This window comes from Vibrio chagasii (assembly GCF_002954585.1).
Taxonomy (GTDB): Bacteria; Pseudomonadota; Gammaproteobacteria; order Enterobacterales; family Vibrionaceae; genus Vibrio; species Vibrio chagasii_A.
This window is the reverse complement of record NZ_MSCI01000002.1, coordinates 287,893-403,235: the sequence shown is the minus strand read 5'-3', so window position 1 is coordinate 403,235 and position 115,343 is coordinate 287,893. Positions and strand designations below refer to the sequence as shown.

The window sequence follows — 115,343 nt, the reverse complement described above, 5'->3', positions numbered from 1 at the left end:
TGCATTTTCTACTGGAAGTATCTTAGGTAAATCACCTATAGCATCATCAACTGTCACCTTACGATCAACTTTATATGAATTTAGCTTTTTATAGAATTGTTTAACTTTGTTCTCACAATCAGAAAAGGCATCCTTTCTTAGAGCTACAATAATCACACGCAATCTTTTTTGAGGGACTCCAAATTCAGATGTATCAAATAGAGCATCACGCTTCAAGTTCGTTGAAATATAGTACCCAGCATCATTGAAAGCCTTTGTGACTCGTTCAACGATTGACACACCACCAGGGGCTGCACTTAACATCCCTTGAACATTTTCAAAAATGCACGCTTTTGGCTGAAAGTGAGAGACTACTTTCATGTATGACTCAAATAGAAAGTTTCTGTAGTCGTCATGCATACCATTTTCATCGCGAATACGGCCCGCTATTGAATATGCTTGGCATGGTGGACCACCAATAACAGCATCAACGTTGTTACTACCGACTAGCTTATTTAATCCTACTGAACTGCCATATTCCTGATCGTTGTCATATCCGAAGATCAATTCATCTGTTCTTTGGATGTCGAAATGGAGCATTGAAGAGTTCGCTTCACTATAATTCCAACGTGTAGCTAAGCGTTGACGTAAAGTATGGACAGCATGTTTATCCCACTCAACTCCTGCTAATAGTTTAAACTCTCCAGATTGTTTAAAGCCATCAGTTAAGCCACCACAACCTGCAAACAAGTCGATAGTATTTAGCATTATTATTTTTCCAATTTAAGAATTTGATTACCGATCGCAAGGCCTAGTAACGGCGGGACCGCATTACCAATTTGCTTGTACTGCTGTGTTTTTGGTCCAACAAATTGAAAGTCATCAGGAAAAGATTGAAGGCGAGCATTTTCACGCGCACTTGGTACACGGTCCCACTTGTAGTGAAAATGGTTGCGATGGCCAGTATCGATTGTCTTTGACGGCTTTTGGCTGTGGTAGCGAGTCCAAGCTTCATTGAATTTACGAGAATCACCTACGCCTGGTGGTAAGTCTTTGTGATTACCACCTTCTGGTACTTGACGAATGACAGAAACAACAAGTTCCGTATGACGAGTACCGACATGATTAAACAGTCTAGTAGCATTTTTACGCATCAGTGATTGATACTCGCTTTGGGGAGTCATAATGTAGTCAGAGTCTTCTTTACCGAGCTCATGCTCTAAAGTCGGCAAGTCACTTATTGCTTGTTCACACGTAACATAATTATCTGGTTTATGCGTTGCTTCAGGGAAAGCAAATCTCTCACCATTTCTGACGCCTACAAAAAACATGCGCTTACGAATTTGAGGAATTCCGTAATCTGGTGCATACATCAATTTTTCAGAGTTTGAATAACCTAAACGGGCAAATTCAGCCAGAATTGCTGTATGAGCACGACCTTCGTATAGGTTAGCAATACCTGGTACATTTTCTATCACGATGTATTTTGGGTTGATACGTTCGGCTAACTGAAAAACAGAATAAAAAAGCTTGTTTCGTTTGTCATTTTCGTTTCGGGTGCCCGTTAGAGAGAAGCCCTGACAAGGTGGTCCAGCTACAATAACTTCAACTTGACGACCATTAAGTTCTTCAACAATTGCATCAATGCTCTGTGGTTCAGAAAGATCTAATCGCATTGGGGTTGCATGAGGGTGATTGTGAGCAAAAGTTTTCAAAGCTGGAGCATCAATATCCACACCGACAACACACTCAAAACCGGCTTGCTCAAAGCCGTGTGATAACCCCCCACATCCGGAGAATAGGTCAACTAGTAATCGTTGTTTTGACAAAGTAACTGCTCCAATAGAAAATAAAAACACTGGATATTAGCACAGTTATAAGTTCAATTGAAATGCTTCAAAATAGCACTTAGAAATGTCCTATTGAAGCTATGCAGATATGGCGAAAGGGTTCTGTAAACTACGTTGAGGAAAAGTACACTCACGCTAATCTTGCCACAATATACTGCCAGATTAGCATAAGTGCTGAGTTTGGATTAGGAATATAAGCTTATGAAATACCGAAAGCTTAAGGTCCGTTTATCTTTTGAACTATTGTCCTTTACAATCTGCCCGCTACCGCACTTAAAACACGGTGAGGTTTGTAGTTCATGTAGTAACGAACAGCGACATAACCTACCACTAAGGTTGCAACAATCAGCTCTAGATAAGCTAGGTTAAATACTTGGTTAATGTAATGCGCCTCGATGCCTTGTGCTTGCATCCACGCAGCCAATTTAAACAAGGCTGTTGCACCAATCACGATTGGGAAAGTAAACGCTGCATAGCCAGGGCTGAATGGCAGACGAAGTAGTTTGAAAAACGCCATGTAGATAATGAACGTCATCAATACCGCAATACCAAATAGCAAACCAATAATCACTGGAGAAGGGCTTGCTGTCACTGTTAGGTATCCCGCCAAAGATAGGCTTGCTGGTGCAGCCATAATCGCAATGGTTGGTTTTGCGGCATCTGGCACTTCGTGAGAGAAGATCAAACGGTAAACCATCAGTGGTAGCATCACAGCGTAAACCAATAAGCCGAATACCAAAGTCGCGTTCGCTACAGGCTCTAAAACTGGATTACCCGAGAAAGATACATCTGCCACAATGATACCGATTGGCGGTACGAACCAGCTTGGCACCATATGGTGAATCTCAAACTGTTTTGCTCTGTGGTACAAAAAGCTCACTAAGAACACAACATGTAAAGCAACCGCCGCTAGCCACATCGCTTCTTGAAGGAATTGAGAAATCGGCGCTAAAGATGCTGATACCACCATGCAGCCCATCGCAAATGTTGGAACCACACTACCCACTACAGGGTGAGCAATATCTTCACGCAATAGATGACCATGAATCAGAAACTTCACAGCTAAAACAAGAAGTAATACCGCCGCGATACCCGCACTGGTCCATTGCACTAAACCTGGGGTGTGCAAAATACCTTGTGCGACTAAAACGCCATCCCAACACCAGCCTAAACTTGCGATTGCTAGTGCTAACCCTGCCATGGGTGTTGGAGCTCCTGTTATTTTTTCTTTTGCGCTTTTTATCATCACGACCTCAAATCTCGGCTAACTGTCTTTAAGGGTATGTTACTCTTGCACTTCGTTCTAATATATCTAATTATTTGAAACCAACGTTCAAATTTAATTAACGGAATATCATGCCTAGTCATATCTCTCTTAAACAACTGAAAGTATTTACTACGATCACTCAGCACAAAACACTAACTGAAGCATCAGCTAGTCTGTTCCTATCTAAAGCTGCAGTAAGTGTGGCGCTATCCGAACTAGAGAAACAAATTGGCCATCATTTATTTGATCGAGTAAACAACCGCTTAATTCTCAATCAAGAAGGGCAGAGGCTTCTGCCCTTGGCGGATGAACTACTCAGCCGAGCTCAAGATATTCAAAATGTATTCGACGACGAGCAAACTCTATCGGGGCAATTACGTATTGGTGCTAGCGATACAATTGGTAACCAAGTCGCTCCTTACCTACTAAGCGACTTCCGTTCTAAAACGAATCATCGCTCACAAAGCTTGTTCATCTCAAATTCCGCGCAGATTTGTGACATGTTGATCGCATACGAACTCGATATTGCTCTCATTGAGGGTAAAACCATGCACCCAGAACTAGACTCCACACAATTCATTGAAGATGAAATGTGTGTGATCTGCCCACCGGATTATCCTCACTTTCACGGTGGGCTGACTAGTTTAAGTGAGCTCGAAAACACAGAATGGATTCTGAGAGAAGGAGGCTCTGGCTCCCGAGAATTCTTTATGCGGACCATCGCCCCACGCTTAGAGAACTGGCAAGAGGCTTTTCAACTTAATACCACTGAAGCTCTTATCAACTCGGTATCAGCGGGGCTTGGATTAGCTTGCTTATCACGCCTGTCCACACAGCCTGCAATTCAAGATGGTCGCGTAAAAATGCTAAACATACCACTAGATATGAAACGTCGTTTTTGGGTTTTAATCCACAAGGAAAAATATCAAAGTCCACTCCTTCGAACCTTTATTGAATTCTGCCAAAGTTGGAAAGACTAATGAATCTTAGATACTAAAATCAGAAGCATCTTTAACGATTTCTAAAAATGACAAATTAACCGTATTTGATTTTACAAGAAGGGTTAGAAAAATAATCTCGCTGCGAAAGTCGTCTAAAGACAGTCCAACTTAACCCTAAATGGTTGAATTATAAGGTGGTTGACGTACTTAAAAGTCACATAACCAACAACTAGGGTCGCGACAAGCAGCTCTATACTTGCCATACCGTTAACTTGTTGAACATAATTAGCCTCTAACCCATTTTTTGCCATCCAATCGGCTGTTTTAAAGAGCGCTGTAGCACTGATGACCGTAGGAAAGGTAAATGCAGCATAACCGGGACTAAAGGGTAACCTCAATAATTTAAACAACGCGAGATAAATAATGACAGTCATCAATACTGCAATTCCAAATAGTAAAGCAATAATGACTGGTGAGGGTGAGGATACCACCGTCAGGTAGCCAGCTAACGATACACTTGCTGGAGCAGCCATAATCGCAATTGTAGGCTTTGCTGTATCTGGGATTTCATGTGTAAACATAAAACGGTAAATCATTATTGGTAACATCACAGCTTGAGATACCATACCAAAAACAAGAGCTCCATATGCAACTGGCTCGAGTATAGGGTTACCAGAAAAAGAGAGTCCTGCTGCGATGATTCCAACCGGTGGAACAAACCACCCGGGAACCAATTGATGGAGTTCAAAATCTCTTACTCTATGACAAACAAAACTTATCAAAAACAAAACATGTAACGCTACCGCAATTAACCAAAGCACATCTCCGAATGTACTATAAAATTGACCGACAGAATTTGAAACGACCATAGTTCCCATGGCAAAAGTCGGAACAACACTACCTGCGACAGGGTGCGCAAGCTCTTTTCTCAATACATGATTATGAAAAAGAAACTTAATTGCCAAAATCACCAATAAAACACCCGCAACAGCTGCACTTAACCACTGCCCATACCCATTGAGTTCAGCGATGTTCTCCCAACACCAGCCTAGACTTGCAATACCAAGAGCTAAGCCAGCCATCGGCGTTGGTGCCGTTACGGCTTTTCTTGTTACTTTTCTTATCATTATGTTCTTACACACTTAACTGCATTTAGGGGTTTTCAGTCTACTATTATCATTAGTGTTAGTATGTTTAGTAATCCAGAACATGCGTTCACATTTAACTAACGACGTTATAACAACAAGTGTAAAGTAAATGCTAGTAATAGCTAAAAATGATAAAGGGAGGATTTTGCATTCCCATCAGTCATAAAAACATTACGCACCTCCGCGTATAATAAGTATTCGCTTAGTTGAATGTATCTCTCATTCAAAGTTATGTTGCTAGACTTAGACACTCAGAAACTGTATAAAAAGCCAGTAAAATTTATCAAACTTAGAGGATTAACCATGGCTGTTATCGTCAAGTACGTGGTGGAACGCAACGGAGAAGAGAAAATGACTTTTACCTCTAAAGCCGAAGCTGACGCATACGACAAAATGCTGGATATGGCTGATGAGCTTTTTGAACTGTTAGGCAAAAGCGATTTAGTTGAAGATGAAGGCAAGCAAGAAGAACTTGCAATGTACCTAGCTAAGAACAAAGAAGAAGTTCTTTACGCATTAGGTGCGAAGCGTAAACCAGCTCCGAAAAAAGCGAAGAAGCTTGAAGCGGTTGAAGACGCAGAAAAAGATGCAGCTTAATTAGCTGAAGCTTTCTAAAAAACGCCAATGACACCTCTAATCAGAGTCAGTCATTGGCGTTTTTTTATACTTATCGAAATATAATGATGCTTTTTATAGTCGAAATAGCTCTAAACATTCGCTTGCACAAAAGTGTGATAAAGATCTAATCTATAACCATCAGGTGATGGGGTTCCACCTAAGCGTTTGCTTCAACCGCCCGTTCTTTTGAACCGTGCTAATGACTCCTACAGAATCGAAAACAGGTAATACTGTTGGATGTATCGCTACTCCTCCATTTTGAAATGGGCTGCGTCTATTAAGACCAAGTTCCATTACTCCTTTGGATTATCGATACTCAAGATCTGTAGTGAATTAGCCGCTCCTCTTCCAACACGTCCTGTTTTCTCAACGCCCTAGGTCAATACGACTTTATTAGTGAGAAAACATTATGCATTACTCTTCAGAAATTCAATCCATGTGCCCTATTCAAAGGGGTGATCTTCACAACTCGGCTCCAACTCCAGTTGAAGGCGCCATGGTTAGCCCAAAAGATGTCATCGCTATTTCTGGCTTAAGCCATGGCGTAGGCACTTGTGCACCACAACAAGGCGCGGCAAAACTGACTCTCAACGTGAAAAACGGCATTATCGAAGAAGCACTCATCGAGACTATCGGCTGCTCAGGCATGACACAATCTGCCGCGATGGCCGCTGAAATCCTCACCGGAAAAACTATCCTAGAAGCACTTAATACTGACTTAGTGTGTGACGCGATTAACGTCGCGATGCGCGAAATCTTCCTGCAGTTTGTTTACGGTCGAACTCAATCTGCTTTCTCTGAAGGTGGCCTAGAGATCGGTGCTGCATTGGAAGACTTAGGTCAAACCCAGCGCAGCCAAGTTGGTACCAGCTACTCAACCGCAGCAAAAGGCGTCCGTTACCTAGAACTCGCAGAGGGCTATGTGACTAAGCTTGCACTTGATGACCACAGCGAAGTGATTGGTTACGAATATCTCAACCTCGGCAAAATGATGAAGGCGATTAATCAAGGTGTGCCAGCCAATGAAGCGGCTGACCTTGCTACAGGGACTTATGGTCGCTTCGATGAAGCCGTGACCAAGATTAACCCACGCCAACAGTAATTTTTGCCAATTTAGAGGAAAGATATTATGAACACTCAACTTAATGAATCAGTAACTCGCGCATTGGCAGAAATGAACTTCGACTCTTTGGCGCAAGCAGAGCAATACTGTAAAGCCCACAATGTAGACCCAAAAACTTTGGTGATGGACACTCAACCAATTGCGTTTGAAAGTGCAGCCGATGCATACACCTTAGGTACAGCCATGGCTCTATTCCGTAAAGCGAGCAACGCTGAACAAGCAGCCAACATCATCGGTGAAGGCCTCCAAGCATTCACAAAACCCGGTAGTGTTGCCGAGCAACGTCAAGTGGGTATTGGTCATGGTGCGCTTGCTGCTCGTCTTCTGAATGAAGAAAGTCACTGCTTTGCTTTTCTTGCGGGTCACGAGTCTTTTGCTGCCGCTGAGGGCGCAATTAAAATCGCACTAAACGTCAATAAATCACGTAAAAATCCATTAAAAGTTATCCTAAATGGTTTAGGTAAAGATGCGGCTTACTTAATCTCACGCATCAATGGCTTCACTTACGTGCGCACTCAATACGACTACCAAACCGGTGAACTCGTTGAAACAGAACGTCGCCGTTTCTCAAATGGCCCTCGCGGAGAGATCTTATGTTACGGCGCTGATGATGTTCGTGAAGGTGTAGCAATCATGCACAGAGAAGAGGTGGATGTGAGCATTACGGGTAATTCAACCAACCCAACACGCTTCCAACATCCTGTTGCGGGTATCTACAAAGCAGAGCGTACTCGCCAAGGTCTACCTTACTTCTCAGTGGCTTCAGGCGGTGGTACAGGTCGTACATTGCACCCAGACAACGTAGCGGCAGGCCCTGCTTCTTACGGCATGACAGATACTATGGGCAGAATGCACGCAGACGCTCAGTTTGCAGGTAGCTCTTCAGTTCCTGCTCACGTTGCTATGATGGGCTTCATCGGCATGGGTAACAACCCAATGGTAGGTGCTACGGTTGCACTAGCTGTCGCGGTAAGCGAGTCTCAAAACGCATAATGATAGAAGTGATTGTCACCACTTAGCGCCTCAAGCCGAGGCGTTAGTTGAAAAATCGACACCAACACACAGTCAAAACTCTACTACCATCACTAAAACTATACAGCCAGCCCTATGCTGGCTGTTTTTTACTCACACTTGCTCTAGTATCTATTCTTATTCAACATGTGTATTTAACTGCATCTTTTTAAAGGAATAATATGAAAGAGCTCATCATCCATACCATCACAGTTTTCATGGGCTTTTTCGCCATCATGAACCCTATCGCTAACACGCCAATCTTTCTTGGTTTAACAGGCGACAACGACAGGGAGACAGTTAAGTCGATCGCGTTCCGCTCAGTGTTTATCGCATTTATCATCGTCAGTACGTTTGCCATTTCAGGCAAGCTGATCTTCGACCTTTTTGGTATCACGCTTTATGCCCTGCGCATCACAGGCGGTATTTTGGTCTTCTTGATTGGCTTTCACATGCTACAAGGTGAATCGACACACTCGAAGGCGAAAGAGAAGGTCAACTCAGATGCCCAACAAGACGCGGCGCTAAGTATCGCAGTATCACCACTGGCCATGCCGATACTGGCTGGCCCGGGGACAATAGCCACCGCGATGAACTTTGCCAGCACCGAGGGCATCTATGAAACCGTCATTACCATCATCGCGTTTGGTCTGTTGTGTACCTTAACTTACGTATTGTTTGTGTTTGGCGAACGCTTCGTGAAAGCGGTAGGGCCAAGCGCACTGAACGTGATTACTCGAATGATGGGTTTGATACTGGCTGTTATCGGTATGCAGATGTTGATTGAAGGGATCGAGCAAGCTCATAAAGCGCTGTTTGTTTAAATGCTCACTCAAGGGGAATATTGACTCATATATCCGCCAATTTGTATTGATCTGCAACGTTTTCTCATTGCAGAAAAATATCTCTCAAAAGACAAGCAATATCATTTTACAGACTTTATCCCGATGCGCCCTTTCATAACGAGGGCGCTCTCTTTATGATGAACGCAATTAAATTAACTTTGCTAACGACGGCGCTGGTCATTCGAGCCGCTGTTATGAAATAGCAAAATCAAGACTCAACACATGGAGATTCAACATGGCTTTCTTTTCACTAGCCTTCGGTACGGCAACCAAAAACCGCGACAATAAAATCATTGAAGCGTTCTTCCCTAGCCCACTTCTAAACCCAAGCGACGCTCTAGTAGCGGCTGTTGGTGAAGTAGCAGGTTACACTGAAGGCAACCAAGCTATCGAAATCTCTGCAGCACAAAGCGCAGAACTAGCAAAAGCATTCGCAGCAAACGACGATGCAGCAAACGCATCTTTCGCAGAAAAAGCAGCAGCATCTGAACAGCCACTTGTTCTTGTTGTTCTTGCGACAGACGAGAAGCCAGCATCTGCTGCTGAAGGCTTCCTAAAACTGCAACTAATCTCTAACCGCCTAGTTCAACCACACGGTACAGTACTAGACGGCATCTTCGGTCTACTGCACAACATCGCATGGACTAACGAAGGTCCAATCGATCTTCCTGAACTGGCTGAGCGTCAAATCGAAGCTCGCCTTGCAGGTCGTACTCTATCTGTAGATTGCGTAGACAAATTCCCTAAGATGGTTGATTACGTGGTACCAACAGGTATTCGTATTGCTGACACTTCTCGTGTTCGTCTTGGCGCACATGTGGGTGAAGGTACAACGGTTATGCACGAAGGTTTCATCAACTTCAACGCTGGTACAACAGGCGTAAGCATGGTTGAAGGTCGTATCTCTGCTGGTGTTGTTGTAGGTAACGGTTCAGACATCGGCGGCGGCGCTTCTATCATGGGTACTCTGTCTGGTGGCGGTACTATGGTTATCTCTATCGGCGAAAACTGCCTACTAGGCGCAAACGCTGGTCTTGGCTTCCCAATGGGCGACCGTTGTACTGTTGAGTCTGGTCTATATGTAACGGCTGGTACGAAAGTTCGAATGCTAGATAAAGAAGGCAACGAAGTAGAAATCATTAAAGCTCGCGACCTAGCTGGCGTTTCTGACCTGCTATTCCGTCGCAACTCAATCACTGGTCAAATTGAGTGTCTAGCGAACAAGTCTGCTGTTGAACTGAACAGCGAGCTACACAGCAACAATTAATCAAGCATTAGATGCTAGAAAATACGAAGCCGCTGGGGTGAAATCCAGCGGCTTTCTTCATTCTTTTGCTAGTATCCAAAAGTATGTCGCCCCTTAATCCACTAACATACACACTTTCTAACAAATTCATCTTACCCTGTGACACATGGCAGAAACAGCTCAGAGGGTCAAACTCCCTGCTAACACCTAATTAAATGGTCATGAGATTTTGAACAGTGTTTTATTGTTTTATATAATCATCTCAATTGATCCACTCATTTCGAAAAAAATTCTCATGCACAGTTTAAAAAAACTCCACAATCTATCAAAGAAAGTTCACCCGCATTGTTATGGAGTAGACTACATTCGTAAAAACATTCGATTTGTTATGTGGGGATTGCTCAATCGCCAAGTTACTCAAGGAATGTACGATTTGCAGAAGGATAAAAAACTAACAGCAGTCTTTGAAAACGACTACAAGCTCTTTGAAAAGCCATTGAAACCATTCATCTCTCCTAGTTTCTCATCCACCCAGAGGCTAGAGCTGATACGATCGCATTTTCAAATTTTAACTGATAAGTTTGATAGCAAAGTTATCAACCTTTATGAAAAACCATTCGAGATAACAACCTTCAAAGATCGAAATGGTCAACCTTACACGATTGAGCTTTATCCAGGTGAGTCAAGAGAGGGGTCTATCGGCATTAAGCTTGTAGAATTGCATTCTGGCCAGACCATATATTCAATTACGTGCAACCTCTCTGAAGATGAAAATGACAGAGTGTTACACATAGGTTGCTTACAAGGGACCAACCGTCATGTCATTGATAGTCAGATTAAGATTAAAGAAATAACTCGAACACTTCACGGCCTTCGCCCTAAAGCTCTAATGCTCAATTTGAGCTTAATGTTTGCTAGGTATTTTGAAGTGAACAAAGTGATCGCAGTATCAAATAAAGGCCATGTATATCAAGCTTTGCGATACTTGGGTTCAAAAAGAAGTGCTATTAGCAGTGATTATGACTCTTTGTGGGAAGAGATGAGCGGACAAAAAGTGAGTAAGTTCTTTTATCAGATTCCAGTTAAATTAGAGCGCAAAGACCTGACTCATTTAAAAAGAAGTAAGCGTAACCTTTACTCAAAAAGGTACGCTCTACTTGATAAATTGGAGGAGGAACTGACTGAGTCTTTATCAAAAATTGCCTTACCAAACGAAGCAATTCAATTATTTGAACCGAAGTGATGTCATCTACTCTGAGAGTAAATAGATCTAATGATAAAAAACAACTTCCTCGTTCATAATAACAATTAATTGTTGAGCAACCTTCAAACATACTGACCAAATGAAACAAAAAAGCGCAGACCTTTCGATCTGCGCTTTTGATTTTTGCTTAATCTAATCTAGATTAAAGCGGCATGATTAACCCACGTTCTTACGTGCGTTTTGGAACATACGCATCCAAGCACCATTCTCGCCCCAACCTTCTGGAGACCAAGAGTTAGCGACTGTACGGAATACACGCTCTGGGTGAGGCATCATGATAGTCACGCGGCCATCCGTCGTGGTTAAACCTGTGATAGCGTTTGGCGAACCGTTCGGGTTATTCGGGTATTGCTGCGTCGGGTTACCGTGGTTATCAACGTAACGTAGAGCAACCGTACCTGAATTTTCAATCGCGTTTAGGTGGTCGTTGTCACGCACTTCTACGCGGCCTTCACCGTGAGAAACTGCGATTGGCATACGAGAACCTTCCATGCCGTTGAAGAATACAGAATCAGATTTCTGAACTTCAACTAGGCTGAAACGTGCTTCAAAACGCTCAGATTCGTTGCGAACGAAACGTGGCCAGTACTCTGCACCAGGAATAAGCTCACGCAGGTTAGACAGCATCTGACAACCGTTACATACACCTAGAGAGAAGGTATCTTCACGCTTGAAGAAGTTTTCAAATTGCTCACGAGTCGAGTCGTTAAACAGAACTGACTTAGCCCAACCTTCACCAGCGCCTAGTACGTCACCGTAAGAGAAGCCACCACATGCCACAAGACCGTTGTACTCATCCAGTACTGCTTGACCAGTAAGGATGTCGCTCATGTGAATATCAGTCGCTTCGAAACCTGCACGGTCAAATGCTGCTGCCATTTCAACGTGAGAGTTAACACCCTGCTCACGTAGAATCGCCATCTTAGGCTTAGCGCCAGTATTGATGAAAGGTGCAGCGATATCTTCGTTAACATCGAAGCTCAGTTTCACGTTTAGACCCGGGTCTGAGTTGTCTTTCTTCGCTTCGTGCTCTTGGTCAGCACATGCTGGGTTATCACGTAGACCTTGCATCTTGTGCGTTGTTTCTGCCCAGATAGTACGTAGTTCAGTACGGTTACGTTCAATCACTACAGACTCGCCAGACTTAATCACTAGCTCATCAGAAGCTTCAACTGAACCAATAACGTGTGAACACGCTTCTAGACCGTTTGCTGCAAGCGTAGAAAGAACTGCGTCTAGGTCATCGTTACGAACTTGGATTACTGCACCTAACTCTTCGTTGAATAGCGCTGCTAGTGTGTCTTCACCTAGCGCTTCGATGTTTGCATTAATACCACAGTGACCTGCGAATGCCATTTCAGCAAGAGTAACGAATAGACCGCCATCGCCTTTATCGTGGTAAGCCACTACTTGGTCGTTAGCAACCAGTGCTTGAACACCTTCGTAGAAACCTTTCAGTTGTGCTGCGTTGTCTACGTCTGCTGGCTTATCACCAAGCTGCTTGTAAACTTGTGCTAGTGCCGTTGCACCTAGACGGTTTTTGCCGTTACCTAAGTCGATAAGTACTAGACTTGAAGCACCTTTGTCAGTGCGTAGTTGTGGCGTAATTGTTTTACGAACATCTTCAACACGAGCAAATGCAGTGATAACAAGAGATAGCGGAGACGTTACTTCTTTCTGCTCGCCGTTCTCTTCCCACTTCGTCTTCATCGACATTGAGTCTTTACCTACTGGGATAGTTAGACCCAGTGCTGGACATAGCTCTTCACCAACGGCTTTAACCGCTTCGTAAAGACCTGCATCTTCACCTGGGTGACCCGCTGGAGACATCCAGTTTGCCGACAGTTTAATGTGTTTGATATCGCCAATGTTAGTCGCTGCAATGTTAGTGATTGCTTCACCAACTGCTAGGCGAGCCGATGCACCAAAGTCTAGTAGTGCCACAGGCGTGCGCTCACCAAGAGACATCGCTTCACCGTGGTAAGAATCGTAACTTGCTGCCGTTACCGCACAGTTAGCAACAGGAACCTGCCATGGGCCAACCATTTGGTCACGAGCAACAAGGCCAGTTACCGAGCGGTCACCGATAGTGATTAGGAATGTTTTCTCTGCGACAGTTGGTAGGCGAAGAACACGGTCAACCGCTTCGTTCATTTCGATACCAGAACGGTCAATCACAGGGTTGTTCGCTTTTAGCGTTTTCGCGTCACGGTGCATCTTAGGTGTTTTACCTAATAGGATGTCCATTGGCATGTCGATTGGCGTGTTGTCGAAGTGTGAATCTTCAAGTTTAAGTTCACGCTCTTCCGTTGCTTTACCAACCACTGCGTAAGGTGCGCGTTCACGCTTACAAATAGCGTCGAACGTTGCCATGTCTTTGTCTGCAACCGCCATTACGTAACGCTCTTGAGATTCGTTACACCAAATCTCAAGTGGGCTCATGCCCGGCTCATCGTTTGGCACGTCACGTAGGTTGAAGATACCGCCACGCTCGCCATCGTCTACTAGCTCAGGAAGTGCATTTGAGATACCGCCAGCGCCCACATCGTGGATGAATGCGATTGGGTTCGCATCACCTAGCTGCCAACAACGGTCGATCACTTCCTGACAACGACGTTCCATCTCTGGGTTTTCACGTTGTACCGAAGCGAAATCAAGATCTTCAGAAGAAGAACCAGAATCCATTGAAGATGCTGCACCGCCACCAAGGCCGATGTTCATCGCAGGACCACCTAGAACGATTAGGCTTGCACCTACTGGGATCTCTTTCTTCTGTACGTGCTCGTCACGGATGTTACCAAGACCACCAGCTAGCATGATTGGCTTGTGGTAACCACGTACTTCTTCACCTGCGTGAGAGTTTACTTTCTCTTCATAAGTACGGAAGTAACCTAGTAGGTTTGGACGACCAAATTCGTTGTTGAATGCCGCGCCACCAAGGGGACCTTCAAGCATGATATCCAAAGCAGTAACGATACGGCTTGGCTTACCAAAGTCAGTTTCCCAAGGTTGAACAAAGTTCGGGATCTTAAGGTTAGATACAGAGAACGCCACAAGACCTGCTTTTGGCTTACCACCGATACCAGTTGCGCCTTCATCACGGATTTCACCGCCAGAACCTGTTGATGCGCCCGGCCATGGAGAGATAGCTGTTGGGTGGTTGTGCGTTTCAACTTTCATCAAGATGTGTGTTTTCTCTTGGTGGTAGTTGTACTGGCGAGTTTCAGGATCTGGGAAGAAGCGACCTACTTCAGAGCCCGTCATAACAGCTGCGTTATCTTTGTATGCAGAAAGTACGTTATCAGGCGTCACTTCAAACGTATTTTTGATCATTTTAAACAATGATTTTTCTTGCTTAACGCCGTCGATAGTCCAGTCAGCGTTGAAGATCTTGTGACGGCAGTGCTCTGAGTTCGCTTGTGCGAACATCATTAGCTCGATGTCAGTCGGGTTACGTTCAAGCTTAGTGACAAAGCTTTCAAGTAGGTAATCAATCTCATCTTCTGCAAGAGCAAGCCCTAGGGTAACGTTTGCTTCTTCAAGCGCTTTACGGCCGCCAGTAAGAAGATCAACTTCCGTGTAAGGTGCAGGCTCAGCAACGGTGAACAATGCTGCCGCAGATTCGAAGTCAGTGAATACCACTTCCATCATACGATCGTGAAGAATCGCTTTCAGTTCAACAAGTTGAAGATCAGAAAGTTCAGAAGACGTTTCAATGTAGAAAGCCGTACCGCGTTCTAGGCGAGATACTTTCGCTAGACCACAGTTATGTGCGATATCAGTAGATTTTGAAGACCAAGGAGAAATAGTACCTGGACGAGGAGTAGCAAGCAGCAGTAAACCTTCAGGTTCATGCTCTTCAATCGTTGGACCGTAAGTCAGTAGCTTTTCTAGCTTCTCAACTTCAGAGGCGTCTAGGTCTGCTGTTAAATCAGCAAAGTGGGCAAACTCAGCGTAAATACCTGTTACAGGTAAGCTTAATTCACGACAAAGCTCTAAAAGCTTGTTAACACGAAACTCAGATAGAGCTGGGGAGCCACGCAAAATTCTCATGTGCTTAGGTCTCTTATGCAGTTGATTAAGGTGATATTGGAATAAATTCAGTGGGTTAAAGGAAAAACCTAACTGTTTTCTTCGAAGCTATTCCCGAAGGTTTAAAAACCTATGCCGATTCCACCTCTTCAATGCGAGCGCATTATAAAGCATTTTTTTTTGTGACGTAACACCAAAAGCAACCGTTTGCGTGATTTTTTTCATGTTTCTGAGCTAATGGTGTTTTTGATGCATTTATCACCACTTTTACATCTGTTTAATGAAACCTGCTTTGCCAGTCTGGCGGGGTTTGGTATAAAGGGGCTTCCACTTTTCGAGATTTCATTTTGATGCCTAAATTTTCTCTCATCTTTTTGTCTAAGTCCTTTCTGCTGGTTATTGCTCTGTTTGGGCTAACCGCATGCCAGATTGAGTCTGAGCCTAAAAGTGTCCTCGAGCAGATACGAGAGCGTGGCGTGCTTCGTGTCGGTACTCTGAATAACCAACTCTCTTATTACATTGGTCCTGATGGCCCTGCGGGTCTCGATTACGAATTGGCTCGTGAGTTTGCACAAGAGCTAGGGGTTAAGCTTGAGGTTAAACCGGCTTACCGTCTATCTGGCCTATTCCCTGCTTTAAAGAAAGGCGAGATTGACCTTATCGCTACGGGGTTAACGCAAAACAACAAACTGACACGTGCTTATCGTGCAGCGCCTGCTTATTACTATGTAAGCCAACAGGTGGTGTACAAAAAAGGCCAATGGCGCCCAAGAAACCTAGATCAACTGATCAAGTTTGAAAACGACCGCCAGGCTAAATTCATCAAAGCGCAAGCTGAATCAGAAGACGCGTCACCTAACGAGACTCTGACTCCCTCTTTAGTCGTGGTCAAAGACTCGCACTTCGAGCCAACACTTAAGCAATTACAGAACACGCACCAGGACTTCATCTACGATGCAGTTGGCAATGCTGATATCAATGATCTGCTAAAAGAAGTATCAACAGGCGAACGCTTATTTACGGTTGCAGACTCTATCGAACTATCGCTAGCACAACGTTTATACCCAGACGTAGCATTGGCGTTTGAGCTGACGGAAGACCAACCTATCTCTTGGTACTTAGAGAAGTCTGAAGATGAAAGCCTTTACGCGTTGCTGATTGAGTTCTTCGGTAATCTAAAACAGTCTGGCGAACTCGCTTCGCTAGAAGAAAAGTACATCGGTCATATTGGCACTTTTGATTACGTTGATACTCGTGCCTTTATCCGTGCGCTAGACAGTAAGCTACCAAAATGGTCGCCACTGTTTCAGAAGTATTCGCAAGAGTTTGACTGGCGCTTGATTGCTGCACTTGCTTATCAAGAGTCACACTGGAACCCAGTCGCACGCTCACCAACCGGTGTTCGTGGCATGATGATGCTGACACTGCCGACAGCAAAGAGCGTTGGTGTGACCAACCGTCTTGACCCGAAACAGTCGGTACAAGGTGGTGTTGAATACCTGCGTCGTATCGTGAACCGAGTACCAGATTCAATCACGCAACACGAAAAGATCTGGTTTGCACTCGCTTCATACAACGTCGGTTACGGACACATGATGGACGCACGCCGCTTAACCAAAGCGCAAGGCGGAGATCCTGATGCTTGGGGTGATGTAAAAGACAGGCTACCTCTACTAAGACAGAAGAAATACTACAGCCAAACTCGCTATGGTTATGCCCGTGGTGATGAAGCTAGAAACTACGTAGAGAACATTCGCCGTTATTACCAAAGCATCATCGGCCATGTAAATAAACGTAATAAAGAACAAGAAGAGAGTCTTGAAGGGTTGATCGTTATTCCACCTTTAGAGACTTCTGGGGCTGAGTCCAGCATCAGCGCTGCAGAATCGACAGTAAGCGGTTCTGAGTCTTCGAAATAAAAATCAAAAGAGCAATGCCTTCCAGCATTGCTCTTTTTTATTGCGTTTTCTATCGCTTACACAAAGGAGAGGTGCGGATAAAAAGCGGTGATAAAGGCAGTGTCATATTACAGTAACAATCGCCCCTTATAACGACACACCACAATCAAGATTAGCGTTCTGTTGCACTAGGCCACTGGTCGAAGTTAGAGGCTTGAGACTAAAGTTGCTCTTCTATGTCAGCCTCTGCGCGACAGAACAAACAGACGAATCACACTATAATTAAATCGTTAGTCCAAACGACACAGTCAGACAACCAATAGGAAATCATTGAAATGATGAAGAAACTGAAATCGAAACGCCTTGATAAGACAGTGGCTGCAAACCGTCGTAAGCGTATGCTTTCAAATAACAAAAAGAAGATCATTTGGCGCAACCGTGCTTTCATGCAGATGCTTGCCGAGTAAACACTAAGGCCAGTAAATTTGTTTGGCACTCTAACGATGAGAGTGCCCTCAACTTGCTGCTATTTCTTTTTACGAGCCTTATCTGCCTCTAGCTGCTGCTCTTCCAACAAACGCTCTTGCTTTCGCTTCTCTTTTATCTCTTTTCGACGACGCTTAAAAAACGCCTGTAGTTGCTCGCGACACTCATCCTCTAATAGGCCGTGTTCAACATCGGCATAGTGGTAAGAAGCTTGGCTTTCAAACAAGTTCAACACCGTCCCTGCTGCACCTGCTTTTAGATCTGGCGCGCCAAAAACAATGCGCTTCACTCGGCTATGTAACAAGGCACCCGCACACATAGGGCATGGTTCAAGCGTGACATACAAGGTGGTATCAAGCAGTCGATAATTTTCCAGAACCTGCCCCGCTTTACGCAAGGTTTCCACTTCAGCGTGCGCTGTTGCGTCATGGCTGCCAATCGAACGGTTCCACCCTTCAGAGATAATCTCACCATCTTTTACCAGCACAGCACCAACAGGTACCTCTCCCTCACTCTCCGCTTGTTTGGCCACCTCGATGGCACGTCGCATGAAGATTTCATCTTGAGGGGTAAATTGATGGTCTGACAAAGGGGACTCCAAAAAGCAAACAATAGAAATAAAAAAGGTATGCGATGAAGCATACCTAATCTTAGTGATGATGGACAACAAAGAGATGCCCATCAATAACCATGGACTGGATGATTAACTGTCGGTCTAGCTCTCGGCTTCAAGCAACTCATTGACGATTTGCGTCGCTTTCACGCTCACAATACGATTGTTCTCAACCGAGATAATCTCAAACTGCCACTGCTGACACTCAACGATCTCTCCCGTACCAGGCAAGCGACCTAGCAGCCATGTGATGAGTCCGTTTAGAGTTTGGAAGCCCTCGCTTTCACCTTCTAACTCTGAAAGCTCCAAGCGGTTTTTCAGTTCGCTGATCGGGATTAATCCATCCACCAGCAAACCATCGGGCAAAGACTCAGTCCAAAGGTCGTTCGGGTTGTTTGATAACTCTCCGGCAATCGCTTCTAGAATATCGTAATGAGTCACAAGGCCTTGAACATCACCATACTCATCGACAATGAATGCCATCTCTGTACCCGACTCTTTAAAGTAGCCAAGTAAGCGCAGTGCCTTCATCGATTCAGGTACATAGATCGGCGATTTAGACAGCCCCATGATCACTTGAATACTTAAATTCCCCGCCTGATTCAATAAAGCCTTGGCCGATACAGTGCCCACCACCTTATTTAGATGGTCTTGGCACAGAGGGAATACGCTGTGCTTCGATGAACGGAGCTGCTTCAAGATGTTCTCAACAGGTTGGTCAACATCCAGAAAATCGATGTCTCGACGTGGCGTCATCAACGAGCTCACCAAGCGGTCATCAAGCTGCAAGATATTACGAATCATCTCTTGCTCGCCACGCTCAATAACACCGGAGTCAGAGCCCTCTTTAACAAGTGCATGAATATCGTCTTCAGTCACGCTGTCTTCTTCACCACCTCGGCCCATCAACTTAAGAATACTTTCCGTTGAAGCAGACAAAGCAAAAACAAACGGCGTCGCGATTTTAGATAACCAATAGATTGGCATAGCGACCAACACGGCAATAGTTTCCGCTTGAGATTGAGCAAAGCGTTTTGGTACGAGTTCACCAACAACAATGGCAAAGTAAGTAATACCAACAACGACGACTGCGGTAGACAGGACATTCGCTTGCGTTGCATCCATGCCCCACTGTTCAAGTTGAACGGCTAATGGTGCAGATAGCGTTGCCTCGCCCACGATACCGCTGAGCAGGCCTATGACCGTAATACCGATTTGGATGGTTGAGAGGAAGCGAGTTGGATTTTCTTTAAGCTCAAGTGCGATCTGAGCAGAACGGTGCTTTTCGGCCAAACGTTTCAGCCGACTATTTTTTGCTGCTACCAATGCAATCTCAGACATGGCAAACAGACCATTTAAAACAATTAACCCTACCAGAAGCAGAATTTTCATGATGTTTTGGATTTCCTAATTTTACCGGCCAACAATTAGCCGTAATCCGGAGTATAAGCTGACTAGCCAGCTTTTTGATATAAAAACTTTTGGATATAAAAATCATCGAAAAAGAGAGCGAAAAAGTAACAAAAAAAGCCCGCACATTTCGGTGCGGGCTTGATAATGAATAAAGCTTAATTTTGCTTAGTTCAATCTTACATTGTGTAAGTGTAAGGTGCTTGGATACCTAGTGGGATACCAAGAGCCCAGTAAGCTAGCAGGAAGATAGACCAACCGATTAGCATTGCAATCGAGAATGGCATCATTAGAGAAGCTAGAGTACCGATACCTGTAGACTTAACGTAGCGTTGGCAGTAAACAACAACCAGTGGGAAGAACACCATTAGTGGAGAGATGATGTTAGACACAGAGTCACCAACACGGTAAGCCGCTTGAGATAGCTCAGGAGAGATACCCACAACCATTAGCATTGGAACTAGGATTGGACCGATAAGTGCCCACTTAGCCGATGCAGAACCAACAAGAAGGTTAACTGAAGCCGTTAGTAGAATCATACCAACGATTGTCGCTTCACCAGGAAGGTCCATCGCTTTCAGGCCTTCAGCACCGTAAAGTGCCAGCATAGTACCGATGTTTGATTGACCGAATGCTGATAGGAATTGTGCACAGAAGAACGACATTACAATGTATGCGCCCATCGTAGCCATTGTCTCAGACATCGCCTTGATTACATCATTGCTGTTCTTAAATGTACCCGCTACACGGCCGTAAACGATACCTGGGATGATGAACAGGATGAAGATCAGAGGAACGATAGACTTCATAACTGGTGCAGAGAATGCTGTTAGCTCACCTTCAGGAGAACGCAGCGCAGAGTTCTCAGGGATTAGAGCCGCAACAAGCAGACCAATACCAGCAACCATTGCCCAACCTGCGTATTTGAATGCTTTTGATTCGATTGCAGTGAACGTACCTAGATCAGGTGCTTCTTCAGCATCTTCATCAACTGGCGTGTTCGCTAGGCGAGGTTCGATGATCTTCTCAGTTACGTACCAACCGATAGCAACAATAAGAACTGAAGATAGGCCAGTAAAGAAGATGTTCGCTAGAGGGTTAATCACGTATTCAGGGTCAAGAACGTTTGCTGCTGTTTGCGTGAAACCAGCTAGTAGTGGGTCGATACCTGAAGGAATGAAGTTCGCAGAGAAACCACCTGATACACCAGCAAATGCTGCTGCAATACCCGCTAGAGGGTTACGACCCGCAGCATGGAATATGATACCGCCAAGAGGGATTACTAGAACGTAACCGGCATCAGCTGCTGTGTGAGACACGATAGCAACCAAGATTAGCATTGGCGTAAGTAGCTTAGCTGGCGTGAAGTTCAGCATCTTCTTAAGGCCAGTCGTAATGAAGCCAGAAGAGTCTGCAACGCCAACACCTAGCATAGCAACAAGTACGATGCCTAGTGGTGCGAAGCCTGTGAACGTAGTAACCATATTCGCTAGGAAGCTAGCAAGCGCTTCACCAGTCAGTAGGTTATTTACTTCTAGAGCAGCACCCGTTTGAGGGTTGATTAGATCGAATGAAAGATTCGACAAAAGTGCAGATGCTACCCATACGATAACTAGAGCCCAGAAGAACAGGATTGCTGGATCTGGAATTTTGTTGCCAGCGCGTTCAATGAAGTTTAGAAAGCGATCCATTCCACTGATCTTGTCAGTCGATGGTGCTTTTTTTACGGCTTGGTTACTCATTGTAACTCCATATGTGATGTTGTTTGTTTAGGACTAATATAAGTTTTTACCACGGCCTATTGGTACAACACATATTCTATTAAAAGCCCCCATAAAAAGCACAATATTCCACCTTAAATTCCATAAATGGAGATATATTTTGCAAAAATACCATCAACTACAACAATATAAAAACAAAAAAACACCATTCCATATACATGGATTTAACCAGTAATTAAACAATGTCCGAGGAGTGAAAGTTGTCAGTAAAAGGAGTGGCGTAAGCCTTGGCATGCAGTAAACGTTTGCTTAGGGATCAGTCAAACTCACTGTATTTGGAGAGCATAGTTTCGAGGTAAATACTTTGCGTACGGTTCATACGATCTTGCCATGCAATTGTGACAATAATGTTTTTGAGGGCGCCAGATAAGGCTCCGCTCGCATTAGTGACTTCACATGTCATCGAATATGCAGAACCCGATAAACCGGATAACGGATCTGAACTCGCGATGTTGAGACAGTAACTCGACTGATTTAGTTCCTCAAAAGGAATAAGCCCAACCGCCCCACTAACATTGAAAGCGCGAGTTCGATAATACTCCATCTGCCTTTCTGCAAAATGCAAAGCTTCGACACTTTGGAGCGCATGATCCGATTTTTGTTCCGCATACACCTGTAATTTAACCAGCCCTAACGACGCAACGCCAATCAGCAGAAAAGAGATAAGTACCTCTAGTAAACTGAAGCCCGAATTCTTAGAAATCATTCCACGAACCTCGCTGCCATTGGTACGCCGAAGGCGGGTCACTTGGGTTCGAATCCGCACGGAAATCCATGTCCATATCCCCCACAATGGTCGTCACTCCCGAGGGAGAATCAAAGATAAGGCCACCAGAAGGTAAACCAGAGGCAAACTGAATCCCGACACTCTTTTTAATCACGCTAGCCTCATCGATGTCTTTGATAAAAGGCGCAAACACGTTGTTAGCCGCAAGCGAGTTCCAGAAGTTATCGACTCGCGTTTTCACATGGCTCTTTTGGTAATCAACCAAGTGATAAATCACCCCGTTATAGGTCATAGCGCCATTCAATGCGAGCACACCATCTTGAATCACGAGAAGTTGAGAGGGGTTATTTGCAGCTGCTACCGCCGCATTGATGTGACAGTTACCTTCAATCCACAACCCTTTGGTTTGACCTATCGTAAAGTGGTCCATGATCTCAGGACCACACTCCGTCGCATTCAATAGCTGAACATGCTTAAACAAGTCCGTATCTTGCGACAGGTCGAGAATGTTTTGTTCCGTTCTAGCCATGCCAAAGAAGGTGTAAAACGGATTCATATTAGGATCTGGATTAAAGTCTTTCTTGAACGGAGGTGGGTTGGTTCCTTGATAATAATCAGGGGCATAGATCGAATAAGAACTACCGGAAGTGCCTTTCGGGATCCCCGTTTTATAATCGCTATGACAAACGCCATCAAAGCCAGAAAAGGGTCCATCAGCTGCAGGGTCCTTTACTTCTACCCCCAATACCTGCGCTGAATCACCGTGAGTAGCATCATATTGATAAGTAAACAGGTCGGCAAAAGAGACACTGACACACTCATATTCATTACCACTGATTGGCTCTTCTTTCGCTGTTGGCTTGAGACTTAACGTACCAACTATCTCTATTGGTCCTGTCGACTGTATTGCCCCCGTGCCTAACTGGGAGCGCTCTCTTATCGTCTTATAAAGGGAGTTGGTGCTCGAAGAGGACTTCACCAAATATGTACTAGAGCTAGCTGTACTCGATATATCGATTTGAGGTAGGTTTTGATAGGGGGAACACCAGCCAGCAAAGTCTGCTGGGCGAGTACTGACATCTTGAATGTCGGTAACACTTTTATCTAATTCAAGTAGATAAGCGTAAGTACACTCCAGTCCACCTTCCGATCGCCAATGTGATTGCCTGCCTTGAACTTCATTTTGAGCCACTTTCATCTGATGGAAAATGCTTCGATAGGAGCCTAACGTCACAACTAAGGCTCCAAGCAAAAGCACCGATGTAATCAACAAAGTCACTACGCCATGCTGCTTTGCATAATTCCTCATTGCCAATTCCTCTGTTTAATAGAAACAGACACCGACTTGGTCACCGCTGCAGTTGGAATTGATGCGGTTATACTGATATCTGTGAGCGTGCTCTTTATCGAGTTCTGCTCTAATACCCGAGACGTAATGTTGAACTCATCGACATCAATAATCGTGTCATCAAACAATGAATAGCAGCCTGTCACCTGTTCAAACGTGGGTATCGCCTCTGATACCATGGTGCCCTTCTCACATATTTGCAGCTTGGTGCCGTTTTTTTGGTAAACAATATTGCGGTGGTTTTTATTGTCGCTAGAACCCTCTCTGAAATAAACAAAGCCGACCGCAACGCTTCCACTCACTTGAATCGTATTGCTTGCACCAGACAACTTGATTGAGTATCCGTTTGAGCCGTCATAACCCGCTCGTTGGATATCTTCTTTCATCACTTGTATGGTGCTGGTTAGGTTTTGTAGCAGCAGTAACTCAATGCCTTTGTCCTTGGCTATTCTCTGCCCTGTAATAAAGACACTTCCGATAATCGAGATAGCGAAGATACCAATCACAGAGGCCACCATTAACTCAACCAATGAAGTACCTTGTTGCTTGCTGAGTCCTACCACGACAGGTTTAACACGCATCATAGCCATACTGCGCACTCGACTCACCACACACTTTTATGCGCCCAGGAGGGCTAGATAATTTAATCAATAAACGGTCGGTTGAAGATGCATTAGGAGAAAGGTAGATCGTGCCTCTGGCTGGTCTCCCCCTGACACTCTCAAAGCTGATTCTTTCCCCTGTGTAGTTGTGAGAAAACGCGACATCGCGAAATGGTTCACCCGACAACTGCAGCAAAGTTTCTCCAGTGAGATCTTCCGTCGGCTTCAACCATACCGTCCAATCACCAGTCGATTGCACTTCATTTTTTGCGGTAGAGAAATGCACCCAGAGATCCTGATTCCTTTTCACCGATTCAGACTTAGCCTGAATCAAGAAACCATTGAATTCACCTGCCAACCGCTGCATCTTGACGGATTGAATCACCGAACTAAAACTCGGGGCAGCCGTCGCTATCAGTATCGACAGTGCCGATACCGTTATTAACAGCTCTAATAAAGTAAACCCGCGAGTCATTTCCCAAATTCCTATGTAATTCAGTGCGTAACCGTATTTAATCTTGCAGCGATGCTACCACCGGAGAAGAATGTACTGGGTTATGAAAGGAAACTACTCGCGATGATTCGAAAAAATATATGCAACAGCAACAACACAAGCATGAGAGGGATGACATTGATCGAGTTATTGCTGGCTGTGGTCATCGTGGGAATACTTGGGGCAATCGCCTACCCGAGTTACACCAACCATGTCATGAAGGCGCATCGTGTCACCGCGTTGGCCGACATGACCAAGATACAATTAGAGATGGAAACCCTATATACGGGCGATTATGCATCCGCAGCCCAAGGGATTATTTCCGCCGGGACATGCAGTTTTTGCGATACCGATACAAGCCGATACACGCTCGCTATCTCAGCAAGCAGCACCACCTATACTATTCAAGCTGAGCCGCACGCCCCACAAACTAACGATGACTGCTTAGACTCAACGACTGATATTTTGGAGTTACACCACTCTGGTATCTCAGAGCCAGAAGCGTGTTGGAAATAATGAGGTAAGCCACTCAAGCCATGTGTGACCTCCTTTATCTTTCCTCTTTTCTACAGATACAAAAAAGCCTGCTACAAGAGCAGGCTTTCTATTTTCGTCATTAAGTTAAAGTATCGATAACTTAATATTTCAATAATCTAATTACTTAGTTAGGTCATCGAAGAAGTTTTTAACGCCGCTGAAGAAACCTTCAGACTTAGGCTTATGCTTGCTTGCCGCTTCGCCGCCACATGTCTCTTCAAACTCACGTAGAAGTTCTTTCTGGCGAGAGCTTAGCTTAACTGGCGTCTCAACCACTAGCTTAACGATTAGGTCACCCACACCGCCGCCACGAACACCTTTCACGCCTTTGCCACGCATACGGAACATACGGCCCGTTTGTGTCTCTTCTGGCACTTTAAGGTTTACACGACCATCCAGTGTTGGTACTTCAACTTCACCACCTAGAGCAGCCATAGAGAAGCTTACTGGTACTTCGCAGTAAAGGTTGTTGCCGTCACGTTCGAAGATGTTGTGCTCTTTTACGTGAACTTGTACGTATAGGTCGCCAGCTGGAGCGCCTTGCTCTCCAGCTTCACCTTCGCCAGATAGACGAATACGGTCGCCAGTATCAACACCAGCAGGGATCTTAACGTTAAGTGTTTTCGTCTTCTGCTTACGGCCTTGACCGTGACAAGAGTTACATGGGTCTTTGATGATCTTGCCTTTACCGTTACAAGTAGGACAAGTCTGCTGAACCGCGAAGAAACCTTGACGCATTTGTACTTGGCCGTGGCCATGACAAGTACCACAAGTTTGCGCAGAAGAGCCTTTCTTCGCACCGCTACCATCACAAGTGTCACATTCAACCAGTGTTGGTACTTCAATCTCTTTAGATACGCCACGAACCGCTTCTTCAAGCGTCAGTTCCATGTTGTAACGTAGGTCTGAACCACGTTGTGCACGTTGTTGACCGCCACCACGACGACCGCCGCCGAAGATGTCGCCAAATACGTCACCGAAGATATCGCCGAAGTCACCTTGACTGCCGCCGAAACCGCCGCCGCCACCCATGCCGCCTTGTTCAAAAGCTGCGTGGCCGTATTGGTCGTAAGCTGCTTTCTTTTGAGGATCGGTTAGGATCTCGTACGCTACTTTTACTTCTTTAAATTTGTCCGCTGCGCTCTCATCACCCTGGTTACGGTCCGGGTGGAATTTCATTGCTAAGCGCTTGTACGCTTTTTTAATATCGCGCTCTGATGCATCGCGGCTTACGCCTAATACTTCGTAAAAATCACGTTTTGACATGTTCTAGGTCACCAAAATAATTGCTACTACCGAAAAGTAACTTCAGTAGTCTGTGTATCAATCTAGATAAAAGTTCTGCCGGCTAAATCACCGAATAAAGCTATTATCTAGATCGACAAGTCTAAATACAAATTTACGGGCGTGAGAGTTACCTCTGACGCCCGTATTAATAAGTCTTCGAGACAAATTTCTAAGCAGATAGCTTGAGTTCTAGGAGGAAGCGCGCAGCCTTCGCTAGTAGGTGAGCACTTCCGACAACGAAATCAGGCTACTCTGCGACGAAATTATTTTTTGTCGTCTTTAACTTCTTCAAACTCAGCATCAACTACGTCGTCGTCTTGCTTAGGTTGCTCACCCGCTTCAGCGCCAGCTTGCTGTGCTTGAGCTTGTTGTTGAGCGATTTCCATTAGCTTCTGAGCTGCTTGCATAAGTTCTTGAACTTTAGCGTCGATAGCTTCTTTGTCGTCACCAGACTTAACTTCTTCTAGTGCCGCGATAGCTGCTTCAATCTTCTCTTTCTCGTCTGCAGGTAGAGCTTCACCAGCTTCTTCTACTTGCTTCTTAGTACCGTGAATCATTTGGTCAGCTTGGTTACGTGCAGTTACTAGCTCTTCGAACTTCTTGTCCGCTTCTTTGTTAGCTTCTGCTTCTTGTACCATTGCTTCGATCTCTTCCTCAGACAGGCCGCCTGATGCTTGGATAGTGATCTTCTGCTCTTTACCAGTCGCTTTATCTTTCGCAGATACGTTTAGGATACCGTCAGCATCTAGGTCGAAAGTTACTTCGATTTGTGGCATGCCACGTGGTGCAGGTTGGATACCTTCTAGGTTGAACTGACCAAGAGACTTGTTGTAAGTCGCTTGCTTACGCTCACCTTGTAGTACGTGGATAGTTACCGCGCTTTGGTTGTCTTCAGCTGTAGAGAACACTTGATCCGCTTTTGTTGGGATAGTTGTGTTTTTCTCGATTAGCTTAGTCATTACGCCGCCCATCGTTTCGATACCGAAAGATAGAGGAGTAACGTCTAGAAGTAGTACGTCTTTAACGTCACCAGCTAGTACACCACCTTGAACTGCAGCACCCATTGCTACTGCTTCGTCAGGGTTTACGTCTTTACGAGCTTCTTTACCGAAGAACTCAGCAACTTTAGCTTGAACCATAGGCATACGAGTTTGACCACCAACTAGGATAACGTCAGTGATTTCGCCTACAGATAGGTCAGCATCCGCTAGAGCAACTTTTAGTGGCTCAAGAGAACGTTGTACTAGGTCTTCAACTAGAGACTCAAGCTTCGCACGAGTCACTTTGATGTTCATGTGCTTAGGACCAGTCGCATCAGCAGTAACGTAAGGTAGGTTTACGTCAGTTTGAGTAGTAGAAGAAAGCTCGATTTTCGCTTTTTCTGCTGCTTCTTTAACACGCTGCATTGCTAGTGGATCAGTTTTAAGGTCGATACCTTGCTCTTTCTTGAACTCATCTACTAGGTAGTTGATCATGCGGTTATCGAAATCTTCACCACCTAGGTGAGTGTCACCGTTAGTTGAAAGAACTTCGAAAGTCTTCTCGCCTTCCACTTCATCGATTTCGATGATAGAGATATCGAATGTACCACCACCAAGGTCGTATACAGCGATAGTGCGATCACCGCCTTGCTTGTCTAGACCGTAAGCTAGAGCAGCAGCAGTTGGTTCGTTGATGATACGTTTAACATCTAGACCAGCGATACGGCCAGCGTCTTTAGTTGCTTGACGTTGAGCATCGTTAAAGTAAGCAGGAACAGTTACAACTGCGCCAGTTACTTCTTCGCCTAGGAAGTCTTCAGCTGTTTTCTTCATTTTCTTAAGAACTTCAGCAGATACTTGAGGAGCAGCCATTTTTTGGCCTTGCGCTTCTACCCATGCATCACCGTTGTCAGCCTTAACAATGTTGAAAGGCATGATTTCGATATCGCGTTGAACTTCTTCATCTTCAAAACGACGACCGATTAGACGCTTGATAGCGAACAGTGTGTTTTGAGGGTTAGTAACAGCTTGACGTTTTGCAGGTTGACCAACTAGCGTCTCGCCTTCTGTGTATGCGATTACTGATGCTGTTGTACGTTCGCCTTCAGCATTTTCGATTACGCGTGGTTTGTCGCCGTCAAGAACAGCAACACAAGAGTTAGTAGTACCTAAATCAATACCAATGATTTTACCCATCAGGCTATCTCCGAAATATATTCTATTAAGTTTTTGCTATACCCACTGATGTGGGGGTGGTAATTAGAGATTCAACCCTAATACACAAAATTAAAGTGCAAATACAATTTGCTTTCGTATGCACCATAGATAAGGGCTCACGATACCTTTTCAAGGGTAAAAACGGATTTTTTTACATTTATTTTAATAAAAAGAATGATTAGGTAAGAATGCATATCATTAACACACCATTAAACCCGTTATTCGATTCAAAAGCCCCGTTTTACCTTGTGTGGATAATATCTGGTGCTGTTTGTAAAAGCCTTATGGCTAACCATCAAGGCGAAGAAAAAATTCAACGCACCATGCTTGTCCCCACAGTACTCCAAATAATATCTATCTTTATCATTCAATAAAAAACGGAGCCACTTGGGCTCCGTTTTCAATCAAGACTTTCTACATAGACATTGTCTATAGAAGGAAGAACTTTTAATTAAGCTTCTGCTTTCTTCAGTTCAACTTCTTCGTCTGCTTCAACGCCGATTTCGTTTTCAGATTTAGCAACGATAGTGTTTACCGCTGTGTCACCCACTACGTTTGAAGAAGTACAGAACATGTCACAGATACGGTCAACAGCAGCAACGATAGCTAGACCTTCTGGTGGTAGACCTAGTTGGTGCAATAGAACACCTACCATTACTACACCGCCACCTGGAACACCACCAGCACCGATAGACAGTAGCAGAATAGTTAGACCTAGAGTGAAGATATCAGCAGTGTTGATTGGCTGACCAAATGCGTTTGCTACGAACATAGTTGCTAGTGCGATATAGATAGATACACCAGACATGTTCATTGTTGCACCTAGTGGTACACCGAAGCCCGCTACTGATTTAGATACGTTTAGCTTGTCAGTAAGGGTGCGCATTGTTACTGGGATAGTCGCGTTCGAACTTGCAGTAGATAGTGAGAATAGAACCTGCTCACGAGTTGCACGTAGGAACTGCTTTGGAGAAATACCAGTGAATGAACCAACCATCATTGGGTAGAAGAAGAAGATCCAGAACACAAGCATTGCAACAACAAGCGCTACGTAGCCAGCTACTGACATTAGCGTGTTTGCATCCAGTGTTGCACCTAGTTGAATCATCAGAGCGAATACACCGTATGGCGCAAGGCTCATTACTAGGCCGATAAGCTTCATCATGATTTCGTTAGCCATCTTGAACGTCTTGATAGCTGGGCCACCACGAGAATCAAGCGCTTGAATTGCAAGACCAGTTAGAATCGCCATGAAGATGATTTGTAGCATGTCGCCGCTTGCGAATGCTTGTACTGGGTTGCTAGGAACGATGTTCACAACAAGAGAGAAGATGTCAGGTGTTTCTGTTGTTGTAAGTGCAATCGTCTCAGAAACCGTACCTGCTAGGTTTGCACCCGCACCAGGTTGGAAGATAAGACCAATCGTTAGAGCAGCTGAGATCGCGATGATGGTGTTAATAATGTAAAGACCAAAGGTTTTACCACCAAGACGACCAAATGAACGGATATCTTTTAGTTCAACGATACCGCAAACAATAGATACATATACAAGAGGCACTACTAGCAACTTGATAAGTGATACGAACATACCACCAGCGCCTTCTGCAGCACCAAGTAGGTAAGTGTCAAAAATAGCGATTCCGCTGAATAGGTACTGAATAGCAGTACCAATAATCAGGCCGACAAACAGGCCTACAAAAATCTTACTTGAGAGCGATTTATCCATCGTTCTTCTCCAGTTTGTTGTGTTTAAAATTTGTACTTTTATAGTTGTATATGCGAGTAATATCGCTATATGGCAGTGGATTTTACATACAAAGATAACAATTAAAAGCATTTGTTTACAAAATTATCACAAGTGTGACATCAAAACATTTCCTCATTAACAACCAGTTTCATAATATAAAACTCTAAACCGCTGTTCCGTATGGAATAAAAAGAACGACATCCTTAATGCAGTTTGACGGACTATTTACGCGGATTCTCAAGTAACAGGCACAAAAAAAGAGAGGCATAAGCCTCTCTTCTTATTTCACATCAACTAGTGAATTATGTTGTAACTGCAGTTCGCTTGATCAGTAAAAAGTCGAACCTTTCACTATGCAAGCACCACTCAATTACTTAGCAACCATTACCATTGCAGGACGAACTACACGACCGTTTAGCTCGTAGCCTTTTTGCATCACGAACATAACCGTGTTTGATTCGTGATCTGGGCTTTCTTGGATAGACATCGCTTGGTGGAATTCAGGGTTGAACGCTTCACCTTCAGGGTTGATCTCTTTAAGACCGAACTTAGCAACTGTGTCTACGAATGTTTTGTGCGTAAGCTCAACACCTTCGTATAGTGGCTTAACCACTTCGTTTTCAGCGTCTGCAGCTTGCATTGCACGCTCAAGGTTGTCGATAACAGGCAGTAGGCCTTCAGCAAACTTGTTCAAAGCGAATTTACGCGCTTTATCAATTTCTTGCTCGCTACGGCGACGCATGTTTTCAACTTCAGCTTTAGCGCGAAGAACAGAGTCTTGCTGCTCTTTCACTTTAGTTTCGCTAGCTAGCAATGCCGCTTCTAGTTGAGCAATCTTTGCTTCCTGCTCATCAGCAGCGTCTGCGTTCAGTTCAGCTTCTTCAACTTTTTCTGCTTCAGCAATGATCTGATCTAGTTCTTCTTCGGTTACTTTGTTTTCTTCGTTGCTCATGATATCTCCAGAATTCGTTTCCAATGCAAGTGACAGGCAGGTTTTTGCGCCTCAAATTGATATAAAACACTCGCATAGACGTTCAACTTGCCTTTATTATGGGGATGAAGAATTTTGATTCAAGCCTAATTCGTTTGGAAACCTTATGAAAAAGCCATTTGAAGTGATCGCCATTATTGGTAAACCTCGAGATCAGCAAGCAATTCAGACTCATAGAGAACTCTATCAGTGGCTGAGCGCTGAGGGTTATCAAGTGTTTGTTGATGACAGACTCGCCAGTATTTTAGACGATATCCCAAAAGAACATTTTTCTAGCCTGGTCGACTTAGGTAAACGCGCCGATCTCGCCATTGTAGTCGGTGGTGACGGAAACATGCTCGGCGCCGCTCGAATCTTATCTCGTTTCGATATTTCAGTAATTGGTGTGAACCGAGGAAACCTTGGCTTCCTGACCGATCTCAACCCAGAAAACTTCCAGAGTGCACTGACCGATGTTCTCAAAGGCGAGTTCATGGAAGAAGAACGCTTCCTACTTGAAACAGAGATCCACCGCCATGGCCAAATAAAAAGCCACAATGCGGCACTTAACGAAGCGGTACTTCACCCTGGCCAAGTCGCGCACATGATCGAGTTTGAAGTGTACATCGACGACAGCTTCGCTTTCTCGCAGCGTTCTGATGGTTTGATCGTGTCGACACCAACCGGTTCTACCGCCTACTCGCTTTCTGGCGGCGGCCCAATTTTGTCATCAAGCTTGAATGCCATCTCTTTGGTACCTATGTTCCCGCACACACTTTCAAGCCGACCACTTGTTGTCGATGGGAAACGTCACATTAAACTGATCGTATCGCCTGATAACCGCGGCACTCAAGAAGTCAGCTGCGATGGTCAAATCTCGCTACCTGTATCGCCAGGCGACGAGATCCACATTTACCAAAGCCCAAATGTGCTCAAACTGATCCACCCGAAAGACTACAACTACTACCATGTCCTACGTAACAAACTAGGCTGGTCGAGTAAGCTGTTCTAACTAAGCAACACTAGCAACAACCGAAAACTTCAAAGGCTGGTGATATTCGTCAGCCTTTTTTTATTACCAAAGAGATTCCCTACTACGCTCCTTCGTCGCTCTAGGGAATGACGGCAGCAAACAATAAACCTCATCCTAACCGTCATACCAGAACCGAGGAACGAGGTGTCTGAAATCTCATCCACCAAAACAAATCACAAAACAGATTCCCTACCACGCTCCTTCGTCGCTCTAGGGAATGACGACTACGAACAGTAAACCCACCCTAATCGTCATTCCAGAACTGAGGGGCGAGGTATTTGGAATCTCATCCAGCAAAACAAATCACTAAAACAGATTCCCTACCACGCACCTCCGTCGCTCTAGGGAATGACGACTACGAACAATTAACCTCAATCGATCCGTCATTCCAGAACTGAGGGACGAGGTGTCTGGAATCTCTTTTCGCAAATAGACATCAATATCAGGCACCTACAAACGAAGTTTGATTTGATCGATCTCACAAAAAATTTTCATCTGTCGACTTTACTGTATAAAGAAACAGTATATACTGAGCTTATATACAGTATTGTTCAGTTATACAGGTAAATAAAAATGCTGGCTCATTTAAGTGTTAATAATTTCGCTATTGTTAAGTCTTTACAGCTAGAACTTTCTAAAGGCATGACAACAATCACCGGGGAAACTGGTGCGGGTAAATCTATCGCAATCGATGCTTTGGGTTTGTGTCTTGGAGGGAGATCCGATGCAGGAATGGTAAGACAAGGTGAAGAAAAAACCGAAGTCAGTGCTGCTTTTTTACTTGAGAACAATCTGCACGCAACTCGCTGGTTAGAAGATAACGAACTTCTAGACGGCACGGAATGCATCCTACGCAGAACCATCTCTAAAGAAGGTCGCTCGCGTGCATTCATTAACGGTAGCCCGGTTCCTCTTTCACAATTGAAATCACTAGGACAACTACTGATCAACATTCATGGCCAGCACGCGCACCACCAATTGATGAAAAGCGATTACCAAATGGCAATGCTTGACCAATACGCGGGCCATTTAAACCTATTGAAATCGACACGTAACGCTTATCAAACTTGGCGTCAAGCAGACAACCACCTAAAAGAGTTACGTGAAAACAGCCAACAAAACCTAGCTCAGAAACAGCTTCTTGAATACCAAATCAAAGAGTTAAACGAGTTATCTATTGGGGAGGAAGAATATGAAGAGCTCGAACAAGAGCATAAGCGCCTCGCCAATAGCGGAGAATTGGCCTCAACCTGCCAGCAAGCTATCGAGCTTATTTACGAAGGTGAAGAAGTTAATGCGCTTGGTATTCTGCAATCAGCCAATCACTCCCTAATTCAATTGGCAGAATTAGACGAGCGACTTGCTGAGCTGCCAAATATGCTGTCTGAAGCTATTATTCAGATTGAAGAGACCAACAGCGAGCTAAGAACTTACCTTGATAGCATCGACGTCGATCCAGGTCGTATGGCTTACGTTGAAGAGCGCTTCTCTAAAGTGATGTCGATGGCACGTAAACACCACGTATTGCCTGAAGAGCTGTATAGACACCACCAAGATTTACTACAACAAGTTGAAGCGTTGGATTGCTCTGATGAGAAACTTGAAGAGCTGGCAAATGACGTTGAAAACCAATACCAATCATTCGTAGCAAAATCTGAAAAGCTGCATAAATCTCGCGTTCGTTACGCGAAAGAGCTAAACAAGCTGATCACGCAAAGCATGCACGAACTCAGCATGGAAAAAGCGCAGTTTGCGATTGAAGTAAACAACACCAACACTCACCCTTCACCATTGGGTATGGATAACGTGACCTTCATTGTGTCTACCAACCCAGGCCAACCGATGCAGCCAATCGCTAAAGTGGCGTCTGGTGGTGAGCTATCACGTATTTCATTAGCGATTCAGGTGATCACAGCACAAAAAGTTGATACTCCAAGTCTAATTTTCGATGAAGTGGATGTGGGTATCAGTGGCCCAACGGCTGCTGTAGTCGGCAAGATGCTGCGTAAACTGGGCGAATCTACACAGGTAATGTGTGTGACTCACTTGCCTCAAGTTGCCGGTTGCGGTCACCAACAGCTGTTTGTGGCGAAGAACACGAAATCAGGTAAAACTGAAACTCAAATGCACACACTTGATGAGCAACAACGCGTTTCAGAGCTGGCTCGACTGCTTGGTGGCAGCCAAATCACCGAGTCGACCCTTGCCAACGCAAAAGAGTTATTGGTCGCCGCTTAGATTAAATCTTCAGCAACTTTCTGATAATTTACCGAAAAATATTGGCAATTTTGCAACTAAATTCAAAATTGCCAGTCATAACAAGCTCAAAGCGCAAGGAGCTTTTTACTTCTTGCTGGAGCTTGTTTATTATCAGGCAGTATTTTAGCGAAGAAAGATCTCAAACTATGCGAATTAAAAAGTGGTTAGTTGCAGTTCCACTTGCACTAACAATGTTGACCGGTTGCTCTCTACTAGAGAAGTTGGTTTATCGAATTGACATCAATCAGGGTAACTATGTTGAACAAGAAGCTGTCGACCAGCTCAAGTTTGGCATGACAAAAACACAAGTTCGTTACGTTATGGGCTCACCTATGCTTATCGAAAATGGCTACCCAGATACGTGGTACTACATTTACCACCATCAAAAAGGTCATGAAGACCCGATTCAGAAAAACCTCGTCGTGAACTTTGATGCTACTGGCACCCTAGTTACGATCAACGGTGATTTTGAAGCCAGTGATGAGTTCTTCGAAAGCCTTCGCTAGCTTTCAATATACAAGTTCTCAATCAAGAATCTTAAAAGCCTGCTCACTGAGCAGGCTTTTTAATATTTGCTTACAAATCAACCCACGAAACCTCGCTCACAGACACAAAAAAGCTCGCCGATTTGGCGAGCTCTCTGTGAATTTAATCCGTTTTTCGATGCTATTTAGCAGCAGCGGCTTTTGCTTGTTCGGCACGTTTACGGCGAATCTCTTTTGGATCAGCCAGTAGTGCACGATAAATTTCGATACGGTCTTTATCACGAACCGTTGCATCTAACTTCACGTTACGGCTGAACACGCCAACCTTGTTTTTCGCTAAGTCAATCTCTGGATACAGCTCCAAAACACCAGACTGCGCAATAATCTCTTCAACGGTCGCGTTCTTGTTCACAACCAAAGTAAACACACGCTGCTCATGCGGAAGTGCAAACACAACTTCTACGTGGATCATATCTGATTCAATAGTCATGGTTTAGTAAACCTGTTTCGCTCGTTGAGTAAATGCGCTCACCATGTTGGTCGTTAGCTCATTGAAAATCTTACCAAATGCCATTTCAATCATTCGGCTAGAGAATTCAAACTCTAACTTAAGCTCGACCTTACAGGCCTGCTCATCCAACGGAGTAAAATACCAACCGCCCTGCAGTTTCTTGAACGGGCCGTCCACCAGCTCCATCAAGATCTCAGCGCCATCCGCTAAGCGGTTAGACGTTGTAAATGTTTTGCTGATACCGGCTTTAGAAACATCAACCGAAGCCACCATAGCGGAATCTGAAGATTCGATCACACGAGAACCAGAACACCCTGGCAAAAACTCAGGATAACGAGCAACATCATTGACCAAGCTAAACATCTGGTCGGCACTAAATGAAACTAATGCTGAACGAGTAACCTTTGGCATATAGACTCCTGTTAAAGACGGCGTTACATTAACACAAACTGCAATTTTAATTGTATTGGGCCAGAGCGCAAATAAAAAGGATTCCCCAACTAGGGCGCAATCCGTATAATGAGGCCATTATGGCAAAGAATAAATCAAAATCAAAAGCCGGTAGCAATACCATTGCGCTTAATAAGAAAGCTCGCCACGAATATTTCATCGATGATGAGATAGAAGCGGGGCTTGAGCTACAAGGGTGGGAAGTAAAATCCCTACGTGAAGGCAAAACGAATATCGCCGAAAGCTACGTTTACATCCGTGATGGCGAAGCATTCATTAGTGGTATGACGATCACTCCGCTGACTCAAGCGAGTACTCATATCGTGGCGAACCCAACACGTGTCCGTAAACTCCTAATGTCGAGAAAAGAGCTCGATAACCTATTCGGTCGTATTAACCGTGAAGGCATGACACTTGTCGCAACCGCACTTTACTGGTCTCGCTCTTGGGCGAAGATCAAAATTGGCGTAGCAAAAGGTAAGAAACTGCACGATAAACGTACTGATATGAAAGAAAAAGATTGGGCGAGAGATAAAGCACGAATTATGAAGAGTAATTTGCGCTAATTTTAAGCACTTAAACGCACAGTGCTAGACAGGGTAAGCTTTTCTGGTACTATGCAAGAACACTTGGGGCTGATTTAGGATTCGACAGGAATTTTGAAGTCTGAGGTGCATGCCGTGGGGCGGTTGGCCACGTAAAAAGCCGCAAAAAAATAGTCGCAAACGACGAAAACTACGCACTAGCAGCTTAATAACCTGCTCAGAGCTCTCTTGCCCTAGCTTCCGCTCGTAAGACGGGGACCAACAAGAGATCAAACCCAAACAAGCTAGCGTGGCTTCTCCCACCTGAGAGGAAAAGCGCGAATTATAATTCAGGTTAGCCTTTAACTAGCGTGTCGGTTCGCAGGTTGCTGGTGAATTTAAAGATCGACTAAGCATGTAGTACCAATGATGAATAGTTTTTGGACGCGGGTTCAACTCCCGCCAGCTCCACCAAACGTTTGGAAAGGGCCAACTCGAAAGAGTTGGCCCTTTTTGTTTGTCTAAAGACCACAAAATGAGATACGTTCCACGGCAAAGCAACTAGCGAATAGCTAACTAAAACAGTTGGTTATTAAAAAGCCGCACACCCCATTGCTGAAATGTGTGGCCATTTAGAACTGCTCTATTTCGCTTTTAGCCAGTTAAGACGTTACTCCATTTTCCCTAAAACGTAATCTTCATCACTACTTACTACTACGCCATGCTTTAGGAAGTTCTTACCTAGAATCATGCTGTATTCGAAGCGAGAGCGGTCTTGAAGGTTCACTCTCACCTCTCTCTCTAAGTCGCCTAACTTCACTTTCATTTCTACGACAGGGCGAATGTTAACCTTCTCGCCTTTCTTCGCTTTAATACGCATCACACCAATCACTGGCTTGGTGAACTCTTGCTTATCGCCTTGATTGTTTTGATAAGTAAAGGTCACCATGTCTTGGCCATCTTTCTTGAATCGCTTGATGTTCACCGCGTTCATAGAGCTCACGTCAGCACCTGTGTCTAGCTTGGCAGGGAATGTCATGCCGTTCACTTCAACCACTTCAATGTGCCCAACTTTAAACAGAGGCTCGGCTTTCAATAGGTAGTCTGAGCGCGTGTTTACGTAAACGCCCTCTTTCGCCATCTTCTTACCGAGAATGAAGTAGGCTTCTTTTTCATTGCTGTTTAGTACATCGATAGCAAACTCTTGTGTGCGAACCTTGCCAGAAGCCGAGAACTCACCGCTCACTACTGGGCGAGTATCGTCCCCTACTTTGAGCTTTTTAATGATTGGCTTTGTGACTTTCTGCTGTTCGCCATTCGCGTCAGTTAGGTAAAACTCAACCGATTCATCTTTGCCCTTGCCGACAATTTCAAAGCTGTCCACCCTTAATAGAGGCGTGTTTACAGTAAAAGAAGCCACAGCCTTTAGCGAGAACCCATCAAGTGTGATGTCCTCTTCCGGTGAGATAATCATTGGGGAACCCGCTTCAACCACATTGCTAAAACTCGATGAACCTTGTGAGAGCAAATTCTCAGCATTGGTATCAATCATAAAGAGTTCGCTAGCGGTATTCGTCCCCACCTTTAACTGAGAAGTACCGCCTGAATGCTCGCTCAAATAAACAAGCACATCTTTAGTGGTATTCTCATCGAGTTGAACTGATACATACACAAGAGGCCTCTGATTTCCGCTCACATTTAGCATACGAACTAACGGTAATGTCATCTCTTTTTGCTTACCGTCTTTGTCGAACATATCAAACGTCACTTGTTTGTTCTCTTTGTCTATGTCGATGTCTTTTGCATACAAAATGCTGTAGCGGTTCTTTAACGAGAAAGTAGCGTTCATATCCATTCCCGAGATAGACACCACCTCTTTACGACCAACCACCGTTGCGTTCTCTTGCTCTTGCAAGTAGTCGTAGCCAGCGAACACCAACGCGTTGTCCGCTAGGAAGGTTTTACCGATTAATACAGGTGCAGAGAAATGGCTTCTATCCGTGAGGTTAACGTCAGTTTTTAGTTCTTGATTAGCGATGGTCAGAGACATCTTCACCGTCGGACGAAGCAAAGACTTACTGCTGGTGCGGCTACGTATAACACTGACACGCTCTAAAGGGGCCTGAACCTTTACTTTCTCTCCAGTCCGCGGGTTTTGCACCTTAAAAGAAACGATCGCCTGATACTTTGCAAAGTGACTGCCATCCCAATCCCTATAGTGGAGAGCTCTGTTGCTCCGAACCTCTTCGACCAATGCCGCCATCAACTCCTCATCTTTGAGGTTCTTGTAGTCGGCATGGAGACTTCTCACATGAATATCTTCAGCATGCATCGATGTGGTTTCTGCACCGGTGTCGATTTTACCCATGAAAGGGACGTCTTTTAGCCCTTGAACGCCAGAGAGGTACACATTCTCAGTTCGCCCTAAGACCACTTTACCATCAAGTTCGTAACTCGGGTTTTGCGTGGTATGAGAGGTGTCTGTAGCCAAAGAGTATTGTGACAAAAATAGAGAACTTAAAAGAGTTAGAGTCAAAGGGATCTTTTTCATTAGTTAGTCCGTTGTGATCAGTTCACTAATAATACTAGTGAAAAGGCAAGAAGTTCCCCACCAGCAATGGTTCTCACATAACGTTTACGCTATGACTTTTTCAATGACAAACCGATGACTTTGCGTCGCATTATTTCATCAATTGTTGACTAACAGACACTCAATAACGTTTGGATACTCAGTGTTCTATTGGAGAAATGAATACACAAAAGGCCAACGACGCGCGTTGACCTTAGCGATTAAAAATACCCATGAAGCGAGCTTAACTTGCTAAAACACGAACGGTTCTAGATAAACATAGCACTAAAAAGTCCCGACTGTTTTCTTTGCACAGATAGCACGAGCTTTTTCTGCACCCTCACCTTTATTTTTATTAAAGCATTGGCGGTAAGTTTCGACGTATCGCTCAAATAACACTTTGGCTTCTGGTTTGGGTTGAGAGAGCAGTTGATTGACTAACTTCCTTGATCCCACTTCGAAATGCTGAGTATCAATTGGGGAATTCCAGTCCCCTCCCCAGATCATAAAACCATGATGTGCAAACAACTCGACCACATCTTCCGCCATGCCTCGGCGTTCAATGTTCTTGCGAGCACGAAAACGCGTTCTGTTCACATAGCTAGTCGCCGATTGTGAGGGCTTGACCGTGATGGTTCCGTTACTATCGAACGCTAAGAAAGGGTTTTGAACTGGGTTGATATCGATTGCCACACCGTAAGCATGCTTCGACCAACCTCCTCCACCAGTGATAGGCCGAGCATTAAACGCACTGCTGTTGTTCGCTTCCATCGAGGCGTTATCATCACCGTTGAACTCTCGCATTAGGCGCGCAGAATGCAGTGGGAAGTTACGCTGTTTAAGTTCTAAAAAGAGTTGTTCAACAGAAGGGGCGATAACATCAAACACAATCATATTCCCCTGCTGCGTTTCGCCTTTAAAGTTAATGAAATCAAAGTCCACTTTGGATAGTCGCTCGCAGCCAACAGGTGCTCCGCTACTCAATACCTTGTTCTTTTTCATCATGTCACATTGCCATTGGGACACAGGTGCTACTTGGCCATAACTCGCCGCACTGCTCAAAGTTACCAGCAAACCAACAATTAAACGATTCATATCAAGGCTCAAAAACATCAAGAGTAAAAAGATAGGGAGTGGAAAATAACACACTCAACCTAACAGAGCGCATACTTCGCTAGTGCACTTTGTTCCAATAAACGATTTCGCGAACTCGACCATTCTGATCCTTATCCGCCTCTCCATCAATCTCAGAAAGTTCTGGCAAGCACGACAATGTTGGAGCGTGATAAGCAATCAACATCAATATAAATGCATCATAAATGTCATCTATCGCGACATCTTTACGCTTGGTGTTTGAGATAGCTAACGCCACAGCCTCACACCATTGTGGGGCGAGTTGCTCAATAATAGAAAGCCTTTCTTCTTTGCCCTCTTGGGTTCGCTTCGAGAAGGTAAGCGGTTCCCCTTTCAAGGCAGCGAACACCACCTCAGGGTGAGACTCTCTGATCGATAAATGTGGGTGATTATCGATGAGTTTATCTAGCTCTCGGATTTTTGGAACAATCCCCCAAGTTTGCTTAGAGAACTTCTTACCAAGCTGCTGCACATTGGCACTGCACGCCGCAATGTAATCGGTTTGGTAAACCGCCTCACGGCACGGAACCGGAAACACCGAAGCACCACGTTTGCTGGTTAGAAAACGCCTTGCTGCTTTGTCGCATAAACGATCTGGAGCCTGCGCATCACTAAAACCAATCGGCATGTCGATAAGCGCCGTCGCACCGATAAGATCACTCGCTAACTCATCGAGCGCCTTCACTACTTTAAACACTGGCGCCTGATCATCAGAGACAATCCAAGCGATCCACCCCGCCTTACAGCCATCAATTCCGATGTATTTCATTATTTACTCTACCGTTACATAAAGGGTTAAATTAGCGGGTAAGCGTGACGCTCAATGCCACTCATTGATTAATAGTCGACTTTTTACACCACGCACCTGCAGACCCATTGCGTCAAACACCTCTTCAAAGTCTCGACATTGTGGGGGAATATTAGGTAAAGAAAGAACCGCTTCAGAAAAGAATTGCTGTTCAAAATGAGCCGAATCACTCCACGCCAATTGCCACCATTCGAGAATACGAGGTTTAGACGCGCGAAGTTTTTCAGCGGTAGGCACTTTGTCACTTTTGCTTAAGTTCTCTTTGCTTGTGGTTGGAAAGAGGTTCCACTTATCGTTATTAGGCCAATAAGCAAAAGGCAGACAGTGATCAACGTGATACTCATTTTTTAACGATTTTCCACTCCAGATGCTGACAATGTCTGCATGTTCAGCTCTAAGTTGCTCAACTCTTTTGCGTACGTCACGAGTGTCGTGGTTTCGGTCAATCCAGACTAAACAGTCATGATAGGTCTGTAGTGAAATGTTGCGCTGTCGATTTAACTCAAAACGCTGCATCTCTATCACCCATTGATTCACGACTAGCGGCTCAATCCAAGAGTGATAGATTCTGAAACATTCCCATAAGCTTTCATCCAGTGTGAAGTAACCAAAGCTTGCTAAGAATTCACTGTCGATAACTAGTGATTCTCGACTCTTTCGTCGCTGTTGAGGTGGGAGTATCTCAAACAACTTATTCTCCTTAGTACCCTGATAAATAAAGGTCACAGGGCCCGATTTAATGGTGCTGATCGTCTGTGAAAACAACTTCTGCAATGCTTTGGCTTCATCACCAATAAACAGAGTGCCTATCGCTAAATCATCGGCACTGAGGTGCTTGAGCTTGTTCCAGCCATCGTCTTTTACAAAGCCTAGGCCTTTAGTCTTGTTGCTATTTTGCTGAACCCCAACGCCTTCTATATCGATATCAATGAGACGCTTAAATTGCCTAACCCAATACAGAGCAACCAAACCCACTGGTAGAGATATTTTGCCATCGGTTCGATCAATCACAGCACCAGAATGGGCATCTGCGATTCGCAGCAAGGTTCTTAACAGAGCCAATTTGTATGTGGCCGATTTATTGTCATTCACAATAATGTGACGCACTTTGTTTAAGTCACCAGAGCCGTCATCTGGCAAGGTCATCACTACGGTTTGCCACCAAACCTCACTGCGCTTCAAGGTGTCTTGGCTATCATCGACATGACGCACCAACAAAGCACTGTTCTTCGATAAACGCTCAAGCTCTTCAACCGAAACTTCATAGCCCTCTCGGTCGTCATGAAACTCTCCATGACGTAGCGTAATCACCAATTTGCCATTTGGAGCGAGTAAGTTAGATAACTTTCTGAATGCTCGCTCTCGATATGACGGTGCAAGGTGCATCCACACAGCACTGACTAGTATCAGGTCAAAACGCATTCCAAGGTTTTCAATTCGACTCAAGGATGGGAGTGAATCATCCAACCATGTAACATCTGGCCCAGTGTATTCTGAGCCCTGCATACGTAATGACGCACTGGGTTCTATCGCGATGACTTCCACCCCAGCCTTTTGCATCCATAACGCATCACGGCCACATCCCGCCCCTACATCTAGCACCTTATCGCCCTCTAAAGGCCAATAAGCTTGCCAGCTTTTATGAACAGCTTCGAAAGCAACAGAGTGGTACTGCTGGCAAAGTTTGCGGGCATTTTTATCGTAAAAAGGAATCGATGAAGACATATGCGCTATTGGAGTAAGGAGTCTAGCTCCATAGTAATAGTGACCTAACAAGATTACTAGCGGCACATATCGGTTCAGCCACTCCCATCAACATTCACCATTAGTCGCTGTTTTATATAAACATATCTCCACCAACCCATTCAGATAACAAGCGCCTAAAATCAAACTCGGGGGAAAAGTGAAACAAACCAGGTGCAAGGCGACACTCGAACAGAGATAATTGTTTTACCGTAATGTCCCCAACCTCAACACTCAGCCGATAGACGCTCAATGACTCAATACTCTTACATAGACATCCCATTCAACCTGCGCCACACCTGTTGGTTTTGTGGTGAGCCTTCTAATCACACGGTTGAGTTTCCTAAAACCGCTTCGCTTTTTGCCAAGGTTGGTCATGCGCCGATAGCGCTGCCAGCGTGTAAAGAGTGCGCGAGTGTGAAATATGCCAAAGACCTAACTTCGATTTGGGCGGTGCGCGACCAGATAAAGCATGCGCTCATTGATAAGTATGCCAAGCACCTAGGTATTGGTGAGAACTGGACAGAGCAAGAGCTGATAGACAGTGAATTTACGGGTTCGACACTTGGCGGCTTTGGGCGCAGCGCTTGGAAGATGTATCAAATAGCCAAGCAACGAGTCGAGTATCAAGGTTGGCCTTTGTCGCTTGATAACATCGCCATTGAGGCCTACGACGAAACCAGTGGCTTTGAGTTTGAAGGCACTCGTTATGCTTCACTCCATTCTTGTATCGATTATTTCACCAAGGCTGCAGGGGTAGACAAAGAACTGCTGTCTGAACTGGTCAATATAGTTTCATCAGAAAGATTTAGCTACGCACTGAGAATTGCAAAGCTGAATAAGAATATCTCAAATACCAAGCGTTTGGCGATCATCGATGAGGTGCTGCTGCAAGAATCTGAGCAACAAGAAATTCTACTGGAACAGGCTAATGCAATGTTTAACCCCAATATTGAAGAAATATCGATTGCAGGCTCAACGGCTCCAGTGTTTGCGATTCAATGGGCACTGGCGAACAAGGTCAAAGATTTAGCGCATTTATGCACGCTTGAAGATGATTATTTTGACTATTTCGAACATCTTGGCGGTCCTGCGGCTTTTATGTCTTATAATGGCCTACAACTTTATGTACAAGCCCGTCAAAACCCTGAATGGGTAAACAAGTCTGATCCTAATAAGCAATATTGGCCATCAGAAGCAGGTACCAGTGAACACATGTAAGCTCGGTAACCCCCCTCCTAGAGTGCTTGTTAGTCATTGTTTTATATAAAGATCTAAAAAAAGACGTCTCACACAGTTAATTGTTGCATTTCAGTTAAATAGAGTGAAGACTTCAAATACCTGAAACTATTTAATCACTGCACTCTTGTAGTGAGTAAGGAGTCAATTTTGCTTTCTGTTCTTCGTATTATCTTGGCTACGGTGTTTATTATTTTCACCACGTTATTTGCTTTTGTTTACTGCTTGTTTAGCCCCAAGAACCCTAAGCATGTGTACTTTTTTTGTCGTTGGTTCAACCAATTACAGAAGATCCTCGGTGTAAAACTGGTGCAGCGTGGTCTAGAGAATGCACCCACACCAGAAAAGAGCGTGTATATCTCTAACCACCAAAGTGTGTTGGATTTTGTCACCGACCCAGGAATGTTAAGGCCGCGTACCGTTTCTTTGGGTAAGCGTGATTTATTGATAGTGCCTTTCTTTGGCCTACTGTATTGGATCACGGGGAACATTCTGATCAACCGTGAAGACAAGTCGAAAGCGCGCGATACGATCAAACAAGTGGCAGAAGCGATCCATCAACGAGACCTTTCTGTGTGGGTTTACCCAGAGGGAACACGTAGTAAAGGGCGCGGGCTATTGCCGTTCAAAACGGGCGCTTTCCGAATGGCGATTGAGGCGGGTGTACCTATCACCCCGATGTGCACGAGCACCACTCACAACAAAATCGACTTTAACCGACTAAACAACGGCATTGTGATTACCGAGATGCTTGAGCCTATTGATGTATCTGGATACAAACTGAGTGACGCAAGAGAACTGGCGAATCACTGCCATGCGTTAATGGCTGAGAAGATTGCAGAGCTTGATGCTGAAGTCGCTAGATGGGAATCACAACAAAACTCTGAGCTTGATTCCGACCGTTCTTCTGCTCGGTAATTCGCTTCAAAATGATTAAGCTTTAATTAAGGCCTCTCCCAAAAACCTTCACGATTACCACTATCGTTGTTCATCATTTACTGGGCTGACGTTTATCTTGAAAAGTGAACGCAGCCTAGTCCAGCTGAGAAATAGCAGTCAACAACGGTCACCTTCACCTATCTTGCCCTGATTGCTTGATTGTTCAGCAATCAAAAAAGTCCTAACCCGACGCACTCATTCGTAACTTTAATGCAACATAAGAACTAACCACACATAGCTTTTGATGTAAGCCAGTCACAGAATACCCACCCATTTTATTGCGCTTCTTTCAACCCCGACCCAGTAATGATTGACATAAGATATAGAGCAATCACTCTTTCAACACATCTATGAATACAAAGAAAAACATACAGTTGCATCAAAAAAATCAACTCACCCCATCATAAAAAGCGATAAAAATTAACAATTACTGCCAAGAAGTTGCTTTGTATCACAGTAATCTTAACTCACAGATAAATAGTTTAACAATTGAGTTACAAGTGAAGTATTGTGTTGTTCGAAAAACAATCACAAGTAAAACTAACAGGGAAAAAACTCATGCAGTCATTCGTTGATTTTTTGAATGGAATAATCTGGAGCCCAGTGCTTATCTATCTATGTTTAGGCGCAGGCTTGTTCTACTCGGTCATGACTCGATTTGTACAAATCCGTCATTTTTTCGAAATGTGGCGCTTATTATTATCAGGTAAAAGCTCTACTAAAGGTATCTCCTCTTTCCAAGCACTTGCTGTTTCGTTATCTGGCCGTGTTGGTACTGGCAACATTGCAGGTGTTGCTGCAGCTATCGGTTTCGGTGGTCCTGGTGCAGTATTCTGGATGTGGGTTGTAGCCTTCTTTGGTGCTGCGACTGCGTTTGCAGAATCAACGCTAGCGCAAATCTACAAAGAAGAGGACGAAGGTCAGTTCCGTGGTGGCCCGGCTTACTACATCGAGAAAGCGATGGGTCAGAAGTGGTACGCATGGATCTTTGCAATCGCGACGATTTTTGCTTGTGGTATTTTACTCCCAGGTGTCCAGTCAAACAGCATTGGCAATGCGGTAGAAGCTGCATTTGGTTCAGGTGCAATGATAGAAACAGCTGTCGGTACATTCAGCTTCGCTAAAATCTTCACTGGTACCGTTGTCTCAATTATCCTTGGTTTCATCATCTTTGGTGGCGTTAAGCGTATTGCGAACTTCACGCAAATCGTTGTTCCATTCATGGCATTGGCTTACATCATCATCGCCTTCATTATCATCCTACTCAATATTGACCAAGTACCTGTTGTGTTCTCTATGATTGTTGGTGATGCATTCACACCTATGGCTGGCTTCGGCGCTGCGATTGGTTGGGGTGTAAAACGTGGTGTTTACTCAAACGAAGCGGGTCAAGGTACAGGTCCCCACGCCGCAGCAGCAGCAAGTGTTGATCACCCAGCTCAACAAGGCTTGGTTCAATCATTCTCTATCTATATCGATACACTGCTGGTTTGTTCTGCTACGGCATTCATGATCATCATTACTGGCGCTTACAATGTACATGGCGGGACTGAGGGTGCATTCCTTGTGCAAAACCTTGCTGAAAACGTGAGCGCGAATGGTCCTGTATTTACACAGCTAGCGATTGAAAGTGCACTACCGGGTGTTGGTAAACCATTCATCGCATTTGCTCTATTCTTCTTCGCATTTACAACAATTCTTGCTTACTACTACATTGCAGAAACAAACATTGCTTACCTGCGACGCACCATAAAAATCCCAGGGATGATGTTTGCGCTTAAACTTATCATGATCGCTGCGGTTTTCTACGGCACGGTCAAAGCAGCGAACCTTGCATGGGCAATGGGTGACGTTGGCGTAGGCTTAATGGCGTGGTTAAACATCGTTGGTATTCTGATCATCTTCTTCATATCTAAGCCTGCGCTTAACGCTTTGGCTGACTACGAGGAGCAACAGAGTAAAGGCGTAACCGAGTACACATTCAACCCTGTAAAACTAGGCATCAAAGGTGCAACTTACTGGGAAGAGAAGTACAAGCGTAAGACGGGTAAGTCGCCAGAAGCTGAAGTGGCAGATAGCAAGCCAGTAGAACAGCCTTCAACGTAAGGCTTTCAATTACAGCTTTTGAACGATAAGTTGCTCTAGATTCTGTTTTTCTTTAGAGCAAATGCAAAAAAGGGTTAGCCATGGCTAACCCTTTTTTTATATTTCTAAGAAACGCGAGATTATGCAGCGATTTCTTGTGTTGCCATTCGAGGTGCTTTCTTCTCACCGATTGGCAGTACTGTGCGGCCGTATTCGTTGTTGATTACTTGCGCCATTGCGAAGTAGATAGCGGAAGCGCCACAGAAGATACCTTCGAAACCAGCGATAGTACCGATCAGTTGGTTACCAGTGAAATCACGAGCTGCAAGCAGGAAGAACAAGATAGTTAGTGAACCGAATACTACTTGCTTCGCTACTGGGTAGCATAGAGAACCGATGAACATGAAGCCTGTAAAGATGCCCCATAGAAGTAGGTACCAACCCATGAATGCTGCTGGGCTTGCTGGTAGGCCCATTTTAGGCATTACGATTAGACCAACAAGAGTCAACCAGAATAGGCCGTAAGAGGTAAATGCAGTTGTACCGAACGTGTCACCACGTTTGAAGCACATTGTGCCAACGATAACTTGGCTTAAACCACCGTAAAAAATACCCATTGCAAGGATCATTGAATCTAGTGGAAAGAAACCTGCGTTGTGGATATTAAGAAGAATAGTGGTCATACCGAAACCCATTAAGCCTAACGGCGCTGGGTTAGCTAGTTTGGTCGACATTGCGAATTTACCTTTATCAAATAGGGGTTAAAAAAAACCAATAAAAATTGTAATAAAATTTTAATTGATAAATCGCTTTTGGGGTAATCCAGTTATCGAAAACTAAGGTTGTTGAAATGATCCTATTGGGCTTTTGATTTGGTTTCTGTAATTTACATTCGTGAGGGTTATGAGTTGAGAATTCACTATCACGCTATAGAAAAGATGCGAGTAACAAGATGTCTGGAATCTCCTTTAGGTATCCACAACAACGATAAACACAAGAAATTCCCTACTACGCTCGTGCCTCGCTATGGGGAATGACGAATGGAGTGTATGTTGAGGTGGTTAGGAAGAAACGACTGTAACTTAGATGCGGGTAACGAGATACGGGATGAGAAAAAACTCTCCAGATTTGAGTAAGCGAGAACCCTTAGCGTCAAACTTAGACAATAGAGAGCGAGTTTTTCGTTGCTCGATTACTCGCATCCCGTATCTACCCATCCCATCGTCATTCCAGAATCGAGGGACGAGATGTCTGGAATCTTATCCCTCTTCTGAAATCTTAAATTACGCTTGTTGTGGTTTAGATTCAGACACTTGAGATTGAACTTCTGAAGAAGCGTTTTTACTCGTGTCGCGCTTGGCTAGCAGTGTCACGACAACCAATTGAGCGACAAGCGTACCTAACACAACCAACGAGCTGCCAGTTAAGCCTGCGACAACAAAGCTCACTAGAGCAATACAACCATTCATTAATGCGTAAGGTAGCTGCGTCTTAAAGTGCTCAAACTGATCACACCCGGCACCTGTCGAAGACAAAATGGTGGTTTCAGAGATCGGTGAGCAGTGATCACCAAACAGACCGCCAGAAAGCACCGCACCAATCGCAACCAACAGCGGTGCATCAATCGCAATCGCGGTTGGGATAACTAACGGCATCATGATGGCAAAGGTCCCCCATGAAGAGCCCGTAGCGAATGAGATAATAGCCGACAGTAAGAAAGCAACCGCAGGTACTAACCAGTATGGGAAACCGCTCTGTGCTTGTTCTGCAATATAAGCCGCCGCGCCTAACTCTTTACCAATCGTGCTTAATGCCCACGCCAATACCAAAATAATCGCAACTGGCATCATGTTACCCATGCCTTTTAGGTACACAGAAACACCATCCGACAGTTTTCTCACGCCGTAGTAAGCCATCAGCGAGATCAAGGTAATCGCGGCAAAGAAATAAGCCGAAGACAGTGCTGCTCTGAATGAAGAGCCCGCGACCTTTTGAAATGGGAAGCCTTGTGGAACTAACATGGCACACAATACCACCAGCATCACTAATAATGGTGCCCAAACAAAAGATGCCTTTGCATTTTTATGCGAGAAAGTATTGAGTGATTCGCTGTTCACACCAGAGTTGATTCCCGCTTGGCAATCACGTTCCGCTTTTGCCATTGGTCCGAAATCTAAACCTTTAAAAGAAACCAAAGGAACAATGAAAATCGCTAAGAATGTGTAGAACTGGAAAGGAATCGCACCAATAAAGGCATCCCAGTCAGACATGTTGACATTCAAGGCGGTAAACTCTTTTTGAATCAGGCTCATGATGTAAACGCCCCACCCGATAAAAGGGATAAGGATCGCGACAGGTGATGATGTAGAGTCGATGATGAATGCCAGCTTCTGTCTAGAAAGTTTCAGTTTATCGAAAAGGGGGCGAAAGACAGGGCCAACAATTAACGGAGTACCTAAGTCAGAGAAAAATATCACGATTCCTCCAAACCACGCAGACAACTGAGCTTGGCACTTGTTGCTGACCCACTCCGTCACACGCATAGCAAACGCGACACCACCACCCGACTTCTCCATCAAAGCAACAAAGCCACCGATGAATACCAACAGCATAATGACGCCAGCATTGTAGCTATCAGTAAGCTGTGGCACTAAGTAGCCTTTGACCATGGTTCCAAAGGTATCAAGAGGGTTTAGTTCACTGAACATTCCGGTGAGCATAGCAACGCCACTGAGTACGCCAGCAAAAAGGCCAATCACTACATTCCTTGTCGCCAACGACAACACCAAAGTAATCACAATGGGGATGAGTGACGTGATATCTGTCTGTTCCATAGGTAAACCTTAACCCTAAAATAAAGAGTAAGTATAATTTAAAAGTGAATATAAATTCACAAAAAGCATTTGTACAGGACTTTATTCTCTAAATGGAAAATTAGCATTCAGCTAGGAAGTTTTGCGTTAGATGCTCGAGGAACGCAGAGCAGAAACGCAAAAGCCGAAAGCAATCACTTTCGGCTTTGATTTATCAGTTAAAACACTGAATTATATAATTAATTATTTACAGCTAATTTCATCCCAGAACCAATTCGATTGAACTGGGCTTTCCCAAACACCTGGGCCGTTTTTAGCCACGAAGCACTTACCGTTATGCGTCACTTTATCGCCATTACTCACTTGGCTAACACCTGCTTGCCACGTAATAAATTCAGATGGGTCGACAACCACTGGCGGCTCTGTCACTGGTGGTTCAACGGGTGTTGGGTCTACTGGTTCAGGATCGACAGGAACAGGATCAACAGGCGTTGGAGCTGTCACTACCGGTGGTGTTGGCTCACCTGTTACTAGTTTCCAAGGGCCACCATTGGCAGGGTCATCCCCTTGTGTCCACCATTTCGCTTCGTAGGTTGCGCCGTTGTGAGTCACTTGGTCACCAGCGTTGTAAACCTTAGTCGCACTCCAGCCGTTACCACCTGGATCGGTTCCTGGGTCTACCGGATCAAGCTTATCGACCACCTTCACTTCAGGCCAACTTGCATGAGATCCATAAAAGTTGGTTACACACTTCTCGTAATCGCCCGGTACTAATGCTGAGTATGCAGTTTGGAAGCCGACTAACTCACACTCAAATGAGTAACCTTCTGGGCGATCTGCGTAGTATTTCCAGTTGCCATCCCAGTTGGTGTATAGCACATCTGTTGCGCCATTAAGGTTCAAGCTTCCATATGGAGTTTGTTGCCAACAGGTATTGGCTTCATCTGCCTCTACAGGAATCTCATAGTGCGCCGCTAGCCCTTCCCAGTAACGAATACGGTTAACCGGTTGGCCTTTGTCTTTATTCTGCTCACCACACTCAATACCACCGTTGATTACGTTAATGGTGGTACCAAAGCCATAACCAATGCCCGCATCCAGTTCACGTTGAGATGGCGTCCAAGTACGGTCAATAACGTGCAACATCGCTGGCTTCGGTGCTTGTGGCGTTAAGAAGAACCAAATAGCTGAAGCCAAGTTCAACCATGAATCAGCAACTAACCCCGGATTATTCAGCAGCACGGTTGCATCACCATCGAACATAACTTCAGAGAAAGCGCCGTAGTTAAAATGGTAAGAAAGCTGTTTAGCACCACGACCGAAGTAACCCTGCCCTGCCGCACATGGCCAGCGTGCATTTTGCCAATCATTCTGACCACAACCTGTGGTGTAACCTTCTTGCCCTTCAGACCAACCCATTTCACGAACATGGACTAACGCTTGCTGCCACTCTTCTAAACCCAACGGGTTATCAGAAGTATTATCTATCGCGATGTGGCCGCCCGTCTCTTGAGAGAAATGAGCAAAGGCTGTGATGATGGATTTCTTACAGATGGCATCAGAGTCGCGGCCATCAGTGTACTCTCCACAGAACGCAGGGAATTTACCAATCGCACGTAGAAAGCGAGTGTAAGTGTATTCAGGGGCTGCCATCTGAGTAAGGAAGTCCCATTCAGATTGAGGGAATACGCGCTCTACTCGCTTTACGTTCTCAGGGTTGGAAGATAAACCGGGTTCAATCGCTTCAACGATGGTGTTCGAACGAGTTTGTAGAGCCTGTGACCAGATCGCATACATAGGGTCCGAGGTTTTTGCTTGTTCAGCAGCTTGTAATGCCGATTTTTCAACAAGGTAACCATTCGGGTTTTGCGGATCAGGTTGAATGTTCAAAGACGCATGACTTTGCGCTGCCAAGGTGCAGCCCAGTACTGTCGCCAAATATCTGATTTTTAACATGATGGATTCTCTTATCTGTCCTTAATAAGTCCATCAAAGAGTATGCTTCACACGTGAAATGGCCTAGCCGTTGCTTTATGAATTTATAAAAAGTGCGAGTGATAGTTTTATGTATAGTTGAAGGTAACAATGCGTCTCATGGTTTCTTGAGCTGATATCTAGTTTCCAACTAATTTGGTTTCTTACCGCTCAATCCCCCCTCAAACCACAACCATTGACTATACGGCGTGGAAAACAAAAAAGCCCCGAACTGAGTTCGAGGCTTTTAATAACTAAATCAAATAGCAGTTAAATCTCTAAGAGATTATTCCCACTCGATAGTTGCTGGTGGCTTACCAGAAATGTCGTAAACAACACGTGAAATGCCGTCAACTTCGTTGATAATGCGGTTAGAAACCTTACCTAGGAAGTCGTATGGTAGGTGTGCCCAGTGAGCAGTCATGAAGTCGATTGTTTCTACAGCACGTAGAGATACAACCCAATCGTACTTACGGCCATCGCCCATTACGCCAACAGAACGTACTGGTAGGAATACCGTGAATGCTTGAGATACTTTGTGGTAAAGGTCAGCAGCGTGAAGCTCTTCAATGAAGATAGCATCAGCGCGACGCAGTAGATCACAGTACTCTTTCTTGATTTCGCCAAGAACACGAACACCTAGACCTGGACCTGGGAATGGGTGGCGGTAAAGCATGTTGTATGGAAGACCAAGTTCTAGACCGATCTTACGTACTTCATCTTTAAATAGCTCACGTAAAGGCTCAACAAGGCCCATCTCCATATCGTCTGGAAGACCACCAACGTTGTGGTGAGATTTGATTACGTGTGCTTTACCCGTCTTAGATGCTGCAGACTCGATTACATCTGGGTAGATAGTACCCTGAGCTAGCCATTTCGCATTCTTCAGTTTCTTAGACTCTTCGTCGAAGATGTCTACGAATACGTGACCGATGATCTTACGCTTCGCTTCTGGATCGTTCTCGCCTTTAAGCGCTTCTAGGAAACGGTCTTCAGCGTTAACGTGGATAATGTTTAGACCAAACTTGTTGCCGAACATATCCATAACTTGCTCAGCTTCGTTGAGACGAAGTAGGCCGTTATCTACGAATACACACGTTAGTTTGTCACCGATAGCGCGGTGAGCAAGCATTGCAACTACTGATGAATCAACACCACCAGAAAGACCAAGGATAACTTCGTCGTCACCTACTTGCTCTTTAATACGTGCAACTGCATCTTCAATGATTGAAGCTGAAGTCCACAGACCTTCACAACCACAAACGTTAAGAACGAAGTTCTCAAGCATTTTCAGGCCATTCTTAGTGTGTGTTACTTCTGGGTGGAATTGAACACCGAAGTATTTCTTCTCTTCGTTTGCCATTGCTGCGTATGGGCAAGTATCTGTTTCAGCGATCTTTGTGAAATCAGATGGGATCTCAACCACTTTATCACCGTGGCTCATCCAAACGTCTTGAGTAGACTCAAGGTCAGCGAACAGTGCTGATTCACCAGTCACTTGTACCGCTGCGTAGCCGAACTCACGCTCAGTAGACGTTGCTACTTTACCGCCAAGTTGCTCAGCCATAGTTTGCATGCCGTAGCAGATACCAAATACAGGAACACCTGAATCAAACACGTACTGAGGTGCACGTGGAGAGTTCTCTTCCGTTACACTTTCAGGGCCACCAGATAGGATGATACCGTCTGGATTGAATTCACGAATATCCGCTTCGTCTACGTCCCAGCTCCAAAGTTCACAGTAAACACCGATCTCACGAATACGACGAGCAACTAGCTGTGTGTATTGAGAACCGAAGTCTAGAATTAGAATACGTTGGTCATGAATATTTTTAGTCATTTTAAGCAGTCTTATTGGCTATGTGATCAAACGGAGGCGAGTTTACTCACCTCTGATTAACTCTTCAAGAAATAAAGCAAACGTTTTCGTTAGTTATCTGTAAGTCGATGTTTTGTGAGAATCACTCTCTAAACAAAACAGGCTTTAGATAAAATAATGTGCCGACTTAATCAGCACATTATTCAAACGTTTGGACGTATTATTAACCTAAACGGTAGTTAGGTGCTTCTTTAGTGATTTGAACATCGTGTACGTGAGATTCTTTCATGCCCGCACCAGAGATACGAACAAACTCAGCTTTAGTACGCATGTCTTCAATCGTCGCAGAACCTGTTAGGCCCATGCTCGAGCGTAGACCACCCATTTGTTGGTGAACGATCTCTTTTAGACGACCTTTGTATGCGATACGACCTTCAATACCTTCTGGAACAAGCTTGTCTGCAGCGTTGTCAGATTGGAAGTAACGGTCAGAAGAACCTTGAGACATAGCGCCAAGAGAACCCATACCACGGTAAGACTTGTAAGAACGACCGTTGTAAAGGATAACCTCACCTGGTGCTTCTTCAGTACCCGCGAACATTGAACCAACCATCACACAAGATGCGCCAGCAACGATAGCTTTACAGATATCACCAGAGAAGCGGATACCGCCATCTGCGATTACTGGAATACCGTATTCGTTTGCAACTTCCGCTGCGTCTGCAATTGCTGTTACTTGAGGAACACCAACACCAGTAACGATACGAGTTGTACAGATAGAACCAGGGCCGATACCAACTTTAACTGCACTTACACCCGCTTCGATAAGAGCACGAGCGCCAGCGCCAGTTGCTACGTTACCACCGATGATTTGTAGATCTGGGTATGCAGCGCGAGTTTCGCGGATACGGTTAAGTACGCCTTCAGAGTGACCGTGTGAAGAGTCGATAAGTAGAACGTCTACACCAGCTTCAACAAGAGCAGCAACGCGCTCTTCGTTACCAGCGCCAGCGCCAACAGCGGCGCCAACACGTAGACTGCCGCGCTCATCTTTACATGCGTTTGGTTTACGTTCTGCTTTGTGGAAGTCTTTTGCAGTGATCATTCCTGTTAGTTGGAAGTCATCATTTACAACAAGTACTTTCTCAACGCGTGCTTCGTGCATTTTCTCTTGCACTTCTTCACGTGTTGCACCTTCTTTAACTGAAGCTAGACGCGACTTAGGCGTCATTACTACGTCAACTTTCTTAGAAAGGTCTGTTACGAAGCGAACGTCACGACCAGTAATGATACCAACCAGTTCGTTTGTTTCAGTAACAACTGGGAAACCAGCAAAGCCGTGCTTCTCAGTTAGAGCGACAACGTCAGCGATTGTTGCATCAGGGCTTACTGTTACAGGATGAGAAACCACACCTGCTTCGTAGATTTTAACCTGACGAACCATCTCAGCTTGTTGCTCGATAGACATGTTCTTGTGGATAAAGCCAATGCCACCTTCTTGCGCGAGTGCGATAGCCAGACGAGCTTCCGTCACGGTATCCATCGACGCAGAAATCATAGGGATGTTCAGTGAAATGTTTTTAGTCAACTGAGTGCGAAGATCAGCTGTGTTTGGGAGAACAGTGGAGTGAGCTGGCACGAGTAGTACGTCATCGAATGTCAGCGCTTCTTTGGCAATTCTTAGCATTTGCAATATCTCACAATTGAGGAGTAGAAAGAAAAATCCGACTTCATCGTTTCGCATAATGAAGTACTTTGGATTAGATATTGCGGAGGGATTATACGCACGGGGAAATCGCTTGGCTACACATTTTTGTATTTTTAATTTGCATTTACCCCCTTGATATGTATTATATTGCCGCTATCTTCCATACTCACGCCCTGTGATATTCCAAGAAAGACCTTCCTTCAAGGAAAGATAGTGCTTCTATGACTAATCCAAACATCTTTACTGTTTCTCGCCTCAACTCAGAGGTTCGTCTCCTATTAGAAAACGAAATGGGAATAGTGTGGCTCGTTGGTGAAATCTCAAACTTCTCTGCACCTGTCTCTGGTCACTGGTACCTCACTCTTAAAGATTCTCGCGCTCAAGTTAAGTGTGCCATGTTTCGTGGCAATAACCGCCGAGTCACCTTTAGGCCTCAAAATGGTAATCAAGTATTAGTTAAAGCTCGCCTCTCTCTCTATGAGCCGCGCGGTGACTACCAACTTATCATCGAAAGTATGCAGCCAGAAGGTGACGGTAAACTTCAGCAAGAGTTTGAAAAGCTGAAGATGAACCTCGCCGCAGAAGGGCTGTTCGCTCAATCGAGTAAACAACCTCTTCCTGAGCACCCAAAGCGCGTTGGTGTTGTTACCTCTAAGACCGGTGCTGCTCTCTACGATATCTTGGACGTACTTAAACGTCGTGATCCTTCGTTACCGGTTGTGGTATACCCAGCTATGGTGCAAGGCGAAGAAGCGGCGATTCAAATTGCTCAAGCGATTGGACGTGCTAATGAACGCAATGAGTGTGATGTGTTAATCGTGGGCCGTGGTGGCGGTTCATTAGAAGACCTTTGGTGCTTCAACAACGAGATCGTTGCTCGCACTATTGCTGCAAGCCAGATTCCAATCATCAGCGCCATCGGCCACGAAGTGGATGTCACTATTGCCGATTTCGTTGCCGATATGCGCGCTCCTACTCCATCAGCTGCAGCTGAATTGGTTAGCCGTGACAACAGTCATAAAGAGCAAGCTTTCGCTTCTAAACGTGCTCGCTTAGTCAGTGCGATTCGCCACGTACTAATCAAGCAAGCGCAGTCGACTCAAGCATTGAAACACCGCTTAGAAAGACAGCACCCTAGCTACCAACTGCAAAAGCAGAGCCAGCAGCTGGATGATCTAGACATGCGCCTGCGTCGCGGAATGACTCAATACCTAAAGCAGCATGCACAACGTGTCGAACGTAAGCAACATCAGCTTCAATTGAACTCGCCGGTTAAACGCTTGGGTGAACAAAAACTGCATCTGCAACGTTCAGAGCAAAAGCTATTAGATGCGATGGATAAAACCCTGCTAACCACTCGCCACCAGCTAGCAATGGCTGCCGAGAAATTAGAGACCGTTAGTCCACTGGCAACCCTAAAGCGTGGTTACAGCATTACTCATTCAGCATCGAGCAAGACGGTGTCATCAATTAACGATGTCGAAGTCGGTGAAGTGATCACCACTCAAGTTGAAGATGGCGTGATTGAGTCGCAAGTGACGGCAAGAGCAACTAAGGGCTAGTTTAGAACTAATTCGAACGTTAAAAACTAGAAAGCCCCATCGATAATCGACAGGGCTTTTTTGTATCTAATAAGAAAACTCAGTAAAAGCTAGTCCGCAACTTGGAACTCGAACTTTACTCTCGACTTAGATTTAAGCTCGTTGCAGTCACCATTACAAAAGTAGCTCGCGGCACCACAAGCTTGAAGTTTTTCTAACTGGCTGCTGCATTCTGGGCAGAACCCTACTTTGGTAAAATGTGCCTGACAATTTTCACAGTGGTATTGTCCGTCCCAACCAAACTCTGACTGACACTTGGGGCAGAGATTTTCACTCATTAGTATTTCCTAATTCACGACTCTTTTTACAATCTACTACTGCTTGGATTTCGCTTGTTTGATTTGGTACATGTTCTTATCAGCTTGTGCGATCAACTGATCTAGCCCTTGTGGATCTTTTTCACAAGCAAGGCCAACACTCACTGAGAACTGCACATCATTAATATAAAGCGCTTGTTGTAGTGTTTGTTCTAGTCGGTGATAAAAGCTAACAACGCTATCTTTGTCATCAAAACAAGAGAACACCACAAATTCATCACCACCATAACGGCCTATCTTGGCACACGCCGTAGTAGCATCATCAAGCACCCTAGCAACCGCCAAAAGCACATCATCACCAAAGCTGTGACCGTAGGTGTCATTGATTAATTTGAATTTATCGACATCGACAAACAGACACGCCATCACCTTCTGTGCAAAACAGCGTTTGGCCAAGACCTTTTCAGCTTCATTGAACAAGGCACGACGATTCAAGCAGTGGGTAAGAGAATCACGATTAGCGAAAAAGTTAAGCTGGTTTTCCAGCTCGTATTTTTCTAATGCCACCGAATATAGGGAAGCGAGTAGTTCTAAGATCTCAAGTTCGAATTCATGTGGCTCGGAAACATATTGGCTGTATATAGCGAAAGTACCGAGTACATGCCCGTTTGACGAAAGAATTGGCACAGACCAGCATGCATGAAGATTAGCCTGGGTTGTTAACGCCAAGAAAGGAGCCCAGTTAGGATGGGTATTGATGTCTGAGACCATCACTGCTTTTTTAAGCGCAGCAGCCTCACCACACGAACCAACTCCAACACCGATACCAACGCCCTCTATCTGTTGATTATAGAAATCAGGCAAATTTGGAGCATATTCGAGATGCAAAGTCTGAGACTCAGCGTTGAGCAGTAAAATTGAAGCCATACGCTGACCAAAAAGCTGTTCTGTGAGCTCTATGATCTTGCGGTTTAAGTCCTTGCGATCCATCCCAAGGGCAAGCTTCCGAAGCAACCTATTGACTGCTCGGTGGCCTTCTAATAAAAATTGTTGTTCCATTCACTAAAGCTTTCAATTATTTAATCGGGTACAGCTTGTTCTTGTGCAAGCTTGTTATTGGTTAATAATAACACACTTAATTACCACGACACACAATCGAAGATCATAGGTTGATCTTTCGCTTTATCTATTTTGATCAGCGATCTACCCCAAAAAGAATATTTATATCACCACATACCGAAAGCATAAGTTACATGTGCTGCATTTCAATTTTAAACAGTTAATTATATTAAAAGTGACAACCTAAAACAGAATAAACAGCACAAGTTATTTCGATCTATTACTCAAATCATCGAATTACATGCGTCAGCATTTCAATGTTTTGGTCATCTAACTGGGTTAACTTAACGGACAGCGCACCAAATTCTGCGGTATTGCCAATGTGTGTACCACCACAAGGAATAGTCACCTGAGTATCTGCGTCAAGCTGCCACTCCCAGTAACGAGAGTCTGTTAACGCCTCGCCCTCTAACCTCATCGTAACCGCCGTTGGTTGTGCTAACCAAACAGAAATCAGCTCATTAACATCGGCTTCAATGGCCTCAAGGTTCGCTAGCATATCAGCCACATTAAGGCCGCGCTTCTTCAAGGTTTTGCCCAAGCGATAAGTGTCTTTACACTGTTCAGGCGTTACAAAGCTGGTGACTTGGGCGTAGCTATTAAAGTCATAGCTGCCCAATGGATCTTTGCGGTCTGCATCTTTGCGCCAATAGCTGTCAGCTAAAACCTTATTCAACGCTAAGAAGGCGACGTGTCCCGCGCTATGACCACGGCTAAGGCTTGCTTGATACTCTTTATCAACTGACAGCGATATCTGCTCGTTAATACTTATCGTAGAAGCAGATATAGGTAGTTGATGGACCACCACAAACACCCAACCCTCTGTATCTCGCTTAACAGGGATATCTGCTGCTACATAAAGTTTGCCAGTAGATTGTTCTATCGCACCAACTAGGCAATCATCAACAATATATTGCACGCCACCAAGGTTAACGGTGCCTTTATCCGCTGGGTGATCTGGCCAAATATGGCTAACAGGATGAAAAGGAGTCACATCAGTAATCAAGTAGGTTTTGTTCTCATCACTTTCAACATACAGAACCTTTGCCTCAAGCTGCCAAGTCTGATGACAGAATTGGGTGATGGTCGGTGTGATTGCTGCTGGTGTAATAGCGTCGCTCGTTGTCATGTCGTTCTTCTTTTGGAATCTAGTCTAGGTCGCTTACTGATAACTCCTCGCAAGACGCGATTATCAGATAACGTAAATTTTGCTTAAAAAAATACCCGAGACAGGCTCGGGTATCAAATCTATTGAAAAGGACTATTTACGTCCTTTTACCATGCTCATCATACGCTTACGTTTGCGCTCTTGAGAGATAGTTAGCTTGTTCGTCTTAGCTTCAAATGGGTTTTCGCTGTTCTGGAATTGAATGCGAATTGGCGTACCCATGATTTCTAGTGAACGACGGTAGTAGTTCATCAGGAATCGCTTGTATGAATCTGGCAAGTCACGAACTTGGTTACCGTGGATAACGATAATTGGTGGGTTATAACCACCCGCGTGCGCGTATTTCAATTTCACACGACGGCCACGAACCATAGGTGGTTGGTGATCATCAGTCGCCATCTTCATGATACGAGTTAGGACAGACGTACCAACACGGGTTGTCGCAGACTTGTAAGCCTCTTGAACCGATTCAAACAGGTGACCAACACCAGTACCGTGAAGTGCAGAGATGAAGTGAATACGTGCGAAATCAACGAAACCTAAACGACGGTCTAGCTCTTTCTTAACGCGTTCTTTCACGTCGTTATCTAGGCCATCCCACTTGTTTACTGCGATCACGATTGAACGACCAGCGTTCAATGCAAAGCCTAGTAAGCTCAAGTCTTGATCTGAGATGTTCTCACGAGCATCAATCACAAGTAGAACAACGTTCGCATCTTCAACCGCTTTCAACGTTTTAACAACCGAGAATTTCTCTACGGTCTCGTTGATGTTTTTACGACGACGTACACCCGCAGTATCGATCAGAACGTATTCACGCTCATCACGGCTCATTGGTATGTAGATAGAGTCACGAGTAGTACCAGGCATATCGTAAACAACCACACGCTCTTCACCCAGGATACGGTTAGTTAGCGTTGATTTACCTACGTTTGGACGACCAATAATAGCAAGCTTGATTGGCTGATCTTGCAGACGCTTGAACTCTTGTTCCGCTTCTTCTTCAGTGAAATCAACCTGCTCTGCTTCTTCGTCTTCAAATTCTGTTAGATCGCTAATTTCACCCTGCTCAGCTTTAAGTGCTTCAGCAAATGGGTTTAGAGCAAGATCAATTAGTGCTGTAACACCACGACCGTGCGCTGCAGCGATTTGGTACATGTCTTCTACACCTAGCTGCCAGAAGTCAGCACTTGCTGCATCAGGGTCAATACCATCAACCTTGTTTACTACAAGCATCGAAGGCTTTTCTAGTTGGCGAAGGTGCTTCGCGATAGCAACGTCAGATGGTGTTAGACCAGCACGGCCATCTACCATGAACAGTACAACATCAGCTTCGTCGATCGCTGCTAATGATTGCTCTGCCATTTTAGTTTCAACACCTTCTTCGGTACCGTCGATACCACCAGTGTCGATAACAATAAACTCATGCTCACCAAGTTGAGCATGGCCATATTTACGGTCACGCGTTAAGCCAGGGAAATCCGCAACCAATGCATCACGAGTTCGAGTCAATCGGTTAAACAACGTAGATTTACCTACGTTCGGACGCCCTACTAGAGCAACAACAGGTACCATAACAACCTCTACAATTTCTTCTCTTAATGTAGTTATAGGTAAGCACTTGTTCGCAAGTTTAAACTCTTACCTATAACCACATGGTTTATTAATTTTTAACAACAAAACGGCTCCTGGCTGTTACCAACCAGGAGCCGACTGTGAATTATATCACGCTTTTATTGGCTAATCGTCAGTTTCTTTACATCGCCGTTGCGAGTTGTCACTAAGTAGCCTTCAGGCAGTTCAATTGGCGCTACCGCAAAGCCGCTGTCATCAACTAACTGCTGAGCAACAAACTCACCCGTTGAACGATCTAACCAGTGTAGATAACCTTCTGTATCACCCACAACAACGTATCCGTTAATGATAGCAGGTGCTGTCAGTAAACGGTTTTCTAGTAATGGAGTGCTCCACAGTTCAGTACCACTACGAGCATCAACCGCAACCACATGATCCTTATCTGTTACTAGGAACAAACGGCTACCGTCACTTGCTAAATCAATCGCTGACGAGTAGTTACGTTTCCAAACTGGCTTACCTGAGCGTAGATCAATGGCAATCAACTGACCGTTAATGCCAACGGTGTACAAGGTACCACCCAGTACAACTGGCGATGCATCTACGTCAACCAAGCGATCGATTTCCGTCGCGCCCTTTGGTGTACCAACTGGTTGTTGCCAAATCAGCTGACCACGCTCGACGATAGCTGCTGCTAGACGCCCATTTGCCGTACCCCAGAACACACCACCAGAAACCGCAACAGGAGCACTGTCGCCACGTAGCGTCAAGCTTGGAACTTCAGTACTGATTGCCCACTTCTGTTCACCGGTCTCTTGGTCTAGCGCGAGCATCATACCGCGGCTAGTGTGAACCAAGACCATGTTGTTGTCAGTGGCAGGAGATGCTAGCACTTCACCGTTTACCGATACACGCCACAGCTCTTCGCCAGTCGATTCATCCAGTGCAATTACTTCACCGTTTTCAGAACCAACAAACACTTTGCCGTAAGCAGCAGTTAAGCCACCAGACAAACGAGCCAGTACATCTTTCTCAAGATCTGTTTTCCACAGCTCTTTACCCGTTTCAGGATCCAGCGCTTTAACCAGACCTTCACGGCTTGCAACAAACACTTTGTCGTAAGCCAACTCAGGCGTCAGTTTTGAAAAGTAGTGACCAACACCATCACCAACCGAGGTCGACCACTCTTGTTTAGGAGTGAACTCACTGTTTACCGTTGGTACTGGCGCCATGATCACGGTGTCTTCTTCACCCGCACAGCCAGCTAATAGGCCAAGAGCAATCGCACACAACGCCGCTTTTGGAAACATCTTCTTCATTCAAAGCGCCTTATTTAGCTAGGTCGTCAAGTTTGATTTGAAGCGTTTGGCTCGCATCAACAGCTTGCTGTGCTTCTGTGTAAGCACTGTATGCTGCATCTGTGTCGCCTTTACGAAGTGAGATATCACCTCGTAGTTCAGCCACGCGGCCTTTCCAAGATTCGTCAGTTACTGCAGCAAGATCAGACAACGCAGCATCGAATTCACCTTGCTCAGCTTTGATACGAGCAACACGGTAAGTCAGTAGTGGCGAAAGTGCTGCATCCTTAGTTGCCGCTTTTGCCCACTCTAGCTGTTCAAGTGCCGCAGATAAATCACCCGCTTGTACTTGTACTTTTGCTAGCTGCATCGCTGCAAGTACTGAGTATTCAGCATCTTTGTTTGCGTCGATAAAAGCTTGAATATCAGATTGAGCATCAACGCCTTTTGCATCTAAAGCAGAGATTACTGCCGTGTAGCTTTCTGAAGCAGCTTCACGCGCCTCAACTACTGAATCTTGGTAGTAGCGCCAACCGAATAGACCGCCTAAACCAATAACCGCACCGAAGATTACGGCTTTACCGTTCTCTTTCCACCAATCTTTAATGGCTTCAACCTGCTGCTCTTCGCTATCGTAAAGTTCCACTTCCTGTCCTCTTTAATTCTTTAAACGCCAGCATAGTGCTGACGTTAGTATTCGTTATGAGCGTTTGCTCTAAGGCTAATTAGATTAGCGCAGCTACTTTTGCAGCAACGTCTGCTTGGGCAACAACTTCTTGTTCACCACCAACCAGATCTTTCAATACCACAGTGTTGTCTGCTACTTCGTTTTCACCCAGTACCAGAGCAACTACAGCACCTACTTTGTCTGCACGTTTGAATTGCTTCTTGAAGCTACCACCACCGAAGTGGCTCATTACACGTACACCTTCAACGGTATCACGTAATTGATTCGCTAATTGCATGCCCGCGATCATAGTGCCTTCGCCAGCCGCAACCATGTAAACATCAACACTGCGACGAACTTCTGTAAGCTCTAGCGTTTCCATCATTAGGACTAGACGCTCTAGGCCCATTGCGAAACCAACAGCTGGTGTTGCTTTACCGCCAAGTTGCTCAACAAGACCGTCGTAACGACCGCCGCCACATACGGTACCTTGAGCACCTAGGCTTTCAGTGATCCACTCAAATACTGTGCGGTTGTAGTAGTCCAAACCACGCACTAGACGCTCGTTAACTTGGTATTCGATACCAACGGCATCAAGAAGTTCACACAAACCAGCAAAATGTTGCTTCGACTCTTCACCTAAGTATTCAGAAAGTCGAGGTGCGTCACCTAAGATAGCTTGAACGTCTGGGTTCTTAGTATCTAGTACACGCAGTGGGTTTGTGTGCATGCGACGTTTGCAATCTTCGTCTAGCACATCAATGTGCTGTTCAAGGAAAGCAACAAGTGCTGTACGGTAGTTCGCGCGATCTTCAGTAGAACCGATTGAGTTCAGCTCTAGACGAACGTGCTTGTCGATGCCTAGCTCACGCCATAGACGCGCAGTCATCATGATAAGTTCTGCGTCAACGTCTGGACCGTCTAGGCCAAACACTTCCACGCCACATTGATGGAATTGACGGTAGCGACCTTTTTGAGGACGCTCGTGACGGAACATTGGGCCCATGTACCATAGGCGTTGCTCATCACGGTTAATAAGGCTGTTTTGGATGCATGAACGTACACAACCCGCTGTGCCCTCTGGACGTAGCGTTAGGCTATCGCCGTTACGGTCATCAAAGGTGTACATCTCTTTTGAAACAACGTCTGTCTCTTCACCCACTGCGCGGCTAAATAGGTTTGTTTCTTCAACGATAGGCATACGCACTTCGTTGTAACCGTGTGCACTCACCACATTTTTCACTGCGTTTTCTACTTTCTGCCACAGTGGTGATTGAGTCGGTAGGCAGTCGTTCATGCCTCGGATTGCTTGGATATTTTTAGCCACAATATTTATTCCGTAATTTCTCACGACCAGGTGTTGATGCGAATAGACAACCGCACCTCATCGCGTTTTATTAATCTTCTAGGTTTTCTACATCAATGCGATTTGCTTTATCAAGCACTGATGCTTTTGCTCGAATCTTAGCTTCAAGCTGATCAACAAGGTCGTTGTTGTCAAAGCGCTCTTTCTGACGCTTACCATCTTCGTAGAAGGCACTCTTACGTGCACTACCCGCTAGGCCTAGATGAGATACTTCTGCTTCACCAGGACCATTCACCACACAACCGATGATAGAGACATCCATTGGGGTAATTACGTCTTCTAGACGCTCTTCAAGCGCGTTTACGGTGTTAATAACATCGAATTCTTGGCGAGAACAGCTTGGACACGCGATAAAGTTGATACCACGCGAGCGAATGCGCAAAGATTTAAGAATATCGAAGCCAACCTTGATCTCTTCAACAGGATCCGCCGCTAGCGAGATACGTAGCGTATCGCCAATACCTTCAGAAAGAAGCATACCTAAGCCAACAGAAGACTTAACCGCACCAGCACGTGCACCACCAGCTTCGGTAATACCAAGGTGAAGCGGTTGATCAATCTGTTTCGCCAGTAAACGGTATGAACCTACAGCTAGGAATACGTCAGACGCCTTAACGCTCACTTTAAATTGATCAAAGTTGAGACGGTCTAGGATATCTACGTGACGCATTGCTGATTCAACAAGCGCTTCTGCTGTTGGCTCTGTGTATTTCTCTTGAATCTCTTTTTCAAGAGAACCACCGTTAACACCAATACGAATCGGAATATTCATATCACGAGCACAATCAACAACTGAGCGGATACGGCTTTCGTTACCGATGTTACCTGGGTTGATACGCAAACAGTCTACACCGTATTCAGCCACTTTCAGCGCGATACGGTAGTCAAAGTGAATGTCAGCGACCAAAGGAACAGAAACCTGCTGCTTGATTTGCTTAAATGCTTCAGCGGCATCCATAGTCGGTACAGATACGCGAACGATATCAGCGCCCACATTTTCCAAAGCTCGGATCTGAGCAACGGTTGCGGCTACGTCTGTTGTTCTTGTGTTGGTCATGGATTGCACAGCAATAGGTGCACCATCACCGATCGGCACATCACCCACATAAATACGGGTTGATTTGCGACGAATAATAGGAGATTCGTGTTGCATATTAACTCTAAGGTAAGGTTATTCTGGCTACTTTGCCTGAAGTATACCCAGAAAGGTCGACAGGTTCACTTGCAAATGTCATTGATACGCCTTCTGGCGCACCTAGAATCACTTTATATGGCGCTGTTCCTGATAGATTTAGTGACTGACCCGCTTTTTTGATGCCAGTTGACAAGGTTTTGCCGGTCGCATCTTTAACTTGAATCCAACAGTCTGCAGTAAACTGCATCGTTAGAGCTTTGGTTGCCACTTCAGGTGTTGGTGTTGTTTCAGGAGCAGTTGTTGCTTCAGCAGTTTCTAATTCAACAGCTGGTTCTGCGTCGACTGCTGGTTGTTCATCAGTCACGTCAAGTGCAGCTGAAGTATCTGCCGCATCACTGATTGCAGCAAGGCCTTCAGTATCTTCAATCACAGAAGCCGCTGCGTCGTTCTGCTCAGCTTCAATCACTTCTAAAGAGGCGAACTCAGGGTCCAGCGACTCTTCCACCGCAAGCTCTTCTGAACTTTCAGTGTTAGCCAGAGATTGAGACAGGGTATCTTGTTGTTGATTCTGCCACCACCACAGTGAAGAGATACCGACGATAACTGCAAAGATACCCCAAGTGAGCAGCATAATACGGCTGTTGTGCTTTTCTGTTTTCGTCTTACGAGAAAAGCTCAGCATTTCTTGATCTTCATGTTGAGCATCACCTGAATGGCGAAGCGCGTTAAGTACCACTTTTTCATCAAGATTGACGTATTTCGCGTATGAACGGATATAACCACGCATAAAGGTTGCGACTTGGTCTGACTCAAATTGGTTTTCTTCAATTTGTTGAATTAAAGAGATGCGTAGTTTTAGGCGATCCGAGATCTGCTTTTGTGTTAAACCAAGAGCTTCTCGTTGATTTTTCAGTAGCGTCCCCGCTTCTAGAGCTGGAGCGATTGGTTCTTGCGCTTGTGTGTCGTGTTCTGTGTTCATAGAGAGTGAACTTCTAAAATATTATCGCAGGTCGACGAGAGCGTTTTTTATTGTCGTTTAAGCTCATTCTAGCAACCCACTTATGTGGAATTAGTCCTGTTACCCAACCCATCAACCCTTAAAGACGAACGACATGCATTTTATTATTAGTGACGTTCTCAGGAAGCTAGTTTATCAAGTAGCCAACCTAAATAGACATATTGATGGTCGGTAACAAGCGAGCACTTAAATTAATTTAAGATTAGTTAATCATAAGCTAATGCCATTACAAGGCAAAAATACTTTCAACAAAATTTACCGTCAGCTCATGCTTTTGTCCAAAAATTGACGAAAAATGTAAGAAAGCGTGGGCAAGAAGTCCAAAAAATAGAAAACGAAGTCCCAAAAACGCAACAAGCCAGAAGTAAGACTTCTGGCTTGTTTGATTCAAATCGCGTTTTAAACCGCTTTTACTTCAATCACACCACCGGCAACCAAGTTGGCTTCTGAAGCTGCTTTAAGCATTTTAGTACGCTTAGTTCTATCGATAACATCACCAACTAACTGGCCACATGCTGCATCAATATCGTCACCACGCGTTTTACGAACCGTTACTGTGTAGTCGTATTCCATTAGCGTTTTTTGGAAGCGGTCAATACGAGAATTGCTTGGCTTCTTGTATGGTGAACCTGGGTAAGGGTTAAATGGAATCAGGTTGATCTTACATGGCGTGTCTTTCATTAGCTCAGCAAGTTCACGAGCGTGGTCCATATCGTCATTCACATGATCCAATAGAACGTACTCTACCGTTACTTTACCGCGGTTAGCGTTTGAAGAAGCAATGTAGCGACGAACAGATGCTAGGAAATCTTGGATATCCCAACGGTCGTTGATCGGCATGATTTGGCTACGAAGTTCATCGTTTGGCGCGTGTAGAGAAATAGCTAGTGCTACGTCGATGTTGTCTGTCATTTGGTCAAGGCCAGATACAACACCTGAAGTAGATACTGTTACGCGACGCTTAGACAGTGCGAAACCTAGGTCATCAAGCATGATCTCTAAGGATGGCATTAGGTTTTTCATGTTAAGTAGCGGCTCGCCCATGCCCATCATTACAACGTTAGTAATTGGACGACGACCAGTCTCTTTCTCTAGACCGATTTCACGAGATGCACGCCAGATTTGACCCACGATCTCAGAAACTTTCAGGTTACGGTTAAAGCCTTGTTGAGCAGTCGAGCAGAATTTACACTCTAACGCACAGCCAACCTGTGAAGATACACATAGAGTCGCACGGTCACCGTCTGGGATGTATACCGTCTCAACGTCTTGGTCGCCAACGCTCATCGCCCATTTAATTGTGCCGTCTGAAGAGTGTTGAGCTTCAGAAACAACAGGTGCAACAATTTCACAGCGGCGCTGAAGTTTTTCACGCAACTTTTTGTTGATGTTGTTCATATTTTCGAAGTCATCGACACCGAAGTGATACATCCACTTCATCACTTGATCTGCGCGAAAAGCTTTCTCATTCAATTCTTCTGTGAAAAATTTACGAAGACCTTTACGATCAAAATCGAGTAGATTGACTTTAGCTGTGGTCATGATGCCTCTCAATGACGGAACAATAATTAAGGGCGCGAATTGTACAGCCTTTACGCATGTTCAACAAGGGTTGTAAAACCCTGTGTTTACTAAGACATTCAAACTTAAGTGATTAAAATTTACACAACCAACTTTCATTACTTACAATTCTGGAAATAAGAACCAGATTCCCGACTACACTCCTTCGTCGCTTTCGGGAATGACGTAAAAACTCACTCAGTAACTTTCCATTTATAGTCATCAGTTCACTAGTCCCTCAAATCTCGTCATTCCAGAACTGAGGAACGAAGTATCTGGAATCTCCTACAACGAATAGAGATTCCCGACTACGCTACTTCGTCGCTTTCGGGAATGATGTAAAAACTTGCTCAGTAACTTTCCATTCATAATCTTCAGGTCACTAATTCCTCAAACCTCGTGATTCCAGAATCGAGGGACGAGATATCTGGAATCTCCAACCACAACTGAAATTCACGACTGCGCTCCTCCGTCGCTATCGAGAATGACGTGAAAGTTTACTCAGTAACTTTCCATTAATAGTCGTCTGGTCACCAGTTCCCTAACCTAGTCATTCCAGAACTGAGGGACGAGATATCTGGAATCTCCAACAACAAACAGAGATTCCCGACTGCGCTCCTCCGTCGCTTTAGGGAATGACGTAAAAACTTGCCCAATAACTTTCCATTCATGGTCTTCAGGTCACCAATTCCTCAAACCTCGTCATTCCAGAGTCGAGGGACGAGATATCTGGAATCTCCAACAACTAATAGAGATTCCCGACTGCGCTCCTCCGTCGCTTTCGGGAATGACGTAAAAACTTGCCCAATAACTTTCCATTCATGGTCTTCAGGTCACCAATTCCTCAAACCTCGTCATTCCAGAATCGAGGGACGAGATATCTGGAATCTCCAACAACTAATAGAGATTCCCGACTACGCTCCTTCGTCGCTATCGGGAATGACGCGACTAACCCTGACATCTTTTCACTCACTTCTCTTCCACAATCCATCAGAAACAAAAAAGGCCTCACCGAAGTGAAGCCTTTAGAATCATTTGCTGTGTCGCTTATTGAGCAGGACGTGGGCAAATCTCAGATTCTGGGAAGAAGAACTCGATTTCACGAGCTGCAGACTCTGGGCTGTCGCTGCCGTGTACTGAGTTGTAACGCATGCTGATTGCGTAATCAGCGCGGATCGTGCCGCATGCCGCTTCTTCTGGGTTTGTTTTACCCATAAGTTCACGGTAACGAGCAATTGCGTTTTCGCCTTCTAGTACTTGAACCATGATAGGACCAGAAGTCATGAACTCTTTTAGTGGACCAAAGAATTCTTTGCCTTCGTGTTCCGCGTAGAAGCCGCTCGCTTGCTCTTCAGTTAGATGAACCATCTTAGCAGCGATAATTTCTAGACCTGCTTTTTCGATGCGGTGGTAGATTTCACCTACAAGGTTACGCTTAACTGCATCCGGCTTAACAATTGAGAACGTTCTTTCTAGAGCCATAGGGATTCCTTCACTTCATTTTTTTGTTATTAAATACTGAAATTACGAAGATCATTCGATCTAAGGTAATCAATGAGCGGTATCGAAACACCGCTCACCGTTATTATTATTTTGCTTGGTCGATAAGAATGCGAGCCAGTGTGCGAACACCCATGCCCGTTGCACCTGCCGCCCATTTATCGCTTGGAGATTTACGGTAAGTACCCGCGCAATCCATGTGCATCCAGCCTTTTTTGTAGTCATCTACGAAGTAAGACAGGAACGCAGCAGCAGTACTTGCACCAGGAGTGTAATCACCCGTGCTGATGTTTGAAAGGTCAGCAAAGTTTGAAGGCAGCATGCCACGGTGGAAATCCGCAAGAGGCAGTGGCCACAGGCCTTCTTTCTCTTGGTTAGCCGCCGTTAGTGCTTGGTGAGCCAGCTCGTCATCAAAGCTCATTAGCGCGTGGTAGTCGTTACCCAGTGCGTTTTTAGCAGCGCCCGTCAGCGTTGCACAGTCGATGATAAGCTCAGGATTTTGCTCACTTGCGTACATCAGGCCATCAGCTAGAACTAAACGACCTTCTGCGTCGGTGTTCATGATCTCAACTGTCTTACCGTTCTTGTATGTGATGATATCGCCAAGCTTCAATGCACGACCAGAGATCATGTTCTCTGCACAACATAGGATAAGCTTGATGCGCTTGTTCAGACCACGCTCAATCGCAAGGCCTAAACCACCAGTGATAGTCGCTGCGCCACCCATGTCCGCTTTCATTGCAGTCATGAACTGACCTGGTTTAATGCTGTAACCGCCTGAGTCGAAAGTAATACCTTTACCAACTAGACAAGCAAATACAGGTGCGTTTTCATCGCCTGTTGGGTTGAAGTCCAGTTGAAGCATTGCTGAAGTACGCTCAGAGCCGCGGCCTACCGCGTAGATGCCTTCCCAACCTTCAGTTAGTAGGTCTTTATCTTTAACAATTTTTGCTTTAACTGTGCCTTCTGGCGCAACTGACTTGATGTATTCAGCTGCCATTGTTGCCAGTTGACGAGGTGCGACTTCTTCAGCCGTCTTATTGATAATGTCACGCGTCCAATCTGTAGCACGGATACGCGCTTCTAGTTCAGCTTGGTCTGCTTCTGGCAGTGCGTCCCACTCCAATGTATTCTTTTTCTTTGGTCCACGGTAACCTTGATTGAAAGCCCATACGCTTTCTAGGTCCCAACCTTCACCACTTAGTGAAACGAATGAAAGACCTTGTCCGTCAAGTGTGCGACCTGCGCGTTGAACGGCACCAAGATCGTGGCCTTCACCAATGTGAATTGTCGCTCCTGCTTCCGAGAACGATAAGATAGCTTTTGCTCCCCACTGAGGCTGGGCAGCTTCTTGACTTAAAAATACTGACATCTGTGTAGACATGATTTCTCCTTGTCTGAGAACCACCTTGCTTGAGTGATCCTGATTATTTTTTATTAGCGCACTGATGTTAGCATTATGTAGGAGTAAAATGTCATTTTGATAAAAAAACGGACCATAAGGTCCGCTTTTTTTAGTAAGAATTGTTAACTTGGCTGCGTTTTATATGGGGTTGATTTCACTCCATAGCCAAATCATCGATGTGATGATTAATCCATCTCATCCATCCAGCACAAAATAATAGCCTCTAAGATCTTTTCGTTCGAGTGGTTAGGCTCGTCGTCAAACTCTTCAAGGTCTAATACCCACTGGTGCAGATCGGTGAAACGTACCGTTTTAGGATCAGTATCAGGGTACAAATCACATAGCTCAATTGCGATATCGCGAGAATCAATCCACTTCAAGCTCATAACACTTCCTTATATTTATCAGAGACACTTAGTCACTTTTATGATCTATATTCTAGGCCAGTTTTGTTAAACCGTTATCTCAGTCATGGCGACAAACACCATGACTGCTGAGAAGTTCTTAATGGTCTTCAGACGCTAGGTTCAACGTGTACTTTGGAATCTCAACAACAAGGTCTTCGTCAGCGACTTTCGCTTGGCAACCTAGGCGAGATTCCATTTCTAAGCCCCATGCTTTATCAAGCATATCGTCTTCTAGGTCATCACTCTCTTCTAAAGAATCGAAACCTTCACGGATCACAACGTGACATGTTGTACATGCACACGATTTTTCACATGCGTGCTCAATACCAATACCGGCCTTTAGTGCAACATCAAGAACCGTTTCACCAGTTTTTGCTTCTAAAACAGCGCCTTCTGGACATAGATCTTCGTGAGGTAAAACAATAATCTTTGGCATGTTTATCTATTCTCTAACTATTAAATATTATCGACTGACTGACCTGACAGTGCAGCACGAATTGATTTATCCATACGACGTGAAGCAAAGTCTTGGCTCGCTTTGTCGGTATTTTTAATTTCTTGTTCAATAGCATCGGCATTGTCGCCGTTGCGTGCTTCAATCAGGGTTTCGATCGCCTGAAGAAGCTGCTGTTTTTCTTGCTCGTTAAGTAGCTCATCGCCATCGGCTTGCATTGCTGCAATCAGACCTTCAATAACACGATCTGCTTCCACGCGTTGTTCAGCAAGAGCACGCGCTTGCATGTCTTCTTTCGCAAACGTCATTGAGTCTTTCAGCATGTTAGCAACTTCATCATCGCTCAGACCGTAAGAAGGCTTCACTTGGATTTCAGCTTGAACACCTGTGCTCTTCTCCATAGCCGTAACTGATAGCAGGCCATCAGCATCCACTTGGTAAGTCACACGAATATGCGCCGCGCCAGCAGCCATTGGTGGAATGCCCTTCAGAGCAAAACGAGCAAGTGAACGACAGTCATCAACCATTTCACGTTCACCTTGCACGGTGTGTACTGTCATTGCAGTTTGACCGTCTTTGAACGTAGTAAATTCTTGTGCGCGAGCTACTGGGATCGTAGTGTTACGCGGAATGATCTTTTCTACTAGGCCACCCATGGTTTCGATACCTAGTGAAAGTGGGATTACGTCCAGTAGCAACATTTCTGAATCAGGTTTGTTACCTACTAGAATATCCGCTTGAATTGACGCACCAATCGCAACTACTTCGTCAGGGTTAATGCTGGTTAATGGCGTACGACCAAAAAAGTCACCCACTATTTCACGTACTAGTAATGTACGAGTTGAACCACCAACCATGACTACTTCTAGCACTTCATCCGCATCAACTTCTGCATCTTTTAGAGCACGACGACATGAAAGTAGTGTTTTCTTAACTAGAGGCTTGATGATCTCTTCAAACTCTTCACGAGTTAATGAACCAGACCAACCTAGTACTTCAACATCAACGATTTCTGATTCAGACAAGCCAATTTTAGCTTCCGTTGCAGCATCTAGAAGTGCACGGTTTTGCTCAGCAGTGAGCTCTGATAATCCCATTTGCTCTTGGAAATGATCTGCGACAAGGTGGTCAAAATCATCACCGCCCAATGCTGAATCACCACCAGTTGCCAGAACTTCAAAGACACCTTTAGACAAGCGCAAAATGGAGATATCAAACGTACCGCCGCCTAAGTCGTAAACCGCGATCACCCCTTCTTTGCCTGAATCCAGACCGTAAGCAATCGCTGCCGCCGTTGGTTCATTTAGAAGACGTAACACATGAAAACCAGCCAGCTGCGCCGCGTCTTTAGTACCAGCACGTTGTGCATCATCGAAATACGCAGGAACGGTAATCACCGCACCAGATAGCTCACCACCTAATGTAGACTCAGCACGTTGACCTAGTGCTTTAAGAATATCAGCAGATACTTGAATCGGGTTCTTGTTGCCTTGTTCTGTACGAATCACAGGTAGACCATTATCACTTTCTTCAAACTGATATGGCAGAGATGGGTATCGTTGCTGAATATCAGCCAATGAGCGACCAATTAATCGCTTAACTGAGATAATGGTATTTTTAGGATCAGTCTGTGCATTTGCACGAGCTTCATCACCAGTCGTGTGTGAGTCTGACTGATAATGAACAACGGAAGGCAGAATGCTACGACCATCTTGATCAACGAGCGTGCTCGCCTCACCACTGCGCACTGACGCAACCAATGAATTTGTTGTACCTAAATCAATACCCACAGCAAGCTTGTGCTGGTGAGGAGCGGCGCTTTGCCCTGGTTCTGCAATCTGAAGTAGTGCCATGGATGTGTCCTTGTTGTACCAACTAGCCGATCAAACGATCTTCAACTAGCTCGATTTCATTCTTTAATTTTGCAATAAACTTAAGCTTTCTTACTCGGTCTGCTGCTTCTAACCAAGCCTGGCTGTCGAGTTCTTGTTGGATAGCGCTTAATTGTTGTTTATACATTTTGCTAACCTTTCCTTCAAATGCAAACAATGCATCTTCCGGGTCAGAACTGTCGGCGATGTCTTCAAGCTCTTCACGCAGTTCCATTTGCTCCATAAGGAACATTGGGTCTTGCATGGTTTGCTGCTCGCCGCGAATATCCTCACCATGTTGAACTAACAGGTATTCAGCGCGGCTAATTGGATTCTTCAGCACCTGATACGCGTCGTTAATTTGCGCGGCTTTTTGCACGGCTAGTAAGCGGTCTCGCTCAGAAGCTGTAGCAAAGTTATCAGGATGGAATTGGCGTTGCAGATCTCTAAACTGAGAAGAAAGAAGGCTACCATCCAGCTGGAACTGAAGTGGTAGCCCAAATAATTCGAAATGATTCATGTAACGGTGGTCCTAAGTTTAGGCTCTTAAATCAGAGCCTAATTTTATTCTTCGCTCACTATAAACGTCTAACGATTCAATCGCTTATACGTTGAAGCTCTCACCACAACCACACTCGCCTTTCGCGTTAGGGTTGTTGAATTCAAAACCTTCGTTTAGGCCTTCTTTTACGTAATCAAGCTCAGTACCGTCTAGGTAAACTAGGCTCTTTGGATCAATGATGACCTTAACACCTGAATGCTCAAACACTTGATCTTCTTCGTTAAGCTCGTCAACGAACTCTAGTACATATGCCATGCCCGAACAGCCAGTGGTTTTAACCGCTAAGCGTAACCCGATACCTTTGCCTCGGTTATCTAGGAAAGCTTGAACTCGACTTGCCGCCGTCTCTGTCATGGTGATGGCCATACTACAACCTTGTGTTTTATATAAATTGAGAACTCAGGGGGAGCACAAAGGATGCTCCCAAATATTACTTTTTTAAGGATTACTTAAGGAGACGATTAACGCTTCTTTTTGTAATCCGCAACTGCTGCTTTGATTGCATCTTCAGCAAGAATTGAACAGTGAACTTTCACTGGTGGCAACTCAAGCTCTTCTGCGATTTCAGAGTTTTTGATAGCAGCCGCTTCATCAATGCTTTTACCTTTAACCCACTCTGTTACCAGAGAGCTAGAAGCGATTGCGCTACCACAACCGTAAGTTTTGAATTTTGCGTCTTCGATAATACCTTCTGGTGTTACCTTGATTTGCAGTTTCATTACGTCACCACAAGCTGGTGCGCCAACCATGCCGCTACCTACACTTGGGTCTTCTTTGTCAAACGAACCTACGTTACGTGGGTTTTCGTAGTGATCAATTACTTTTTCGCTATATGCCATGATAGTTACCTCGAATCCTCTATATCCGTGAGATTAGTGATGTGCCCACTCAACAGTGTCCAGATCAATCCCTTCTTTATACATATCCCATAGAGGAGACATGTCGCGTAATTTGTTTACCGCTACACGAATTTGTGCAATCGCGTAGTCGATTTCTTCTTCCGTTGTGAAACGGCCGAATGAGAAACGTACTGAGCTGTGTGCCAGTTCATCGTTTAGACCAAGAGCACGTAGAACGTATGATGGCTCTAAGCTTGCAGATGTACATGCAGAACCCGATGATACCGCTAGGTCTTTTAGAGACATAAGCAGAGACTCACCTTCAACGAAAGCAAAGCTTACGTTTAGGTTGTGTGGTACACGTTGGTCTAAGTCACCGTTTACAGTTACCGCTTCTAGATCCTGAACACCTTTCAATAGGCGCTCACGAAGTGCTAGTGCGTGATCGAAATCTTTCTGCATGTCTTGCTTAGCGATAGCACATGCTTCGCCCATACCCACGATTTGGTGAGTAGCAAGCGTACCAGAACGGAAACCACGCTCGTGACCACCACCGTGCATTTGCGCTTCAAGACGGATACGTGGCTTACGACGAACGTAAAGTGCACCGATACCTTTAGGGCCGTACATTTTGTGAGCTGAAAGTGAAATTAGGTCAACTTTAGTCTCTTTAACGTTTAGTGGGATTTTACCCGCAGACTGAGCTGCATCAACGTGGAAGATGATCTTGCGAGAACGACATAGTTCGCCGATTGCATTGATATCTTGGATAACACCGATTTCGTTGTTTACGTGCATGATAGAAACAAGAACTGTATCTTCACGCATTGCAGCTTGTAGCTTGTCTAGATCGATGATGCCGTTTGCTTCTGGCTCTAGGTAAGTTACCTCAAAACCTTCACGCTCTAGTTGGCGACATGGATCAAGAACCGCTTTGTGTTCTGTTTTGCACGTGATTACGTGCTTACCTTTCTTCTCGTAAAAGTGCGCAGCACCTTTAATAGCAAGGTTATCTGACTCTGTAGCACCAGAAGTGAAAACAATTTCACGTGGGTCTGCATTTAGTAGGTCAGCAATTTGCTCACGAGCATTATCTACTGCTTCTTCTGCCTGCCAGCCGTAACGGTGTGAACGAGATGCAGGGTTACCGAAGTTACCGTCCATCGTCATGCACTGAACCATTTTCTCAGCAACTCGTGGATCGACTGGGCATGTAGCTGAATAGTCAAAGTAAATAGGCAGTTTCATTTTCTACTCCAATGTAAAAACTGACCGCTATGAGCGGGCATTAACACCGTGAGGTGCTGCACTAATCGTTGTAGTGCTCGTATTTTTATGTGCAAAATTATTATTAACCGCAAGATCAATATCTTGGCGATCAGAAATCTCTAAAACTTCGTTATCTTTCATCAACTCACCAAGAGTGATATCGTTTAAGAAGCTGCTGATTCGGGAGCTTAAATCACGCCAAAGAGTGTGAGTTAAACAGCGACTGCCACCTTGGCAATCTGCTCGACCGTGACACTTAGTTGCATCTACTGATTCATCAACTGCTGCAATCACAGTTCCGACAGCAATGTCGCCCGCTTCAGCACCAAGACGGTAACCACCACCTGGGCCACGAACACTAGCAACTAAGCCAGCTTTACGTAACTTAGAAAAAAGTTGCTCTAAGTAAGATAACGAGATGCCTTGTCGCTCTGAGATGTCAGCCAGAGGAACTGGGCTTTTTTGCGAATGCAGTGCTACATCTAGCATAGCCGTTACCGCATATCTTCCTTTAGATGTAAGTTTCATATCACACCGTATCCACATTGTTTATGTGGTTGGAATCTTCCCATACCCGACTAAATTGGTCAAGTATTTTACCTGACTATTTTAGTCAGGTATTCATCCTCACAGTGAGTATGGCTTTTACTGGCTGTTTTTGCTCTTCTCGATAGAAGTCAAAATACCACGAAGCGTGTTGATCTCTTGAAGTTCTGGACGCGCACGACTAAACAGGCGACGTAACTTATTCATCACCTGTCCTGGTTTATCCTTAGAGATAAATTGGGTATCAATGATGACTTTTTCAAGGTGTTCATAGAACATTTCTAGTTCATCGTGACGAGGGTACTCATCTTGAGGCTGTGGCTTGTATTGGCTAGCCACCATATCAAGGTGCGCAACACGTACTTCGTAGCTCAGTGTCTGAACGGCCATCGCTAGGTTTAGCGAGCTGTATTCAGGGTTTGCAGGAATACATACGTGGTAGTGACACTTTTGCAGTTCTTCATTCGTTAGACCTGTGCGCTCACGACCAAAGACTAATGCTACTGGGTGCTTTTGGCCTTCAATAGCAAACTTTTCACCACACTCGCGAGGTTCTAGCATTGGCCACTCAAGGGTACGTGAACGAGCACTTGAACCAACAACCAAACCGCAGTCTTTTACGGCTTCGTCTAATGTAGAAACAATCACTGCGTTTTCAGCGATGTCACCAGCGCCTGCAGCCAGTGCTAAGGTCTGCTCGTCAACTTCACACTGAGGGTCTACAAGAACTAACTGACTTAAACCCATCACCTTCATTGCGCGAGCTGCTGATCCGATATTTCCCGAATGAGACGTACCAACCAGAACGACTTTTACATTGTCTAACATGCTATATGACACCACTTTAAAAATAATCGCGAGATATTAACACATCGCAAAGTAAAATGGTCAGACCCTTCGTGTAATGTGAATCTAAAAGTTCAAAAAATAACCACTTCCCTTTTTGGAAAACTTTGGTATACTCCCCGCCGCTTTAAATTGTTCTTTAACATCTTGTGGGAAAAACCATATGCATCCAATGCTAAACATTGCGATACGCGCTGCGCGTAAAGCTGGCAACCATATTGCTAAATCTCTAGAAACAACTGATAAGATCGAAACGTCTCTAAAAGGTAACAACGATTACGTTACTAACATTGCTCAAGAAGCTGAGTACATGATCATTGAGACAATCAAAGCATCTTACCCAGAGCACAGCATTATTTCTGAAGAGAAAGGCCTAATCGAAGGTAAAGACTCTGACGTACAATGGATCGTTGACCCACTAGATGGCACCAACAACTTTGTAAAAGGTTTCCCTCACTTCTCTGTATCTATCGCTGTTCGCATGAACGGTCGTACCGAAGTTGCTTGTGTTTACGACCCAATGCTAAACGAGCTATTCACAGCTCAACGTGGCGCTGGTGCTCAACTAAACAACGCTCGTATGCGTGTTACTCAACTTAAAGACCTTCAAGGTTCTGTTTTAGCAACTGGTTTCCCATTCAAAGCTAAGCAACACTCTGAGTCTTTCATGAAGATCATCTCTGGTCTATTCGTCGACTGTTCTGACTTCCGTCGTACTGGTTCTCCAGCACTTGACCTATGTTACCTAGCAGCTGGCCGTGTTGACGGTTACCTAGAGCTAGACCTAAAACCATGGGATATGGCTGCAGGTGATCTAATCGCACGTGAAGCAGGCGCAATCCTGACTGATTTCGCTGGCGGTACTGACTACATGAAGTCTGGTAACGTTGTAGCTTCAAGCGCACGCGGTGTTAAAGCAATTCTTAAGCACGTTCGTGAGAACGCAAACGAAGGTATGCTGAAGTAATTCAGGCCTTACGTTAATAGTCTCTATTTAATAGAGCGCTAAATATTCAAAGCCTCGCACATGCGGGGCTTTTTTGTATCTGTGGTTCAAGGATTCGAGCAGAATAGCGCTTATGACATTAAGTGCAACTCACCTCGAACGTAATTTGTATTGAGTTTTCCCACACAATTCAGGCATAAAAAAACCGCTAGTTGCCTAGCGGTTTTTCTGGTTTAGCGAAACTTGTTAAGCCAAGGCTTATGGCATTTCGTCAAACTCTTCACCTTCTTTTTCCACTTGTGGTGGCATTAGGTGTTCACGCGTAATACCCAACTTCATAGCCAGTGCAGAAGCAACGTAGATAGAAGAGTAAGTACCAACCGTAATACCTAGTAGAAGTGCGGTTGCGAAACCGTGAATCATAGCGCCGCCCTGAACAAACAGTGCGATAACTACGAACAAGGTTGTACCAGAAGTGATCAATGTACGGCTCAATGTTTGTGTGATTGAGCTGTTTAGTACTTCAGGGGCTTCGCCTTTACGCATCTTACGGAAGTTCTCACGAATACGGTCGAATACAACGATGGTATCGTTGAGGGAGTAACCGACTACCGTTAGCAAGGCTGCTACGATGGTCAGGTCGACCTCAATTTGCATTAGAGAGAATACGCCCAGCGTGATGATAACGTCGTGCGCCAGTGCAAGTACCGCACCTGCCGCCAAACGCCATTCGAATCGTACTGATACGTAGATCAAGATACAGATAAGAGAAACTAGGATAGCAAGGCCACCCGCTTCTGTTAGCTCATCACCTACGTTAGGACCAACGAACTCGATACGACGCATTTCAACTTGTTCACCTGTGCCTTTCTCGATAGCTGAAAGGATTTGGTTACCAAGTGTCTCGCCTGCAACGCCATCACGAGGGCGTAGACGAACCATTACATCACGAGCTGAACCGAAGTTCTGTACCGTTGCATCACCAAAGCCTTCGGCTTCAAGTGCGCTACGGATATCAGGAAGGTGTGCTGGTTGTTCAAAGCCAACTTCAATCAGAGTACCGCCTGTGAAATCTAAACCCCAGTTCAACGATTTCGTTGCAAGAGTGAAGATAGCTGTACCAATCATCAAGATAGAAAGAACAAAGGCAACCTTTGACCAACGCATAAAGTCGATCATTTTGTCTGCTTTTAGAATCTGAAACATATTAATTCCTAGCCTTAGATCGACAGTTTCTTAACGCGTTTGCCGCCATACATCAGGTTCACGATACAACGTGTGCCGACAATAGCTGTAAACATAGAAGTCAGGATACCGATAGACAGCGTTACCGCGAAGCCTTTGATCGCACCAGTACCAACCGCAAATAGAATAATTGCCGTTAGAAGCGTGGTGATGTTCGCATCGGCGATTGTGCTGAATGCGTTCGCGTAACCTTGGTGAATCGCTTGTTGTGGACTGCGTCCCTCTCGAAGCTCTTCACGTATACGCTCAAAGATTAGTACGTTGGCATCGACCGCCATACCGACCGTTAATACGATACCGGCAATACCTGGTAGCGTCATGGTTGCACCTGGGATCATCGACATTACACCAATAATCAATACCAAGTTCGCCATTAGCGCAACGTTCGCGATAAGACCAAAGCTACGGTAGTAAAGCAGCGTAAATAGCATTACTGCAGCCATACCCCAAACCATCGCCATGATACCCATATCGATGTTTTGTTGACCCATAGATGGACCAATCGTACGTTCTTCAACAATCGAGATAGGCGCAATCAGAGCACCTGCACGAAGTAGAAGTGCCAAGTTATGAGCTTCAGCAGTAGAGTCAATACCAGTAATACGGAAGTTGCGGCCAAGAGCTGATTGAATCGTCGCTTGGTTAATAACTTCTTCATGCTTAGTAAGAATCACTTTACCTTCAGGTGTCTTACGACCGCTATCTTTGTACTCTGCAAATACGGTTGCCATTAGCTTACCGATATTTTGACGAGAGAACGCAGACATCTTGCTACCACCTTCGCTGTCTAGCGAGATGTTAACTTGAGGACGACCATATTCATCAACACTTGAGCTCGCATCTGTAATGCTAGAACCACCTAGGATAACGCGCTTCTTAAGTACTACAGGGCGACCGTCACGGTCTTGCTTGATTTCGCTACCCGCAGGAGCACGACCAGAAGCGGCAGCAGCTAAGTCAGCACTACTATCAACTTCACGGAATTCAAGCGTTGCTGTCGCACCAAGGATTTCTTTAGCACGAGCCGTGTCTTGAACACCTGGCAATTCCACTACGATACGGCTAGCGCCTTGACGTTGAACCAAAGGCTCAGCAACACCAAGTTCGTTCACACGATTACGTAGAATGGTAATGTTTTGCTCTACCGCGTAGTTACGGATTTCTTGAAGACGAGCTTCAGTGAAGTTAGCAATCAAAGAAAAACGACCATTCGAGTCAGAGTCTACGAATGTCATGTCTTGGTGCTTAGATTGCAGTAGCGATTTCGCTTCAGCAAGCTGCTCTTCATTACGTAAGATCACTTCTACCGCATCTTTGCCCGATGGACGAATTGCACGGTAACGGATCTTCTCTTCACGAAGTTCACTACGGAACGCTTCTTCTTGTTGGCCAACTAGCTTTTCCATTGCAGCGTCCATATCCACTTCCATCAAGAAGTGAACACCACCACGTAGGTCAAGACCAAGCTTCATTGGTGCAGCACCAATAGATTCAAGCCAATCCGGTGTTGAAGCCGCTAGGTTTAATGCAACGATAACGTCTTCGTCTAATGCTTCAGTGATAACATCACGAGCACTAATTTGAGAGTCTGTGTCATTAAAGCGAACAAGAATGGAACCGTTTTCGAGAGCAACGGATTTAGTTGAAAGGTTTTCTGCTTCAAGAGCATTGGTGACAGCATCCAGCGTAGACATATCTACAGAGGCGCCACGCGCCCCTGTAACTTGAACTGCCGGATCTTCACCGTATATATTTGGAAGTGCGTACAACGCAGCGATGGCAATGGTAAACACCACCATCAGGTACTTCCATAACGGATAACGGTTTAGCACAGCGAGGATCCTCTAGCTGTTTATAGAGATTTCAGAGTACCTTTTGGTAGCACTGCTGTAACGAAGTCTTTCTTGATAACTACTTCGTTGTTTGCGTTCAGTTCGATCGCAACGTAGTCGTTGTCTTCTGCAATCTTAGTGATTTTACCGATCAGACCACCGCTAGTAAGAACTTCGTCGCCTTTGCCCATAGAAGCCATTAGGTTCTTGTGCTCTTTAACGCGCTTAGCTTGTGGACGGTAGATCATGAAGTAGAAGATCACAGCGAACATACCTAGCATGATAAGCATTTCGAAACCGCCGCCTGCTGGTGCACCTTCTGCTGCTGCGTGAGCTTGAGAAATAAACATTTAAAACATCCTCTATTTATATTTTCGTAATTGTTTGTCTAATTGGGTTGTATCCCTTTATTTTCAAGCCCCATCCCTCCGAAGAGAGACAGGGCTCGCAAAAAAGAAATACTAAGATTCTTTACCTAGTGGTGGCACTTCACGCCCCATTCTTGCGTAGAACTCTGCAACAAACTCTTCAAAGCGGTCTTCATCGATAGACTGACGAATGTCAGACATTACTCGTTGGTAGAAACGCAGATTATGAATCGTGTTCAGTCGAGCACCTAGGATTTCGTTACAACGATCCAAATGGTGCAAGTACGACTTGCTGTAGTTCTTACAAGTGTAACAGTCACACTCTGAATCTAGTGGTGTTGTATCGGTTTTATGCTTCGCATTACGGATCTTGATCACACCTTCAGTCACAAACAGGTGCCCGTTACGTGCATTTCGCGTTGGCATTACACAGTCAAACATATCGATACCACGGCGAACACCTTCAACTAGGTCTTCCGGTTTGCCTACGCCCATTAGGTAACGTGGCTTATCTTCAGGTAGTTGAGGACATGTGTGCTCAAGAATGCGGTGCATGTCTTCTTTTGGTTCGCCTACTGCTAGGCCACCTACTGCGTATCCATCAAAGCCAATTTCAGTTAGGCCTTTAACAGATACATCACGTAGGTCTTCGTATACACCACCTTGAACGATACCGAATAGTGAGTTCGGGTTTTCAAGTTTGTCGAAGTGGTTACGAGAACGCTCAGCCCAACGCAGAGACATCTCCATTGAGTCTTTCGCTTCTTTGTGTGTCGCAGGGTAAGGCGTACACTCATCAAAAATCATTACGATGTCTGAGCCTAGGTCTTTTTGGATTTCCATAGACTTCTCAGCGTCCATGAAGATCTTGTCACCGTTTACCGGGTTACGGAAGTGAACACCCTCTTCAGTGATTTTACGCATCGCACCTAAGCTGAATACTTGGAAGCCGCCTGAATCGGTCAGGATAGGACCTTGCCAGTTCATGAAATCGTGCAAGTCACCGTGCATTTTCATGATTTCTTGACCAGGACGTAGCCATAGGTGGAACGTGTTACCTAGTAGGATTTCAGCACCTGTGTCTTTTACTTCTTCAGGAGTCATACCTTTTACAGTACCGTAAGTACCTACAGGCATGAATGCTGGTGTTTCGACAGTACCGCGCTCAAACTGAAGTTGACCACGACGCGCACCAGCGTTTGTTTTTTTAAGTTCGTATTTTAATTTCACGAAGCCTCCAATATGCCAGAGAAACAATCTGACTGTTAATTCAGAGCTTAAGTTAGCCTTAATACTCTATGAGGAGCGGTCGCGTATTCCTTGCGAGAGATTAGACAGAGACCCTGCCCGACTCCTAGCTTACTGCTAGCACCCGTAAATTCTTATTTATATCGCTTATAACCAGCTAAAATCAGCTAGTTTTCTTGTTGATGAACATCGCGTCACCATAGCTGAAGAAGCGGTATTCGCTCTTCACTGCATGATCGTATGCAGACATCACATGGTCGTAACCTGCAAACGCACTCACCAACATAATCAGAGTCGATTCAGGTAGGTGGAAGTTAGTGATAAGGCAATCGACCAACTGGTATTCGTAACCAGGGAAAATAAAGATTTCTGTATCACCAAAGAATGGCACTAATTCTGTACCGTTTTTCAGAGCGTCTTGTGCTGCACTTTCTAGAGAACGAACCGATGTTGTACCCACTGCGATAATACGTCCACCACGAGCTTTCGTTGCCGCAACCGCATCCACCACTTCTTGCGGTACTTCAACGTACTCTGCATGCATGTGGTGATCGTTGATGTTGTCTACTTTTACTGGCTGGAATGTGCCCGCGCCAACATGCAGCGTCACATATGCAAACTCAACGCCTTTAGCTTTCATATCGGCCATTAGCTTGTCGTCAAAGTGAAGACCCGCTGTTGGTGCAGCTACCGCACCTGGCTTTTCATTATAGACCGTCTGGTAACGCTCTTTATCTGCATCTTCATCTGGACGATCAATATAAGGAGGCAATGGCATGTGACCAACGCTGTTCAGAATCTCTAGAACGCTTTGGTCTGATGTGAAATGGATTTCAAATAACGCATCATGACGCGCGACCATTTCTGCTTCGTACTCATCATTCTCACCAAGGAACAGCTTAGTACCCGGCTTTGGTGATTTAGAACAACGAACATGAGCCAGGATGCTTTTCTCATCCAGCATACGCTCAACCAACACCTCAAGCTTACCGCCTGAAGCTTTGCGACCAAATACACGAGCAGGGATAACGCGCGTGTTGTTGAAAACAACCAGATCGCCTGGTTCCACCAAATCTAAAACGTCCTTGAACGAACCATCAGTTAGGTTGCCGTTATTGCCATCTAATTTAAGCAGGCGGCTTGCTGTACGCTCTTCTTGAGGGTAGCGAGCAATGAGTTCATCTGGTAGGTCAAAGTGAAAATCTGAAACTTGCATGTGTCTAGTCTTGTCTTAGTTGATGAGATTTGTGCTGTTGACGAATAATAAATCGTTGCCGCTAATCAATCGTTACAGTGAGTAAACCGTTACCGTAAACAAAGCGCAAACACGACTAAAAATTTCGCAGTGGGCTAGTATAGGCACACGAGCCGCAATAGCAAGGTTTACAGCTATGGATTATTGTAAAGAGGCGTAAAATAATGCTACCGATTCACCGCTTCAAGTTAGAGAATTAGTTGCATAAAACTCTCTCAAAAATGCGCCACCTCTCAGTTATTTTTTGGATAAAAAACTATAGTGAGAACAACAAATGAATAATAAGGAGGTTCGTATGATCAAGGTTGAAGATATGATGACTCGCAACCCTCATACTTTATTGCGCTCACATTCATTGGCCGATGCTAAGCACACCATGGAAGCGCTTGATATCCGCCATATCCCAGTCGTCGATGCCGATAGAAAACTATTGGGCGTAGTCACCCAACGAGACGTTCTCGCCGCCCAAGAATCTAGCCTACAAAACATTCCGCCAGCTCAATCTTTTACCCTATCGACTCCTCTCAACGACATCATGCACAAAAACGTTATGTCAGTAGAGCCTCGAGCTGGGTTAAAAGAGTCTGCTATTTACATGCAGAAGCATAAAGTGGGCTGCTTACCAGTGGTCAGTCATGGCGAGCTGGTTGGCATCATCACCGACAGTGACTTCGTCACCATCGCGATTAACTTGCTTGAACTGCAAGAAGAAGTAGAGCCAGAAGAAGCTGAAGTGGATTGAGGCAGCAATAAAAAGAGCCTCATGACATCATGAGGCTCTATCGCCAGATCACTTTCGTCAATAGAAATAAAATACCACTCCCCCGGACTCATTCGAAAAAACGCATCAGAACGCTACACCATATGAATTTAGTTGAACATGATATTAATACGATTTATATTATTCGCCATAAAAATTTATTTTGGGGGTTAAATAAAAATTAATTTCATCAATAGGTATCCTAGCAATGGTTAAAGCCTGTCATTACTCGCGTCACTGTTGTCGTATTCATGATTGGGCAATCTCTTGAATTTTTTACGTGGACAGTTAATTAGATTAAAAAATTCAAGAAGCCAAGATAATATAGTGACATATAATGTTACAATTTACATAGACTGATAATTAAAATGAACAAAGAAGATACAGTAAAAACGAACGCTTGGTTTTTATTTTTTACTTTACTCCTATCTTACTCAATTTATTTCTGGCCTAACACCAAGGCAGGCAATGAAGATGTATATTTTTTATCGACAGCGTCATTCTCAATTACAATTTTTTTCTTTGCATTCCTTTTACCTTATTTTATCTATTTCAATTTCAATTATTTGATGGGACGCGTAAACAAGGACATTTCAGGTAGAAGGTCTATTTTAGTTTTAATTATAGCGATTATCGCGATCCCTTATCCTAGTTTTGAGTATTACTCTGACCTTGATAATTTGAAAAATCAACATAGTAAATCCTATTGCGGGTCTGAACTTAAAATTGGTCGTTCAACACAACTACTAGAAAAGTTTTCATTCAATAAACAGTGTGGAAAATAATAAAGGATGGCTATAAAAATATCAGAATATGAGCACTCGATAATATGCTTAGTAATCATTGCCGTATGCAGTTACCCATTCATATACTTCCCTTCGGGGGAGTATGATTCAGATAGAGTTTACTTTGTTACTGTACTAAGCTCATTTTTTATGTTTTTTCTCTTAGTGTTTACCGTGGCACAGCTCGCACTGATAATAAAAAATAGGGATGATAAGTACCAAACTAAAAATCATAATATGGGTATTTATTTTATCATAGCCATATCACTATCTACTTTTTATTACTTTAAGGTTGAAGAGTATAAAGAAACAAGCACTAGTCACGTATATTGCGGGGCAATATTAAAGATGAGAAGTTCTGTAGGTTTTTTAGAAAAGTTTGCGCTTTCACAGGAAAAATGCGGCGGCGGATTATGAAAAAATCATTCCTACTTCTTAAGTTTTCTTCTTTTACTTTAGGCTATACTTTCCTATCTTTTTTAGTCTACGGACTTGCAGTAGATACCTACCAATTTTGGGTATCCGGTATTGAAAAGCAAGCAAGAGTGGTGAACCTTGATCATGTTCAAGTTCATACTAAAGGGTCTAAAACTTATTATTATAAACTAGATATAGATAATATTTTATCAATTCATGGATTCGATTTCGAACTGGTTAAAAATAAAAAGTATAATATTTTAACTATAGAGAATGATAAGAAAATAATTATTGCTGACAAATCTAGCAGTCCGTTCGATATTTTTCTATCTGTGTTTGGACCAATCACTGCTTATAGTATATTTTTTATTCTACTGTATTTTTTATATAAATCTGTAAAATACTATTTCGCAAAATCCAAAAACCCATACGATTTAACATAATCGTATGGGTTTCTGCAAAAATGGCAATCAAGGACTATTGTTAAGGTGACTAACTTTAAAGCAATTCAGACACCACATCGGCTAACAGGTCGAAATGACGAGACGGCTAGCGACGAGTCTGTATAAATTTAATTAAATATTATTTAAACAGCCCCTCTGGGGCTGTCATATACCTACACAGGAAAAGATATGAAACTACGAAAGCACAAACAAGCTATTAGGTTTACGATTATATTATTAATCAGTTCTTACCCTATATTATACTTCCCACTCGGCTCTTATAGAACCGATAAAGTATATCTCTTATCAATACTACTTACTCCTGCTTTCTTTTGGTCTTTTTTCATAAGTATAGTTCAATTAAAATTAATATTTAAAACAAAGAAAGATCATATTAGAATGAAAAATAAAACTTCATATGTTTTACTTGCTATATCGTTCATTCTTTCTTTTATATATTATTTTAAAATGGAAGATTATAAAAAAAATAGCCCAACTCATATATACTGCGGCCCAGAACTAGAATTAAAAAGCTCGCGTGGTATATTTGAAAAATTCGCCATCACTGAAGAAATGTGTAATGAATGAAAATATCAAAATATAAGTACTCGATAATATGCTTAGCAAGCATTATTGTATGCAGTTACCCGTTCATATACTTCCCTTCAGGAGAGTATGACTCAGAAAGAATTTACTTTGTTTCTGTAATAAGTTCATTTATTGCATTTTTTTTATTTACATACACCATCGTACAGTTAGTACTAATAATAAAAAATAGAGATGACAAATACCAAACTACAAATCATCATATCGGTGTTTACTTTATAATAGCCATATCACTATCTACTCTTTATTATTTAAAAGTTGAAGATTATAAGGAAAATAGCGCGGACTACGTATATTGTGGTTCAATAATGAAAATGAAACTGAGAGGTTCAGTAGGGCTTTTAGAAAAGTTTGCGCTTTCACAGGAAAAATGCGGCGGCGGATTATGAAAAAATCATTCCTACTTCTTAAGTTTTCTTCTTTTACTTTAGGCTATACTTTCCTATCTTTTTTAGTCTACGGACTTGCAGTAGATACCTACCAATTTTGGGTATCCGGTATTGAAAAGCAAGCAAGAGTGGTAAGCCTTGATCATGTTCAAGTTCATACTAAAGGGTCTAAAACTTATTATTATAAACTAGATATAGATAATATTTTATCAATTCATGGATTCGATTTCGAACTGGTTAAAAATGAAAAGTATAATATTTTAACTATAGAGAATGATAAGAAAATAATTATTACTGACAAATCTAGCAGTCTGTTCGATATTTTTCTATCTGTGTTTGGACCAATCACTACTTATAGTATATTTTTTATTCTACTATATTTTTTATATAAATCTGTAAAATACTATTTCGCAAAATCCAAAAACCCATACGATTGAACATAATCGTATGGGTTTCTGCAAAAATGGCAATCAAACGCTATTATGAAATTACAGTAACTCAGATACCACATCGGCTAATTGGTGGAAGGTTTCACGGCGTGATGAGCTAGGGCGCCACACCAGGCCAATATCACGGTACGCTTGCTGGCCAGGAGGATCGATCACAACTAGGTTTTGATTTTCCAGCAACCCATGGTCGATAGCCATTTGTGGAATAAAGGTGGTTCCTAAACCGTTCGCGACCATTTGCACCAATGTATGGAGGCTTGTGGCGGTGAAAGGGTTTATTTTCTCTTTGTCGGTTAACTTACACGCTGACACCGCGTGCTCAGTTAAACAGTGCTCGTTCTCCAATAAGAATACAGACTCGTCTGGCAGGTCATCATATTTAATTGGGACACGAATACCATCTGCTTGATTACGGCTGATGACCATTCTAAAAGGATCTTGCCCAACCACTTTGCTCTCCATGTTGTCGATATCGACAGGTAGAGCCAGAATCAATACATCTAATTCTCCATGACGCAGTGCTGCGAGTAAGTTCGTTGTGGTGTCTTCACGTAGCAGTAAGTTTAGCTGAGGAAAGCGCTGGTTGGCTTCTTGTACCAAATCGCACAAAAGAAATGGCGCAATGGTAGGGATACATCCAACTCGCAGCTGGCCTTGCATCGCATCGCCGTTACATAGGTTTCCGAGTTCAACCAAATCTTGCCCTTTCGCCAATAACTCTCGGCCATGCTTCACCACCAGCTCTCCCGCTTGAGTGAAAACGAGTGGGCTCTTTTTATCTTTCTTCTCATACAAAGGGCAACCGATCAGCTCTTCTAGGTTTTGGATACCTTTACTCAGAGTAGATTGGCTAACGAAACAGCGACCAGCGGCGTCGCTAAAGTGGCGTGTTTCGTGAAGAGTAACAAGATAGTGAAGTTGCTTAAGACTTGGCCATTTATTCATGAAATTACTTTGTAATATGAGTAGGATAAGTTACAAGAAGGTCCTAAGACCTGAGAAAAGGACAAAGAATAAGCTTATCGCTTTTTTCGATGAACTTAATCTATTTAATTCGCTTTTTTCTATAGTACCGATTGTACTATAGTTTGTCGCGTAGAAACGGAGCCCAAACAAAGATGTGTTGGGCCAACTAATTTTTTAGGAGATTCCAAAATGGTACTAGTAGGTCGTCAAGCCCCTGACTTTACTGCAGCAGCTGTTCTAGGTAACGGTGAGATCGTTGATAACTTCAACTTCGCAGAATTCACTAAAGGTAAGAAAGCGGTTGTTTTCTTCTACCCACTAGACTTCACTTTCGTTTGTCCTTCAGAGCTAATCGCTTTCGACAACCGTCTAGAAGATTTCCAAGCTAAAGGCGTTGAAGTAATCGGTGTTTCTATCGATTCTCAATTCTCTCACAACGCATGGCGTAACACTGCTATCGCTGACGGCGGTATCGGTCAAGTTAAATACCCACTAGTTGCTGACGTTAAGCACGAAATCTGCAAAGCATACGATGTTGAGCACCCAGAAGCAGGCGTTGCTTTCCGTGGTTCTTTCCTAATCGACGCTGACGGCCTTGTACGTCACCAAGTAGTTAACGATCTTCCACTAGGTCGTAACATCGACGAAATGCTACGCATGGTAGACGCACTAAACTTCCACGAGAAGAACGGTGAAGTTTGTCCTGCACAATGGGAAGAAGGTAAATCAGGTATGGACGCATCTCCAAAAGGTGTTGCAGCATTCCTATCTGAGCACGCTGACGACCTAAGCAAGTAATTACATTCTTAAGCCCGACTCAACACGGGTGAATGGTTGGATGACTCTCTATAAAGAGAAATAAAGCATAAGCTACAGCGCAAAGCGCACCGCCAATCAGTTAAGAAGTAAAGTCTTATTCAAAGCCCGAAGTTAACGCTTCGGGCTTTTTGCGTCTATTGCTTCAACAATGGTTTATTCCTTGCTCATGTCTTCTATGAATAGGGGTAACCGCAAAGCGAAACTTTACCTCTATTTTCCTCTATCACTACCTATTCAGAATCGTCTCAAGCTTGCTATGATTTCCTCATTCTCAATTTGAACGAGTAAAATATCATGAATATCGAAATTGAAGTTTGTATCGATAACCTAGAATCCCTACACAATGCCCTAGCAGGCGGAGCGAATCGTATTGAGCTCTGCTCTTCACTAGCACTTGGTGGATTAACTCCAAGCTTAGGTATGATGAAGCAAGCCGCTCGCATTTCATCGGTTCCCGTGTACGCAATGATTCGACCAAGACAAGGCGACTTCATCTTCGATAATGACGACGTGATGTGCATGCTTGATGATATCCAAGCCGCTGCCCATGCTGGTTTAGATGGTGTGGTATTAGGTGTGCTTACCGCTCAAGGTGAAATAGACATGGCTGCTATGAAAGCACTAACCTCAAAAGCCCACCAGCTAAAACTTGGCGTGACCTTTCACCGTGCTATAGACCAACTTAAGGATTACCAAAAAGCGCTAGAACAAATTATCGAACTTGGCTGTGAACGTGTTTTAACTTCAGGTTTAGCAAGTAACGCGGAGCAAGGAAAAGATATTCTCAAGGAGATGGTTAGGCTCACTCAAGGCCGCTTAGATATTATGGCTGGGGCAGGCGTTACCGCTGAAAATGGCCGACAAATTCTCAAGCACACTGGCGTTCAAGCACTGCATCTGTCTGGCAAGTCGACAAGACCAAGCCTAATGACACAAGCCTCTCAAGCTCAAATGGGGCATGACGATGTAGACGATTACTTAATCCCAGTAACAAGCACGGCAAAGATTCAAGATCTGATAGCCTCGCTTAACAAATAGATAAACACCGAGAGCTGACTAAACACCAACACAACATAGCTAGTAAAAGCCCAGAAGTCACGTATATTAGTAAACTCAATATGGCGACTCATGGAATGTTATGGCTAAGGATCTATTCAGCTTTCTTGATTTAAACCTATTGCGTACCTTTTTAATTGTTTACCAGGAAAAAAACACCAGAAAGGCAGCGGAGCGTTTATTTGTCTCTCAACCAGCAGTGAGTCAAGCTCTACAGAAACTGCGTCATCACTTCTCGGATGATCTATTCGTGAAAGTACATGGAGGACTGCAAGCTACTCCTTTTTGTGAAGACCTTGCCAATACAATAACCCCTCACTTTCATGGATTAGAATCAGCACTCAATAAATCGATTCAATTTAAACCTAGCGATATTGATTTTAAGATCCGCCTAGCACTCTCTCCTGTAGTACTTACTTGTCTTTCAGGCTCTCTATATGCACGGATAAAAGCGCAAGCACCCAACGCTCAACTGGAGCTATTAAGTTGGAACCTATCGACGCAGGAAGATATTCAAAAAGGCATCATCGACTTAGGTGTTAGTTATGTCATTCCGAATTCAACAAAAGAAGTTTACACTAAGAAGCTCCTAGACCTAACTGGGCGCATTTTTGTTAGGCAAGACCACCCAATCAAGAAATCCCTGATAGAGCCAAAGGACATGGCTGGTTTTGAAATAGCTTCAATGATCTCTCCTGGTTGGAATGATAATTATAGTTACGCAGCAAAGTTACTTGAGCGCTACTCTATTGAACACAAAGTTGGTTTTCGTTCAGAACTTATCATGGCCATTATCGATGTGATCTTACACACCGACATGTACATGCCCCACTCCAACATATTTCCAGTGGAGAATTACCCAGGCTTAAGAGCGATTGATGTGTTCGTTGAAGGAGAGCATTACAAAATGCCAATTCATGCTCACATGCATATCAAAAACCGTAACGCTCCAATAACCCTCTGGCTATTTTCAGAGATCAAGCAAGCTTTAATAGAACAAGTTAATAAGCAAGGCTTATCACAAGTATAAAAATAGCTACTTAGCCTAAAAATAATACACTGTTTAATATTTACTCCATCGACACGGAGTCAATAAATTAAACCATAGTAAGGATGCTCAATATTTAATCTTATTGAGAGTGTATTCAATGAAAAAATCAATTATTGCAGTGTCACTAGCTACTGTATTTTCACTTCCTGCGATCGCAGATGTTGATGCTCAAAACCCAATTTGAAATGAACAGCCATCAAACCCAATTGAACAGGTACCCACTCAACCTCAGCTACCTGTTCAACCAATACTACCGGCACCTTCTCAACCTATCGAGCAAGTACCAAGTAATCCAATTGAAAAACCAAAGCCTTCACAGCCGATTGAACAAACCCCAACTCAACCTCAATTGCCTGTACAGCCAACATTACCAAAGCCATCTCAACCAATTGAAAATACACCATGGCAGCCACCTGTAGATAATAGTCCAGAGCGTCCTAGCCCAGATTACGGTGATACACCGGATATCTCAGGCCCGACAGAAGCTGAACGCTCATCTGCATTAGAGTTAGGTCAAGCAGAGCTTCAAAGTAACTTCGAAGCAATGGCCGCAGAATATAATGCGAAGTTCAATGATCATGCTGAACAAATGGATGGTATTCGTGCAAGTTTGCACGCTGTAACGAATGCTCGTCCATTCGTTACCAACGGTGAATTTGCTATTGGTGCGGGTGTTGGCTTTGCAGGATCGAAAGAAGCACTTGCGTTAGGCGGCGCATACGGAATCAATGAAAGCCTAAGTGTTTCTGGCACTTTCCACTATGAAACATCAGGTAAATACTCATCTTCAGATGTTGCTGGCGGCGTTGGCCTTCAGTACAGCTTTAAATAGAGCACTCTCTCCCTGCTATGGATGGTGGGGACTTCAACAAATAAAAGGTTAGTGTGATTGGAGTGTTGAATGATAAATAGCACAAGTTAGCTTATCATGAGCCTTCATCCCCACTAAGCCATTCTTTTAATTAGATCTTCATAAGGATAAGTTAATGCTAAGGAGTGCATCAATTTACCTCGGTGGTACTATGAAATTTAGAACTCTTCTCCTAGCGTCAGCTTTATTCTCAACCTCAGCTTTTTCAACCGGTCTTCACCTTTCACCAGAATTTAAAATAGGTCCGTACCATGGGTTTGGGGTTCAGGTTGGCTTGACTAATGTCGCGGATCTAGGTGCGGTTTACTTAAGCTACTCAGATATTTGGTACGAGAGTGGTCGTTATGATGAAGCGGTAAACTCGTATCGGATTGGCATCCAGAACATGTTTGGTTCACAGCAAATACACGGCTTTCAAGCTGAGATTGGATTTGCCGACTATGATGGTGAAAAGACACGTTCTGACATTACGGAAAGGAAGACAGCGACAGGTTTAAGTTTAGGTGGTGCCTACGTGTATCAAGCGACACCAATACTCGCACTCAGAGCAGGTGCCGACCTAAACCTGTTTGATCACAATAAGACTTTTGTGCCTTACAACACCACTATCAATCTAAACCTAGGCGCTATTCTGACTTTCTAGATAGGTTCTTTATTTCAGTGCGTCATCTAGGCTCTGATCGCCGAGGTGACGTACATCTTTGCCTTTAACGAAGTAGATAATGTACTCACAGATATTCTGGCAACGATCTCCCACTCGCTCAATGGCTCTCGCAGACCACATCACTTGCAAGATATTTGGAATATTCTTCGGGTCTTCCATCATGTAAGTCATCAACTGACGAATCACCGCTTCGTATTCAGCATCCAACTTATCATCAAGTTTGTGTACCTCGGCTGCCGCATCCACATCCATTCGAGCAAATGCGTCTAAAACTTGGTGTAGCATGGTGATCGCCTGTCGACATAAAGGCTCTAGCGATACATGGAATTTTTGTTCTTTTGTTGAAGGGATATCAATCGCACCCTGCGCGATCTTAGACGCAACATCACCAATGCGCTCAAGGTCAGTAATTGTCTTGATGATCGCCATTATCAAACGCAGATCTTTTGCCGTTGGTTGACGCTTAGCGATAATACGGGTACATGCCTCGTCAATCGACACTTCCATCGCATTCACTTTATGGTCATCACGAATCACTTTCTTCGCTAGTTCCAAATCATCTTTGTGGAGTGCCTGCATCGCAAAAGAGAGCTGCTGCTCCACTAATCCCCCCATAGTCAGTACATGGGTACGGATAGACTCTAACTCGACGTTGAATTGTCCTGAGATGTGGCGACCAAATTGCATGTCAGCTCCTTAAAAAGAAATGGATAAGTCATTTATATTGGAGTGACTTAGCTCCAATGATAAGAACGGTAACGTTATCCGTATCGGCCTGTAATGTAGTCTTCCGTTTGATTTTTCAATGGCGACGTAAATATTGAATCCGTATCTGAGTACTCGATCAATTTTCCCATATGAATAAAGGCAGTATGGTCACTCACACGCGCAGCCTGCTGCATGTTATGCGTGACGATAACGACCGTATATTGCGTCTTGAGGTCGTTAATTAGCTCTTCAATCGTCAACGTTGAAATAGGATCCAAGGCCGATGTAGGTTCATCCAACAGCAACACCTCTGGTTCAATCGCAACGGCGCGAGCAATCACCAAACGCTGCTGCTGACCACCAGACAAACCGAAAGCATTCTCATGTAAACGATCTTTTACTTCATCCCACAACGCAGCAGCACGCAATGATCGTTCTACGGCATCATCAAGATCTCGACTGTTACTTACTCCTTGCAGCCTCAGTCCGTAAACCACATTCTCATAGATAGATTTAGGAAACGGGTTTGGGCGCTGAAATACCATACCGACACGGCGACGCAGAGTCGCAACATCAACTTTAGGGTGATAAACATTCTTGCCATGAAGCTTCACTTTTCCGGAAACTTTGCAGCCTTCGACAAGGTCGTTCATACGATTGATACAACGTAGTAGGGTTGACTTACCACAGCCCGAAGGACCAATAAATGCCGTCACCTGCCCTTTGGGTATCTTCATGGAAATATCATCGAGCGCTTGGCTGTCTTTGTAGTAAAGATTAAGCCCTTCGATCGAGATAGCAATTTGTTCTTCCTTTAGATTATGTACATCTAAAGGCGCTTGGTAACCCAAGGTTTCATTAATTGAGAACATCTTAATCTTGTCCTAAGGTTCGGTACTTTTCACGTAAATTATTACGGATATTAATCGCCGTTAAATTCAGCCCTACTATTACCGTAACCAATAAAAATGAAGTCGCGTACACCAATGGGCGCGCGGCCTCTATATTCGATGTTTGAAATCCAACATCATAGATATGAAAGCCTAAATGCATAAACTTCCTATCTAAGTGTATGTACGGAAACTGACTATCAACAGGTAAGCTTGATGCGAGTTTTACAACACCCACCAGCATTAATGGAGCAACCTCACCCGCTGCTCTTGCAATCGCCAAGATCAAGCCGGTAATGATCGCAGGGCTTGCCATAGGCAGAACAATGCGCCACAAGGTCTCAAATTGAGTCGCGCCGAGCGCTAAAGAACCATGTCTTACCGAGCTTGGAATGCGAGTTAAACCCTCTTCGGTCGTTACAATCACGACAGGGAGCGTCAACACAGCCAAAGTCAGAGCAGACCAAAGTAGACCTGGCGTACCAAAGGTCGGGGCAGGTAGTCGCTCTGCATAAAACAGGGTATCGATCGAGCCACCAATGGTATAAACGAAAAATCCTAAGCCAAAAACGCCATACACGATTGAAGGTACACCGGCTAAGTTGATAACCGCAATTCGAATCAAACGGGTAAGCGCGTTATTTTTCGCGTATTCATGTAAGTAAATCGCCGCCACCACCCCAAGAGGCATCACCACAATCGACATCAGAATAACCAGTAGCACTGTACCAAAGATAGCTGGGAAGACGCCGCCTTCTGAGTTGGACTCGCGTGGGTTTTCTGATAAGAACTTCCACACTTGATGGCCCCAGTGCCCTACCTTTTCAAGGTAAGACATATTGTTCGGATACCAGTAATCCAGAATATGACTGAGCGAGATTTCAACCTGCTCACCCGTCATATCTTCAACAAGTAAGCTCTCAACATTCAACTGTGTTCTGAGGTGCTCTAGCTTGATTTCGGCTTCATCTAACTGCTTATTGAGCTCAAGCCTAGTTGCGGTATAAGTTTTAAGGTACTCATCGCTCACAGACTCATTAAGTTCTAACTTACGCTTTTCTAAACGTAAGTTTTCCAACTGCCAGCTGATGTTACGAATCTCTTGGTTTACCACGCGTGACGTTTCAGCACGCAGAGTGTCAGCAAACGCTAAACCGTCTTTGAGCTTTTGATCGATATCGGTGTAAAAAGTTCCCGATGCTGTTTTAAAGCCAACCGGCTTACCAAAAAAGTAACCTCCTCGGCTACGCTCTATCACCGCCCAATCGCGGGGAGTGGTAGGCTCGAGTAAATTCACATCTAGAATCGAAACAAAATCAGCAGGATAGAGTTCCCTATTCGCCACCTTGATGCTCAAACGTTGTATCAACCCTGTAGCAATGTTTTGAGGTGATAGTAGATCGTGAGCTTGCGGAACCTGCTCTATTGGGATGTATTTACGCTCATACAGCTGACCGATCAACACGTCTTGTTGAGATACGGTTTCATCAAGGTCAACAACCAGAGATAGATCTTGAGAATCGACTTGCCACTGATACAAAGGCGCAGGCCAAAAGTAAGTCAGACCTTTCCAGCCGATCAACAGCATCAACCCCAGAACCGAAAGCATACTGATGCTCACTGCCCCACCGGTTAGCCAGATCCATGGCGAGCCAGATTTCACCCATGATAGTAATGACTTAAGTCTATTCATCATGTGCTACCTGAGAATTATTCAGCGAGTAACGATATGCGCAATTCGCTAAGCCACAAAGATTTGCAGGAGTAGGTTCAGATTGAGGTGACGCATTAACACTACAAAGCACGATATTTATCTCTCAATCTTTGACGAACCCACTCCGCTAGCGAGTTCACAGCGAAGGTAAAAATAAACAGCAACAGAGCTGCCAAGAACAGCAAACGGAAATGCGACCCACCCACTTCCGATTCAGGAAGTTCGACAGCAATGGTCGCGGATAGTGTCCTCATCCCTTCTAAGATATTCCAATCAAGAATTGGCGTATTGCCTGTCGCCATCAGGACGATCATGGTTTCACCAACCGCTCGCCCTAATCCCATCATAACCGCGGAAAAAATACCGGGGCTGGCTGTCAGTAAAACAACATAAATTAGGGTCTGCCACGCGGTAGCACCAAGTGCGAGCGAACCATCAGACAAGTGCTTAGGTACTGAGAAAATCGCATCCTCGGCAATCGTAAAAATTGTCGGGATGACAGCAAAACCCATCGCGAAACCGACTACTAGAGCATTACGCTGATCAAAGTCGATTCCATAGCCAGCTAGGAAAGTGCGTATATCGCCGTCAAACAACAATGCTTCGATACTGTTGCCCGCTGCGAATACTATAACGACCGTTGCTATCAGCACCGGAATCAAGATAAGTGCATGCCAACCATTAGAGAAACGACTTGTCACAACATTAGGTAAACAGAACCAAACAAGCCCCGTTATAAAAGCACTCAGAGGTAACATCACCATCAAAGAGAATACAGTAGTTAAGTGGGTTTCAACGATTGGCGCAAACCATAGACCCGCGAGGAAGCCAATAATTACAGTAGGCAAAGCTTCCATTAATTCAATCGACGGCTTCACCACTCGTCGCATGCGTGGCGACATAAAGTAAGCGGTATAAATTGCACCTAACACCGCAACAGGCACCGCAAACATCATGGCAAATAGCGCAGCTTTGATGGTACCAAACGTGATAGGTACTAAACTGAACTTCTCTTCAAAGTCATCATTAGCGGAGGTTGATTGCCATACATACTGTGGCTCTGGATAGCTCTCGTACCAGACTTTTTGCCACAGCGATGAAAACGAAATCTGAGGGTATTCATTGTCGACTTTCGCCACACTGATTTTATCATCAATCAATGTTACCAAATGCAGCTCATTAGCCGACATAGCAGCTAACTGAGGTGACTTATCAAACGCACGCTCAAACAGAGACAACTTTTCACTGGTCGTATAATGGCTCTGTAATGTGCCGTTTTTATAGAAGCTATAGAAGCCTTTTCGGTAGGTGTCCGGTAAGATAAATTGTACTTCTTCAGCGAGCTGGAAATCTCGAATATGGGTTAGGCTGCGCTTTTCATCTTTAAGCACATCAAACCACTGGGATACTTGCCCATCCTGATGCGTAACCAACAACGAATAAGCACCGGACAACAAATCGATACTTTTCACACCGTGTTTGGCGTCATTCAAACTCAGGTCGATCACCTCACGAACATCAAACCCTTTTTCAGCGAGCTTTAGCACCACTAAGTCAGAGTTTGCTCGAAGGTATAAAGTCTGTCCATCAGGTGTCATCAATAACTGCTGCTGCGCGCCAAGCTTATCCGATAACCATTGACTATTCTTTAATACATAGCCACCAGCCAAGTCGCTTTGGTACCACTTCACGAACACTCGTTGGTCAGTTAACTGAGCGGCAACAGTAATGTCGCGCGCGCTTTTAGAGAATACGAACTTATCGATCAACGCGCCGTTCGCTGGTTCGTCGGCTAAGAAGGGTTGAGGCAGAGTAACTTGCTCAATTTTTGGTTCAACTTCAGCGCCCTTTTGGAGTACAGGCGCACTATATTCAGGGTAGAAGAAAGTGATAGTGCTTGCGCTATCGGCAAAAGCAAACCAATTTTCAGCAGGGGTATTTCGAGAGAAGGCAATAGGATCTGCTAATACACTTCGTTCGAAATAAGAGTGTGTATTTTGCGAGTCTAGGTCCCAAAACTGAACCAAACCAGACTTTTCGACAGTAAAGGCGTGTTGACCGTACTCATCAACCGATAGTGCGATAGGCTTATCTACCGCTACGGTTTTAACCGCTTGATCCGTCTCTAAACCAGTATCGGAAAATACCGGTAAAATGACCATTGCTAGATATACGAAGATCAAAACCAAGGCAGCTAAAACACTGACACCACCGCATGTCACCGAAAAACGGACGAGACGATCTTTCAACCATCTTTTTTTGTCGCGCTCTTTCAATGAAAATTGGGCTGAAGCCATCTGTTTATCTACCTTTTTTTAGCTGCTGACATAATATGTATCTTAGATGACAATTATATTACAAGCTACGTTAAACAACTGAAACTAATAACAAGTTTGTTCACCCTTTTTATTATCCAAAGATCATTACTTTTGTGAGCGCTAACGTTATAAATTAAACTAGTCACCCCAATAGTCAGCATTCAAGGATCAACAATACGATGGAAAAAGACTATGTCGCAAAAGAACTTAGCTGGTTATCGTTCAACGAAAGAGTGCTTCAAGAGGCGGCTGACAAGTCTGTCCCTTTGATCGAAAGAGTTCGCTTTCTAGGGATCTACTCAAAAAACCTCGATGAGTTCTACAAAGTCCGATTTTCCGACGTAAAACGCAAGATCTTATTGCAAGCTCTTGAGTCAAACTCTGATAACTCAAAAACCTTGCTGGCTCAGATGCAACACAAGGCCAATGAGCTGGATGTTCGTTTTCATTCACTTTACAAAGAGTTGTTGCTCGAATTAGCTCGTAATCGTATTTTTTTAGTTAATGAACAGCAAATTAGTACCGAGCAGAGTGATTGGCTCAAAAAATACTTTAAAAAGAAAATACTCCCGCATCTCACGCCTTTGCTACTCAGCGAAGATAGCCAACTGCTCAATATCCTCAAAGACGAACAAAGTTACTTAGCTATCGATATTGAGCACAATGGGTCATCTCAATACGCTCTGTTAGAGATTCCATGTGACGCTTTACCTCGATTTGTCAAACTGCCGAGTCCGTCAGACTCACAACGTACTACCCTGATCTTATTAGATAATATAGTTCGCTTCTGCCTAGACGACTTACTTAAAGGCTTCTTCGAATACGATTCGCTGCGTTGCTTCGCCATCAAAATGACACGTGATGCAGACTATGACCTACAAGAGGACAGTAACTGCAGCCTTTTAGAATCCATGTCGATTGGCATTGAGCAACGTTTAACAGCGCTGCCGATACGCTTGATCTATGAATCCGAGATGCCACAAGAGATGCTGAATTTCTTACGAATCAAGCTCAAGCTATCAGCCTATGACAGCGTACTCTCTGGCGGTCGTTATCAAAACTTTAAGCACTTCTGTGATTTCCCTACCCTTAATCGAGAAGATCTCGTTAATGCGCCTCTTTCACCAATTAAGTGTGCTCCGTTTGCTCATTACAGTAACTATTTTGAGGCGATAAAAGCTCGCGATATCTTATTGCACTACCCATACCATACGTTCGATCACATTACCGAACTGGTCAGGCAGGCTTCGTTTGATCCCAAGGTAACGGTCATCAAAATCAACGTTTACCGCGTTGCTGAAGGTTCTAAGTTACTCAACTCGATCATTGATGCAGCCCACAATGGTAAGAAAGTCACCGTGGTGGTCGAGCTTCAGGCCCGTTTTGACGAGCAAGCCAACATTCAGTGGGCAAAGACACTTCAAGAAGCCGGAGTGAAGGTGGTTTATGGCATCCCCAGCCTAAAAATACACTCAAAATTACTGCTCATCAGGCGTAAGAACGGCAAAGCTATGGAGAGTTATGTTCATATCGGTACAGGTAATTTTCATGAAATCACCGCTCGTATCTACACCGACTTCTCCTTGCTTACCGCAAACCCAGAGCTCACGAATGAAGTTCGCCAAGTTTTCAAATACATCGAAAACCCATACCAGAAAACGCAGTTCAAACAGCTAATAGTCTCACCTAGAAATACTAGAAAGCGTCTGTATCAACTGATCGATAAAGAGATCCAGCATGCCTCAGAAGGTAAGCCCGCAAGCATCACTTTAAAGCTCAATAACTTGGTGGATCGCGAAATCATTGAAAAGCTCTACCTAGCCAGTCAAGCCAACGTAAAGGTTAGAATGATCATTCGAGGTATGTGCTCACTGGTTCCGGGAATACCCAACGTAAGTGACAATATTGAGATCATCAGTGTCGTCGATCGTTTTCTTGAGCACCCAAGAGTGATGATCTTTCACAATGCCGGAAAGCCTAAGGTTTACATATCTTCCGCTGATTGGATGACTCGCAACTTTGACCATAGGATTGAAGTGGCGACCCCAATCCTAGACTCGAAGATCAAGCAAACCATCATCGATATCACCGAGTTTCATTTTGACGATAAACGTAAGGCGCGGATGATCGATCATACGATGAGCAATCAGTATAAACCGTCACCCAACACTCCACTTACGCATTCCACATCACAACTCGCCACTTACCACTATATTAAACATATAGAGAAGCAAGCTCGTAAGAAGTACAAACAAGAGAAGAAATCATGCCGCTAAGTGACGACAAACAATCAAGATGCATTGCTGCTATCGATTTAGGTTCGAACAGCTTTCATATGGTGGTCGCTCAAGTGTTTGGTAAACACCTACAACTCGTCAGCCGACATAAACAGAAAGTACGCTTAAGCGATGGGCTGGATGAGTACTACCAGCTATCAGATCAAGCGATTAATCGCGGGCTAGATTGTCTAAAAGTCTTCGCAGAACGACTTACTGATTTTGAGATAGATGATGTTAGGGTTGTTGCTACTCATACCCTACGAAAGGCAAAGAACTCAAACACTTTTATAGAGCAAGCCAAACTCATTTTTCCTTTTCCCATCGAGATCATTTCAGGGCACGAGGAAGCGCGATTGATCTACAACGGGGTTGAACATACTCAGACCGCATCCAAATCAAAGCTCGTTATCGATATTGGTGGAGGAAGTACTGAAATAGTGACCGGACAGGGCTTCACACCCGAAGTCATACATAGTTTACCTATGGGGTGCGTCAGCTTTACTCAACGTTTCTTTAGTGATGACCTGTTAACTTCTCAGCATTTTGCTACCGCTTATACCGCTGCAATTCAACTGTTAACACCTGTCATTAAGAACTACCAAGCCGCCTCTTGGGAGATCGCTTTTGGCTCATCTGGCACCGCGAAATCAATTAAAGAGGTACTCAAGGGTTTGGGCTTTGACGATGAGTACATCACTCCACAACGGCTTACTTATCTAAAAAACCACCTAACGGAGTTTTCATCTGTAAAAGACATCAAGCTGTTGGGTTTAAGCGATGAGCGGAAGCCCGTGTTTGCTGCCGGTGTTACGATTCTTTCCGCGGTCATGGATAGCTTAAATATAGATGAGCTGTATATCTCTGATGGCGCATTAAGAGAAGGCGTGCTTTATGACATGGAAGATAAGTTCAAGAGCCTTGATATAAGGTCTCGTACCGCAGAAACATTACTATCTCGCTATCATGTTGACTTAACACATGCAGAAAAAGTCAAAGAGACAGCCAACGCCCTATTACTACAAGCAAAACCACAACTGAAAGGCACTATAGACTCTGAGTTATTTGACCTACTTGGTTGGTCTGCACTGCTGCATGAAGTTGGCCAGAGCGTGGCATTTCAAGGGTATCATCGCCATTCAGCCTATCTGATTAAACACACCACCATGCCCGGTTTTAATACTGAGCAACAACGTCTGATTTCCCTTATCGTTCGATATCAGAGAAAAGCGATCAAGCTGCAAGACTTGCCAACATTATCACTGTTTTCGTTGCAACAAGTGACGCTGATGATCCGAATACTTAGGCTGGCAATTTTACTCAATCGACAACGCAGCCAGACACCAGTACCCAATGTAAAGCTAACCATAAAAATGGATGACCATTGGAGTTTGACTGGCGAAAATAGTGACTGGTTAGATACAAACCAACTACTCGATTATGAGTTAAAAGAAGAACAGCAGCGCTGGAAAAATGCCGGTTGGTGTTTAGATTTGAAATGAGGGAAATAGCCAATAGCCCACCACAAGTAGGCTACCTATATTGAGTTTGAGCTATAACCCAACTTTTGCGAGCTCTTGCTCTGCGAACTCAGACGGTATTGCTAGATAGCCATCTTTTTCTACAAGCTCTTGTCCCTGCTTCGAGAATACAAAAGTAAGGAACTCTCTCTCAACTGGAGAAAGTGGTTTATCAGGATGCTTATTCACATATACATAGAGAAAGCGAGATAGAGGGTAATCACCACTCAAGATATTCGCACGCGTAGGCTCAACATAATTAGAGCCGTGCTCTGCAATAGGAATCAGCTTAACACCTGCTACGCGGTAGCCAATACCCGAATAGCCAATCCCACTAATGGATGAAGCGACCGACTGAACGACAGAAGCCGAACCAGGTTGCTCATTCACACGATTTTTAAAGTCACCGCCGCACAGTGCATTCTGTTTGAAGTATCCATAAGTGCCCGATACAGAATTGCGACCGAACAGTTGGAATCGATGTTTCGCCCATGGCTGATCGATTCCAAGATCTTGCCAGTTATTGAGGGGCTTCGTTGCTCCGCAGCGTAAGGTCTCAGAAAAGATGCCATCAATCTGACGAAAGTTAAGCCCTTCAACAGGGTTATCTCGGTGAACAAACAGCCCTATTGCATCAATAGCGACTCGCAATGCGGTTGGCTTATAGCCATGCTCTCTTTCAAAAGCTTCCACTTCACGTAGGCGCATTGGTCGGCTCATAGGGCCAAGATGTGCAGTCCCCTCAGTCAATGCAGGAGGCGCAGTAGAAGAGCCTGATGCTTGGACTTGAGCATTCACATTCGGATAATAGGATTTAAACTCTTCTACCCAGAGTGTCGTCATCCCAGCCAAGGTATCAGAACCAACCGACAACAAGCTTCCAGAGATACCTGGAACCTTAGAATAATCGGGCAGTGACTCAACACTCTGCTCAGCAAAACTTGGCCACGCCAATACCATCGCTAACATAGAACCAATCGGCAAACGCATCCTGCGTATTAAGTCACTCATGACACGGTCAATCGGTTTGGCAACGTGAAATGGAAACGGCTGCCAACACCCACCTCACTTTGAATTTCAAGGTGTGAATCGTGGTGGCTAAGCGCATGCTTTACAATCGCCAACCCAAGGCCACTACCACCGGTATCACGAGAGCGGGCTTTATCTACACGATAGAAGCGCTCTGTGAGTCGATGTAAGTGTTGAGGTTCAATACCATCACCAGTATCTGACACATCTAAGCACGCGCCTTGGCTGGTTTGATACCAACGAACTTTGACCTTTGCCCCTGCGGGTGTGTATTTAACCGCGTTATAAACCAAATTCGAAATCGCACTTCTCAATTGGTCTTCATCGGCAAGAACTCGCAGACTCTTATCGATATCAAACTCAAGCTTATGTTCGCGCTCACCGCTAAGGCTGGCCGCCTCTTTCTCAAGAACTTCCAGCATCGCAGGAACGTTGACCACTTCATCCAACTCATGCATTGGAGCAGCTTCGATTTTTGAAAGCGTGAGCAACTGATTAACCAGACTGTTCATTCGATTGAGCTGCTCAGTCATGACACCATGTGCCTTGGTCCACATTGGGCCAACGATCATGTCTGGGTCTTCCGTCATTTCAAGGTAACCCTGAAGGACGGTCATTGGAGTTCGAAGCTCGTGAGATACGTTAGCGAAGAAGTTACGGCGCATGCCCTCTAGCTGCTTAAGCTGGGTGACATCACGCACCACCATCAGGTGTTCACCCTCGGTATAGGGCACAATACGCAGTTCAAGCATACGCTCCACATTCAGAGGAGAAGGCATCTCTAATGGCTCAGAAAAATCTTGCTTATTAAGGTACTTAATAAAATCTGGAGTACGAATCAAATTCGAGATCGGTTGACCTGAATCATCTGGCCAACGAAAGCCCAACAAATACTGAGCCAGCTTGTTACACCAAACGATATTACCTTCACCGCGAAATACCACAACGGCATCGGGAAGCGATTCTGCACCATTACGGAAACGGCGGATAAGGTTAGTCAGTTCTTTACGTTTGCGACGCTGCCTCTGCTGCATACGATAGATACCGTTAAACAGAGATTCCCAGTTTCCAGAGCCTGAAGGTGGAGTTAGACGCTTCTCATCCCACAACCATGCGGACAAACGCATTTGGTTGTGTAGATGCCAGCCGAGCTGCAATACCGTCGCAGCCAGCAGTAACCAAGGTAGATAACCGAATATCCATCCGACTAAAACCCATGGTGCGTAAAAAAAAGCCAGCTCCCAAGCCAGCTTTTTCCAGGTTAACTTTTCAACCATTCAGGACTCCGTAAACTGGGCAGCGAAGCCACATTAAGCCTTTGTAGAAAAACGGTAGCCAGCGCCACGAACCGTTTGGATTAGCTTATCGTGGCCTGCAGACTCAAGCGCTTTACGCAGGCGTCGAATATGTACATCAACAGTGCGGTCTTCAACGTAAACGTTGGTACCCCAAACATTGTTAAGCAGCTGCTCTCGGCTGTATACACGCTCTTGGTGCGTCATAAAGAAATGCAGCATTTTGAATTCTGTTGGTCCCATATCAACCGGACCTTCGCTAGCGGTCACGCGGTGTGATACAGGGTCTAATTTAAGACCTTGAACATCAATCACATCTTCCAATGCGGTTGGTGTTACACGGCGAATCACCGCTTTCAGGCGAGCCACAAGCTCTTTTGGCGAAAATGGTTTGGTAATGTAGTCGTCAGCACCAACTTCTAAACCGCGAACCTTGTCTTCTTCTTCACCACGAGCCGTTAGCATCACCACTGGGATGTTGCGAGTTAACTCTTCACGCTTCATGTGCTTGATAAAGTTTATCCCGCTACCACCAGGTAGCATCCAATCTAGTAATACTAGATCTGGGAAAGGTTCACATAGCTTGTTTACCGCTGTATCGTAATCTTCAGCCTCTACTGCTTGGTAGCCTTTTTGTTCAAGTACAAAACACAGCATCTCACGAATAGGTGCTTCATCTTCAACGACCAGAATCCTTCTCGACATAATTGAATAGCCTTTGTATTTAATCAACGCATTGCATTATCTGAGTTAATTATGACACTTTTGTGACCTTTGAAAACAAATTTTCATATAACTGTCTCAAACGTTTCACTTTATAACTTTTGATACAGAGCTAAGGACAAATCGAATTAGATCTCATATCATGAGGCACTTCTAAAAAGGTATGAGAAAAATATATGTGGTTTAAAAATTGCCTAGTCTATCGCTTCAACCGTGATATTGATTTCAACGCAGATCAGCTAGAGAAACAACTTGAAGAATTCCGCTTTACTCCGTGTGGTAGCCAAGACAAACAGAAGTTTGGTTGGGTGCACGCAATGGGTAAACATGGCGATATGATGACGCACGTATCAGAGAACCGCATTCTTATCTGTGCAAAGAAAGAAGAGAAAATGCTGCCAGCATCTGTGATTAAAGAGTCACTGAATGCAAAAATTGAAACACTTGAAGCAGAGTCTGGCACTCCTCTTAAAAAGAAAGAGAAAGACAGCCTAAAAGAAGACATCATCATTGATCTTCTTCCTCGTGCATTTAGCCGCAGTAACTTCACATACGCGCTGATCATGCCAAAAGAAGGCTTCATTGTGGTTGATGCAAGCAGCTACAAAAAAGCAGAAGACGTGTTAGCTCTGCTGCGTAAAACAATGGGTAGCCTACCGGTTGTCCCTGCAATTCCTGAGCAAGCGATCGAGACAACACTAACCGAATGGGTTAAGTCGGGCGATACTCCTCAAGGCATTACTATGCTTGACGAAGCTGAGCTTAAATCAATCCAAGAAGACGGTGGAATTGTTCGAGTTAAGAAACAAGAGCTAGAAGCCGATGAGATTAAAAACCACATCGAAGCAAATAAAGTGGTGACCAAGCTGCTTATCAACTGGCAAGATCGCATTGAATTCATCCTGGCTGAAGACGGCAGTATCAAACGCCTGAAGTTCAGCGATGAACTTAAAGATGAGAACGACGATATTCCTCGCGAAGACCAAGCTGCACGCTTTGATGCTGATTTCTCATTGCTATGTGGTGAGTTCAGCGTGTTCCTTCCGAACCTGTTCGAATCACTAGGTGGATTAACTCAACCGAATGCTTAATCAGTAACTTTAAAGCTCAGGTGCAACGTGCCTGAGCTTATTTCCCCCCTACATTTCCCGCTGCATATTTATCCCTTCATTCTCTTCTTAATATCATTGCTATCTTTAGGGCTATCAACCAGACTCATTTTAGCGTAAAATTTGCGCCCCTTTGATATCACTTGGTGGTATCAACCTGACTTGAGATCAGATTAGAGAACGAAGCAATGACTACACAAAAACCATTTGTACCTGAACTATTATCACCGGCAGGAAGCCTTAAAAACATGCGTTACGCATTCGCCTACGGCGCAGATGCAGTTTACGCGGGCCAGCCACGTTACAGCCTTCGCGTTCGTAACAATGAGTTCAACCACGAAAACCTACAAATCGGTATCGATGAAGCTCATGCTCAAGGCAAAAAGTTATATGTTGTATGTAACATTCAGCCACACAACTCTAAACTAAAGACTTTCATTCGCGACCTTAAGCCAGTTGTTGATATGGGCCCAGACGCTCTTATCATGTCTGATCCTGGTCTTATCATGATGGTTCGTGAAGCATTCCCTGAAATGCCTATCCACCTTTCAGTTCAGGCTAACGCTGTAAACTGGGCAACTGTAAAATTCTGGGCTACACAAGGCGTTGAGCGTGTAATCCTATCTCGTGAGCTATCACTTGAAGAGATCGAAGAGATCCGCGAACACTGCCCAGAGACAGAGCTAGAGATCTTTGTTCACGGTGCACTTTGCATGGCGTACTCTGGTCGTTGTCTACTTTCTGGTTACATGAACAAGCGCGATCCTAACCAAGGTACTTGCACTAACGCTTGTCGTTGGGAATACAAAACAGAAGCAGCAAAAGAAGACGAAAACGGTCAGATCGTTGAAGCAAACCCTACTGGTGTTGAGATTCAGGATGTTGAAGTTCAAGACGAACGTCCAAACAACACACTAGGTCTAGGTAAACCGACAGATGAAGTGGTTCTACTTTCAGAGTCGCACAAGCCTGAAGAGAAAATGGCTGCGTTTGAAGATGAGCATGGTACTTACATCATGAACTCAAAAGACCTTCGCGCAATCCAGCACGTTGAACGTCTAACGAAGATGGGTGTTCACTCACTGAAAATCGAAGGCCGCACTAAGTCTTTCTACTACTGTGCTCGTACTGCACAAGTTTACCGTAAGGCTATCGATGACGCTGTAGCAGGCAAGCCATTTGATGAAAGTCTAATGGGTACACTAGAGAGCCTGGCGCACCGTGGCTACACTGAAGGCTTCCTTCGTCGCCACACTCATGATACTTACCAAAACTACGAGTACGGTTACTCTATCTCTGATACTCAACAATTTGTTGGTGAGTTCACAGGTAAACGCCGTGGCGATCTAGCGGAAGTGGAAGTGAAGAACAAGTTCCTAGTAGGTGACAGCTTAGAAATGATGACACCGAAAGGTAACGTTGTTTTCACACTAGAGATAATGGAAAACCGTAAGTCTGAAGCCGTTGAAGACGCAAAAGGTAACGGTCACTTTGTATTCATCCCAGTACCAGCTGATCTAGACTTAGAGTACGGCTTGTTGATGCGTAACTTGAGCGAAGGCCAAGACACACGCAACGCATCTGGTAAGTAACTTTACTTAGAAAACTGAGAAGTAAGCAATGGCTCTGTTAATCACTGACAAGTGCATAAACTGCGATATGTGTGACCCTGAATGCCCAAACGGCGCAATCACTATGGGTGACAGCATCTTCGAGATCGACCCAGATTTATGTACTGAATGTAAAGGTCACTATGAGAAGCCAACGTGTCAGTCTGTATGCCCAATTACCAAGTGCATCATCACTGATCCAAACCATATTGAAACTGAAGACGAGCTTCTAGAGAAGTTTGTTATCATTCAAGGCTTGACCTAAAAGAGAAAAGGTTCAACTTAATCAATAAGTTGAACCTTTTTCTTATCCAGATTTTTCCATGGGATAAATGTTGCAGAATAACTCTTTTTCGAACTGATATTCGAGTCGCTCTCGCCAATTTATCGACTGTGATACTGGTACTAGATAAAAGTTTTCCCGCCCAGTATCGGTCACAAATGCCATTCCATACTGCATCAATTCATAATGTACATCGTTCACAAAGCTAGGATCTAATCGCTGCCTACCTGTTAATTGGTTGATGTCATCTCTTGAAATAGAAATACCCGCATTCTCAGTGCTGAACCTATGTCTTAACCATTCTGAAAATTCCTTTGCACAAATCATAGTCATAGTCTTATCCTTGAATTATCTATCTACGGGTATCAGACTCTGATTTCACATACTGCACATAAGCCGCATCTTTCACCCCAAACACTTACTCCTGACCTAGCCCAGTCAAATTGTCGCTGTTTTTCTCAAATTAATGCTTTCAATATCAAACGATATTCTTAATGTCGCATTTATAAACTCTAGACAAAAGTGTGACATTTCTCCAGTTTTTTGGAGTCGACAAAACGAGTGGCATTACCACCTTAATAAACCATTGATATTTCGATTACTTATTCGAAATCAAGGCTAAACATTGACTAGGCATGACTTTAATTTTCTTTTTTTTCTTGTTGGTGGCTACCTTTTTAGGAGGAGGAACAGGGATTGTCTTTGGAGCCCAGCTCGCGAGCTCTTCGCCACAACCATCACCTTTAGGAGGTAGGGCTTGAGGAATACAATTGGCACTGCCTTCTGGGCACTTTAAGCGAACATGAAAGTGAGAATGATGTCCCCACCATGGCCTGATTTTGCCTAACCACTCTCTTTGTTTAACATCAGAGACTTCCTGATCGCAAAGAGCCTGCTTAATCACTGGATGAACAAAAATGCGCACCACTTTTTCATCTTTAGCGGCATGGCGAATGACCTGGAAGTGGTCGTCTGTCCAATTAGACTGGCGAAGCTTGTAGTTAGTTAGATCGACGGCACTGACTGGCTTGGGAACCGCGAGTTCGTTCTCAGAGAGTCTTTTGTCCGTTAACCTCAGCCATATATCGATATCCAATCCGGTTTGATGGCTCGAATGACCAGATGAAAAGCGTCCACCACGAGGAAGTGAGATATCACCAATCAATAGATTAGTGCCTAACTGTTCACTCGTTGTCAAACCTAGTCTTTCAATAAACTGAATAGCCTCTGTATGACCATAGTAACGCTCTCTTTGAGGGCGAATAATCTGATAGCCAACACCATTAATTGGCAAGGCCTGTGCACCGTCCAAGCAGCCATTAGCATAACTGCCTATTGATGAGGTTGAGTTTGTCGTCGGGCTTTTCTCTTTCTCCCAAGGCGTAGCCAAAGAAGAAAATGAATAAAACAGGACAACTAAAACGAAAGATAACCTCATAACCATTCCATGTAAGTGGTGCATATTATCTATACTAGTCGGCATTCGAGAATAGTTGACGATTATTGGCTACTTTTTTGGTGATAGACGAAAGCTATTTGAGTTGGAAGAAGCTGAATGGGGGCTATGAGGTATTTGAGGCCAGAAAGTAAAAAGGCTCTAGTCTTTCGACTAGAGCCTTAAATATGGCAGGGGTGGAGAGATTCGAACTCCCAACACGCGGATTTGGAATCCGCTGCTCTGCCAATTGGAGCTACACCCCTATTTCAGTTTTAAAGAGCTGAAACTCTGAATAAGTGGCGGAGTGGACGGGACTCGAACCCGCGACCCCCGGCGTGACAGGCCGGTATTCTAACCAACTGAACTACCACTCCGCAGTGGACTACTTGTCGTCGCTGACAAGCCGTTCATAACACTTTTTGTCTTCACTTTTGAAAAATGAAAATAAATTTGGAGCCTGGCGATGTCCTACTCTCACATGGGGAAGCCCCACACTACCATCGGCGCTATTGTGTTTCACTTCTGAGTTCGGCATGGAATCAGGTGGGTCCACAATGCTATGGTCGCCAAGCAAAATTTTGCTTTTACTTTCAGTTTTTTTTAAAAACTGAAGGCAAAATAATCTGGAAAGCTGTTTCTGTTCTCTTCAAACTCATTCAAGCGTTTGTATCATATGAGTCCATCAAAACCCCTTGGGTGTTGTATGGTTAAGCCTCACGGGCAATTAGTACAGGTTAGCTCAACGCCTCACAGCGCTTACACACCCTGCCTATCAACGTTCTAGTCTTGAACAACCCTTTAGGACACTTAAAGTGTCAGGGAAAACTCATCTCAGGGCTCGCTTCCCGCTTAGATGCTTTCAGCGGTTATCGATTCCGAACTTAGCTACCGGGCAATGCCATTGGCATGACAACCCGAACACCAGAGGTTCGTCCACTCCGGTCCTCTCGTACTAGGAGCAGCCCCCTTCAATTTTCCAACGCCCACGGCAGATAGGGACCGAACTGTCTCACGACGTTCTAAACCCAGCTCGCGTACCACTTTAAATGGCGAACAGCCATACCCTTGGGACCGACTTCAGCCCCAGGATGTGATGAGCCGACATCGAGGTGCCAAACACCGCCGTCGATATGAACTCTTGGGCGGTATCAGCCTGTTATCCCCGGAGTACCTTTTATCCGTTGAGCGATGGCCCTTCCATTCAGAACCACCGGATCACTATGACCTGCTTTCGCACCTGCTCGAATTGTCATTCTCGCAGTCAAGCGGGCTTATGCCATTGCACTAACCTCACGATGTCCAACCGTGATTAGCCCACCTTCGTGCTCCTCCGTTACTCTTTGGGAGGAGACCGCCCCAGTCAAACTACCCACCAGGCACTGTCCGTAATCCCGATTCAGGGACCAACGTTAGAACATCAACACTACAAGGGTGGTATTTCAAGGACGACTCCACCACATCTGGCGACGCGGTTTCAAAGTCTCCCACCTATCCTACACATGTAGGGTCAATGTTCAGTGCCAAGCTGTAGTAAAGGTTCACGGGGTCTTTCCGTCTAGCCGCGGGTACACTGCATCTTCACAGCGATTTCAATTTCACTGAGTCTCGGGTGGAGACAGCGTGGCCATCATTACGCCATTCGTGCAGGTCGGAACTTACCCGACAAGGAATTTCGCTACCTTAGGACCGTTATAGTTACGGCCGCCGTTTACCGGGGCTTCGATCAAGAGCTTCGACCGAAGTCTAACCCCATCAATTAACCTTCCGGCACCGGGCAGGCGTCACACCGTATACGTCATCTTACGATTTTGCACAGTGCTGTGTTTTTAATAAACAGTTGCAGCCACCTGGTATCTGCGACTCTCGTCTGCTCCATCCGCAAGGGACTTCACTGATAAGAGCGTACCTTCTCCCGAAGTTACGGTACCATTTTGCCTAGTTCCTTCACCCGAGTTCTCTCAAGCGCCTTGGTATTCTCTACCCGACCACCTGTGTCGGTTTGGGGTACGATTCCTTACAATCTGAAGCTTAGAGGCTTTTCCTGGAAGCATGGCATCAATGACTTCACTACCGTAGTAGCTCGACATCGTATCTCAGCGTTATGAAGAACCGGATTTACCTAACTCTTCCGCCTACGTACTTGAACCTGGACAACCGTCGCCAGGCCCACCTAGCCTTCTCCGTCCCCCCATCGCAATTGTAAGAAGTACGGGAATATTAACCCGTTTCCCATCGACTACGCCTTTCGGCCTCGCCTTAGGGGTCGACTTACCCTGCCCCGATTAACGTTGGACAGGAACCCTTGGTCTTCCGGCGAGGGAGTTTTTCACTCCCTTTATCGTTACTCATGTCAGCATTCGCACTTCTGATACCTCCAGCAGCCCTTACAGACCACCTTCAACGGCTTACAGAACGCTCCCCTACCCCACGCACATAGTGCGTAGCCGCAGCTTCGGTGTATAGCTTAGCCCCGTTACATCTTCCGCGCAGGCCGACTCGACCAGTGAGCTATTACGCTTTCTTTAAATGATGGCTGCTTCTAAGCCAACATCCTGGCTGTCTGAGCCTTCCCACATCGTTTCCCACTTAGCTATACTTTGGGACCTTAGCTGGCGGTCTGGGTTGTTTCCCTCTCCACGACGGACGTTAGCACCCGCCGTGTGTCTCCCGGATAGTACTTACTGGTATTCGGAGTTTGCAAAGGGTTGGTAAGTCGGGATGACCCCCTAGCCTTAACAGTGCTCTACCCCCAGTAGTATTCGTCCGAGGCGCTACCTAAATAGCTTTCGGGGAGAACCAGCTATCTCCAGGTTTGATTGGCCTTTCACCCCTAGCCACAAGTCATCCGCTAATTTTTCAACATTAGTCGGTTCGGTCCTCCAGTTGATGTTACTCAACCTTCAACCTGCCCATGGCTAGATCACCTGGTTTCGGGTCTAATCCTAGCAACTGTACGCCCAGTTAAGACTCGGTTTCCCTACGGCTCCCCTAAACGGTTAACCTTGCTACTAAAATTAAGTCGCTGACCCATTATACAAAAGGTACGCAGTCACACCACGAAGGTGCTCCTACTGCTTGTACGTACACGGTTTCAGGTTCTATTTCACTCCCCTCACAGGGGTTCTTTTCGCCTTTCCCTCACGGTACTGGTTCACTATCGGTCAGTCAGTAGTATTTAGCCTTGGAGGATGGTCCCCCCATATTCAGACAGGATATCACGTGTCCCGCCCTACTCGTTTTCACTGATGATGAGATGTCGACTACGGGGCTATCACCCTTTATTGCGGCACTTTCCAGAGCCTTCGTCTGTCTCATTAAAAGCTTAAGGGCTAATCCAATTTCGCTCGCCGCTACTTTCGGAATCTCGGTTGATTTCTCTTCCTCGGGGTACTTAGATGTTTCAGTTCCCCCGGTTTGCCTCTTGCTGCTATGTATTCACAACAAGATACTTACTTATGTAAGTGGGTTTCCCCATTCGGAAATCCCAGACTCAAATGACTTTTACTGTCTAATCTGGGCTTATCGCAAGTTAATACGTCCTTCATCGCCTCTGACTGCCAAGGCATCCACCGTGTACGCTTAGTCACTTAACCATACAACCCGAAGAGGTCTTTATGTATGGTAAACAACCAAGGTTTTTGGTTGTAACAAGAAGGGTTAATTCTTATTACGTGTTTGCCGGACTCAATGTGATTCAAATTAAATTTGAATCGAATACAAGACACTTGAATGTGTTTGTGTTGTGTTTACTGTTCTTAATAAATAAGAGCAGATAAACATTGAGAACTTTTAATTTGATTAACTCTTAGAGTTAATCAGTCAGCTTTCCAAATTGTTAAAGAGCTAGATATTTCAAAAGAAATAACCATTTTTAAAGATTCTTAAGGAAGAACACTTAAAGATGGTGGAGCTATGCGGGATCGAACCGCAGACCTCCTCGCTGCCAGCGAGGCGCTCTCCCAGCTGAGCTATAGCCCCATCTGGAAAAGTATTTCCTACTCTTAACTTTCTAAACCATCAATCTGTGTGGACACTTATCGTGAATATCTTCGTATAAGGAGGTGATCCAGCCCCAGGTTCCCCTAGGGCTACCTTGTTACGACTTCACCCCAGTCATGAACCACAAAGTGGTGAGCGTCCTCCCGAAGGTTAAACTACCCACTTCTTTTGCAGCCCACTCCCATGGTGTGACGGGCGGTGTGTACAAGGCCCGGGAACGTATTCACCGTAGCATTCTGATCTACGATTACTAGCGATTCCGACTTCATGGAGTCGAGTTGCAG

At 44.5% G+C, this 115,343-nt stretch carries 98 protein-coding genes, 3 tRNA genes, 3 rRNA genes, 1 other RNA gene and 1 riboswitch (2 of these 106 only partly in view); of the genes, 36 read left to right on the top strand and 69 right to left on the bottom strand.

The genetic code is table 11. The annotated features are described in order from the left end of the window. The 3 genes from BTO10_RS09900 to BTO10_RS09890 form a co-directional block, all read right to left on the bottom strand. Window positions 1-747, bottom strand: partial view of a DNA cytosine methyltransferase gene (locus BTO10_RS09900; RefSeq protein ID WP_105024428.1) — the 5' portion only. It extends 465 nt beyond the left edge of the window; the window shows 747 of its 1,212 coding nt (coding positions 1-747); its start codon is at window positions 745-747; its stop codon lies off the left edge, out of view. Between the two features lie 2 nt (window positions 748-749). Further along, entirely contained in the window at window positions 750-1,808 is a 1,059-nt protein-coding gene (locus BTO10_RS09895; RefSeq protein WP_105024427.1) for a DNA cytosine methyltransferase, read from the bottom strand. A 271-nt stretch (window positions 1,809-2,079) separates the two neighbouring features. Next, on the bottom strand, window positions 2,080-3,075 hold the full coding sequence (locus BTO10_RS09890; protein ID WP_445656368.1) for a TDT family transporter: 996 nt from the start codon (window positions 3,073-3,075) through the stop codon (window positions 2,080-2,082). Between the two features lie 110 nt (window positions 3,076-3,185). On the opposite strand from BTO10_RS09890, the gene BTO10_RS09885 reads away from it, so the two are divergent. Continuing rightward, the gene (locus BTO10_RS09885) at window positions 3,186-4,076 is read left to right on the top strand and encodes a LysR substrate-binding domain-containing protein (protein ID WP_004737596.1); all 891 of its coding nucleotides are present in this window, start codon (window positions 3,186-3,188) and stop codon (window positions 4,074-4,076) included. A 113-nt stretch (window positions 4,077-4,189) separates the two neighbouring features. Here the strand turns inward: BTO10_RS09885 and BTO10_RS09880 are convergent, their stop codons facing one another. After that, window positions 4,190-5,164 (bottom strand): TDT family transporter, encoded by a 975-nt coding sequence (locus tag BTO10_RS09880; RefSeq protein ID WP_004737595.1) that lies wholly within the window; start codon window positions 5,162-5,164, stop codon window positions 4,190-4,192. A gap of 324 nt (window positions 5,165-5,488) precedes the next feature. On the opposite strand from BTO10_RS09880, the gene BTO10_RS09875 reads away from it, so the two are divergent. The 6 genes from BTO10_RS09875 to BTO10_RS09850 all read left to right on the top strand — a co-directional run bounded on the left by BTO10_RS09875 (window position 5,489) and on the right by BTO10_RS09850 (window position 11,271). Beyond that, window positions 5,489-5,782, top strand: a complete 294-nt coding sequence (locus BTO10_RS09875) for a YebG family protein (protein WP_105024425.1) — start codon at window positions 5,489-5,491, stop codon at window positions 5,780-5,782. Between the two features lie 153 nt (window positions 5,783-5,935). Then, window positions 5,936-6,019: riboswitch (Fluoride riboswitch) on the top strand. A 193-nt stretch (window positions 6,020-6,212) separates the two neighbouring features. Next, entirely contained in the window at window positions 6,213-6,905 is a 693-nt protein-coding gene (locus tag BTO10_RS09870) for an iron-sulfur cluster assembly scaffold protein (RefSeq protein ID WP_105024424.1), read from the top strand. A 24-nt stretch (window positions 6,906-6,929) separates the two neighbouring features. Beyond that, the gene (locus tag BTO10_RS09865) at window positions 6,930-7,919 is read left to right on the top strand and encodes a GGGtGRT protein (protein ID WP_105024423.1); all 990 of its coding nucleotides are present in this window, start codon (window positions 6,930-6,932) and stop codon (window positions 7,917-7,919) included. Between the two features lie 200 nt (window positions 7,920-8,119). Further along, window positions 8,120-8,761, top strand: coding sequence for a MarC family protein (locus BTO10_RS09860; RefSeq protein WP_004737591.1), 642 nt, complete (start codon window positions 8,120-8,122; stop codon window positions 8,759-8,761). Window positions 8,762-9,017: 256 nt separating this feature from the next. Then, window positions 9,018-10,049, top strand: a complete 1,032-nt coding sequence (dapD, locus tag BTO10_RS09855; RefSeq protein ID WP_105024422.1) for a 2,3,4,5-tetrahydropyridine-2,6-dicarboxylate N-succinyltransferase — start codon at window positions 9,018-9,020, stop codon at window positions 10,047-10,049. 274 nt (window positions 10,050-10,323) lie between these two features. Beyond that, entirely contained in the window at window positions 10,324-11,271 is a 948-nt protein-coding gene (locus BTO10_RS09850; protein ID WP_032554025.1) for a VirK/YbjX family protein, read from the top strand. Between the two features lie 177 nt (window positions 11,272-11,448). Here BTO10_RS09850 and purL read toward each other — a convergent pair whose 3' ends face one another. Next, the gene (purL, locus tag BTO10_RS09845; protein WP_105024421.1) at window positions 11,449-15,345 is read right to left on the bottom strand and encodes a phosphoribosylformylglycinamidine synthase; all 3,897 of its coding nucleotides are present in this window, start codon (window positions 15,343-15,345) and stop codon (window positions 11,449-11,451) included. A gap of 329 nt (window positions 15,346-15,674) precedes the next feature. Between purL and mltF the strand changes: the two genes are divergently transcribed. Next, on the top strand, window positions 15,675-17,243 hold the full coding sequence (gene mltF / locus BTO10_RS09840) for a membrane-bound lytic murein transglycosylase MltF (protein WP_105024420.1): 1,569 nt from the start codon (window positions 15,675-15,677) through the stop codon (window positions 17,241-17,243). Window positions 17,244-17,557: 314 nt separating this feature from the next. Further along, window positions 17,558-17,689 carry a hypothetical protein gene (locus tag BTO10_RS23720; RefSeq protein WP_004737586.1) on the top strand — a complete coding sequence of 44 codons (132 nt, stop codon included), beginning with the start codon at window positions 17,558-17,560 and terminating at the stop codon, window positions 17,687-17,689. Window positions 17,690-17,748: 59 nt separating this feature from the next. Here the strand turns inward: BTO10_RS23720 and tadA are convergent, their stop codons facing one another. The 7 genes from tadA to BTO10_RS09805 all read right to left on the bottom strand — a co-directional run bounded on the left by tadA (window position 17,749) and on the right by BTO10_RS09805 (window position 24,664). Beyond that, window positions 17,749-18,297, bottom strand: coding sequence for a tRNA adenosine(34) deaminase TadA (gene tadA / locus BTO10_RS09835; RefSeq protein WP_004737585.1), 549 nt, complete (start codon window positions 18,295-18,297; stop codon window positions 17,749-17,751). Between the two features lie 126 nt (window positions 18,298-18,423). Then, on the bottom strand, window positions 18,424-19,713 hold the full coding sequence (locus BTO10_RS09830) for a hemolysin family protein (protein ID WP_105024419.1): 1,290 nt from the start codon (window positions 19,711-19,713) through the stop codon (window positions 18,424-18,426). A gap of 197 nt (window positions 19,714-19,910) precedes the next feature. Continuing rightward, the gene (locus tag BTO10_RS09825; protein WP_105024418.1) at window positions 19,911-21,473 is read right to left on the bottom strand and encodes an AbgT family transporter; all 1,563 of its coding nucleotides are present in this window, start codon (window positions 21,471-21,473) and stop codon (window positions 19,911-19,913) included. 295 nt (window positions 21,474-21,768) lie between these two features. Continuing rightward, window positions 21,769-22,218, bottom strand: coding sequence for a type IV pilus modification PilV family protein (locus BTO10_RS09820; RefSeq protein WP_004737582.1), 450 nt, complete (start codon window positions 22,216-22,218; stop codon window positions 21,769-21,771). Further along, window positions 22,208-23,548, bottom strand: coding sequence for a hypothetical protein (locus BTO10_RS09815; protein WP_105024417.1), 1,341 nt, complete (start codon window positions 23,546-23,548; stop codon window positions 22,208-22,210). Before BTO10_RS09815 ends, BTO10_RS09820 begins: the two co-directional genes overlap by 11 nt. Beyond that, window positions 23,545-24,177, bottom strand: coding sequence for a PilW family protein (locus tag BTO10_RS09810; RefSeq protein ID WP_105024416.1), 633 nt, complete (start codon window positions 24,175-24,177; stop codon window positions 23,545-23,547). The genes BTO10_RS09815 and BTO10_RS09810 overlap by 4 nt, the downstream gene beginning before the upstream one ends. Further along, window positions 24,158-24,664, bottom strand: coding sequence for a GspH/FimT family pseudopilin (locus BTO10_RS09805; protein WP_105024415.1), 507 nt, complete (start codon window positions 24,662-24,664; stop codon window positions 24,158-24,160). Before BTO10_RS09805 ends, BTO10_RS09810 begins: the two co-directional genes overlap by 20 nt. A gap of 102 nt (window positions 24,665-24,766) precedes the next feature. On the opposite strand from BTO10_RS09805, the gene BTO10_RS09800 reads away from it, so the two are divergent. After that, on the top strand, window positions 24,767-25,198 hold the full coding sequence (locus tag BTO10_RS09800; RefSeq protein WP_004737578.1) for a type IV pilin protein: 432 nt from the start codon (window positions 24,767-24,769) through the stop codon (window positions 25,196-25,198). A 141-nt stretch (window positions 25,199-25,339) separates the two neighbouring features. Here the strand turns inward: BTO10_RS09800 and dnaJ are convergent, their stop codons facing one another. The 4 genes from dnaJ to grpE all read right to left on the bottom strand — a co-directional run bounded on the left by dnaJ (window position 25,340) and on the right by grpE (window position 31,403). Next, window positions 25,340-26,485, bottom strand: a complete 1,146-nt coding sequence (gene dnaJ, locus BTO10_RS09795) for a molecular chaperone DnaJ (RefSeq protein WP_105024414.1) — start codon at window positions 26,483-26,485, stop codon at window positions 25,340-25,342. A gap of 284 nt (window positions 26,486-26,769) precedes the next feature. After that, window positions 26,770-28,683 carry a molecular chaperone DnaK gene (gene dnaK, locus BTO10_RS09790; protein ID WP_004737576.1) on the bottom strand — a complete coding sequence of 638 codons (1,914 nt, stop codon included), beginning with the start codon at window positions 28,681-28,683 and terminating at the stop codon, window positions 26,770-26,772. A 472-nt stretch (window positions 28,684-29,155) separates the two neighbouring features. Next, window positions 29,156-30,430 (bottom strand): dicarboxylate/amino acid:cation symporter, encoded by a 1,275-nt coding sequence (locus BTO10_RS09780; RefSeq protein WP_004737574.1) that lies wholly within the window; start codon window positions 30,428-30,430, stop codon window positions 29,156-29,158. Window positions 30,431-30,821: 391 nt separating this feature from the next. After that, window positions 30,822-31,403, bottom strand: coding sequence for a nucleotide exchange factor GrpE (gene grpE, locus BTO10_RS09775; RefSeq protein WP_004737573.1), 582 nt, complete (start codon window positions 31,401-31,403; stop codon window positions 30,822-30,824). Between the two features lie 145 nt (window positions 31,404-31,548). Between grpE and nadK the strand changes: the two genes are divergently transcribed. The 3 genes from nadK (at window position 31,549) to bamE (ending at window position 35,219) form a co-directional block, all read left to right on the top strand. Then, window positions 31,549-32,433 carry an NAD(+) kinase gene (nadK, locus tag BTO10_RS09770; protein WP_004737572.1) on the top strand — a complete coding sequence of 295 codons (885 nt, stop codon included), beginning with the start codon at window positions 31,549-31,551 and terminating at the stop codon, window positions 32,431-32,433. Between the two features lie 594 nt (window positions 32,434-33,027). Then, the gene (recN, locus tag BTO10_RS09765) at window positions 33,028-34,692 is read left to right on the top strand and encodes a DNA repair protein RecN (protein WP_105024412.1); all 1,665 of its coding nucleotides are present in this window, start codon (window positions 33,028-33,030) and stop codon (window positions 34,690-34,692) included. A 167-nt stretch (window positions 34,693-34,859) separates the two neighbouring features. Beyond that, window positions 34,860-35,219 (top strand): outer membrane protein assembly factor BamE, encoded by a 360-nt coding sequence (bamE, locus tag BTO10_RS09760; protein WP_004735159.1) that lies wholly within the window; start codon window positions 34,860-34,862, stop codon window positions 35,217-35,219. A 160-nt stretch (window positions 35,220-35,379) separates the two neighbouring features. Here bamE and BTO10_RS09755 read toward each other — a convergent pair whose 3' ends face one another. Both BTO10_RS09755 and BTO10_RS09750 read right to left on the bottom strand, forming a co-directional pair. Beyond that, window positions 35,380-35,688, bottom strand: coding sequence for an RnfH family protein (locus BTO10_RS09755; RefSeq protein ID WP_004737569.1), 309 nt, complete (start codon window positions 35,686-35,688; stop codon window positions 35,380-35,382). A gap of 3 nt (window positions 35,689-35,691) precedes the next feature. Continuing rightward, a complete protein-coding gene (locus BTO10_RS09750) occupies window positions 35,692-36,120 on the bottom strand; it encodes an SRPBCC family protein (RefSeq protein ID WP_004737568.1) in 429 nt (142 codons plus the stop codon). Window positions 36,121-36,239: 119 nt separating this feature from the next. Here BTO10_RS09750 and smpB point away from each other — a divergent pair, with 119 nt between their 5' ends. Together smpB and ssrA are read left to right on the top strand one after the other, a co-directional pair. Beyond that, window positions 36,240-36,725: an SsrA-binding protein SmpB gene (gene smpB / locus BTO10_RS09745; RefSeq protein ID WP_004737567.1), complete on the top strand. Its 486-nt coding sequence runs from the start codon at window positions 36,240-36,242 to the stop codon at window positions 36,723-36,725. Window positions 36,726-36,790: 65 nt separating this feature from the next. Then, window positions 36,791-37,157: a transfer-messenger RNA gene (gene ssrA, locus BTO10_RS09740) on the top strand. Window positions 37,158-37,353: 196 nt separating this feature from the next. Here the strand turns inward: ssrA and BTO10_RS09735 are convergent. The 4 genes from BTO10_RS09735 to BTO10_RS09720 all read right to left on the bottom strand — a co-directional run bounded on the left by BTO10_RS09735 (window position 37,354) and on the right by BTO10_RS09720 (window position 42,919). Continuing rightward, entirely contained in the window at window positions 37,354-39,234 is a 1,881-nt protein-coding gene (locus tag BTO10_RS09735; RefSeq protein WP_105024411.1) for an ATP-dependent zinc protease family protein, read from the bottom strand. A gap of 303 nt (window positions 39,235-39,537) precedes the next feature. Next, a complete protein-coding gene (locus tag BTO10_RS09730; protein ID WP_105024410.1) occupies window positions 39,538-40,347 on the bottom strand; it encodes a M15 family metallopeptidase in 810 nt (269 codons plus the stop codon). Window positions 40,348-40,426: 79 nt separating this feature from the next. Beyond that, window positions 40,427-41,155, bottom strand: coding sequence for a DUF429 domain-containing protein (locus BTO10_RS09725; protein ID WP_105024409.1), 729 nt, complete (start codon window positions 41,153-41,155; stop codon window positions 40,427-40,429). A 51-nt stretch (window positions 41,156-41,206) separates the two neighbouring features. After that, entirely contained in the window at window positions 41,207-42,919 is a 1,713-nt protein-coding gene (locus BTO10_RS09720) for a class I SAM-dependent methyltransferase (RefSeq protein ID WP_105024408.1), read from the bottom strand. Window positions 42,920-43,189: 270 nt separating this feature from the next. Between BTO10_RS09720 and BTO10_RS09715 the strand changes: the two genes are divergently transcribed. The 3 genes from BTO10_RS09715 to BTO10_RS09705 all read left to right on the top strand — a co-directional run bounded on the left by BTO10_RS09715 (window position 43,190) and on the right by BTO10_RS09705 (window position 47,221). Further along, window positions 43,190-44,158, top strand: coding sequence for a hypothetical protein (locus BTO10_RS09715; RefSeq protein WP_105024407.1), 969 nt, complete (start codon window positions 43,190-43,192; stop codon window positions 44,156-44,158). A gap of 168 nt (window positions 44,159-44,326) precedes the next feature. Further along, window positions 44,327-45,094 carry a 1-acylglycerol-3-phosphate O-acyltransferase gene (locus BTO10_RS09710; RefSeq protein WP_063522645.1) on the top strand — a complete coding sequence of 256 codons (768 nt, stop codon included), beginning with the start codon at window positions 44,327-44,329 and terminating at the stop codon, window positions 45,092-45,094. 579 nt (window positions 45,095-45,673) lie between these two features. Then, complete coding sequence (locus BTO10_RS09705) at window positions 45,674-47,221, top strand: alanine/glycine:cation symporter family protein (RefSeq protein WP_105024406.1); 1,548 nt, start codon at window positions 45,674-45,676, stop codon at window positions 47,219-47,221. 119 nt (window positions 47,222-47,340) lie between these two features. Here the strand turns inward: BTO10_RS09705 and BTO10_RS09700 are convergent, their stop codons facing one another. The 5 genes from BTO10_RS09700 to guaB form a co-directional block, all read right to left on the bottom strand. Beyond that, the gene (locus BTO10_RS09700; protein ID WP_105024405.1) at window positions 47,341-47,934 is read right to left on the bottom strand and encodes an acetate uptake transporter; all 594 of its coding nucleotides are present in this window, start codon (window positions 47,932-47,934) and stop codon (window positions 47,341-47,343) included. 549 nt (window positions 47,935-48,483) lie between these two features. Next, complete coding sequence (locus BTO10_RS09695; protein ID WP_105024404.1) at window positions 48,484-50,034, bottom strand: Na+/H+ antiporter NhaC family protein; 1,551 nt, start codon at window positions 50,032-50,034, stop codon at window positions 48,484-48,486. 222 nt (window positions 50,035-50,256) lie between these two features. Continuing rightward, on the bottom strand, window positions 50,257-51,969 hold the full coding sequence (locus BTO10_RS09690) for a chitinase (protein WP_105024403.1): 1,713 nt from the start codon (window positions 51,967-51,969) through the stop codon (window positions 50,257-50,259). Window positions 51,970-52,273: 304 nt separating this feature from the next. Continuing rightward, window positions 52,274-53,827: a glutamine-hydrolyzing GMP synthase gene (gene guaA, locus BTO10_RS09685; protein WP_004740319.1), complete on the bottom strand. Its 1,554-nt coding sequence runs from the start codon at window positions 53,825-53,827 to the stop codon at window positions 52,274-52,276. Between the two features lie 202 nt (window positions 53,828-54,029). Beyond that, complete coding sequence (guaB, locus tag BTO10_RS09680) at window positions 54,030-55,493, bottom strand: IMP dehydrogenase (RefSeq protein WP_061033280.1); 1,464 nt, start codon at window positions 55,491-55,493, stop codon at window positions 54,030-54,032. A 242-nt stretch (window positions 55,494-55,735) separates the two neighbouring features. Between guaB and xseA the strand changes: the two genes are divergently transcribed. Further along, the gene (gene xseA / locus BTO10_RS09675; RefSeq protein ID WP_105024402.1) at window positions 55,736-57,076 is read left to right on the top strand and encodes an exodeoxyribonuclease VII large subunit; all 1,341 of its coding nucleotides are present in this window, start codon (window positions 55,736-55,738) and stop codon (window positions 57,074-57,076) included. 89 nt (window positions 57,077-57,165) lie between these two features. On the opposite strand, the gene BTO10_RS09670 is transcribed toward xseA, so the two are convergent. The 21 genes from BTO10_RS09670 to trmJ form a co-directional block, all read right to left on the bottom strand. Then, window positions 57,166-57,393 carry a zinc ribbon domain-containing protein gene (locus BTO10_RS09670; protein WP_105024401.1) on the bottom strand — a complete coding sequence of 76 codons (228 nt, stop codon included), beginning with the start codon at window positions 57,391-57,393 and terminating at the stop codon, window positions 57,166-57,168. Window positions 57,394-57,429: 36 nt separating this feature from the next. Then, complete coding sequence (locus tag BTO10_RS09665) at window positions 57,430-58,431, bottom strand: GGDEF domain-containing protein (protein ID WP_105024400.1); 1,002 nt, start codon at window positions 58,429-58,431, stop codon at window positions 57,430-57,432. A gap of 289 nt (window positions 58,432-58,720) precedes the next feature. Then, window positions 58,721-59,620 carry a metal-dependent hydrolase gene (locus BTO10_RS09660; protein WP_105024399.1) on the bottom strand — a complete coding sequence of 300 codons (900 nt, stop codon included), beginning with the start codon at window positions 59,618-59,620 and terminating at the stop codon, window positions 58,721-58,723. Between the two features lie 132 nt (window positions 59,621-59,752). Next, window positions 59,753-61,234 (bottom strand): ribosome biogenesis GTPase Der, encoded by a 1,482-nt coding sequence (gene der / locus BTO10_RS09655; RefSeq protein WP_004740325.1) that lies wholly within the window; start codon window positions 61,232-61,234, stop codon window positions 59,753-59,755. 158 nt (window positions 61,235-61,392) lie between these two features. Beyond that, complete coding sequence (gene bamB / locus BTO10_RS09650; protein WP_105024398.1) at window positions 61,393-62,553, bottom strand: outer membrane protein assembly factor BamB; 1,161 nt, start codon at window positions 62,551-62,553, stop codon at window positions 61,393-61,395. Window positions 62,554-62,563: 10 nt separating this feature from the next. Then, the gene (locus tag BTO10_RS09645) at window positions 62,564-63,178 is read right to left on the bottom strand and encodes a YfgM family protein (protein WP_004740327.1); all 615 of its coding nucleotides are present in this window, start codon (window positions 63,176-63,178) and stop codon (window positions 62,564-62,566) included. Between the two features lie 79 nt (window positions 63,179-63,257). Continuing rightward, the gene (gene hisS / locus BTO10_RS09640; RefSeq protein ID WP_063522634.1) at window positions 63,258-64,526 is read right to left on the bottom strand and encodes a histidine--tRNA ligase; all 1,269 of its coding nucleotides are present in this window, start codon (window positions 64,524-64,526) and stop codon (window positions 63,258-63,260) included. A 70-nt stretch (window positions 64,527-64,596) separates the two neighbouring features. Further along, window positions 64,597-65,718, bottom strand: coding sequence for a flavodoxin-dependent (E)-4-hydroxy-3-methylbut-2-enyl-diphosphate synthase (gene ispG, locus BTO10_RS09635; protein WP_004740329.1), 1,122 nt, complete (start codon window positions 65,716-65,718; stop codon window positions 64,597-64,599). Window positions 65,719-65,725: 7 nt separating this feature from the next. Next, window positions 65,726-66,679 carry a cytoskeleton protein RodZ gene (gene rodZ, locus BTO10_RS09630; protein WP_004740330.1) on the bottom strand — a complete coding sequence of 318 codons (954 nt, stop codon included), beginning with the start codon at window positions 66,677-66,679 and terminating at the stop codon, window positions 65,726-65,728. A 438-nt stretch (window positions 66,680-67,117) separates the two neighbouring features. Beyond that, the gene (locus BTO10_RS09625) at window positions 67,118-68,260 is read right to left on the bottom strand and encodes a bifunctional tRNA (adenosine(37)-C2)-methyltransferase TrmG/ribosomal RNA large subunit methyltransferase RlmN (RefSeq protein WP_004740331.1); all 1,143 of its coding nucleotides are present in this window, start codon (window positions 68,258-68,260) and stop codon (window positions 67,118-67,120) included. A gap of 1,065 nt (window positions 68,261-69,325) precedes the next feature. Further along, window positions 69,326-69,760, bottom strand: a complete 435-nt coding sequence (gene ndk, locus BTO10_RS09620; protein WP_004740333.1) for a nucleoside-diphosphate kinase — start codon at window positions 69,758-69,760, stop codon at window positions 69,326-69,328. A gap of 106 nt (window positions 69,761-69,866) precedes the next feature. Then, window positions 69,867-71,162 (bottom strand): aminopeptidase PepB, encoded by a 1,296-nt coding sequence (gene pepB, locus BTO10_RS09615; RefSeq protein ID WP_004740334.1) that lies wholly within the window; start codon window positions 71,160-71,162, stop codon window positions 69,867-69,869. Between the two features lie 206 nt (window positions 71,163-71,368). Continuing rightward, a complete protein-coding gene (gene iscX / locus BTO10_RS09610; protein WP_004740335.1) occupies window positions 71,369-71,569 on the bottom strand; it encodes a Fe-S cluster assembly protein IscX in 201 nt (66 codons plus the stop codon). Between the two features lie 118 nt (window positions 71,570-71,687). Continuing rightward, window positions 71,688-72,026, bottom strand: a complete 339-nt coding sequence (gene fdx / locus BTO10_RS09605; RefSeq protein WP_004740336.1) for an ISC system 2Fe-2S type ferredoxin — start codon at window positions 72,024-72,026, stop codon at window positions 71,688-71,690. A gap of 20 nt (window positions 72,027-72,046) precedes the next feature. Then, window positions 72,047-73,897 (bottom strand): Fe-S protein assembly chaperone HscA, encoded by a 1,851-nt coding sequence (hscA, locus tag BTO10_RS09600; protein ID WP_105024397.1) that lies wholly within the window; start codon window positions 73,895-73,897, stop codon window positions 72,047-72,049. Between the two features lie 22 nt (window positions 73,898-73,919). Next, on the bottom strand, window positions 73,920-74,435 hold the full coding sequence (hscB, locus tag BTO10_RS09595) for a co-chaperone HscB (protein WP_004740338.1): 516 nt from the start codon (window positions 74,433-74,435) through the stop codon (window positions 73,920-73,922). Window positions 74,436-74,519: 84 nt separating this feature from the next. Then, window positions 74,520-74,843, bottom strand: coding sequence for an iron-sulfur cluster assembly protein IscA (gene iscA / locus BTO10_RS09590; RefSeq protein WP_061033300.1), 324 nt, complete (start codon window positions 74,841-74,843; stop codon window positions 74,520-74,522). A gap of 95 nt (window positions 74,844-74,938) precedes the next feature. Next, window positions 74,939-75,316, bottom strand: coding sequence for a Fe-S cluster assembly scaffold IscU (gene iscU / locus BTO10_RS09585; RefSeq protein ID WP_004740340.1), 378 nt, complete (start codon window positions 75,314-75,316; stop codon window positions 74,939-74,941). A gap of 33 nt (window positions 75,317-75,349) precedes the next feature. Further along, window positions 75,350-76,564 (bottom strand): IscS subfamily cysteine desulfurase, encoded by a 1,215-nt coding sequence (locus BTO10_RS09580; protein ID WP_105024396.1) that lies wholly within the window; start codon window positions 76,562-76,564, stop codon window positions 75,350-75,352. 27 nt (window positions 76,565-76,591) lie between these two features. After that, window positions 76,592-77,113, bottom strand: a complete 522-nt coding sequence (iscR, locus tag BTO10_RS09575) for a Fe-S cluster assembly transcriptional regulator IscR (RefSeq protein ID WP_105024395.1) — start codon at window positions 77,111-77,113, stop codon at window positions 76,592-76,594. A 117-nt stretch (window positions 77,114-77,230) separates the two neighbouring features. After that, the gene (trmJ, locus tag BTO10_RS09570; protein WP_004740343.1) at window positions 77,231-77,959 is read right to left on the bottom strand and encodes a tRNA (cytosine(32)/uridine(32)-2'-O)-methyltransferase TrmJ; all 729 of its coding nucleotides are present in this window, start codon (window positions 77,957-77,959) and stop codon (window positions 77,231-77,233) included. Window positions 77,960-78,140: 181 nt separating this feature from the next. Here trmJ and suhB point away from each other — a divergent pair, with 181 nt between their 5' ends. Then, window positions 78,141-78,944 carry an inositol-1-monophosphatase gene (suhB, locus tag BTO10_RS09565; RefSeq protein WP_105024394.1) on the top strand — a complete coding sequence of 268 codons (804 nt, stop codon included), beginning with the start codon at window positions 78,141-78,143 and terminating at the stop codon, window positions 78,942-78,944. A gap of 237 nt (window positions 78,945-79,181) precedes the next feature. Here suhB and secF read toward each other — a convergent pair whose 3' ends face one another. The 5 genes from secF to queA all read right to left on the bottom strand — a co-directional run bounded on the left by secF (window position 79,182) and on the right by queA (window position 84,832). After that, a complete protein-coding gene (gene secF / locus BTO10_RS09560; protein WP_004740345.1) occupies window positions 79,182-80,129 on the bottom strand; it encodes a protein translocase subunit SecF in 948 nt (315 codons plus the stop codon). 14 nt (window positions 80,130-80,143) lie between these two features. Then, on the bottom strand, window positions 80,144-82,000 hold the full coding sequence (gene secD, locus BTO10_RS09555; RefSeq protein WP_004740346.1) for a protein translocase subunit SecD: 1,857 nt from the start codon (window positions 81,998-82,000) through the stop codon (window positions 80,144-80,146). A gap of 20 nt (window positions 82,001-82,020) precedes the next feature. Next, complete coding sequence (gene yajC / locus BTO10_RS09550; RefSeq protein WP_004740347.1) at window positions 82,021-82,350, bottom strand: preprotein translocase subunit YajC; 330 nt, start codon at window positions 82,348-82,350, stop codon at window positions 82,021-82,023. Window positions 82,351-82,461: 111 nt separating this feature from the next. Then, complete coding sequence (gene tgt, locus BTO10_RS09545) at window positions 82,462-83,598, bottom strand: tRNA guanosine(34) transglycosylase Tgt (protein WP_004740348.1); 1,137 nt, start codon at window positions 83,596-83,598, stop codon at window positions 82,462-82,464. A 181-nt stretch (window positions 83,599-83,779) separates the two neighbouring features. After that, window positions 83,780-84,832 carry a tRNA preQ1(34) S-adenosylmethionine ribosyltransferase-isomerase QueA gene (queA, locus tag BTO10_RS09540; protein ID WP_105024393.1) on the bottom strand — a complete coding sequence of 351 codons (1,053 nt, stop codon included), beginning with the start codon at window positions 84,830-84,832 and terminating at the stop codon, window positions 83,780-83,782. Window positions 84,833-85,166: 334 nt separating this feature from the next. Here queA and BTO10_RS09535 point away from each other — a divergent pair, with 334 nt between their 5' ends. From BTO10_RS09535 to BTO10_RS09505, 6 genes are all read left to right on the top strand, one after another. Next, window positions 85,167-85,613, top strand: coding sequence for a CBS domain-containing protein (locus BTO10_RS09535; protein ID WP_004740350.1), 447 nt, complete (start codon window positions 85,167-85,169; stop codon window positions 85,611-85,613). A 386-nt stretch (window positions 85,614-85,999) separates the two neighbouring features. Then, on the top strand, window positions 86,000-86,416 hold the full coding sequence (locus tag BTO10_RS09530) for a hypothetical protein (protein ID WP_105024392.1): 417 nt from the start codon (window positions 86,000-86,002) through the stop codon (window positions 86,414-86,416). Window positions 86,417-86,428: 12 nt separating this feature from the next. Next, window positions 86,429-86,833 carry a hypothetical protein gene (locus BTO10_RS09525; RefSeq protein ID WP_105025587.1) on the top strand — a complete coding sequence of 135 codons (405 nt, stop codon included), beginning with the start codon at window positions 86,429-86,431 and terminating at the stop codon, window positions 86,831-86,833. Next, window positions 86,830-87,276: a hypothetical protein gene (locus tag BTO10_RS09520; protein WP_105024391.1), complete on the top strand. Its 447-nt coding sequence runs from the start codon at window positions 86,830-86,832 to the stop codon at window positions 87,274-87,276. The genes BTO10_RS09525 and BTO10_RS09520 overlap by 4 nt, the downstream gene beginning before the upstream one ends. 584 nt (window positions 87,277-87,860) lie before the next feature. Beyond that, entirely contained in the window at window positions 87,861-88,271 is a 411-nt protein-coding gene (locus BTO10_RS23955; protein ID WP_105024389.1) for a hypothetical protein, read from the top strand. Continuing rightward, window positions 88,268-88,708 carry a hypothetical protein gene (locus BTO10_RS09505; RefSeq protein WP_105024388.1) on the top strand — a complete coding sequence of 147 codons (441 nt, stop codon included), beginning with the start codon at window positions 88,268-88,270 and terminating at the stop codon, window positions 88,706-88,708. The genes BTO10_RS23955 and BTO10_RS09505 overlap by 4 nt, the downstream gene beginning before the upstream one ends. A 51-nt stretch (window positions 88,709-88,759) precedes the next feature. On the opposite strand, the gene BTO10_RS09500 is transcribed toward BTO10_RS09505, so the two are convergent. Further along, a complete protein-coding gene (locus tag BTO10_RS09500; RefSeq protein WP_105024387.1) occupies window positions 88,760-89,665 on the bottom strand; it encodes a hydrogen peroxide-inducible genes activator in 906 nt (301 codons plus the stop codon). A gap of 210 nt (window positions 89,666-89,875) precedes the next feature. On the opposite strand from BTO10_RS09500, the gene BTO10_RS09495 reads away from it, so the two are divergent. The 5 genes from BTO10_RS09495 to BTO10_RS09475 all read left to right on the top strand — a co-directional run bounded on the left by BTO10_RS09495 (window position 89,876) and on the right by BTO10_RS09475 (window position 94,126). Continuing rightward, complete coding sequence (locus tag BTO10_RS09495) at window positions 89,876-90,484, top strand: peroxiredoxin C (protein ID WP_004740353.1); 609 nt, start codon at window positions 89,876-89,878, stop codon at window positions 90,482-90,484. A 315-nt stretch (window positions 90,485-90,799) separates the two neighbouring features. Continuing rightward, complete coding sequence (locus BTO10_RS09490) at window positions 90,800-91,543, top strand: copper homeostasis protein CutC (RefSeq protein WP_105024386.1); 744 nt, start codon at window positions 90,800-90,802, stop codon at window positions 91,541-91,543. A 100-nt stretch (window positions 91,544-91,643) separates the two neighbouring features. After that, entirely contained in the window at window positions 91,644-92,591 is a 948-nt protein-coding gene (locus tag BTO10_RS09485) for a LysR family transcriptional regulator (protein ID WP_105024385.1), read from the top strand. Between the two features lie 370 nt (window positions 92,592-92,961). Then, window positions 92,962-93,444 carry a YadA C-terminal domain-containing protein gene (locus BTO10_RS23715; RefSeq protein ID WP_374955527.1) on the top strand — a complete coding sequence of 161 codons (483 nt, stop codon included), beginning with the start codon at window positions 92,962-92,964 and terminating at the stop codon, window positions 93,442-93,444. Between the two features lie 190 nt (window positions 93,445-93,634). Beyond that, entirely contained in the window at window positions 93,635-94,126 is a 492-nt protein-coding gene (locus tag BTO10_RS09475; protein ID WP_105025585.1) for a hypothetical protein, read from the top strand. Between the two features lie 9 nt (window positions 94,127-94,135). Here BTO10_RS09475 and phoU read toward each other — a convergent pair whose 3' ends face one another. The 4 genes from phoU to BTO10_RS09455 form a co-directional block, all read right to left on the bottom strand. Continuing rightward, entirely contained in the window at window positions 94,136-94,834 is a 699-nt protein-coding gene (phoU, locus tag BTO10_RS09470) for a phosphate signaling complex protein PhoU (protein WP_004740358.1), read from the bottom strand. A 74-nt stretch (window positions 94,835-94,908) separates the two neighbouring features. Then, complete coding sequence (pstB, locus tag BTO10_RS09465; RefSeq protein ID WP_105024384.1) at window positions 94,909-95,727, bottom strand: phosphate ABC transporter ATP-binding protein PstB; 819 nt, start codon at window positions 95,725-95,727, stop codon at window positions 94,909-94,911. Window position 95,728: 1 nt separating this feature from the next. Beyond that, window positions 95,729-97,438, bottom strand: coding sequence for a phosphate ABC transporter permease PstA (gene pstA / locus BTO10_RS09460; RefSeq protein WP_004740360.1), 1,710 nt, complete (start codon window positions 97,436-97,438; stop codon window positions 95,729-95,731). Window positions 97,439-97,539: 101 nt separating this feature from the next. Then, window positions 97,540-99,756 (bottom strand): ABC transporter permease subunit, encoded by a 2,217-nt coding sequence (locus BTO10_RS09455; RefSeq protein WP_105024383.1) that lies wholly within the window; start codon window positions 99,754-99,756, stop codon window positions 97,540-97,542. 200 nt (window positions 99,757-99,956) lie between these two features. Between BTO10_RS09455 and ppk1 the strand changes: the two genes are divergently transcribed. Next, on the top strand, window positions 99,957-102,053 hold the full coding sequence (gene ppk1 / locus BTO10_RS09450) for a polyphosphate kinase 1 (RefSeq protein ID WP_105024382.1): 2,097 nt from the start codon (window positions 99,957-99,959) through the stop codon (window positions 102,051-102,053). Continuing rightward, window positions 102,044-103,555 carry an exopolyphosphatase gene (gene ppx / locus BTO10_RS09445; protein ID WP_105024381.1) on the top strand — a complete coding sequence of 504 codons (1,512 nt, stop codon included), beginning with the start codon at window positions 102,044-102,046 and terminating at the stop codon, window positions 103,553-103,555. Before ppk1 ends, ppx begins: the two co-directional genes overlap by 10 nt. Before the next feature lie 51 nt (window positions 103,556-103,606). Here the strand turns inward: ppx and BTO10_RS09440 are convergent, their stop codons facing one another. The 3 genes from BTO10_RS09440 to phoB are packed head-to-tail and all read right to left on the bottom strand — an operon-like array spanning window position 103,607 to window position 106,602. Further along, the gene (locus BTO10_RS09440) at window positions 103,607-104,563 is read right to left on the bottom strand and encodes a PstS family phosphate ABC transporter substrate-binding protein (RefSeq protein WP_105024380.1); all 957 of its coding nucleotides are present in this window, start codon (window positions 104,561-104,563) and stop codon (window positions 103,607-103,609) included. A gap of 17 nt (window positions 104,564-104,580) precedes the next feature. Further along, window positions 104,581-105,879 carry a phosphate regulon sensor histidine kinase PhoR gene (gene phoR / locus BTO10_RS09435; RefSeq protein WP_105024379.1) on the bottom strand — a complete coding sequence of 433 codons (1,299 nt, stop codon included), beginning with the start codon at window positions 105,877-105,879 and terminating at the stop codon, window positions 104,581-104,583. A gap of 33 nt (window positions 105,880-105,912) precedes the next feature. Next, entirely contained in the window at window positions 105,913-106,602 is a 690-nt protein-coding gene (phoB, locus tag BTO10_RS09430; RefSeq protein ID WP_004735064.1) for a phosphate regulon transcriptional regulator PhoB, read from the bottom strand. Window positions 106,603-106,796: 194 nt separating this feature from the next. Here phoB and rdgC point away from each other — a divergent pair, with 194 nt between their 5' ends. The 3 genes from rdgC to BTO10_RS09415 all read left to right on the top strand — a co-directional run bounded on the left by rdgC (window position 106,797) and on the right by BTO10_RS09415 (window position 109,604). Then, window positions 106,797-107,711: a recombination-associated protein RdgC gene (gene rdgC, locus BTO10_RS09425; protein ID WP_008223904.1), complete on the top strand. Its 915-nt coding sequence runs from the start codon at window positions 106,797-106,799 to the stop codon at window positions 107,709-107,711. Window positions 107,712-107,917: 206 nt separating this feature from the next. Continuing rightward, window positions 107,918-109,321, top strand: a complete 1,404-nt coding sequence (trhP, locus tag BTO10_RS09420; protein WP_105024378.1) for a prephenate-dependent tRNA uridine(34) hydroxylase TrhP — start codon at window positions 107,918-107,920, stop codon at window positions 109,319-109,321. Between the two features lie 28 nt (window positions 109,322-109,349). Further along, entirely contained in the window at window positions 109,350-109,604 is a 255-nt protein-coding gene (locus BTO10_RS09415; RefSeq protein ID WP_004740368.1) for a YfhL family 4Fe-4S dicluster ferredoxin, read from the top strand. 42 nt (window positions 109,605-109,646) lie between these two features. Here the strand turns inward: BTO10_RS09415 and BTO10_RS09410 are convergent, their stop codons facing one another. From BTO10_RS09410 to BTO10_RS23950, 8 genes are all read right to left on the bottom strand, one after another. Next, window positions 109,647-109,955: a hypothetical protein gene (locus BTO10_RS09410; RefSeq protein WP_004740369.1), complete on the bottom strand. Its 309-nt coding sequence runs from the start codon at window positions 109,953-109,955 to the stop codon at window positions 109,647-109,649. A 265-nt stretch (window positions 109,956-110,220) separates the two neighbouring features. Then, on the bottom strand, window positions 110,221-111,060 hold the full coding sequence (gene mepA, locus BTO10_RS09405) for a penicillin-insensitive murein endopeptidase (protein ID WP_004740370.1): 840 nt from the start codon (window positions 111,058-111,060) through the stop codon (window positions 110,221-110,223). A gap of 186 nt (window positions 111,061-111,246) precedes the next feature. Continuing rightward, window positions 111,247-111,323: transfer RNA gene (locus BTO10_RS09400), tRNA-Trp, on the bottom strand. Window positions 111,324-111,357: 34 nt separating this feature from the next. After that, window positions 111,358-111,434: transfer RNA gene (locus BTO10_RS09395), tRNA-Asp, on the bottom strand. 81 nt (window positions 111,435-111,515) lie between these two features. Further along, window positions 111,516-111,631: ribosomal RNA gene (rrf, locus tag BTO10_RS09390) — 5S ribosomal RNA — on the bottom strand. 132 nt (window positions 111,632-111,763) lie between these two features. Continuing rightward, window positions 111,764-114,653 (bottom strand): 23S ribosomal RNA (locus BTO10_RS09385). A 309-nt stretch (window positions 114,654-114,962) separates the two neighbouring features. Continuing rightward, window positions 114,963-115,038, bottom strand: a tRNA-Ala gene (locus tag BTO10_RS09380). Window positions 115,039-115,114: 76 nt separating this feature from the next. Next, window positions 115,115-115,343, bottom strand: a 16S ribosomal RNA gene (locus tag BTO10_RS23950); it runs 1,333 nt beyond the window's last position. Together the 16S, 23S and 5S rRNA genes with 3 tRNA genes alongside form the textbook arrangement of a ribosomal RNA operon.

Bases quoted from the DNA above. Each gene is read 5' to 3' on its own strand.
- BTO10_RS09890 (WP_445656368.1), bottom strand. From the start codon at position 3,075: ATGATAAAAAGCGCAAAAGAAAAAATAACAGGAGCTCCAACACCCATG.
- BTO10_RS09885 (WP_004737596.1), top strand. From the start codon at position 3,186: ATGCCTAGTCATATCTCTCTTAAACAACTGAAAGTATTTACTACGATC.
- BTO10_RS09880 (WP_004737595.1), bottom strand. From the start codon at position 5,164: ATGATAAGAAAAGTAACAAGAAAAGCCGTAACGGCACCAACGCCGATG.
- BTO10_RS09875 (WP_105024425.1), top strand. From the start codon at position 5,489: ATGGCTGTTATCGTCAAGTACGTGGTGGAACGCAACGGAGAAGAGAAA.
- BTO10_RS09870 (WP_105024424.1), top strand. From the start codon at position 6,213: ATGCATTACTCTTCAGAAATTCAATCCATGTGCCCTATTCAAAGGGGT.
- BTO10_RS09860 (WP_004737591.1), top strand. From the start codon at position 8,120: ATGAAAGAGCTCATCATCCATACCATCACAGTTTTCATGGGCTTTTTC.
- dapD (WP_105024422.1), top strand. From the start codon at position 9,018: ATGGCTTTCTTTTCACTAGCCTTCGGTACGGCAACCAAAAACCGCGAC.
- BTO10_RS09850 (WP_032554025.1), top strand. From the start codon at position 10,324: ATGCACAGTTTAAAAAAACTCCACAATCTATCAAAGAAAGTTCACCCG.
- purL (WP_105024421.1), bottom strand. From the start codon at position 15,345: ATGAGAATTTTGCGTGGCTCCCCAGCTCTATCTGAGTTTCGTGTTAAC.
- mltF (WP_105024420.1), top strand. From the start codon at position 15,675: ATGCCTAAATTTTCTCTCATCTTTTTGTCTAAGTCCTTTCTGCTGGTT.
- BTO10_RS23720 (WP_004737586.1), top strand. From the start codon at position 17,558: ATGATGAAGAAACTGAAATCGAAACGCCTTGATAAGACAGTGGCTGCA.
- BTO10_RS09830 (WP_105024419.1), bottom strand. From the start codon at position 19,713: ATGAAAATTCTGCTTCTGGTAGGGTTAATTGTTTTAAATGGTCTGTTT.
- BTO10_RS09825 (WP_105024418.1), bottom strand. From the start codon at position 21,473: ATGAGTAACCAAGCCGTAAAAAAAGCACCATCGACTGACAAGATCAGT.
- BTO10_RS09820 (WP_004737582.1), bottom strand. From the start codon at position 22,218: ATGATTTCTAAGAATTCGGGCTTCAGTTTACTAGAGGTACTTATCTCT.
- BTO10_RS09815 (WP_105024417.1), bottom strand. From the start codon at position 23,548: ATGAGGAATTATGCAAAGCAGCATGGCGTAGTGACTTTGTTGATTACA.
- BTO10_RS09810 (WP_105024416.1), bottom strand. From the start codon at position 24,177: ATGGCTATGATGCGTGTTAAACCTGTCGTGGTAGGACTCAGCAAGCAA.
- BTO10_RS09805 (WP_105024415.1), bottom strand. From the start codon at position 24,664: ATGACTCGCGGGTTTACTTTATTAGAGCTGTTAATAACGGTATCGGCA.
- BTO10_RS09800 (WP_004737578.1), top strand. From the start codon at position 24,767: ATGATTCGAAAAAATATATGCAACAGCAACAACACAAGCATGAGAGGG.
- dnaJ (WP_105024414.1), bottom strand. From the start codon at position 26,485: ATGTCAAAACGTGATTTTTACGAAGTATTAGGCGTAAGCCGCGATGCA.
- dnaK (WP_004737576.1), bottom strand. From the start codon at position 28,683: ATGGGTAAAATCATTGGTATTGATTTAGGTACTACTAACTCTTGTGTT.
- BTO10_RS09780 (WP_004737574.1), bottom strand. From the start codon at position 30,430: ATGGATAAATCGCTCTCAAGTAAGATTTTTGTAGGCCTGTTTGTCGGC.
- grpE (WP_004737573.1), bottom strand. From the start codon at position 31,403: ATGAGCAACGAAGAAAACAAAGTAACCGAAGAAGAACTAGATCAGATC.
- nadK (WP_004737572.1), top strand. From the start codon at position 31,549: ATGAAAAAGCCATTTGAAGTGATCGCCATTATTGGTAAACCTCGAGAT.
- recN (WP_105024412.1), top strand. From the start codon at position 33,028: ATGCTGGCTCATTTAAGTGTTAATAATTTCGCTATTGTTAAGTCTTTA.
- bamE (WP_004735159.1), top strand. From the start codon at position 34,860: ATGCGAATTAAAAAGTGGTTAGTTGCAGTTCCACTTGCACTAACAATG.
- BTO10_RS09755 (WP_004737569.1), bottom strand. From the start codon at position 35,688: ATGACTATTGAATCAGATATGATCCACGTAGAAGTTGTGTTTGCACTT.
- BTO10_RS09750 (WP_004737568.1), bottom strand. From the start codon at position 36,120: ATGCCAAAGGTTACTCGTTCAGCATTAGTTTCATTTAGTGCCGACCAG.
- smpB (WP_004737567.1), top strand. From the start codon at position 36,240: ATGGCAAAGAATAAATCAAAATCAAAAGCCGGTAGCAATACCATTGCG.
- BTO10_RS09735 (WP_105024411.1), bottom strand. From the start codon at position 39,234: ATGAAAAAGATCCCTTTGACTCTAACTCTTTTAAGTTCTCTATTTTTG.
- BTO10_RS09730 (WP_105024410.1), bottom strand. From the start codon at position 40,347: ATGAATCGTTTAATTGTTGGTTTGCTGGTAACTTTGAGCAGTGCGGCG.
- BTO10_RS09725 (WP_105024409.1), bottom strand. From the start codon at position 41,155: ATGAAATACATCGGAATTGATGGCTGTAAGGCGGGGTGGATCGCTTGG.
- BTO10_RS09720 (WP_105024408.1), bottom strand. From the start codon at position 42,919: ATGTCTTCATCGATTCCTTTTTACGATAAAAATGCCCGCAAACTTTGC.
- BTO10_RS09715 (WP_105024407.1), top strand. From the start codon at position 43,190: ATGACTCAATACTCTTACATAGACATCCCATTCAACCTGCGCCACACC.
- BTO10_RS09705 (WP_105024406.1), top strand. From the start codon at position 45,674: ATGCAGTCATTCGTTGATTTTTTGAATGGAATAATCTGGAGCCCAGTG.
- BTO10_RS09700 (WP_105024405.1), bottom strand. From the start codon at position 47,934: ATGTCGACCAAACTAGCTAACCCAGCGCCGTTAGGCTTAATGGGTTTC.
- BTO10_RS09695 (WP_105024404.1), bottom strand. From the start codon at position 50,034: ATGGAACAGACAGATATCACGTCACTCATCCCCATTGTGATTACTTTG.
- BTO10_RS09690 (WP_105024403.1), bottom strand. From the start codon at position 51,969: ATGTTAAAAATCAGATATTTGGCGACAGTACTGGGCTGCACCTTGGCA.
- guaA (WP_004740319.1), bottom strand. From the start codon at position 53,827: ATGACTAAAAATATTCATGACCAACGTATTCTAATTCTAGACTTCGGT.
- guaB (WP_061033280.1), bottom strand. From the start codon at position 55,493: ATGCTAAGAATTGCCAAAGAAGCGCTGACATTCGATGACGTACTACTC.
- xseA (WP_105024402.1), top strand. From the start codon at position 55,736: ATGACTAATCCAAACATCTTTACTGTTTCTCGCCTCAACTCAGAGGTT.
- BTO10_RS09670 (WP_105024401.1), bottom strand. From the start codon at position 57,393: ATGAGTGAAAATCTCTGCCCCAAGTGTCAGTCAGAGTTTGGTTGGGAC.
- BTO10_RS09665 (WP_105024400.1), bottom strand. From the start codon at position 58,431: ATGGAACAACAATTTTTATTAGAAGGCCACCGAGCAGTCAATAGGTTG.
- BTO10_RS09660 (WP_105024399.1), bottom strand. From the start codon at position 59,620: ATGACAACGAGCGACGCTATTACACCAGCAGCAATCACACCGACCATC.
- der (WP_004740325.1), bottom strand. From the start codon at position 61,234: ATGGTACCTGTTGTTGCTCTAGTAGGGCGTCCGAACGTAGGTAAATCT.
- bamB (WP_105024398.1), bottom strand. From the start codon at position 62,553: ATGAAGAAGATGTTTCCAAAAGCGGCGTTGTGTGCGATTGCTCTTGGC.
- ispG (WP_004740329.1), bottom strand. From the start codon at position 65,718: ATGCAACACGAATCTCCTATTATTCGTCGCAAATCAACCCGTATTTAT.
- rodZ (WP_004740330.1), bottom strand. From the start codon at position 66,679: ATGAACACAGAACACGACACACAAGCGCAAGAACCAATCGCTCCAGCT.
- BTO10_RS09625 (WP_004740331.1), bottom strand. From the start codon at position 68,260: ATGACCACAGCTAAAGTCAATCTACTCGATTTTGATCGTAAAGGTCTT.
- ndk (WP_004740333.1), bottom strand. From the start codon at position 69,760: ATGGCTCTAGAAAGAACGTTCTCAATTGTTAAGCCGGATGCAGTTAAG.
- pepB (WP_004740334.1), bottom strand. From the start codon at position 71,162: ATGTCTACACAGATGTCAGTATTTTTAAGTCAAGAAGCTGCCCAGCCT.
- iscX (WP_004740335.1), bottom strand. From the start codon at position 71,569: ATGAGCTTGAAGTGGATTGATTCTCGCGATATCGCAATTGAGCTATGT.
- fdx (WP_004740336.1), bottom strand. From the start codon at position 72,026: ATGCCAAAGATTATTGTTTTACCTCACGAAGATCTATGTCCAGAAGGC.
- hscA (WP_105024397.1), bottom strand. From the start codon at position 73,897: ATGGCACTACTTCAGATTGCAGAACCAGGGCAAAGCGCCGCTCCTCAC.
- hscB (WP_004740338.1), bottom strand. From the start codon at position 74,435: ATGAATCATTTCGAATTATTTGGGCTACCACTTCAGTTCCAGCTGGAT.
- iscA (WP_061033300.1), bottom strand. From the start codon at position 74,843: ATGGCCATCACCATGACAGAGACGGCGGCAAGTCGAGTTCAAGCTTTC.
- iscU (WP_004740340.1), bottom strand. From the start codon at position 75,316: ATGGCATATAGCGAAAAAGTAATTGATCACTACGAAAACCCACGTAAC.
- BTO10_RS09580 (WP_105024396.1), bottom strand. From the start codon at position 76,564: ATGAAACTGCCTATTTACTTTGACTATTCAGCTACATGCCCAGTCGAT.
- iscR (WP_105024395.1), bottom strand. From the start codon at position 77,113: ATGAAACTTACATCTAAAGGAAGATATGCGGTAACGGCTATGCTAGAT.
- trmJ (WP_004740343.1), bottom strand. From the start codon at position 77,959: ATGTTAGACAATGTAAAAGTCGTTCTGGTTGGTACGTCTCATTCGGGA.
- suhB (WP_105024394.1), top strand. From the start codon at position 78,141: ATGCATCCAATGCTAAACATTGCGATACGCGCTGCGCGTAAAGCTGGC.
- secF (WP_004740345.1), bottom strand. From the start codon at position 80,129: ATGTTTCAGATTCTAAAAGCAGACAAAATGATCGACTTTATGCGTTGG.
- yajC (WP_004740347.1), bottom strand. From the start codon at position 82,350: ATGTTTATTTCTCAAGCTCACGCAGCAGCAGAAGGTGCACCAGCAGGC.
- queA (WP_105024393.1), bottom strand. From the start codon at position 84,832: ATGCAAGTTTCAGATTTTCACTTTGACCTACCAGATGAACTCATTGCT.
- BTO10_RS09535 (WP_004740350.1), top strand. From the start codon at position 85,167: ATGATCAAGGTTGAAGATATGATGACTCGCAACCCTCATACTTTATTG.
- BTO10_RS09530 (WP_105024392.1), top strand. From the start codon at position 86,000: ATGAACAAAGAAGATACAGTAAAAACGAACGCTTGGTTTTTATTTTTT.
- BTO10_RS09520 (WP_105024391.1), top strand. From the start codon at position 86,830: ATGAAAAAATCATTCCTACTTCTTAAGTTTTCTTCTTTTACTTTAGGC.
- BTO10_RS23955 (WP_105024389.1), top strand. From the start codon at position 87,861: ATGAAAATATCAAAATATAAGTACTCGATAATATGCTTAGCAAGCATT.
- BTO10_RS09505 (WP_105024388.1), top strand. From the start codon at position 88,268: ATGAAAAAATCATTCCTACTTCTTAAGTTTTCTTCTTTTACTTTAGGC.
- BTO10_RS09500 (WP_105024387.1), bottom strand. From the start codon at position 89,665: ATGAATAAATGGCCAAGTCTTAAGCAACTTCACTATCTTGTTACTCTT.
- BTO10_RS09495 (WP_004740353.1), top strand. From the start codon at position 89,876: ATGGTACTAGTAGGTCGTCAAGCCCCTGACTTTACTGCAGCAGCTGTT.
- BTO10_RS09490 (WP_105024386.1), top strand. From the start codon at position 90,800: ATGAATATCGAAATTGAAGTTTGTATCGATAACCTAGAATCCCTACAC.
- BTO10_RS09485 (WP_105024385.1), top strand. From the start codon at position 91,644: ATGGCTAAGGATCTATTCAGCTTTCTTGATTTAAACCTATTGCGTACC.
- BTO10_RS09475 (WP_105025585.1), top strand. From the start codon at position 93,635: ATGAAATTTAGAACTCTTCTCCTAGCGTCAGCTTTATTCTCAACCTCA.
- phoU (WP_004740358.1), bottom strand. From the start codon at position 94,834: ATGCAATTTGGTCGCCACATCTCAGGACAATTCAACGTCGAGTTAGAG.
- pstB (WP_105024384.1), bottom strand. From the start codon at position 95,727: ATGTTCTCAATTAATGAAACCTTGGGTTACCAAGCGCCTTTAGATGTA.
- pstA (WP_004740360.1), bottom strand. From the start codon at position 97,438: ATGAATAGACTTAAGTCATTACTATCATGGGTGAAATCTGGCTCGCCA.
- BTO10_RS09455 (WP_105024383.1), bottom strand. From the start codon at position 99,756: ATGGCTTCAGCCCAATTTTCATTGAAAGAGCGCGACAAAAAAAGATGG.
- ppk1 (WP_105024382.1), top strand. From the start codon at position 99,957: ATGGAAAAAGACTATGTCGCAAAAGAACTTAGCTGGTTATCGTTCAAC.
- ppx (WP_105024381.1), top strand. From the start codon at position 102,044: ATGCCGCTAAGTGACGACAAACAATCAAGATGCATTGCTGCTATCGAT.
- BTO10_RS09440 (WP_105024380.1), bottom strand. From the start codon at position 104,563: ATGCGTTTGCCGATTGGTTCTATGTTAGCGATGGTATTGGCGTGGCCA.
- phoR (WP_105024379.1), bottom strand. From the start codon at position 105,879: ATGGTTGAAAAGTTAACCTGGAAAAAGCTGGCTTGGGAGCTGGCTTTT.
- phoB (WP_004735064.1), bottom strand. From the start codon at position 106,602: ATGTCGAGAAGGATTCTGGTCGTTGAAGATGAAGCACCTATTCGTGAG.
- rdgC (WP_008223904.1), top strand. From the start codon at position 106,797: ATGTGGTTTAAAAATTGCCTAGTCTATCGCTTCAACCGTGATATTGAT.
- trhP (WP_105024378.1), top strand. From the start codon at position 107,918: ATGACTACACAAAAACCATTTGTACCTGAACTATTATCACCGGCAGGA.
- BTO10_RS09415 (WP_004740368.1), top strand. From the start codon at position 109,350: ATGGCTCTGTTAATCACTGACAAGTGCATAAACTGCGATATGTGTGAC.
- BTO10_RS09410 (WP_004740369.1), bottom strand. From the start codon at position 109,955: ATGACTATGATTTGTGCAAAGGAATTTTCAGAATGGTTAAGACATAGG.
- mepA (WP_004740370.1), bottom strand. From the start codon at position 111,060: ATGAGGTTATCTTTCGTTTTAGTTGTCCTGTTTTATTCATTTTCTTCT.